The organism is Stappia sp. ABD4_338, from assembly GCF_056312175.1.
This window is the reverse complement of sequence record NZ_CM149982.1, coordinates 1189208-1300119: the sequence shown is the minus strand read 5'-3', so window position 1 is coordinate 1300119 and position 110912 is coordinate 1189208. Positions and strand designations below refer to the sequence as shown.

The 110912-nt window shown below is 65.1% G+C and carries 113 protein-coding genes and 1 CRISPR repeat array (2 of these 114 running past the window's edge); of the genes, 39 read left to right on the top strand and 74 right to left on the bottom strand.

Features of this window, described 5'->3' with window-relative positions:
- From ACYX4S_RS06000 to ACYX4S_RS05985, 4 genes are all read right to left on the bottom strand, one after another.
- Window positions 1-99, bottom strand: partial view of a phosphatidylglycerophosphatase gene (locus ACYX4S_RS06000; protein ID WP_422069089.1) — the 5' end (the start) only. It extends 204 nt beyond the left edge of the window; the window shows 99 of its 303 coding nt (coding positions 1-99); its start codon is at window positions 97-99; its stop codon lies off the left edge, out of view.
- A 94-nt stretch (window positions 100-193) separates the two neighbouring features.
- Entirely contained in the window at window positions 194-1645 is a 1452-nt protein-coding gene (locus ACYX4S_RS05995) for a hypothetical protein (RefSeq protein ID WP_476362233.1), read from the bottom strand.
- A gap of 139 nt (window positions 1646-1784) precedes the next feature.
- A complete protein-coding gene (locus ACYX4S_RS05990) occupies window positions 1785-2837 on the bottom strand; it encodes a permease (protein WP_476362232.1) in 1053 nt (350 codons plus the stop codon).
- Window positions 2838-2879: 42 nt separating this feature from the next.
- Complete coding sequence (locus ACYX4S_RS05985; RefSeq protein ID WP_476362231.1) at window positions 2880-3182, bottom strand: ArsR/SmtB family transcription factor; 303 nt, start codon at window positions 3180-3182, stop codon at window positions 2880-2882.
- A 260-nt stretch (window positions 3183-3442) separates the two neighbouring features.
- Here ACYX4S_RS05985 and ACYX4S_RS05980 point away from each other — a divergent pair, with 260 nt between their 5' ends.
- A complete protein-coding gene (locus ACYX4S_RS05980; RefSeq protein ID WP_293718385.1) occupies window positions 3443-3700 on the top strand; it encodes a YjhX family toxin in 258 nt (85 codons plus the stop codon).
- Between the two features lie 40 nt (window positions 3701-3740).
- A CRISPR array of direct repeats spans window positions 3741-4257; the repeat unit is 29 nt; unit sequence CGGTTCATCCCCGCGTGTGCGGGGAACAC.
- 295 nt (window positions 4258-4552) lie between these two features.
- A complete protein-coding gene (locus ACYX4S_RS05975; protein ID WP_476362230.1) occupies window positions 4553-5215 on the top strand; it encodes a LysE family translocator in 663 nt (220 codons plus the stop codon).
- A 210-nt stretch (window positions 5216-5425) separates the two neighbouring features.
- Here the strand turns inward: ACYX4S_RS05975 and gatA are convergent, their stop codons facing one another.
- The 5 genes from gatA to ACYX4S_RS05950 form a co-directional block, all read right to left on the bottom strand.
- Entirely contained in the window at window positions 5426-6898 is a 1473-nt protein-coding gene (gene gatA / locus ACYX4S_RS05970) for an Asp-tRNA(Asn)/Glu-tRNA(Gln) amidotransferase subunit GatA (RefSeq protein ID WP_476362229.1), read from the bottom strand.
- 72 nt (window positions 6899-6970) lie between these two features.
- Window positions 6971-7450 carry a GNAT family N-acetyltransferase gene (locus tag ACYX4S_RS05965; RefSeq protein ID WP_476362228.1) on the bottom strand — a complete coding sequence of 160 codons (480 nt, stop codon included), beginning with the start codon at window positions 7448-7450 and terminating at the stop codon, window positions 6971-6973.
- Window positions 7451-7453: 3 nt separating this feature from the next.
- Window positions 7454-7741, bottom strand: a complete 288-nt coding sequence (gene gatC / locus ACYX4S_RS05960) for an Asp-tRNA(Asn)/Glu-tRNA(Gln) amidotransferase subunit GatC (RefSeq protein WP_293718378.1) — start codon at window positions 7739-7741, stop codon at window positions 7454-7456.
- A gap of 56 nt (window positions 7742-7797) precedes the next feature.
- The gene (locus ACYX4S_RS05955) at window positions 7798-8358 is read right to left on the bottom strand and encodes a hypothetical protein (protein ID WP_476362227.1); all 561 of its coding nucleotides are present in this window, start codon (window positions 8356-8358) and stop codon (window positions 7798-7800) included.
- Between the two features lie 99 nt (window positions 8359-8457).
- Window positions 8458-9165, bottom strand: a complete 708-nt coding sequence (locus ACYX4S_RS05950) for a metal-dependent hydrolase (protein WP_476362226.1) — start codon at window positions 9163-9165, stop codon at window positions 8458-8460.
- A 337-nt stretch (window positions 9166-9502) separates the two neighbouring features.
- Between ACYX4S_RS05950 and ruvX the strand changes: the two genes are divergently transcribed.
- The 12 genes from ruvX to ACYX4S_RS05890 all read left to right on the top strand — a co-directional run bounded on the left by ruvX (window position 9503) and on the right by ACYX4S_RS05890 (window position 23782).
- Window positions 9503-10003 (top strand): Holliday junction resolvase RuvX, encoded by a 501-nt coding sequence (ruvX, locus tag ACYX4S_RS05945; protein WP_293718372.1) that lies wholly within the window; start codon window positions 9503-9505, stop codon window positions 10001-10003.
- Window positions 10000-10926 carry an AEC family transporter gene (locus tag ACYX4S_RS05940; RefSeq protein ID WP_476362225.1) on the top strand — a complete coding sequence of 309 codons (927 nt, stop codon included), beginning with the start codon at window positions 10000-10002 and terminating at the stop codon, window positions 10924-10926. The genes ruvX and ACYX4S_RS05940 overlap by 4 nt, the downstream gene beginning before the upstream one ends.
- Before the next feature lie 72 nt (window positions 10927-10998).
- Entirely contained in the window at window positions 10999-11955 is a 957-nt protein-coding gene (locus tag ACYX4S_RS05935) for an aspartate carbamoyltransferase catalytic subunit (RefSeq protein WP_293718368.1), read from the top strand.
- An 11-nt stretch (window positions 11956-11966) separates the two neighbouring features.
- Window positions 11967-13262, top strand: coding sequence for a dihydroorotase (locus ACYX4S_RS05930; RefSeq protein WP_476362224.1), 1296 nt, complete (start codon window positions 11967-11969; stop codon window positions 13260-13262).
- Window positions 13263-13288: 26 nt separating this feature from the next.
- A complete protein-coding gene (gene plsY, locus ACYX4S_RS05925; protein ID WP_476362223.1) occupies window positions 13289-13909 on the top strand; it encodes a glycerol-3-phosphate 1-O-acyltransferase PlsY in 621 nt (206 codons plus the stop codon).
- A complete protein-coding gene (gene dprA, locus ACYX4S_RS05920) occupies window positions 13906-15054 on the top strand; it encodes a DNA-processing protein DprA (protein WP_476362222.1) in 1149 nt (382 codons plus the stop codon). The genes plsY and dprA overlap by 4 nt, the downstream gene beginning before the upstream one ends.
- 706 nt (window positions 15055-15760) lie before the next feature.
- Window positions 15761-18490, top strand: coding sequence for a type I DNA topoisomerase (gene topA / locus ACYX4S_RS05915; RefSeq protein ID WP_476362826.1), 2730 nt, complete (start codon window positions 15761-15763; stop codon window positions 18488-18490).
- 92 nt (window positions 18491-18582) lie between these two features.
- Complete coding sequence (rnr, locus tag ACYX4S_RS05910; protein ID WP_476362221.1) at window positions 18583-20829, top strand: ribonuclease R; 2247 nt, start codon at window positions 18583-18585, stop codon at window positions 20827-20829.
- Window positions 20826-21299, top strand: coding sequence for a DUF983 domain-containing protein (locus ACYX4S_RS05905; protein ID WP_476362220.1), 474 nt, complete (start codon window positions 20826-20828; stop codon window positions 21297-21299). The genes rnr and ACYX4S_RS05905 overlap by 4 nt, the downstream gene beginning before the upstream one ends.
- On the top strand, window positions 21296-22039 hold the full coding sequence (locus ACYX4S_RS05900; protein ID WP_422069103.1) for an NUDIX hydrolase: 744 nt from the start codon (window positions 21296-21298) through the stop codon (window positions 22037-22039). The genes ACYX4S_RS05905 and ACYX4S_RS05900 overlap by 4 nt, the downstream gene beginning before the upstream one ends.
- A gap of 171 nt (window positions 22040-22210) precedes the next feature.
- Entirely contained in the window at window positions 22211-22378 is a 168-nt protein-coding gene (gene rpmG, locus ACYX4S_RS05895; protein ID WP_257764097.1) for a 50S ribosomal protein L33, read from the top strand.
- A gap of 756 nt (window positions 22379-23134) precedes the next feature.
- Window positions 23135-23782: a DUF2799 domain-containing protein gene (locus ACYX4S_RS05890; RefSeq protein WP_293718352.1), complete on the top strand. Its 648-nt coding sequence runs from the start codon at window positions 23135-23137 to the stop codon at window positions 23780-23782.
- A gap of 42 nt (window positions 23783-23824) precedes the next feature.
- Here the strand turns inward: ACYX4S_RS05890 and ACYX4S_RS05885 are convergent, their stop codons facing one another.
- Window positions 23825-24193, bottom strand: coding sequence for a response regulator (locus tag ACYX4S_RS05885; RefSeq protein WP_293718350.1), 369 nt, complete (start codon window positions 24191-24193; stop codon window positions 23825-23827).
- 154 nt (window positions 24194-24347) lie between these two features.
- On the opposite strand from ACYX4S_RS05885, the gene ACYX4S_RS05880 reads away from it, so the two are divergent.
- From ACYX4S_RS05880 to ACYX4S_RS05870, 3 genes are read left to right on the top strand one after another with little or no spacing between them, the layout of a single operon-like run.
- On the top strand, window positions 24348-24671 hold the full coding sequence (locus ACYX4S_RS05880; protein ID WP_476362219.1) for a DUF3572 domain-containing protein: 324 nt from the start codon (window positions 24348-24350) through the stop codon (window positions 24669-24671).
- Between the two features lie 5 nt (window positions 24672-24676).
- Window positions 24677-25306 (top strand): hypothetical protein, encoded by a 630-nt coding sequence (locus ACYX4S_RS05875; RefSeq protein WP_476362218.1) that lies wholly within the window; start codon window positions 24677-24679, stop codon window positions 25304-25306.
- A 36-nt stretch (window positions 25307-25342) separates the two neighbouring features.
- On the top strand, window positions 25343-26692 hold the full coding sequence (locus ACYX4S_RS05870; RefSeq protein WP_476362217.1) for a DNA polymerase IV: 1350 nt from the start codon (window positions 25343-25345) through the stop codon (window positions 26690-26692).
- 12 nt (window positions 26693-26704) lie between these two features.
- Here the strand turns inward: ACYX4S_RS05870 and ACYX4S_RS05865 are convergent, their stop codons facing one another.
- Window positions 26705-27565 (bottom strand): cell envelope integrity EipB family protein, encoded by an 861-nt coding sequence (locus tag ACYX4S_RS05865; RefSeq protein ID WP_293718344.1) that lies wholly within the window; start codon window positions 27563-27565, stop codon window positions 26705-26707.
- Between the two features lie 236 nt (window positions 27566-27801).
- Here ACYX4S_RS05865 and ACYX4S_RS05860 point away from each other — a divergent pair, with 236 nt between their 5' ends.
- The 4 genes from ACYX4S_RS05860 (at window position 27802) to ACYX4S_RS05845 (ending at window position 31214) form a co-directional block, all read left to right on the top strand.
- Window positions 27802-28269, top strand: a complete 468-nt coding sequence (locus ACYX4S_RS05860) for a RidA family protein (RefSeq protein ID WP_293718342.1) — start codon at window positions 27802-27804, stop codon at window positions 28267-28269.
- A 67-nt stretch (window positions 28270-28336) separates the two neighbouring features.
- Window positions 28337-29098: a glycerophosphodiester phosphodiesterase family protein gene (locus ACYX4S_RS05855; RefSeq protein WP_476362216.1), complete on the top strand. Its 762-nt coding sequence runs from the start codon at window positions 28337-28339 to the stop codon at window positions 29096-29098.
- A 164-nt stretch (window positions 29099-29262) separates the two neighbouring features.
- Entirely contained in the window at window positions 29263-30540 is a 1278-nt protein-coding gene (locus ACYX4S_RS05850; protein WP_476362825.1) for a GNAT family N-acetyltransferase, read from the top strand.
- Window positions 30541-30776: 236 nt separating this feature from the next.
- Complete coding sequence (locus ACYX4S_RS05845) at window positions 30777-31214, top strand: HIT family protein (RefSeq protein ID WP_293718336.1); 438 nt, start codon at window positions 30777-30779, stop codon at window positions 31212-31214.
- Window positions 31215-31230: 16 nt separating this feature from the next.
- On the opposite strand, the gene ACYX4S_RS05840 is transcribed toward ACYX4S_RS05845, so the two are convergent.
- The 6 genes from ACYX4S_RS05840 to ACYX4S_RS05815 form a co-directional block, all read right to left on the bottom strand.
- Window positions 31231-31884 carry a glutathione S-transferase family protein gene (locus ACYX4S_RS05840; RefSeq protein ID WP_476362215.1) on the bottom strand — a complete coding sequence of 218 codons (654 nt, stop codon included), beginning with the start codon at window positions 31882-31884 and terminating at the stop codon, window positions 31231-31233.
- Between the two features lie 97 nt (window positions 31885-31981).
- Entirely contained in the window at window positions 31982-32332 is a 351-nt protein-coding gene (locus tag ACYX4S_RS05835; RefSeq protein ID WP_476362214.1) for an AzlD domain-containing protein, read from the bottom strand.
- A complete protein-coding gene (locus tag ACYX4S_RS05830) occupies window positions 32332-33093 on the bottom strand; it encodes an AzlC family ABC transporter permease (protein WP_476362213.1) in 762 nt (253 codons plus the stop codon). The genes ACYX4S_RS05835 and ACYX4S_RS05830 overlap by 1 nt, the downstream gene beginning before the upstream one ends.
- 183 nt (window positions 33094-33276) lie before the next feature.
- The gene (gene clpA / locus ACYX4S_RS05825; RefSeq protein WP_293718328.1) at window positions 33277-35754 is read right to left on the bottom strand and encodes an ATP-dependent Clp protease ATP-binding subunit ClpA; all 2478 of its coding nucleotides are present in this window, start codon (window positions 35752-35754) and stop codon (window positions 33277-33279) included.
- 9 nt (window positions 35755-35763) lie between these two features.
- On the bottom strand, window positions 35764-36093 hold the full coding sequence (clpS, locus tag ACYX4S_RS05820; protein WP_293718326.1) for an ATP-dependent Clp protease adapter ClpS: 330 nt from the start codon (window positions 36091-36093) through the stop codon (window positions 35764-35766).
- Between the two features lie 497 nt (window positions 36094-36590).
- The gene (locus ACYX4S_RS05815; RefSeq protein ID WP_476362824.1) at window positions 36591-36920 is read right to left on the bottom strand and encodes a phasin family protein; all 330 of its coding nucleotides are present in this window, start codon (window positions 36918-36920) and stop codon (window positions 36591-36593) included.
- A 645-nt stretch (window positions 36921-37565) separates the two neighbouring features.
- On the opposite strand from ACYX4S_RS05815, the gene ACYX4S_RS05810 reads away from it, so the two are divergent.
- Complete coding sequence (locus tag ACYX4S_RS05810) at window positions 37566-39068, top strand: serine hydrolase (RefSeq protein ID WP_476362212.1); 1503 nt, start codon at window positions 37566-37568, stop codon at window positions 39066-39068.
- 72 nt (window positions 39069-39140) lie between these two features.
- On the opposite strand, the gene ACYX4S_RS05805 is transcribed toward ACYX4S_RS05810, so the two are convergent.
- Together ACYX4S_RS05805 and ACYX4S_RS05800 are read right to left on the bottom strand one after the other, a co-directional pair.
- Window positions 39141-39854, bottom strand: coding sequence for a DnaJ domain-containing protein (locus ACYX4S_RS05805; RefSeq protein WP_476362211.1), 714 nt, complete (start codon window positions 39852-39854; stop codon window positions 39141-39143).
- A 56-nt stretch (window positions 39855-39910) separates the two neighbouring features.
- The gene (locus ACYX4S_RS05800) at window positions 39911-40696 is read right to left on the bottom strand and encodes a vWA domain-containing protein (RefSeq protein WP_476362210.1); all 786 of its coding nucleotides are present in this window, start codon (window positions 40694-40696) and stop codon (window positions 39911-39913) included.
- Between the two features lie 151 nt (window positions 40697-40847).
- Here ACYX4S_RS05800 and panC point away from each other — a divergent pair, with 151 nt between their 5' ends.
- Window positions 40848-41702, top strand: coding sequence for a pantoate--beta-alanine ligase (panC, locus tag ACYX4S_RS05795; protein WP_476362209.1), 855 nt, complete (start codon window positions 40848-40850; stop codon window positions 41700-41702).
- Window positions 41703-41723: 21 nt separating this feature from the next.
- Here panC and ACYX4S_RS05790 read toward each other — a convergent pair whose 3' ends face one another.
- Window positions 41724-42158: a DUF1489 family protein gene (locus ACYX4S_RS05790; protein ID WP_476362208.1), complete on the bottom strand. Its 435-nt coding sequence runs from the start codon at window positions 42156-42158 to the stop codon at window positions 41724-41726.
- A gap of 137 nt (window positions 42159-42295) precedes the next feature.
- Here ACYX4S_RS05790 and ACYX4S_RS05785 point away from each other — a divergent pair, with 137 nt between their 5' ends.
- The gene (locus ACYX4S_RS05785; protein ID WP_476362207.1) at window positions 42296-43183 is read left to right on the top strand and encodes an NAD-dependent epimerase/dehydratase family protein; all 888 of its coding nucleotides are present in this window, start codon (window positions 42296-42298) and stop codon (window positions 43181-43183) included.
- A 27-nt stretch (window positions 43184-43210) separates the two neighbouring features.
- On the opposite strand, the gene ACYX4S_RS05780 is transcribed toward ACYX4S_RS05785, so the two are convergent.
- From ACYX4S_RS05780 to ACYX4S_RS05770, 3 genes are all read right to left on the bottom strand, one after another.
- Complete coding sequence (locus ACYX4S_RS05780; protein ID WP_476362206.1) at window positions 43211-45151, bottom strand: acetyl/propionyl/methylcrotonyl-CoA carboxylase subunit alpha; 1941 nt, start codon at window positions 45149-45151, stop codon at window positions 43211-43213.
- Between the two features lie 68 nt (window positions 45152-45219).
- Complete coding sequence (locus ACYX4S_RS05775; RefSeq protein ID WP_476362205.1) at window positions 45220-46827, bottom strand: carboxyl transferase domain-containing protein; 1608 nt, start codon at window positions 46825-46827, stop codon at window positions 45220-45222.
- A gap of 135 nt (window positions 46828-46962) precedes the next feature.
- Entirely contained in the window at window positions 46963-47610 is a 648-nt protein-coding gene (locus tag ACYX4S_RS05770; RefSeq protein WP_476362204.1) for a glutathione S-transferase family protein, read from the bottom strand.
- 114 nt (window positions 47611-47724) lie between these two features.
- On the opposite strand from ACYX4S_RS05770, the gene ACYX4S_RS05765 reads away from it, so the two are divergent.
- Window positions 47725-48315: a hypothetical protein gene (locus tag ACYX4S_RS05765; RefSeq protein WP_476362203.1), complete on the top strand. Its 591-nt coding sequence runs from the start codon at window positions 47725-47727 to the stop codon at window positions 48313-48315.
- A 30-nt stretch (window positions 48316-48345) separates the two neighbouring features.
- On the opposite strand, the gene ACYX4S_RS05760 is transcribed toward ACYX4S_RS05765, so the two are convergent.
- The 3 genes from ACYX4S_RS05760 to ACYX4S_RS05750 all read right to left on the bottom strand — a co-directional run bounded on the left by ACYX4S_RS05760 (window position 48346) and on the right by ACYX4S_RS05750 (window position 50993).
- A complete protein-coding gene (locus ACYX4S_RS05760) occupies window positions 48346-48756 on the bottom strand; it encodes a rhodanese-like domain-containing protein (protein ID WP_476362202.1) in 411 nt (136 codons plus the stop codon).
- A gap of 252 nt (window positions 48757-49008) precedes the next feature.
- A complete protein-coding gene (locus ACYX4S_RS05755) occupies window positions 49009-49143 on the bottom strand; it encodes a hypothetical protein (protein ID WP_293718628.1) in 135 nt (44 codons plus the stop codon).
- Between the two features lie 365 nt (window positions 49144-49508).
- A complete protein-coding gene (locus tag ACYX4S_RS05750) occupies window positions 49509-50993 on the bottom strand; it encodes a methyl-accepting chemotaxis protein (RefSeq protein ID WP_476362201.1) in 1485 nt (494 codons plus the stop codon).
- A gap of 379 nt (window positions 50994-51372) precedes the next feature.
- On the opposite strand from ACYX4S_RS05750, the gene ACYX4S_RS05745 reads away from it, so the two are divergent.
- Window positions 51373-52122: a DUF599 domain-containing protein gene (locus ACYX4S_RS05745; RefSeq protein ID WP_293718305.1), complete on the top strand. Its 750-nt coding sequence runs from the start codon at window positions 51373-51375 to the stop codon at window positions 52120-52122.
- A 30-nt stretch (window positions 52123-52152) separates the two neighbouring features.
- On the opposite strand, the gene ACYX4S_RS05740 is transcribed toward ACYX4S_RS05745, so the two are convergent.
- The 12 genes from ACYX4S_RS05740 to ACYX4S_RS05685 all read right to left on the bottom strand — a co-directional run bounded on the left by ACYX4S_RS05740 (window position 52153) and on the right by ACYX4S_RS05685 (window position 62537).
- Window positions 52153-52566, bottom strand: a complete 414-nt coding sequence (locus ACYX4S_RS05740; protein ID WP_476362200.1) for an ASCH domain-containing protein — start codon at window positions 52564-52566, stop codon at window positions 52153-52155.
- Window positions 52567-52759: 193 nt separating this feature from the next.
- Window positions 52760-54244, bottom strand: a complete 1485-nt coding sequence (locus ACYX4S_RS05735) for a methyl-accepting chemotaxis protein (RefSeq protein ID WP_476362199.1) — start codon at window positions 54242-54244, stop codon at window positions 52760-52762.
- A gap of 385 nt (window positions 54245-54629) precedes the next feature.
- Window positions 54630-55952, bottom strand: a complete 1323-nt coding sequence (locus ACYX4S_RS05730) for an adenylate/guanylate cyclase domain-containing protein (protein ID WP_476362198.1) — start codon at window positions 55950-55952, stop codon at window positions 54630-54632.
- 271 nt (window positions 55953-56223) lie between these two features.
- Window positions 56224-57051 (bottom strand): aldo/keto reductase, encoded by an 828-nt coding sequence (locus tag ACYX4S_RS05725; protein WP_293718297.1) that lies wholly within the window; start codon window positions 57049-57051, stop codon window positions 56224-56226.
- A 142-nt stretch (window positions 57052-57193) separates the two neighbouring features.
- Window positions 57194-57808, bottom strand: coding sequence for an ATP-dependent Clp protease proteolytic subunit (locus tag ACYX4S_RS05720; RefSeq protein WP_293718295.1), 615 nt, complete (start codon window positions 57806-57808; stop codon window positions 57194-57196).
- Window positions 57809-57963: 155 nt separating this feature from the next.
- Window positions 57964-58833, bottom strand: a complete 870-nt coding sequence (locus ACYX4S_RS05715) for a hypothetical protein (RefSeq protein ID WP_476362197.1) — start codon at window positions 58831-58833, stop codon at window positions 57964-57966.
- Window positions 58834-58963: 130 nt separating this feature from the next.
- Window positions 58964-60139 carry an isovaleryl-CoA dehydrogenase gene (locus ACYX4S_RS05710; protein ID WP_476362196.1) on the bottom strand — a complete coding sequence of 392 codons (1176 nt, stop codon included), beginning with the start codon at window positions 60137-60139 and terminating at the stop codon, window positions 58964-58966.
- A gap of 48 nt (window positions 60140-60187) precedes the next feature.
- Window positions 60188-60658 carry an N-acetyltransferase family protein gene (locus ACYX4S_RS05705; RefSeq protein WP_476362195.1) on the bottom strand — a complete coding sequence of 157 codons (471 nt, stop codon included), beginning with the start codon at window positions 60656-60658 and terminating at the stop codon, window positions 60188-60190.
- Entirely contained in the window at window positions 60651-61109 is a 459-nt protein-coding gene (locus tag ACYX4S_RS05700; RefSeq protein ID WP_293718289.1) for a PaaI family thioesterase, read from the bottom strand. Before ACYX4S_RS05700 ends, ACYX4S_RS05705 begins: the two co-directional genes overlap by 8 nt.
- Entirely contained in the window at window positions 61106-61561 is a 456-nt protein-coding gene (locus ACYX4S_RS05695; protein WP_293718287.1) for a MerR family transcriptional regulator, read from the bottom strand. The genes ACYX4S_RS05700 and ACYX4S_RS05695 overlap by 4 nt, the downstream gene beginning before the upstream one ends.
- A 166-nt stretch (window positions 61562-61727) precedes the next feature.
- Window positions 61728-62099, bottom strand: coding sequence for a hypothetical protein (locus ACYX4S_RS05690; protein ID WP_476362194.1), 372 nt, complete (start codon window positions 62097-62099; stop codon window positions 61728-61730).
- A gap of 117 nt (window positions 62100-62216) precedes the next feature.
- A complete protein-coding gene (locus tag ACYX4S_RS05685; RefSeq protein ID WP_476362193.1) occupies window positions 62217-62537 on the bottom strand; it encodes a hypothetical protein in 321 nt (106 codons plus the stop codon).
- Window positions 62538-62956: 419 nt separating this feature from the next.
- Between ACYX4S_RS05685 and ACYX4S_RS05680 the strand changes: the two genes are divergently transcribed.
- From ACYX4S_RS05680 to ACYX4S_RS05665, 4 genes are all read left to right on the top strand, one after another.
- On the top strand, window positions 62957-64351 hold the full coding sequence (locus ACYX4S_RS05680; RefSeq protein ID WP_476362823.1) for a circularly permuted type 2 ATP-grasp protein: 1395 nt from the start codon (window positions 62957-62959) through the stop codon (window positions 64349-64351).
- A gap of 4 nt (window positions 64352-64355) precedes the next feature.
- Window positions 64356-65303 carry an alpha-E domain-containing protein gene (locus tag ACYX4S_RS05675; protein ID WP_293718281.1) on the top strand — a complete coding sequence of 316 codons (948 nt, stop codon included), beginning with the start codon at window positions 64356-64358 and terminating at the stop codon, window positions 65301-65303.
- Between the two features lie 85 nt (window positions 65304-65388).
- On the top strand, window positions 65389-66207 hold the full coding sequence (locus ACYX4S_RS05670) for a transglutaminase family protein (RefSeq protein WP_476362192.1): 819 nt from the start codon (window positions 65389-65391) through the stop codon (window positions 66205-66207).
- Between the two features lie 138 nt (window positions 66208-66345).
- Complete coding sequence (locus ACYX4S_RS05665) at window positions 66346-67077, top strand: proteasome-type protease (RefSeq protein ID WP_293718278.1); 732 nt, start codon at window positions 66346-66348, stop codon at window positions 67075-67077.
- A 24-nt stretch (window positions 67078-67101) separates the two neighbouring features.
- Here the strand turns inward: ACYX4S_RS05665 and ACYX4S_RS05660 are convergent, their stop codons facing one another.
- The 3 genes from ACYX4S_RS05660 to ACYX4S_RS05650 are packed head-to-tail and all read right to left on the bottom strand — an operon-like array spanning window position 67102 to window position 70306.
- Window positions 67102-67818 (bottom strand): ATP-binding cassette domain-containing protein, encoded by a 717-nt coding sequence (locus tag ACYX4S_RS05660; protein ID WP_422069132.1) that lies wholly within the window; start codon window positions 67816-67818, stop codon window positions 67102-67104.
- The gene (devC, locus tag ACYX4S_RS05655) at window positions 67818-68993 is read right to left on the bottom strand and encodes an ABC transporter permease DevC (protein ID WP_476362191.1); all 1176 of its coding nucleotides are present in this window, start codon (window positions 68991-68993) and stop codon (window positions 67818-67820) included. Before devC ends, ACYX4S_RS05660 begins: the two co-directional genes overlap by 1 nt.
- Window positions 68990-70306 (bottom strand): hypothetical protein, encoded by a 1317-nt coding sequence (locus ACYX4S_RS05650; RefSeq protein WP_476362190.1) that lies wholly within the window; start codon window positions 70304-70306, stop codon window positions 68990-68992. Before ACYX4S_RS05650 ends, devC begins: the two co-directional genes overlap by 4 nt.
- A gap of 55 nt (window positions 70307-70361) precedes the next feature.
- Between ACYX4S_RS05650 and ACYX4S_RS05645 the strand changes: the two genes are divergently transcribed.
- The gene (locus tag ACYX4S_RS05645; protein WP_476362189.1) at window positions 70362-71030 is read left to right on the top strand and encodes a TetR/AcrR family transcriptional regulator; all 669 of its coding nucleotides are present in this window, start codon (window positions 70362-70364) and stop codon (window positions 71028-71030) included.
- Between the two features lie 3 nt (window positions 71031-71033).
- Here the strand turns inward: ACYX4S_RS05645 and ACYX4S_RS05640 are convergent, their stop codons facing one another.
- Complete coding sequence (locus ACYX4S_RS05640; RefSeq protein WP_476362188.1) at window positions 71034-71975, bottom strand: endonuclease/exonuclease/phosphatase family protein; 942 nt, start codon at window positions 71973-71975, stop codon at window positions 71034-71036.
- Between the two features lie 184 nt (window positions 71976-72159).
- Here ACYX4S_RS05640 and ACYX4S_RS05635 point away from each other — a divergent pair, with 184 nt between their 5' ends.
- Together ACYX4S_RS05635 and ACYX4S_RS05630 are read left to right on the top strand one after the other, a co-directional pair.
- Window positions 72160-73050 (top strand): hypothetical protein, encoded by an 891-nt coding sequence (locus ACYX4S_RS05635; protein WP_476362187.1) that lies wholly within the window; start codon window positions 72160-72162, stop codon window positions 73048-73050.
- A 32-nt stretch (window positions 73051-73082) separates the two neighbouring features.
- Window positions 73083-73478: a hypothetical protein gene (locus ACYX4S_RS05630; RefSeq protein ID WP_293718264.1), complete on the top strand. Its 396-nt coding sequence runs from the start codon at window positions 73083-73085 to the stop codon at window positions 73476-73478.
- An 82-nt stretch (window positions 73479-73560) separates the two neighbouring features.
- On the opposite strand, the gene ACYX4S_RS05625 is transcribed toward ACYX4S_RS05630, so the two are convergent.
- From ACYX4S_RS05625 to ACYX4S_RS05585, 9 genes are all read right to left on the bottom strand, one after another.
- Window positions 73561-74364, bottom strand: a complete 804-nt coding sequence (locus tag ACYX4S_RS05625; RefSeq protein ID WP_422069138.1) for an ATP12 family chaperone protein — start codon at window positions 74362-74364, stop codon at window positions 73561-73563.
- The gene (locus ACYX4S_RS05620) at window positions 74364-75095 is read right to left on the bottom strand and encodes an HAD-IA family hydrolase (RefSeq protein WP_476362186.1); all 732 of its coding nucleotides are present in this window, start codon (window positions 75093-75095) and stop codon (window positions 74364-74366) included. The genes ACYX4S_RS05625 and ACYX4S_RS05620 overlap by 1 nt, the downstream gene beginning before the upstream one ends.
- Window positions 75092-76102, bottom strand: a complete 1011-nt coding sequence (locus ACYX4S_RS05615; protein ID WP_293718258.1) for an RluA family pseudouridine synthase — start codon at window positions 76100-76102, stop codon at window positions 75092-75094. Before ACYX4S_RS05615 ends, ACYX4S_RS05620 begins: the two co-directional genes overlap by 4 nt.
- Window positions 76103-76292: 190 nt before the next feature.
- Window positions 76293-76673 carry a fluoride efflux transporter CrcB gene (gene crcB, locus ACYX4S_RS05610; RefSeq protein WP_476362185.1) on the bottom strand — a complete coding sequence of 127 codons (381 nt, stop codon included), beginning with the start codon at window positions 76671-76673 and terminating at the stop codon, window positions 76293-76295.
- 6 nt (window positions 76674-76679) lie between these two features.
- A complete protein-coding gene (locus ACYX4S_RS05605; RefSeq protein WP_422069141.1) occupies window positions 76680-77105 on the bottom strand; it encodes a VOC family protein in 426 nt (141 codons plus the stop codon).
- A 47-nt stretch (window positions 77106-77152) separates the two neighbouring features.
- On the bottom strand, window positions 77153-78523 hold the full coding sequence (gene mgtE / locus ACYX4S_RS05600) for a magnesium transporter (protein WP_476362822.1): 1371 nt from the start codon (window positions 78521-78523) through the stop codon (window positions 77153-77155).
- A 402-nt stretch (window positions 78524-78925) separates the two neighbouring features.
- Window positions 78926-79219, bottom strand: coding sequence for a hypothetical protein (locus ACYX4S_RS05595; RefSeq protein WP_476362184.1), 294 nt, complete (start codon window positions 79217-79219; stop codon window positions 78926-78928).
- A complete protein-coding gene (locus tag ACYX4S_RS05590; protein ID WP_422069143.1) occupies window positions 79212-79379 on the bottom strand; it encodes a hypothetical protein in 168 nt (55 codons plus the stop codon). Before ACYX4S_RS05590 ends, ACYX4S_RS05595 begins: the two co-directional genes overlap by 8 nt.
- A 118-nt stretch (window positions 79380-79497) precedes the next feature.
- Entirely contained in the window at window positions 79498-80151 is a 654-nt protein-coding gene (locus tag ACYX4S_RS05585) for an ABC transporter ATP-binding protein (protein WP_293718247.1), read from the bottom strand.
- On the opposite strand from ACYX4S_RS05585, the gene ACYX4S_RS05580 reads away from it, so the two are divergent.
- From ACYX4S_RS05580 to ACYX4S_RS05555, 6 genes are all read left to right on the top strand, one after another.
- Window positions 80150-81238: a glycosyltransferase family 2 protein gene (locus ACYX4S_RS05580; RefSeq protein WP_476362183.1), complete on the top strand. Its 1089-nt coding sequence runs from the start codon at window positions 80150-80152 to the stop codon at window positions 81236-81238. The genes ACYX4S_RS05585 and ACYX4S_RS05580 overlap by 2 nt on opposite strands.
- Entirely contained in the window at window positions 81235-83100 is a 1866-nt protein-coding gene (locus ACYX4S_RS05575) for a glycosyltransferase (protein ID WP_476362182.1), read from the top strand. Before ACYX4S_RS05580 ends, ACYX4S_RS05575 begins: the two co-directional genes overlap by 4 nt.
- Window positions 83097-84227 (top strand): non-hydrolyzing UDP-N-acetylglucosamine 2-epimerase, encoded by a 1131-nt coding sequence (gene wecB, locus ACYX4S_RS05570; protein WP_476362181.1) that lies wholly within the window; start codon window positions 83097-83099, stop codon window positions 84225-84227. Before ACYX4S_RS05575 ends, wecB begins: the two co-directional genes overlap by 4 nt.
- 30 nt (window positions 84228-84257) lie before the next feature.
- Window positions 84258-85529 carry a UDP-N-acetyl-D-mannosamine dehydrogenase gene (gene wecC / locus ACYX4S_RS05565; protein WP_476362180.1) on the top strand — a complete coding sequence of 424 codons (1272 nt, stop codon included), beginning with the start codon at window positions 84258-84260 and terminating at the stop codon, window positions 85527-85529.
- An 89-nt stretch (window positions 85530-85618) separates the two neighbouring features.
- A complete protein-coding gene (locus tag ACYX4S_RS05560; RefSeq protein ID WP_476362179.1) occupies window positions 85619-90979 on the top strand; it encodes a methyltransferase domain-containing protein in 5361 nt (1786 codons plus the stop codon).
- Window positions 90972-93107, top strand: a complete 2136-nt coding sequence (locus tag ACYX4S_RS05555; protein ID WP_476362178.1) for a heparinase II/III domain-containing protein — start codon at window positions 90972-90974, stop codon at window positions 93105-93107. The genes ACYX4S_RS05560 and ACYX4S_RS05555 overlap by 8 nt, the downstream gene beginning before the upstream one ends.
- Before the next feature lie 361 nt (window positions 93108-93468).
- On the opposite strand, the gene ACYX4S_RS05550 is transcribed toward ACYX4S_RS05555, so the two are convergent.
- The 23 genes from ACYX4S_RS05550 to ACYX4S_RS05440 form a co-directional block, all read right to left on the bottom strand.
- The gene (locus tag ACYX4S_RS05550) at window positions 93469-94200 is read right to left on the bottom strand and encodes a DUF6270 domain-containing protein (protein ID WP_476362177.1); all 732 of its coding nucleotides are present in this window, start codon (window positions 94198-94200) and stop codon (window positions 93469-93471) included.
- Between the two features lie 151 nt (window positions 94201-94351).
- Entirely contained in the window at window positions 94352-94660 is a 309-nt protein-coding gene (locus tag ACYX4S_RS05545; RefSeq protein WP_476362176.1) for a hypothetical protein, read from the bottom strand.
- Entirely contained in the window at window positions 94657-94932 is a 276-nt protein-coding gene (locus ACYX4S_RS05540; protein ID WP_476362175.1) for a hypothetical protein, read from the bottom strand. Before ACYX4S_RS05540 ends, ACYX4S_RS05545 begins: the two co-directional genes overlap by 4 nt.
- The gene (locus ACYX4S_RS05535; RefSeq protein ID WP_476362174.1) at window positions 94829-95143 is read right to left on the bottom strand and encodes a hypothetical protein; all 315 of its coding nucleotides are present in this window, start codon (window positions 95141-95143) and stop codon (window positions 94829-94831) included. The genes ACYX4S_RS05540 and ACYX4S_RS05535 overlap by 104 nt, the downstream gene beginning before the upstream one ends.
- Complete coding sequence (locus ACYX4S_RS05530) at window positions 95140-95796, bottom strand: lysozyme (protein WP_476362173.1); 657 nt, start codon at window positions 95794-95796, stop codon at window positions 95140-95142. The genes ACYX4S_RS05535 and ACYX4S_RS05530 overlap by 4 nt, the downstream gene beginning before the upstream one ends.
- Window positions 95780-96001, bottom strand: coding sequence for a DUF7940 domain-containing protein (locus ACYX4S_RS05525; protein WP_476362172.1), 222 nt, complete (start codon window positions 95999-96001; stop codon window positions 95780-95782). Before ACYX4S_RS05525 ends, ACYX4S_RS05530 begins: the two co-directional genes overlap by 17 nt.
- Window positions 96002-96530: 529 nt before the next feature.
- A complete protein-coding gene (locus ACYX4S_RS05520) occupies window positions 96531-96848 on the bottom strand; it encodes a DUF7936 family protein (protein WP_476362171.1) in 318 nt (105 codons plus the stop codon).
- Between the two features lie 11 nt (window positions 96849-96859).
- Window positions 96860-98575, bottom strand: coding sequence for a hypothetical protein (locus tag ACYX4S_RS05515; RefSeq protein WP_476362170.1), 1716 nt, complete (start codon window positions 98573-98575; stop codon window positions 96860-96862).
- A 79-nt stretch (window positions 98576-98654) separates the two neighbouring features.
- A complete protein-coding gene (locus tag ACYX4S_RS05510; protein WP_476362169.1) occupies window positions 98655-99437 on the bottom strand; it encodes a hypothetical protein in 783 nt (260 codons plus the stop codon).
- A gap of 4 nt (window positions 99438-99441) precedes the next feature.
- Window positions 99442-99999 (bottom strand): hypothetical protein, encoded by a 558-nt coding sequence (locus tag ACYX4S_RS05505; protein WP_476362168.1) that lies wholly within the window; start codon window positions 99997-99999, stop codon window positions 99442-99444.
- Window positions 99996-103376 (bottom strand): host specificity factor TipJ family phage tail protein, encoded by a 3381-nt coding sequence (locus ACYX4S_RS05500; protein WP_476362167.1) that lies wholly within the window; start codon window positions 103374-103376, stop codon window positions 99996-99998. Before ACYX4S_RS05500 ends, ACYX4S_RS05505 begins: the two co-directional genes overlap by 4 nt.
- Entirely contained in the window at window positions 103373-103813 is a 441-nt protein-coding gene (locus ACYX4S_RS05495) for a hypothetical protein (RefSeq protein WP_476362166.1), read from the bottom strand. The genes ACYX4S_RS05500 and ACYX4S_RS05495 overlap by 4 nt, the downstream gene beginning before the upstream one ends.
- Entirely contained in the window at window positions 103810-104352 is a 543-nt protein-coding gene (locus ACYX4S_RS05490) for a DUF1833 family protein (RefSeq protein WP_476362165.1), read from the bottom strand. Before ACYX4S_RS05490 ends, ACYX4S_RS05495 begins: the two co-directional genes overlap by 4 nt.
- Complete coding sequence (locus tag ACYX4S_RS05485) at window positions 104349-104717, bottom strand: hypothetical protein (RefSeq protein ID WP_476362164.1); 369 nt, start codon at window positions 104715-104717, stop codon at window positions 104349-104351. The genes ACYX4S_RS05490 and ACYX4S_RS05485 overlap by 4 nt, the downstream gene beginning before the upstream one ends.
- A 10-nt stretch (window positions 104718-104727) precedes the next feature.
- Window positions 104728-107112, bottom strand: coding sequence for a coiled-coil domain-containing protein (locus ACYX4S_RS05480; protein WP_476362163.1), 2385 nt, complete (start codon window positions 107110-107112; stop codon window positions 104728-104730).
- Entirely contained in the window at window positions 107109-107369 is a 261-nt protein-coding gene (locus ACYX4S_RS05475) for a hypothetical protein (RefSeq protein WP_476362162.1), read from the bottom strand. Before ACYX4S_RS05475 ends, ACYX4S_RS05480 begins: the two co-directional genes overlap by 4 nt.
- Before the next feature lie 50 nt (window positions 107370-107419).
- Complete coding sequence (locus tag ACYX4S_RS05470) at window positions 107420-107860, bottom strand: hypothetical protein (RefSeq protein ID WP_476362161.1); 441 nt, start codon at window positions 107858-107860, stop codon at window positions 107420-107422.
- Entirely contained in the window at window positions 107857-108828 is a 972-nt protein-coding gene (locus ACYX4S_RS05465; RefSeq protein ID WP_476362160.1) for a phage tail tube protein, read from the bottom strand. The genes ACYX4S_RS05470 and ACYX4S_RS05465 overlap by 4 nt, the downstream gene beginning before the upstream one ends.
- A 17-nt stretch (window positions 108829-108845) precedes the next feature.
- Window positions 108846-109055, bottom strand: a complete 210-nt coding sequence (locus ACYX4S_RS05460; protein ID WP_422069170.1) for a hypothetical protein — start codon at window positions 109053-109055, stop codon at window positions 108846-108848.
- Between the two features lie 72 nt (window positions 109056-109127).
- Window positions 109128-109580, bottom strand: coding sequence for a hypothetical protein (locus tag ACYX4S_RS05455; RefSeq protein ID WP_476362159.1), 453 nt, complete (start codon window positions 109578-109580; stop codon window positions 109128-109130).
- A complete protein-coding gene (locus ACYX4S_RS05450; RefSeq protein WP_476362158.1) occupies window positions 109570-110256 on the bottom strand; it encodes a DUF6441 family protein in 687 nt (228 codons plus the stop codon). The genes ACYX4S_RS05455 and ACYX4S_RS05450 overlap by 11 nt, the downstream gene beginning before the upstream one ends.
- Entirely contained in the window at window positions 110253-110570 is a 318-nt protein-coding gene (locus tag ACYX4S_RS05445) for a head-tail joining protein (protein ID WP_476362157.1), read from the bottom strand. The genes ACYX4S_RS05450 and ACYX4S_RS05445 overlap by 4 nt, the downstream gene beginning before the upstream one ends.
- 8 nt (window positions 110571-110578) lie before the next feature.
- Window positions 110579-110912, bottom strand: the end of a protein-coding gene (locus ACYX4S_RS05440; protein ID WP_476362156.1) for a major capsid protein. The gene runs 719 nt beyond the window's last position; only the last 334 of its 1053 coding nucleotides appear in the window; its start codon lies off the right edge, out of view — the gene reads right to left on this strand; it ends in the stop codon at window positions 110579-110581.

Here is a 110912-nt window from a genome sequence, read left to right as displayed (position 1 = left end):
GTCCGCGAACCAGCCGAGCGCGCCGCCGATCAGCAGCGCGAAAGGGTTGGCGAGGCCGGCAAGCCCGAACAGGACGGAAAGCGTGTCTTGCATCATCATGCTGCCGTTGTAGGCCCGCCCGGCGAAAAAGGAAACCGGGTCGAAAGCGCCTCTCGCGGCCCCGCCGGACACGCCTCCTTCATGAGGCCGCTGCCTAATTCCGCTTCGGCTTCCAGGACTGATAGGCCAGCATGTTGTCTTCAAGCTGCCTGAGAACCCGCGAGCCGCAGCCGCCATTCTTCTCGACCATCCGGCGGATGCCGCTTGCGTATCCGGCGGTCTCGCCGGTGGTTTTGGCGCGGCGCACGATATTGGCGAACTTCGCCGGAACGGAGAAATATGTTCGCCCCTGATCCTGCGCGGAGCGGCTGAGGACGACGCCATAGCCGTTGCGCCAGGTTCTCACCAGCTTGTGGTCCACCGCGAACTGCCTGCCCCGCTCGCCGCACAGGCCAACCGCATTGCTCTTGATCAGCGCGTATTGGGCGACCACGGGTTCCCAGCGCGCCTTGCGGGCCTCATCGTTGATTCGCGTTTTCAGCCCCCGGAACAGCCCGGCCACCAGCCCGACGGCCGTGTCACGCCCCATCGCGGCAACGACACGCTCACGCTTGAGCTGCTCCAGCCCGGAGAAATCGGCGGCGTAGAACCTGACGAAGATCTCCCGGAAATCCGGGGAGACATCCGCGAACATCCGTGAGATCCGCCGTCGCTCACCACCACTCAGGCCCGACCGGAACTGCGACCAGTATTCGCGTTCCGCGCATTCCCGGTCGTCGACATCGCGGGGGCAGATGTAGCGGGCCTTGCCGCCGATGGCCCGGGCAACCGCGACCTCGAGCTTGCGCGCGTCGGGGGTATGACCGCCGAGCCTGCCGCCGACGCGCCAGAGCTGGTTCGCCGGTCCGAGGTCCTTCTTCACGCCCCATCCGTTGGCATAGGAGTGGCCGAGGTAAAGGATCCCCAGGGCATGGCCGGCCCGCTCCGCCTTGCGGAACTCCTTGAAGGCCGCATCGTGCTGTCCGTTCATCAGCAGGGCGCGCCCGAGCTGGAAGTGAAGACGGGGAATATCCGGGTGGTCGGCGACATCGGCCTCACAGGCGGCCACGGCGCCGGCGGCATCCATCTCCGGTTCGAGCATGGCCGTCACGCCCTTGGGCGCCGTGATGTCGTTGGGATGCGCCGCGAGACGGTCGCACTCATAAACCGGCTCATCCGGCAGCAGGGGACGCGCCTCGGAAAAGCGGACCGGAACGAAGTCCTTCGCCCGGACACTGAAGCAGCAGAAACTCGGCATGCCGAACGTCGAGATGGTCGTATAGGCGATCGAGCGTGCCTCCGGGCACGCCGTCTTGAGCGCCTTGCCGAAGACCTCGAACATCGGGAAAAGCTTCGAAACGCTCCCCTCGTCAACCAGTTCGCGCGCACCCTTGTAGGCGAAGGTCGTGTCCGGCCGGCACCAGGGAAGGCCCCTGATGCTGGGAACAAAAGTCAGACCGTCGACCTCGAAGGTCCCCTGGTCGGAAAATCCCGTGTCCGCCGAGGCGGTCGAGGCCATCGTCAATGCGAGATAGAAAATCGCGAAATAACGAATGTATTGCTTCATGAATTCATTTTCCCCAGCCGCAAAATGCCTTTGGGGCACATGATAGACATCGCAATTCACATCTCAAGCCGGTTCCTTATTTCCCGGGGCATGACGGCCGGATGACAGGCGGCATGCCTGTCATCCGGAAGTTCCGGCCTCAGCCCGCCAGAAACGCCTGATACACCAGCCCGCTTGCCAGGGAGCCTGCAAGGGCAAAGGCGAGATACAGCACGAAGACCGGCAGGCGCACGAGCGCGAAGACGGCGATTGCGGCCGGAATCGACGTGACACCGCCGGCCACCAGGAACGACAAGCCCGCCCCCGGGTCCATGCCCTGCCCGATCAGCCCGGAAACGAGCGGCAGCGCGGCGTAGCCGTTGAGATAGGCGGGCACGCCCACCAGCGTCGCCAGGACGACCGGCCACAGGCCCGTGCCGCCGAGCGTTTCCGCGATCCAGGCCTGGGGAACATAGACCAGCATCAGGCTTTCGAGCAGGAAAGCCAACGTCAGCCACCTGAAGAGAAACAGGGTCACCGACAGCCCCTCACGGGCGAACCGCGCGCGTCCTTGCGGGTCCCGCCAGAATGCCCAGGTCACCGGTTTGGGCGTGCGCGCGGAGGCGCCACAGCAACCGCCATTGCCCACACCCTTGCGAAGGGGCGCGTCAAGGAACCCGTTTCGCATCAGGACATGGGTGGCATAGCCCCCGAAAAGCCCGAGAAAGACGGCGGCAAGCGTCTTTGCAACCGCGAAATCGAGCCCGAGGAGCCCGGCGGTCAGCACGAACATGGACGGGTCGATCACCGGCGACGCCAGCCAGAACGCCATCACCGCCGACAACGGCACGCCCATGGCCAGAAGCGCCGCGATCAGCGGAATCACGCCACAGGAACAGAAGGGCGAAAGGCCACCGAAAAGCGCCGCGACCGCGATCATCGTCATCGGCGCGCCGGAAAAAACGCGCGCGACGAGCGCGTCCGCCCCGCTTGCCGTCACATAGGCGGCAATGGCGATGGACAAGAGCAGGTAGGGCGCGGTGTCCAGCAAGGCCCCCGCCACGAACCGGAGGCTCGCCCCGGCCTGTGCCGGCGCCACGACCGCCAGGACAAGAAGGATCGCGGCGACCGCGAGCCAGGGTTTCTCGCGACGCCACAGGCCGCGCAGGACGACAGGTCCGGGGAAAGCGTCTCTCAGGTTCACGTCAGTCATACCGATATACCTAGGTTTGTGGTTATTTTGACCAAAAAGAGATCACGCCACATCGCTCGCGGACCGCACACCCTTGCAGCATTCCTCGCCGAGGAAGCCGACCAGTTCATCCATGGCCTCGAAATCGGCCCGGCTGAGGATCACCCGCCCGTGCCGCTCCTGCACCACGAGTCCGGCCCCGACCAGGGCGCGCAGATGATGCGCGAGCGTCGAGGCGGGCATGTCCAGATGCGCGCTGATCTCGCCAACGTTGAGCCCGTCATGACCGCTGCGCACCAGCAGCCGGAACACGCTCAACCGGGCTTCATGTCCAAGCGCGGCCAGTGCCCGCGCCGCTTTCGTCATCTTCGGATCGGCCTTCATAAAGAAACTATATTTCTGGTTATATGACGGAGTCAAGCCAGCCTCTTGCACCTTGTCGCCCCTCGCGCCATATGAGGATCGCGCGCGCCGCAAGGGCGGCGTGTTCGACACATGGAGATTTGATGCGCAGCAGCCGGGAGACCCGGTAACGCCCGTCCGTGGAAGGACGGGCCATTGACTGGCGACGCCGCACGCGAAGGGGCTGCGGCGACTGCCGTCCTGCATCAATTTCCAGGTTTTTCATGGACATATCAAAGGCCGAGCAGCGGGTCCTGCACCTGCTCGCTCAAGGCGGCGCGATCCGGGTCGAGAAGAACGATCGCGGCCGCATCGAGGATGTCACCCTTGTCACGCGCGAGGGCTGGTATCGCGACGACCTGACGCTGGAGCTGTTCCGCAAGCTCAAGCGGCGGCGCTACATCGCCTCCGCCCGCGCCCTGCCCTATCGCATCACACGGCTCGGGCTGCAGCGCGTGCGTGCGCAGGCGAACAACCGGTAACGGCGAAAGACAACCGCTCCCCCGGCACGAACCGGGGGAGCGGCCCCACCCCGCGTATGCGGGGAACACGTGATCTCGACCCACAACGGCGTCCTCAACCCCGGTTCATCCCCGCGTGTGCGGGGAACACGCCGTGGCCTGCCATCACTACCAGCTCGGGTACGGTTCATCCCCGCGTGTGCGGGGAACACGTCGCACTCTTGCCGCCAGTTCCGAGGATCGCCGGTTCATCCCCGCGTGCGCGGGGAACACTGACCAACCGCCGGCTTGGCGAATGCGTAGCACGGTTCATCCCCGCGTGTGCGGGGAACACGGGTCAGCAAAACGGGTCCGCTCCGGCACCCACGGTTCATCCCCGCGTGTGCGGGGAACACGTGTCCATAGTCGGTTCCAGAAATGTCAGGGCCGGTTCATCCCCGCGTGTGCGGGGAACACTTGGCGCTCTTGGCTGAGAGATAGGCAACGCCCGGTTCATCCCCGCGTGTGCGGGGAACACTTGGTGTCCATGTGCTTGAGGATTTCCTCGTCCGGTTCATCCCCGCGTGTGCGGGGAACACCCTTCCTGAAGAAGACTGATTTTCCTCACCATTTTCAAGCAGGAAAAGTCTACCAGCATTTTCATGCGTCCGAAAGCTCCCGCCACGCGCGCTGCGGGGCCGCTCGGTCGGGGGCGTTTCCCGCATTCCCGTCCCCGTCAGGCTCCCCCAAAGAGTGTCCCCCAAAGAGTGTCCCCGCGCTTTCCCCGTCCGCTTGCCGGCAGGTGTCAGCGACAGCGCGGCGCGCCTTTGCGCGACAGGGTTTTCAAACCGCGAAAAGTATGGATTGCTCGTGAGGTTCAACGAGAGGTTTCCCATGTCGTTCGATACCTGGCTTGCCTTCGCCACCGCCTCCTTCGTCATGCTGGCCATTCCCGGCCCGACGATCCTGCTGGTGGTGTCCTACGCCCTCAGCCATGGCCGTTCCGTCGCGGCCGCCGTCGTGATCGGTGTGGCGCTCGGCGATCTCACCGCCATGACCGCGTCGATGCTGGGCCTCGGCGCGCTGCTCGCGACCTCGGCGACGCTCTTCACCGCGCTGAAGTGGGTCGGCGCCGCCTATCTCGCCTGGCTCGGGGTCAAGCTCTGGCGCGCGCCCGTGTCCGACGCCGCGCCACAGACGGACGCCGGCGCATCCCCGGCGCAAGAGGCCGCCCGGGATGCGAAGGGGCTCGGCCGCATCGCCTTTCACGCCTTCGCGGTCACGGCGCTCAATCCCAAGAGCATCATGTTCTTCGTCGCCTTCCTGCCGCTCTTCGTGGATCCGGCCCGCCCCCTGCTTGCCCAGACCGTGATCCTGGAGGCGACCTTCGTCGGCCTCGCGGCTCTCAACGCCGCCGCCTACGGTCTCATGGCGGCGGCCGTCGGCAACCGGCTGACGCGCCCCTCCGTGCGCCGCATGGTGAACCGGGCCGGCGGCACGGCCATGATCGGCGCCGCCGCTCTCGCGCTCACCTGGCGCCGCGCGGCGGCGAGCTGAGGGGCCGCGAAAATCCCCGCGCCGGACGGTTGCGTCCGGGCGGGGACAACACCACGCCCGATCACGCAAAATGGCAACGCAAAACGTCAACGCAAAAGGCCCGGACGGGATGCCGTCCGGGCCTTTTCATCAGGCATCAGCCTGAAAAACTTTCGCGCAAGTTTCGCGCAAATTTTCGAAAAAACCCGCCTGAAATCGAGTCGCGCGCGCTTACCACCACTTCGCCGGCTCGAAGCGGCCGGCGGCCTCCTCGATGACCTGGCCGAGGCTGTAGAGCGTCTCCTCGCCGAACGGGCGGCCGATGAGCTGGAGCCCGAGCGGCAGTCCCTTGCCGTTGAGCCCGGCCGGCACGGCAAGGCCCGGCAGGCCGGCCATGTTCACCGTGACGGTGAAGATGTCGAGAAGGTACATCTGCACCGGATCCGTGACCGCGCCGGGCGCGAAGGCGGCATCCGGCGTCGCGGGCGCCAGGATCGCGTCGACGCCGGCCTCGAAGGCCAGGTCGAAGTCGCGCTTGATCAGCGAGCGGACCTTCTGCGCCTTGAGATAATAGGCGTCGTAATAGCCGGCCGACAGCACATAGGTGCCGATCAGGATGCGGCGCTTCACTTCGGCGCCGAAACCGGCCGCGCGGGTGTTCTCATACATGTCGACGATGTCGTCGCCGGGCACCCTGAGGCCGTAGCGGACGCCATCGTAGCGCGCGAGGTTGGACGAGGCTTCCGCCGGCGCCACGATGTAATAGGCCGGCAGCGCGTATTTCGTGTGCGGCAGCTCGATGTCGACGATCTCGGCACCGGCTTCCTTCAGCCACGCGATGCCCTGCTCCCAAAGGGCGGAGACCTCGGGCGCCAGCCCCTCGACCCGGTACTGGGCCGGAATGCCGATGCGCAGGCCCTTCACGGACCGGCCCACGGCGGCCTCGTAGTCGGGCACGGGCGCATCGACGGAGGTGGTGTCCTTCGCGTCGACCGAGGCCATGGACGACAGCAGGATCGCGTTGTCGCGCACGGTCCGGGTGATCGGCCCCGCCTGGTCGAGCGACGAGGCGTAGGAGACGATGCCCCAGCGCGAGCAGCGGCCGTAGGTCGGCTTCATGCCGACCGTGCCGGTGAGCGCGGCCGGCTGGCGGATCGAGCCGCCGGTGTCCGTCGCGGTGGCGCCGAGGCACGTGAAGGCGGCAACGGCGGCCGCCGATCCGCCCGAGGACCCGCCGGGAACCAGCGCCTCGTCGGAGCCTTCCGCGCGCCACGGGTTGACGACCGGGCCGTAGCAGGAGGTCTCGTTGGACGAGCCCATGGCGAACTCGTCCATGCTGAGCTTGCCGAGCATCACGGCGCCGTCCGCCCACAGGTTGGCGGTGACGGTCGATTCGTACGGCGGCTTGAAGCCTTCCAGGATGCGGCTGCAGGCCTGGGTGTGGACGCCCTCGGTGGCGAAGAGGTCCTTCACGCCGAGCGGCACGCCCTCCAGACGGCCCGCCGTGCCGCCGGCAAGCCGCTTGTCGGAGGCTTCCGCCATGGCCCGCGCCTTGTCGCCGGTGACGGCCACATAGGCGTTGAGCTTCGGATTGGCCGTCTCGATCGCGCCAAGATGGGCGTCGGTGAGTTCCACCGCGCTGATGTCGCGCGCCTTCAGCGCGTCGCGCGCCTCGGCCAGGGTCAGTTTCGTCAGCTCGCTCATGTATCCGTCTCGCTGGGAAGTCTCATGCTCGAAGGGCTCAGGCTGCGCTTGTCCCGCCCCCAGCGCCCCGCGTCAAGCCTCGCCCGTCAACAGCTTCTCGTAAAACACCGAGAAGCGCGTGTCGGGATAGTCCAGAACGGGGCCGCACCGGGTGAAGCCGGCCCGCTCGTAAACGCGCCAGGCGGCGTGATGCCGGTCGCCGGTCTCCAGCACGAGACGGGCGATGCCCTCGTCCCGCGCCAGCGCCTCGATACGCCCGAGAATGCGTCCGGCCAGGCCATGCCCCTGAGCCCGCGGGCGGGTGAACATGCGCTTCACCTCGCCAATGCGATCCGTCCCCGCCCCGTGCCGCCGCAGCGCCCCGCAGGCGAGAAGCGCGCCGTCTCCATCCCGCGCGGTGAAGACGGTGGTGTCCGCGCCCGCCATCTCCTCCACACTCATGTGATAGCAGTGTTCGGGCGGCGTCAGGTCCGCAAGCACGGCATTGAGATCGCCGATCATCGCCCGCATGTCGTCCGACAGCGGGCTCTCGATGGCGATCAAAACGTCCATGGATTATTCCACGACCTTGGGAACCATGAAGAAATTGTCTTCCGATGCCGGCGCGTTGCCCACGACCTTCTCCGCATAGCCACCGTCGCTGACCACGTCCTCGCGCTTCTTCATGTCCTGATGGACGACAGAGGTCATCGGCTCGACGCCGCTCACGTCGACCTCGCCGAGCTGCTCGACGAAGGCGAGAATGTTGTTGAGTTCGCCGGTCATCTGGGCCGCCTCGCCTTCGCTCACCTTGATCCGCGCCAGATGCGCAACGCGCTTCACCGTGTCGATGTCGACGGACATGGTCTGCTCTCCGCTTGCCACTTTCAGGGACGGCGCCCGCCCCGTCTCGCCTGCGCCTATAGCACCGCGCCCGCGCCCGCGACAAGCCGCAGCGGCGCGCGGATCGGCGCCTGGGCGCGGTGCGCGCCGGCTTCCGTCCGCCGCTCCTGATGCTCCTCCACAATGCGGCCCAGATGCCAGCGCTGGCGAAAGGTCACCTCCTCGCGCAGGATCCGGCCATCCACGTCGACCCCGTCGAAACGAATGCAAAAGGTTGCCGTGCCCGCGAAACGGTCGCACTCGAGCCCGTCGAGCGTGCCGCGCAGCATGGCATGCCGGCGCGCCACGGGGGCAAGTTTGCGACGCACGGCCTCCGCTCCTTCCGCCCGCAGGCCGCCGTTTTCATAAAGCCTGCCCTCGGGCGCGAAATGCGCCTCGACCGCGGCTTCCAGCTCGCCGCGCATCAGGCGCGTCAGATAGTCGTCGAGACGCGAGCGGAATGAGGCCGCACCGCCGGACGCGCCCATGCGGCGCGGCAGCCGCTCGCCAAGGCCCGAACGGATCGTCTCGTCCTGCGCCCTGATCTGGGCGGCGACCGCTCCCGCGATCGCCGCATTGCCCTGAAGCTCACCCGCCATGCCGCTCTTTCCCTCTCTCGAACAGATGAGAACATTACGTGAACATTCTCAACCTGTCGAGTCGGAACCGGCCCCTGGACGGGATCCGCGCGGTGTCAGTCAGACGCTGAGCGATCCGCCGGGCGCGGTCACCTTCACCCTGGCGGCATCCTCACCCATGGCCTCGACGAAGGCATCCGCGCTCTGGTCGAGAATCGGGAAGGTGCCATAGTGGCAGGGAATGATGGCGTCGAAGTCGAAATAGCGCTTGCAGGCGAGCGCCGCGCTCTTCGCGCCCATCGTGAAACGGTCGCCGATCGGCACGATGGCGACCTTGGGCGCATGGAGTTCGTTGACCAGAGCCATGTCGCCGAAGATGTCGGTGTCGCCCATGTGGTAGAGTGTCGGCTCGCCCTTGGCGTGAACGACGATTCCGTTCGGCTGGCCGAGATAGACGGCCGGCAACCCCTCCGCCTGGGACGACGAGGTGTGATGCGCCTGTGTCAGCGCCACCGAGAACGGGCCGACGTCGATGTGGCCTCCGCAGCCCATGGGGTTGAGGGCCTCGACGCCCTTCGACTGCAGCCACATGCAGATCTCGAAGTTGGCGGTGAGCTGCGCGCCGGTGCGCCTGGCGATCTCCACCGCATCGCCCACGTGATCGTCATGGCCGTGGGTCAGGAGAATGTGCGTCACGCCTTCCGAGGCCTGCTCGACCGTCATTCCTTCGGGGAACGAGGGGTTCCCGGTCAGGAACGGATCGATGAGAATCGAGGCTCCCGAAATGTCGACGCGAAAGGCGGAATGTCCGAGATAGGTCAGCTTCATGGTGTGCTCTCCCGTAATGCTGGCTGCCGGGGCCGCCCGCGCGGCCCCGCTTCCCGACACACCCTAGCGCCGGCATCGCGAACGGCAATGGCCGGCCTGTTCGCCGGCCGGGCGGCATGATAAGGAGGGCGCCACACATGGCAGGATCCCGCCTTCGCGCTCGCTCCCGCCCCCAGCCGGAACACGCCAGCCAAACCTGCCCTGAGCCCGTCGGACATTCCGGGGACACGACGGGCCGGCTTCATGGCGTTTTCGCCTCATGCCGCCGATTCGCACCGGCGCCGGCCGGGGACACGCGGACGCCGGCGGGCGGGATTCCGATGCAGGGCCAACGAGCATGACAAGCGACCAACTTCTGCCGCACGAGGACTTCGCGGCCCGCCTGCCCCGTATCGGGCGCCTGATCGGGCTCGATCTCGGCACGAAGACCATCGGGCTGGCGCTTTCCGACCTGGGGCGCGGCATCGCCACGCCCATGGAGACCATCCGGCGCAAGAAGTTCGGCGTCGACGCGGCCGCCCTGCTCGACATCTGCCGCAAGCAGGAGGTGACGGGTCTCGTTCTCGGCCTGCCGCTCAACATGGACGGCAGCGAAGGCCCGCGCGTTCAGGCGACGCGCGCCTTCGCGCGCAACCTCTCCGCCCTCACCGAGCTTCCCATGACCGCCTGGGACGAACGCCTGTCGACGGCCGCCGTCACCCGCACGCTGATCGAGGCCGACCGCTCGCGCGCGCGCCGTGCCGAACTCGTCGACAAGATGGCCGCCGCCTACATCCTGCAGGGGTTCCTCGACCGCCTTTCCCGGCTGGCTCCGCGCGAAGGGGACCGCGCGCCATGAGCGCCATCCTCGACGCCCTCCTGCCGGTGCTTCTGGTCATCGCCGCCGGTCACCTGGTCGCGCGGCTGGGGATCATCACCGGCGACCAGTGGCGCGGCGTGGAACGCGTCGCCTACTTCCTGTTCTTTCCCTCCATCGTCTTCGCGGCCGTGGCCCGCACGGACTTCATGGCACTTCCCGCCTTCGGCATGAGCGCGACGCTGATGCTCTCGGTGCTGGCAATGACGGCGACGGCGCTCGTGCTGCGGCCGGTCCTTGCCGCACGATTCGGCATCAGCGGACCGCGCTTCACCTCCATCTTCCAGGGGTCGGTGCGCTGGAACACCTTCGTCGCCATGGCGATCGCGGAGAACATGCTCGGCCCCGAGGGCTTGGCGCTGCTGGCCGTCGCCATCGTCGCCATGATCCCGCTGATCAACGTGCTGTGCGTTCTGGTGCTGTCACGCTTCGCCAGCGGCGAGGCGCCGGGCGCGCGCAAGATCCTGCTCGACCTTGCCCGCAATCCCTTCATCTGGTCGACCGGCGCCGGGTTGCTGGCCAATGCCTCGGGGCTGCCGCTGCCGGAAATCGCCTGGTCCACCCTGGACATGCTGGGAAGCGCCGCGCTCCCCGTCGGCATCGTCTGCGTCGGCGCGGGTCTCGACCTGCGCGCCCTGCGCCGTCCCGGCCCCGCGCTCACCTCCGCGCTGGTCCTCAAGCTGATGCTGATGCCGCTCTTCGGCTTCGGCTTCGCCATGCTGATCGGAATCACCGGCCCGGCCCTCGCGGCGGTGATGATCTCCATGTCGGTTCCCGCCGCCGGCGCCTCCTACCTTCTCGCCCGCCAGATGGGCGGCGACGCACCGCTGATGGCCGAGATCCTGACGTTGCAGACGCTTTCCGCCGCCGTGACCATGCCGATCGTCTTCCTGATCGCGCTGTAGGGCACGAGCGGTGGAGAAAGCGCGGCGTGACGCTTGAGCGCCGGCCGCGGAGCCCCTATAGGGTAGGCTTTGATGAGCGCACAAACGACCCGCGCCGCGGACGCCTTTCCGCACCGCCACCTGCTGGGCATCGAAGGCCTGCAGCCGCACGAGATCCTGTCCCTGCTGGACCGCGCCGAAGAGGCGGTCGAGATCAGCCGGCAGGTGGAGAAGAAGAAGTCCGTGCTGAGAGGCCGGACCCAGATCAATCTCTTCTTCGAGGCCTCCACACGCACCCAGTCCTCCTTCGAGATCGCCGGCAAGCGCCTCGGCGCCGATGTCATGAACATGTCGGTCGCCTCGTCCTCGGTGAAGAAGGGCGAGACGCTGATCGACACGGCGGCGACGCTGAACGCCATGCACCCGGACATCATCGTCGTGCGCCACCACGCCGCCGGCGCGGTGCATCTTCTGGCGCAGAAGGTCGGCTGTTCGGTCATCAACGCCGGCGACGGCGCCCACGAGCACCCGACGCAGGCCCTCCTCGACGCCCTGACGATCCGCCGCCACAAGGGGCGGGTCGAGCGTCTGACGGTCGCCATCTGCGGCGACATCCTGCATTCGCGCGTGGCCCGCTCCAACATCATCCTGCTCAACGCGCTCGGCGCGCGGGTGAAGGTCGTCGCTCCCTCCACCCTGCTTCCGAACGGCATCGCCGGCATGGGCGTCGAGGTGCATCACGACATGCGCGAGGGCCTGAAGGACGCGGACATCGTCATGATGCTGCGCCTCCAGCGCGAGCGGATGCAGGGCGCGTTCATTCCCTCTGTCCGGGAGTACTTCCGCTACTACGGTCTCGACCGGGAAAAGCTGAAGGCGGCCAGGGAGGATGCGCTCGTCATGCATCCCGGCCCCATGAACCGGGGCGTGGAGATCGACCCCGAGATCGCCGACGGCCCGCAAAGCCTGATCCGGGAGCAGGTCGAGATGGGCGTCGCCGTGCGCATCGCCGTTCTCGAGGCGCTCTCCGCCCACCTGCCCAACAGTTGAGGAGCCCGGACATGGCGGAAACCCCAAGCCCGATCGTGCTGGCAAACGCCCGCGTGATCGATCCCGAGCGCGGCCTCGACGCACCCGGTTCCGTGATCCTTGCGGAGGGTCGCGTTCTGGCCTCCGGCCCCGAGGCCCTGAACCAGGGCGCCCCGGACGGCGCGCGGGTGATCGACCTCGACGGCGCGGTCGTGGCGCCCGGCCTCATCGACGTCGGTGTCGTGGTGGGCGAACCGGGCGCCGAACACCGCGAGACGCTGGCCAGCGCCAGCCGCGCGGCCGCCGCCGGTGGCGTCACCACGATCCTTACCGCCCCCGAAACCGATCCGGTGATCGACGATCCGGCGCTGGTCGATTTCATGCTGCGGCGCGCCCGCGACACGGCCATCGTCAACGTTCATCCCCTCGCGGCCCTGACCAAGGGCCTGGCAGGAGAGGAAATGGCGGAAATCGGCCTGTTGCAGGAGGCCGGCGCGGTTGCCTTCTCGAACGGCCGGCACTCGGTCACCCATGCCGGCATCATGCGCCGGATGCTGACCTACGCCCGCGACTTCGACGCGCTGGTCATGCACCACACGGAAGACCCGGACCTTGCCGGCGCCGGCGTGGTGAACGAGAGCCTTTCGGCAAGCTGGAAGGGCCTGCCCTCGATCCCGCGCGAGGCGGAGATCATCATGCTGGAGCGCGATCTCAGGCTCGTCGGCCTGACACGCGGGCGCTACCACGCGGAGACGATTTCCTGCGGCGAAAGCGTGCGGGCGCTCGCCCGTGCAAGGGAGGTCGGCCTGGACGTGTCCGCGGCAAGCTCCGTCAATCACCTCACCCTCAACGAGACCGACATCGGCCCCTATCGCACCTTCTTCAAGATGTCGCCGCCGCTGCGCTCGGAGGAGGAACGGCAGGCGCTCGTCGCCGGTCTCGCCGACGGGACCATCGACATTCTCGTGTCGGGACACAATCCGCAGGACGTGGAGACCAAGCGTCATCCCTTCGCCGAGGCCGCCGACGGCGCCATCGGACTGGAGACCCTGCTCTCGGCGAGCCTGCGCCTCGTGCACGCCGGCGACGTGGACCTTCTCACGCTGCTCGCCGCCATGACCATCAACCCCGCGCGGCGCTTCGGCCTTGAGGGCGGGCGGCTTGCACCCGGGGCGCCGGCGGACGTGGTGGTCTTCGACCCCGACCGCCCCTGGCTGCTGGAAAAGGACAAGCTCCACTCGCGCTCGAAGAACACGCCCTTCGAGGAGGCGCGGTTTTCCGGCAAGGTCCTGACGACGATTGTCGCCGGGCACATTCTCGACGCATAATCGCCCGACGCAACCGGAGGTTCGACGTGCCGGATCCGATCAGCTGGGGCCTCGTCTGGCCCTACTACCTCGCCGCTCTCGCTCTTGGCTACCTGCTCGGCTCGATCCCCTTCGGCCTTCTCATCACGCGCATGGCGGGCCAGGGCGACATCCGCGCCATCGGGTCGGGCAACATCGGCACCACCAACGTGCTGCGCACCGGCCGCAAGAGCCTCGCCGCCCTCACCCTGCTCGGCGACATGCTCAAGGGCACGGTGGCCGTGCTGCTGGCCGCACGTTTCGGCGGACCCGACACGGCCGTGATCGCCGGCGTCGGCGCGTTCCTCGGCCATCTCTTTCCCGTGTGGCTGCGCTTCAAGGGAGGCAAGGGGGTCGCCACCTACATCGGCATCCTGATCGGCCTCTACTGGCCCGCCGCCCTCGCCTTCGCCGCGATCTGGATCGCCGTCGCGCTCGCCTTCCGCTATTCCTCGCTGTCGGCTCTCGTGGCCAGCCTCGTGACGCCCCTGCTGCTCTGGGCGGTGTTCAACCGGGTGCAGATCGCGGAGGTCTCGGCGCTTCTCACCGTGCTCCTGTGGATCATGCACCGGGAGAACATCTCAAGGCTCCTGTCGGGGCGCGAGGGCAAGATCGGGCAGAAGGGATGAGCCGCGGGCCGGCCTCGCGCGAACTCACGGACCGCCAGCGTGTCGCATGGCTGCGCCTGATCCGCTCCGAGAACGTCGGCCCCGTCACCTTCCGCGAACTTCTCAACCATGCCGGCTCGGCGGAACGGGCGCTGGAACTGCTGCCGAGCCTTTCAGCCCGTGGCGGAAAGCGCACCATCCGCGTCACGCCCGAGCACGAGGCCCGCGCCGAGATCGAGGCGCTGGAGTCCGTGGGCGGGCGTTTCCGCGCCCTTGGCGAGGAGGGCTACCCACCGCAGCTGCGCCGGCTCGACGGCGCCCCGCCGCTCGTCTCGGTGATCGGCGCCAATGCCTGTCTGGCCAGCCACGCGACGGTCGCGATCGTGGGAGCGCGCAATGCCTCGCTCGCGGGACAGAAGATCGCAACGGAAATGGCAGGCGAACTGGGCCGCGCCGGCTACACGGTCGTGTCGGGCCTTGCACGCGGCATCGATACCGCCGCCCATCGCGCAAGCCTGGAAACCGGCACGATCGCCGTCGTCGCCGGCGGCGTCGATATCATCTACCCGCACGAGAACCGCGATCTCTACCGGGCGATCGTCGAGCGTGGCGGCGCGATCCTGAGCGAGATGCCCTTCGGCTGGAAACCGCGCGGGCGCGACTTTCCCCGCCGCAACCGGATCATCTCCGGCATATCGCTGGGCACGGTTCTCGTGGAAGCGGCCCGCGCCTCCGGCTCCCTGCACACGGCACGTTTCGCGGCCGAACAGAACCGCGAGGTCTTCGCGGTGCCGGGCTCCCCCCTCGACCCGCGCTCGGAAGGCGGCAACCGGCTCATCCGCGACGGAGCCACCCTCGTCACCTCGGCCGGCGACGTTCTGGAAGGGCTCAGCCATGTCGATCCGCGCGGCCAGGGCGAGTTCTCCTTCGACATGGAGGAGCCGGAGCGTGAGACACGACCCGTTCCCTCCCCCCTGGAGGTGGACGACAGCGCGCGCACGCGGGTGCTCACGGCGCTCGGAGCCGCCCCCGTCGAACTCGACGAACTCATCCGCTACACCGGCCTCGAACCGCGCGCCGTGCATGTCATCGTGCTGGAGCTGGAACTCGCCGGACGCGTCGAGCGCCACCGGGGGCAGAAGATCAGCCTCATCGACGCCCGCTGAGACGGCCCGGACCCGACACGGACGGGACTCGTTCACGCGAGCAACACCACAACACAACCATTTGGTGTTCACGGTTGCAGGAGATCGAATAAAGCCGATCTCCAGAGGCACCACAACCCCTGATACAGGCTACTCGTTCACGCTTCGAAACGTCTCGCCCTGCTCCAGATCCGCATGACGGTCGAAGGCTTCCGAACGTGCCATCTCGAGAAGATATGCAAGGAATGTCAATTCATTATGGACCGCAATGTCGCGCAATTCGCGACAGATCTGAGCGCAGTAGCGTGCTGCTTCGGACCGGTCTTTGGGGTGCTCTACAGGCATAATGTGACCCATGGTTAGGCCGGCAACTCCGGCTGTTCGGGCGTTTGCAACCTCTAGTTTTTTTCAATCATGTTACACGCTATGAACGGTGGGGTGCAAGGTGACGGCGCACCTGCACACAGCTTCTCCGCGCAAGGGCGAAAGTCTGCGCGCAATCGTTCCCCGCCCAACCCGATTTTCGGGGCTTTCGCCTCCCCGGGCGCAGGCGCGGGCATGTCCAACGGCATCTATGTGATGTGGCGCACTTGACCCTCCCCGGCTGAAAGGTCATTTGACAGGCGCAAGGCATATGGAGGATCGTCCGGCATCCGTCATACATGCCGGAGCCGACATGTATCGCCGCCCGAACGGCATCCGGGCGGCCCGTTTCATTTGGGGTCTCATGGATATCGTCATTGTGGAATCGCCGGCCAAGGCCAAGACCATCAACAAGTACCTTGGGTCGAACTATCAGGTCCTTGCGTCTTACGGCCATGTCCGCGACCTCCCCGCCAAGGACGGATCCGTCGATCCCGACCACGACTTCTCCATGGTCTGGGATGTGGATTCCAAGTCGCAGAAGCGGCTCAACGACATCGTGCGCGCCGTCAAGGGCGCGGATCGCCTGATCCTCGCGACTGACCCCGACCGCGAGGGAGAGGCCATTTCCTGGCACGTGCTCGAGGTACTGAACCAGAAGAAGGCGCTCAAGGACAAACCGGTCCAGCGCGTCGTCTTCAACGCGATCACCAAGAAGTCGATTCTCGAGGCGATGGAAAAGCCGCGCGACATCGACGCGCCGCTGGTGGAGGCCTATCTCGCCCGCCGCGCGCTCGACTATCTCGTGGGCTTCACCCTGTCGCCGGTGCTGTGGCGCAAGCTGCCCGGCGCCCGTTCCGCCGGCCGCGTGCAGTCGGTGGCCCTGCGCCTCGTCTGCGACCGCGAGGCGGAGATCGAACGTTTCGTCAAACAGGAATACTGGTCGGTTCTGGCCAATCTGACCTCCGCCGGCGGCGCCGCCTTCCAGGCGCGCCTGGCCGCGGTGGACGGCAAGAAAGTCGGTCGGCTCGACATCCCCAACGGCGACGAGGCCGCCCGTATCGCCGCCCTGATCGAGGCGGCGACGCTCAACGTCGCCAGCGTGGAATCGAAGCCCCAGCGTCGCCACCCGGCCCCGCCCTTCACCACCTCGACGCTGCAGCAGGAAGCCTCGCGCAAGTTCGGCTTCGCCGCCGCGCGCACCATGCAGATCGCGCAGAAGCTCTACGAGGGCGCGGACATCGGCGGCGAGACCGTCGGCCTCATCACCTACATGCGTACCGACGGCGTCCAGATCGCCGGCGAGGCCATCGCCTCCGCCCGCTCGGTGATCGGCAAGAGCTACGGCGACGAATACGTGCCGGAGAAGCCGCGCCACTATTCCTCCAAGGCCAAGAACGCCCAGGAGGCGCACGAGGCCATCCGCCCGACCGAACTCTGGCGTCATCCGCGCGACGTCGCGCGCTACCTCGACCCGGACGCCGCGCGCCTCTACGAACTGGTGTGGAAGCGCACCATCGCCTCGCAGATGGAAAGCGCCGTGCTGGAGCGCACCACCATCGACATCACGGCGAAGGCACCCGCGGGCTCCGCGACGCTGCGGGCCACCGGTTCGGTCGTGCGCTTCGACGGCTTCCTGACGCTCTACCAGGAAGGCCGTGACGACGAGGAGGACGAGGAAAGCCGTCGCCTTCCGGCCATGAGCGAGGGCGAGGCGGTCTCGCGCACCTCCGTCGAGACCAGCCAGCACTTCACCGAGCCCCCCGCCCGCTTCACCGAGGCGACGCTCGTGAAGAAGATGGAAGAGCTCGGCATCGGCCGTCCGTCGACCTACGCCTCCACGCTGCAGACACTGCGCGACCGCGACTACGTCCAGCTCGACGGCAAGAGGCTCGTTCCGGAAGACAAGGGACGCCTGGTCACCGCCTTCCTGGAAAGCTTCTTCAACCGCTATGTCGGCTTCGACTTCACCGCGGATCTCGAGGAAAAGCTCGACCGCATCTCGGCCGGCGAACTGTCCTGGAAGGATGTCTTGCGGGATTTCTGGAACGACTTTTCCGGCTCGGTGCACGAGATCAAGGACCTGCGCGTCTCCGAGGTGCTCGAGGCCCTCAACGAGATGCTGGCCGCCCACGTGTTCCCGCCGGTCACGGATGGCGTGGATCCGCGCAAGTGCCCGGCCTGCGAGACCGGACGCCTGTCGATCAAGGTCAGCCGTTTCGGCGCCTTCGTCGGCTGCTCGAACTACAACAAGAACAAGCTCGACGGCAAGGAGCCGAACGAGAACCCGCCCCACTGCGGCTACACGCGGCCGCTGACGGCCGGCGGCGGAGCGGACGGCGACGGCGAGATGGCCGACGGACCGAAGCTTCTCGGTCAGGACCCGGAGACCGGCCTCGACGTCACCCTGCGCTCGGGACGCTTCGGCCCCTACGTGCAGCTCGGCGAGGAAGCCAAGCCCAAGCGCGCCTCGCTGCCGCGCGGCTGGCAGGTCGGCGACATGGATCTGGAAAAGGCCCTGATGCTCCTGTCGCTGCCGCGCGAGGTCGGCCCGCACCCGGAGGACGGCAAGCCGATCTCCGCCGGCATCGGGCGCTACGGCCCCTTCGTCCTGCATGACGGCACCTACGCCAATCTGGAAAGCGCGGACGAGGTCTTCTCCGTCGGCATCAACCGCGCCGTGTCGGCGCTTGCCGAAAAGCGCGCACGCGGCAACCGACGCGCCACCGCCGCCCCGCTGAAGGAGCTTGGCGATCATCCCGACGGCGGTCCGATCACCGTCCAGGACGGGCGTTACGGGCCTTACGTCAAATGGGCGAAGATCAACGCCACCCTGCCCAAGGGCACCGATCCGGCCAATGTGACGGTGGAGGAAGCGCTGGCCCTCATCGAGGCCAAGGCCGCGAAGTCGGGCAAGGGCAAGACCGCCACGGCGAAGAAGACCACGACCAAGAAGGCCGCGACCACCAAGAAGGCGACCGCCACGAAAAAGGCCCCGGCCAAGAAGACGGCGGCGAAGAAAACCGCGACCACGAAGACCGCTGCCAAGACCAAGGCTTCCGCGAAGGACGCGGTGGCGGACGGCGACTCTTGAGTCCCCGCCGCGCTCCGCCGCCTCCCGGACGGCCCGGCCCGCGCAAGGGCGGGACGAAGGGCCCCCGCAAGAAGGCCGCGGGAACGGCGGACATGCCGTCCCGTGACGAGATCATGGCCTTTGTCGCCGACAATCCGGGTGCCGCCGGCAAGCGCGAGATCGCGCGCCACTTCGGCATCACCGGCGGCGCGCGCGTGTTCCTGAAAAAGCTCCTGCGCGAGATGGCCGATGAAGGCCTGCTGGAAAAGCGCCAGAAGAAGCTGGTGCGCGCCGGCGACCTTCCGCCCGTTCTCGTGGCGCTCGTCACGGGACGCGATTCCGACGGCGAACTCCTCGCCGTTCCGGCGAACTGGGACGAGGAGGAGCAGGGCACGGCACCGGCGATCCTCGTGCTCGACGGCCGACGGGGCCAGGGGCTGCGCCTTCCCGGTCTTGGTGACCGGGTGCTGCTTCGCATCACCTCCGACGAGCCGGGGGCGGAGGCGAAGCACGCCGCGCGCATCCTGCGTGTTCTCGAAAAGCAGGCGACGAGCATCCTGGGCATCCTGCGCGAGGGGCCGAAACGCTTCTACCTGGAGCCCATCGACCGCAAGCAGCGCGAGGTGGAGATCGACGGCAGCGACCTCAAGGACGCCGCCGACGGGGATCTCGTGTCCATCGCCCTGATGCGCGGCAACGGACGCTACGGCGGTCCGCGCGGACGGGTCGTGAAGCGTATCGGCGCCATGCATTCGGAGATGGCCATCTCCGAGATCGCGCTGCACACCCACGGCATCCCCCACGCTTTCCCCGACCGGGTGATCGAGGCTGCGGCGGAAGCGCGGCCGGCGAAGCTCAAGGGACGCGAGGACTGGCGCAAGCTTCCCCTCATCACCATCGACCCGGCCGATGCCAAGGACCACGACGACGCCGTCCATGCCGAGCCCGACCCGGCCCCGGCCAACAGGGACGGCCACATCGTCACCGTGGCGATTGCCGATGTCGCCTATTACGTCCGCCCCGGCGAGCCGCTGGACCGCGAGGCGCACCTGCGCGGCAACTCGGTCTATTTCCCCGACCGCGTGATCCCCATGCTGCCGGAGGAACTGTCCAACGGCCTGTGTTCGCTCAAGGAGGGCGAGGATCGCCCGGCCATGGCCGTGCGCATGACCTTCGACGCGAAGGGACGCAAGCTTTCCCACTCGTTCCACCGGGTGATGATGCGTTCGGCCGCGAAGCTCGCCTACCAGACCGCCCAGGCGGCGATAGACGGCGAGCCGGACAAGGTCGCGCCCGCGCTTCTGGAGGAGATCCTGAAGCCGCTTTGGTCCGCCTATGGCGCGCTGAAGCGCGGACGCGAGGCACGCGAACCGCTGGATCTCGACCTTCCCGAGCGCAAGATCCGGCTCAAGGAAGACGGCACCGTCGACAGTGTCTACGTGCCCGAGCGCCTCGAGGCGCACAAGCTCATCGAAGAGTTCATGATCCAGGCGAATGTCGCGGCCGCCGAGACGCTGGAAAAGGCGGGCATTCCCCTGCTCTACCGCGTTCACGATGCCTCGAGCCCGGAAAAGCTGGAAGCCCTGAAGGAGTTCCTCTCCACGCTGGGCATCAGGCTTGGAGGCAGCGGCGGCCTGCGGCCATCGAATTTCAATGCCATCCTGCACAAGGTCGCGGACACGCCGGAATCGGAACTGGTCAACCAGGTGATCCTGCGCAGCCAGGCCCAGGCCGAATACGCGCCCGATAACATCGGGCACTTCGGCCTTAATCTGCGCCGCTACGCGCATTTCACCTCGCCCATCCGCCGCTACGCGGACCTGATCGTGCATCGCGGCCTGATCCGCGCGCTGAAGCTCGGTGACGACGGTCTGCCCGACGGCATGGAAACCCGCCTGCCGGCGATCGCCGCCGACGTTTCGGCGGCCGAACGCCGCGCGATGCTCGCCGAGCGTGACACGGTCGACCGGCTGATCGCGCTGTGGCTGTCCGACCAGGTCGGCGCGCGATTCTTCGGCCGCATCTCCGGCGTGGTGAAATCCGGCCTCTTCATCCGCCTGGATGATACGGGCGCGGACGGATTCGTCCCGGCCTCGACGATTGGCGACGATTACTACCACTATGACGAATCGTCGCATTCGATGTCGGGCAGAAGCACCGGGGAAACCTTCGCTTTGGGCGACAAGGTAGAGGTGAGGCTCGTCGAGGCCGCCCCCTATGCGGGAGCCTTGCGATTTGAACTTCTGAGCGAGGGTCACTATCACAAGAGATCAAGTGCGGGTCAGAGGACCGCAAGGCGCGCCCGTTCCGCAGGTGGCGGCGCCGGTCGCTCCCGCAAATCGAAAGGTCGGCGAAAATGACCGTGACTTATGCTTCTCCCTCCTCCCTGCCGGATACCTCCGGCGGCGGCAGGGCCAAGCGCGACGTCGGGCGCGCGATGATGTTCGGCGCCAAGGGGAAATGCCCCAGTTGCGGCACCGGGCGCCTCTACGGCAAGTACCTGAAGGTCAATCCGTCCTGCCCGGCGTGCGGCGAGGAGCTGCATCATCACCGCGCCGATGATGCCCCGCCCTACTTCACGATCTTCGTGGTCGGTCACATCATCCTGCCGATCGCCCTGGCCGTCGAACTCGCCTTCGTTCCGGCCATGTGGGTGCATGTGATGCTGTGGACGCCGCTCATCATCGCCTCGTCGTTGCTGCTGCTTCCCCCCATCAAGGGCGCGCTGATCGGCCTGCAGTGGGCCAACTACATGCACGGCTTCGATCCCAACGCGATCGGCGATGACCAGCCGGCGTTCGAGTTCGGTCCGGACACGTCGAAGCAATGAGCGAAGCGCTTGTCCGTCGCCTGACGTCGGCCGAACGGCAGACCAACAACCCGAACCTGCGCCCGCGCGATGCGGCCACGCTGCTGATCCTCGACCGGTCGGAAGCGGGCAGTCCGCGCGTGCTCATGGGGCGGCGGCACATGCGCCATCGCTTCATGCCGGGGATGTTCGTGTTTCCCGGCGGTCGCGTCGACCCCGCCGACAGCCGCGTGCCGGTCGTGGGCGGATACGAGCCGGCGGTCGCGGAAAAGCTCATGCACGCGATGAAGGGGCCGAAGACCGAGGCGAGGGCGCGCGCCTTCGCCGTCGCCGCGGTGCGCGAGACCTATGAGGAAGCCGGCGTTCTGGTCGGTGCTCCTGCCGAGATCGCCTGGACCGGCAAGGGCGACATGGAAGCCTTCTCCTCGCGCGGTCTGCTGCCCGACCTTTCCCCGGTCCGCCTCATTGCGCGCGCCATCACGCCGCCGCGCCGGCCGAGGCGATTCGACACCCGCTTCCTGGCCGTGTTCGCCGATGCGATCGCCGACCGGCTTCCCGAAGGCACGGGCCCCTCGGGCGAACTCGAGGACGTCCACTGGCTCACGCTGGACGACGCCAAGAAGCTGGAACTGCCCACGATCACCCTCACGATCATCGAGGAACTGCAGGCACGCCTCGCCCGCGATCCCGAGCTTGCGCCCGAAACGCCGGTCCCCTACTACCACTGGAAGGGCAAGGGCTTCGTGCGGGAGGAAGTCTGACCCTGCCAGAGGCGGACGACAGGCGGGTTTCCCGTGCGTTGCCGCTTGACTTTGAACGCGCGAAACGTATGGTGCGCGCCAGTTTTCCAAATACCAGCCGGTGGAGCGCCGGTCCCGGTTTCCGGGATCTCCCAAAGCGTACGGCCGGGAACCAGTGCAAGGACAAGAACGATGGCCAAGGCCACCACCATCAAGATCAAGCTGCAGTCGACGGCTGACACCGGTTTCTTCTACGTGACGAAAAAGAACTCGCGCACCATGACCGAGAAGATGACCAAGCGGAAGTACGACCCGGTTGCCAAGAAGCACGTCGAGTTCCGCGAGACCAAGATCAAGTAAGGCCGACCCGGGCCGCGCGGGCGACAAGCCCGCCGCATGTGCCCGACGGTGTCTTGCCGATCAGGATCCCAGACTTGCGCCGAGGCCCCTAGCGGGGCCTTTTCGCGTTTCCGGCCCCTGCCCTCCCCGCATCCGCGCAAGGCTGCGAAGGTCACGGCGGATCCTGACGATTGCCGATGTGGCACCGCCATTTGGGACGCAAAGCGCTGTGGGATTTGTCAGTGAGAAACAGGGGGACGGCGACCGGCATCCCCTCGAGCCTATGAGGCCACTCGAGCCCGAAGGGATACCGGTCAACCCACGGTGTCAGGAGATGCGGCGGACCTGAACGTTCCGTGGGATCCCTCTCGGCGTCTGTCATCGCGTCCCGTTGCCCGGTCCCGAAAAGACCGGGGCGGGATGGTCGCGAGCCCCTGACAGCCGACACGTGAGACGCGGCGGAAACCGCGTCAAAACCAGGATCAGACTACCCAAAGCGCGACCCGAATCAATCCGCCCTGCCCGATTGTTAAGGTTTTATTCTTTTTTAACGTAAACAACTCTGTCACTCAGCTCACGTCGCGCAATTTTCTTCCAAAACAAAAGCTTGAAGCTTTCCGATCGCGTCGCCGCGCGGTGGGAAACGATGGCGACATGCCCTTGGCGGGCGTCTCTCTGCCCTTCTCGGGTCACGGGCGTTGCAATACCGGGCGGGACGTCGGATACGAAAGCCGGTCAATCGACCCGCCGTGACGACAGCCACCCCGGGATACCGCCATGAAGATCTGGATTGCCGCCTGCGCCTCTGCCGCCGCCCTCCTCCTGCTTGCAGGCTGCGAGACCGTTTCAAAGGAACAGTGCGTTGCCGGCGACTGGACCGGCCTGGGGCGGGCCGACGGCGCACAGGGCCACCAGAGCAGCCGTATCGAGGACATCGTCAAGGATTGCGGCCGTCACGGCATCACGCCCGACGTTCAGGCCTACATGGGCGGCTGGCATGAGGGCGTCCGGCTTTACTGCACGCCCCTGAACGGCTTCAACACGGGCCGGCAGGGCAAATCGCTGTCCAGCGTCTGCCCGCCGCAGTTGGCCGGTGCCTTCGCGGAGACGCACGCAATCGGTCGGCGGATCTGGACGGCCGAGGACCGGATGCGCCAGGCGGAACGCCGCGTCTCCAGCGAGGAGGATCGCATGCGCGATGCGCGTCGCGAACTCGACCGTCTCGACTGCGGTGGCCTCAAGGGAGACGAGCGAGACGCGTGTCGCCACAAGCGCCGCCGCCTGCGCGACCGGATGGACGATGCAAGATACGCGCTGCAGGACGCCCGTTTCGAGCTGAATGACCGGCGGCGCGACTACGAGATCACAGTGGACAGGGCGACTGCGGACGCCGAGCGGGTCATTCCCGGCTTCAGGGGCAACTAACCCTGCTCGAAGCCGGGCGCGGCGGGGAGGCCTGCCCTTAGGTCAGTCGCCAAGGTAGGAACGTACCGTCTCCAGGAACTTGGCAACGGAAATCGGCTTGGAGATATAGGCCTCGCAGCCCCCCTGCCGGATTCGCTCCTCGTCCCCCTTCATCGCAAAGGCGGTGACGGCGATGACGGGAATGACCTTCAGGTCATCGTCTTCCTTGATCCACTTGGTCACCTCGAGCCCGGAGACTTCCGGAAGCTGGATGTCCATGAGGATGAGGTCGGGACGGTGCTCGCGCGCAAGCTCCAGCGCCTCGATCCCTGTACGGGTCTGCAACGTCTGGTAACCATGCGCTTCCAGCAGGTCGTGAAACAGCTTCATGTTGAGTTCGTTGTCCTCAACAATCAGCACGGTCTTAGCCATGATCGTCGCCTTCGTCCCCGTGCCGAGCCCGCCTTCGGTTCACACCGGCACCGTGCCCGGGCCGAATGCGCGAGAGGCTGGCTGGCCTTGGCCCCTTTCCCACGATAGGTACCATATATCGTAGAGAGAATTGGTTTCGGAAAGGCAAACAGGAATGAGCGAGCGTCGGATGAGCGGACAAAGGGTCGTGGCGGCGGAAGAACTGGCAACCGACGCACTCGCCTATCTTGCGGGAGATCTTGAGCATCTCGGCCGTTTCCTGGCCCTGGCCGGTATCGGACCATCGGAATTGCGCACCGCCGCGGCCGAACCCGGTTTTCTGATCGGCGTGCTCGAATTCTACATGGGACACGAATCGCTTCTGCTGGCGTTCTGCGAGGCGCGCGGGCACCGCCCGACGGAATTCGCCGCCGCCCGCTACGCGCTCGACACGGAAGGACGCCAGGAAGCCGGCCTCGAATCCGACGGGGACTTCTGACGCCGATGCCGTCCCTGCCGAACGCGGCGTCCAAGCGCCCCCTGCTCATCTGCGACGTGGACGAGGTGGTGCTGCATTTCATCCAGCCCTTCGAGGCCTGGCTTGGCGCGCGCGGCCTGCGCTTCCTCTCGCATCGCTACAAGCTGGCCGGAAACATCGCCGGCGCCGATGGCACAACCCTCGACCAGAGCCGCGTCGGGCCGCTTCTCCAGGACTTTTTCGACGCTTCCGTCGAGCGGCAGATACCGGTGGACGGGGCCGCCGAGGCGCTCGCCCGCCTGTCGGCGCTCGCGGATATCGTCTTCCTGACGAACCTGCCCGGCACCTGGAACGAGGCCGCGCGCGGCCGCACGCTCGCCCGCGCCGGTATGGACTATCCGCTCGTCACCAACTCGGGCCCCAAGGGGACGGCGGCCGCGCGTCTCGCCGCCGGCCGCCGCGCGCCGGTGGTCTTCGTCGACGACAGCCCGCTCAACCTTCGCTCCGTCGCCGCGAGCCTCGCCGGCTGCACGCTCATCCAGTTCATCGCCGACGCGCGCTTTCTCGCAAGCGCCGAGGACATCGACGGTGTCGGTCTCAAGACCGATGACTGGAGCCTCGCGGAGGCGTATATTTCGCAGGTCGTCGGCGGCTGAAATCCTGTCCCGTCGCCCGGCCCGGACGCATGACAGATGGCCAGTGCACCAGACCTTCCCGCCAACGCCGCCCCGACCGCGGGAGACGGTTCGCGCCCGCTGTGCCGCGATTGCGGCGCGCGTCCGCAACGGCTCACCATGGGTTCCCGCCTGCCGCGCTGCCCCACCTGCGGCGGCCTGCGCCTTGTACGCCACCCCGAGCTCGACCGCCTGTCGATTGCCCATATCGACTGCGATGCCTTTTATGCGTCGGTGGAAAAGCGTGACAATCCCGAGCTTGCCGACCGGCCGGTGATTGTCGGCGGCGGACGGCGCGGCGTCGTGTCCACATGCTGCTACATCGCCCGCATTCGGGGCGTTCATTCGGCCATGCCCATGTTCAAGGCGCTGGAGGCCTGCCCGGAAGCCGTCGTCATCCGCCCCGACATGGACAAATACGCAAGGGTCGGACGCGAGATCCGCGACCGGATGCGGGCCCTCACGCCACTCGTGGAGCCGCTGTCGATCGACGAGGCGTTCCTGGACCTTACCGGGACCGAGAAGCTCCACCGCGCGACGCCGGCCGAACAGCTTGCGCGCCTTGCCCGGGAGATCGAGCGGGACATCGGCGTGACCGTCTCCGTCGGCCTTGCCGCCAACAAGTTCCTCGCCAAGATCGCTTCCGACCTGGACAAGCCGCGCGGCTTTTCGGTCATCGGCGCCGAGGAGGCGGAGAGCTTCCTCGCCGACAAGCCGGTGGGCCTGATCTGGGGCGTGGGCAAGGTCTTCCGCAAGAAGCTCGCCGAAGACGGCCTGAAGACCATCGGCCAGCTCCAGACCCGCGATCCCGCCGACCTCGCCCGGCGCTACGGCGCGATGGGGCTGCGCCTTGCCGAACTCTCGCACGGACGCGACAACCGCAGCGTCTCTCCCGACCGGGAAGTGAAGAGCATCTCCAACGAGACGACATTCGACCGCGACATCCCGGATCTCCAGACCCTGCGCCCCATCCTGAGAAGGCTCAGCGAGAAGGTTTCCGCACGGCTCAAGGACGCCGACATGGCCGGGCGCACGATCACGCTGAAGCTGAAAACGGCGGACTTCCGGACCCTGACCCGGGCGCGCGGGCTCGCCGACCCGACCCAGTTGGCCGACCGGATATTCGCCACCGGCGACCAGCTTCTGAAGGGAGAGGTGGACGGGCGCCGCTTCCGCCTGCTCGGCATCGGCGTGTCGGACTTCGCGCCCAGCAGTTTCGCCGACCCGGACGACCTCGTGGATACGGGGGCCGGACAGCGCGCGCGCGCCGAACGCGCCATCGACGCGCTGCGCGAGAAATTCGGCCGCGACGCGATCGAACTCGGCCTCACCCGGGCAGGCGATTCCCGGCCCCAGCGCGACCGCTGACGCGAAGCCGGGTTACTGTTCGCAGGGAACCGGGTCGAGGACCTGCAGATCCGTCAGGCGTCCGTTGAGGGCGAAAGAGCCATAGTCCAGCACCAGCCGCCGGTTCACGCCATTGGGATAGAGCAGGAAGCTGAGCTGGTAGATGGGAAGCCCCTCTCCGCTCTTGTCGCTCTCCTCCTCGAAATAGGAGATCGTCACCGGCCAGAACGGCAGTTCGCCGATGGCGGCAACGGCTTCCGGCGTGTCGGTGTCGGCCTCGGGACGCCCGTCGTCCGCGACTTCGCGCGGCTTGCCGATGACGGAGGTGGTCTCATAGACCTTGTCGCCCTCCTCGGACCCGTCGAAGACGTCGGCGATGAAAAGCTGGTCGCCACGCTCCGCCGCCGCCACCAGCTTGCGCAGGTGATCGGTCGGGAACAGCGCCTTTCCGGCCACGTCCGCGTCGCGTTCCTCCGGCTTGGTCAGCTCGATGGCGATCCGCCCGTCCTCGTGGATGGCCCGCCCCCGCGTTTCCTCGGTGAGCTTGCGATTGACGAAGGTCTTGGAGAGGAACTGGAACGTCTTGCCGTCCGCATCCTCGTAAGAACTCGTCTGCAGGTCGGTCACCCGCTGGCCGCCGCTTTCGTCCGACACCTGGGTCACGAAACGGAACGAGATGCTGTAGCCCTCGCACGCGCCGCCGGTGATCTCGTAGACCATGCGCCCGCGCAGGCCGGCGATTCCGCTGGCCTGGTCACGCGTTGCGAGCGACAGATCGTAGACCGCGCGGTGGGGCAGAAGCTCCATGGCTCCCGCCGCCGGCGCCGCGAACGTCGCCATGGCAAGCGTGAGCGCTGCAAGTCCCTTGCCGCGTGCCTCGCACAGTCCCTTCATGTGTCGTCTCCTGAAACTTGCGAACATCCACGCAATCTCGCGCATCTTGGCCGCTTGGGCCAGACCCTTCCCGCACAAGCCCGCCAACCGGCCGCACCTTGCTTGCGGGAAGGGTTGTTTTGCGTCACTCTCCGCGCGGTCGGGCGCCCGGGGCGTTGCCCTAGCCGTGCCCGTCTCCTCACCATTCCCGCGCGCCCCCAAGCGCTCGCGCGCTTCCATGCCGAAGAGAGATGAAGATGAGCGGAACGATCGAATCGCGCCTCGCCGAACTCGGGATCACCCTGCCCGTGGCCGCGACGCCCGTCGCCAACTACGCGCCTTTCATGCAGACCGGCAACCAGCTTTTCATCTCCGGTCAGGTGCCGATGGGACCGGACGGCCTGCAGTTCAAGGGCAAGCTTGGCGCCGATCTCTCCCTTGAGGACGGCCAGGCTGCCGCGCGCCTTTGCGCGATGAACCTGCTCGCCCAGGCCAGGGCCGCGCTCGGCGGTGACCTCGAGCGCGTCGTGCGCCTGGTGAAGATCGTCGGCTTCGTCAATTCCACGCCCGACTACGAGGACCAGCCGAAGGTCGTGAACGGCGCTTCCGACTTCTTCGTCGAGGTTCTGGGCGACAAGGGACGGCACGCACGCTCCGCCGTCAGCGCCGCCGCCCTGCCGCTGGGTGTCGCCGTCGAGGTCGAGGCGATCTTCGAGGTCGCCTGAGCCGCCCGCCTTTCCGGGGCGCTCCGCGCCCCGGACCTCCTCCCGAATTGCCGCCGAAGGTTCCCGGATGCGTGACATTGCCTGGCTGACGAGCCGTCCGATCGCCCATCGCGGCTATCATGACGCCCCGCGCGGCGTGCTGGAGAACTCGCCCTCGGCGGTGGAGGCCGCCCTCGCCAGGGGATTTTCCATCGAGGTCGACCTGCAGCCGAGCTCCGACGGCAAGGCCATGGTCTTTCACGACGACGCGCTCGACCGGCTGACCTTCGAGACCGGAGACATCCGCGACAGGACGGCGGCTGAACTGACACGGCTGCGGATGCGTGGCGGCGATGATAGGCTGTGGGTTCTGGAAGACCTGCTCGGTCTCGTCGACGGCAAGGTCGGGCTTTGCATCGAACTCAAGTCGCGGTTCGCCCGCCGGCCCGACGCGGAATGGATCGGAGGCATCGCCCGCCTCCTACAGGCCTATCCCGGTCCGGTGGCGGTCAAGTCGTTCGACCCCGACATGCTGGAGCTGATGCGCGCGGCCGCGCCGGAGATCCCGCGCGGGGCGCTCGGCGACGGCGCCCGCGATCTCGAGGAATGGGGCCGCGCCTCGCGCATGGACCGCTTCATCCTGCGCAACATTCTCTATGCGCCCCGGGTGCGCCCGAGCTTCGTTTCCTGGTGGGTGAAGGACCTGCCCGCCCTCGCGCCGAGCCTGCTCAGGCGCATCTTCGGCCTGCCGATCATCACCTGGACCGTGCGTACCGCCGAGGACCGCAAGCGCGCGGCCGCCTTCGCCGACCAGATCGTCTTCGAGGGCTTCGACGCCGACGCTCCCTGACCCGTGGAGCCCCGGCGCCGGCGCGACCGCGTCTTTTCGCAAGCGGTCGACGCCCTACATGACAAGGTGCCCGGTCCCTCCCGGCTGGGCCTTCATTCAGGACACGCCGGCTGAACGTGCCGGCGAACGCGAAACGGCAGACCGCGAGAGGATCTCCACGCGTGGTGACGAACAGCGACGACGACACGACCCCGGACCCTGAAACGAACTTTCGCCTCAAGGCGCTGGCAAGCCTTTCCGGAATTTCCCGCAAGGACTGGGACGCGCTCGCCAATCCGGGCTGGTCGCTCGGCCACGGCGGCAGGCTCGAAAGGGCGCCCACGCTTGAATCGGTTTCGCAGGAAACAGATTCAACGTCTCAGGAAAACGACTTCAACCCCTTCATTTGCCACGACTTCCTCTCCATCCTGGAAGAGAGCGGATGCGTTGGACCGCAAGCGGGATGGATCCCGCAGCACCTCGTCCTGGAAGATCCGGACGAACGCCCGGTCGCGGCCCTGCCCTGCTATCTCAAGACCAACTCACAGGGCGAATACGTCTTCGACCACGCATGGGCGGACGCCTACGAGCGCGCAGGCGGATCGTATTACCCCAAGCTCCAGTGTTCCGTCCCCTTCACGCCCGCCACGGGCCGACGCTTCCTGACGGGCGCGCGCGTCGACCGGCGCGCGGCCATCGGCGCGTTGCTTGGCGGCGCCACGGCGCTGTGCCAGATGCGCGAGGCCTCCTCCGTCCACATCACCTTCATGAACGAAGCGGAATGGGAAGCGGCGGGCGACGAAGGCTTCCTCCAGCGCATGGACCAGCAGTTCCACTGGCTGAACCACGGCTACGCGGATTTCGACGCGTTCCTCGGAGACCTCGCCTCCCGCAAGCGCAAGCAGATCCGCAAGGAGCGCCGCGAGGCCCTGCCGGCGGACATCGAAATCGAATGGGTGACGGGCCCGGACCTGACGGAAGCGCACTGGGACGCCTTCTTCGAATTCTACCAGGACACGGGAAGCCGCAAATGGGGTCGCCCCTACCTCAACCGCGCGTTCTTCTCGCTGCTGGGCGAGCGGCTCGGCGAGCGGGTGCTCCTCGTCATGGCGAAGCGCGAGGGACGCTATATCGCTGGAGCGCTCAACCTCATCGGCTCGCACACACTGTTCGGGCGCAACTGGGGCTGCATCGAGGACCACCCCTTCCTGCACTTCGAGGTCTGCTACTATCAGGCCATCGATTTCGCCATTGCCAGGGGACTGTCTCGCGTCGAGGCCGGCGCGCAGGGCGCGCATAAGCTTGCGCGCGGCTACCTGCCGACCCCCACATGGTCGGCGCACTACATCGACCACCCCGGGTTCGCCCGCGCCGTTGCCGACTACCTTGAGGAGGAACGCGCCATGGTCGCCCGCGAGAACGAGGTCATCCGCACCGAGATGTCCCCTTTCAGAAAAACCTGAAGAGGACCGGCGAAGCGATTCATCCGACTCGGGTTTCGCCGCCGCATTGAATCAGATCCTGAACGCGGTTTCCGTTCGCGACAGGCGCACTCGGGCTGCAAGTTGAATCGGATTGTGAGCTTGAATCTGATTCAGAACTTGAACCGCCCGCGCGCCTGTGCTGCCAAGAAGACGACATGATCCGGCACGCCGTTCCGCATCGGGACACGGCGCGCCCCTCGAACGGAGATCCCGGGATGACGATCGACACGACTGCCGCCTATGACGACCAGAATGTCTTCGCCAAGATCCTGCGCGGCGAGCTGCCGGCGGAGAAGGTCTACGAGGACGAGGCGACGCTTGTCATCATGGACATCATGCCGCGTGGCGACGGCCACGTGCTTGTGATTCCCAAGGCCCCGTCGCGCAACATTCTCGACATCGCCGAGAAAGACCTTTTCGCGGTCATGGCCACGGTGAAGAAGATGGCGCGTGCCGTCGTCGCCGCTTTCGACGCCGACGGCACGACCATTCAGCAGTTCTCCGAGAGTGCCGGCGGGCAGGTGGTGTTCCACACCCATGTGCATGTGATTCCACGCTTCAGCGACGTGCCGCTGCGCCCGCACACCGGCGAGATGGCCGATCAGGCGGTCCTGGCCGCCAACGCCAAGCGGATCCGCGCCGCCCTCGCCTGACCCTGTCCGGCTTTTCTCAGCTTGCGGCTGCCGCCGCTCCGGCGGCGGCCTCATGCTCGGCGGCAAGCCGCGCATCGTCGGCAAAGACCTTCTGGAAACTCTCCCGCGACGTGACACGGCGGGTGTAGTCGGTGAAGACCGGAAGACCGGGCACGAGATTGAACATCAGCGTCCAGTGCAGCGCGGCGCCCCAGTGAATGTCGGCGACCGTGATCTCGTCACCGAGAAGGTAGGCCGCTTTGCCGAGCTGGCCGGCCAGAAGGTCCACCACCCCCTCATAGGTTCCGTAGGGCGATTGCACGGCCGACGGCACGTGCCCCGCGGCCTTGTCGATCACGGCCGGCTCGAAACAGGCCGCATAGATCGTCATCCAGCGCAGATAGGCGCCACGGCGCGGATCGCCCGGCATGGGGGTCAGGCCGGCCTGCGGGAAAAGATCTCCCAGATACAGCGCAATGGCGACGGATTCGGTCACCACCGTGTCGCCATGCGTGAGCGCCGGCACCTTGCCGAGCGGGTTGACGGCAAGGAACGCCGGGGACTTCAGCTCGCCGGCATGCATGTTGAGAATATCGAGTTCGTAGGGCGCGCCAAGTTCATCGAGCAGCACGCGCGCGGTCGAGGCACGGGTCTGGGGGGCGTAGTGAAGCGTCAGCGTATCGGAGGACATCCGGTCTTTCTCCCAAGGGCGCGGCGCGCCAGTGCGCCGGCGGAAAGACCATGACAGGGCGCTGCTGACAGCCTGGTGTCAGCAGCCCTTTCCCTCTTCAGCCGCCGCCGAGAAGGAGCCAGCCGCCAACGAGGATCGCATCGGCGACGGCCACGCCGACGACGATCTTCTCGCGGCTGCCGAGATAGGCCGCAAACCCGATCGCCACCGCCGCCATCCTGAGCGCCATGGGCGTTTCGGCAAGCGCGCCGATGGGAAACAGGATCAACCGGGCGATCACGCCCGCGACAAGCGCCGTCGCCACGCAGCGCACGTAGATGAACAGCTCGCTGTCCTCGCGCAGCTTGCCGCTGGCGAAGACGCCGAGCCAGCGCCAGATGTCCGTCGCCAGCCAGCCCGCGACAAGGATCATCGCATAGGGCCACCACCAGGGATCAGTGAGGCTCATCACCACCCCCTCCGCGCAAGGCGTGTCGCCCCGTAGGCGAGCGTTCCGCCCACCAGCCCCGTCCACAGCAGGTCGAGGCCCGGCGCGTAGAGATAGAACACGGGGCCGAGAACCAGCCCGACGATGAGCGCCGCCTTGTCGGCGGAAACCCGCGCCGCGCTCCACATGGAGCACAGGAAGTAGATCGGCGTGAGCATCGACAGCGCGCCCGCCACCATCGGCGGCATTCCGTCGACCAGCATGTAGGACACGCCCGTCATGCAGAAGACGAAGCCGGTCAGCGACCCTCCGAAGCCGACGAAGAACGGCAGCCGCGCCGGTCTCGGCAGGCTTTCCAAATTGCGCATGGCGAAAACCCAGGCCGTCACCGCGACGAAATGCGAGGCGAACAGCATCGGCAGCCGGCGCACCTTCCCCTCGCCGCGCAGGATCGGCATGAGCGCCATCGTCATGGGCATGAGACGCACGGACGCGAGCGCGACGGCAATCGCGGCCGGCACCATGCCAAGCCCGGTGGTGATGGCACCGGTGAGCACCACGATGCTCGGCAGCGCCCACACGAGGCCGGTCATGGCCAGCGTCTGGCCGAGCGTCAGCCCGCTTTCGCGCGCCAGCGAGGCATAACCGACAAAGGCGGCCGTGAGGATGAGAGCCGGGATCGACACCGCCGACCGCATTCCCCGGAAGGCCCAGTACCAGCCGGACTTGGGGGGCTCCGACGCGGCGGACGCGCCTTTCTGGGAGACGGGATCGGTCGACATCGGGACCTTGTGGCGGGAGCCTTGCGACGAAACGGCAAGGTGGAAAAAGCGGAACGGGACAAAACGGACGGCCCCTGCATCCCTTTCTTCCTAGCAGTTTGCCCGGCAAATGCAAAACGGCACCGCAAGGGTGCCGTTCGCGTTCTCGTGTCATGCGGCCGGGTCCATGTGGCCAGGCCGGTCTCAGTCGGCCAGCGGGACCTTGGGAACCAGGCTGCGCTTGCCGCCGCCGCCACCCGACGGGCCGCCCTTCGACGATCCGCCGCCGGACGTGCCGTCATCGCCGTCACCGGACTGGTCCGGGGAGGACGCCTTCCTGGCCGCGGGCTTGCGCCTGCGCTTCGGCTTGGCGGTCTTGGGCTTCTCCGCCTTCGGCTTGACGACGGGATCCTCGACACTCTCCAGAAGCAGCCCTTCCGCGTCCTCGGAGACCGACACCTTGACGGTGCCGCCCTTCTTGAGCTTGCCGAACAGCACCTCGTCGGCGAGCGGCCGCTTGATGTGCTCCTGGATGACGCGGGACAGCGGGCGGGCGCCCATCTGCTCGTCGTATCCCTTGTCGGCGAGCCACGCGATGGCGTTCTCCGTCAGCTCGAAGGTCACGCCGCGATCCGCGAGCTGGGCCTCGAGCTGCATGACGAACTTCTCGACGATCCGGTGCACGACCTCCGTCGGCAGGCTGCCGAAGGTGATGACCGCGTCGAGCCGGTTGCGGAACTCCGGCGTGAACAGGCGGTTGATCGCTTCCTTGTCGTCACCTTCGCGCTTGACCCGGTTGAAGCCGATCGGGGCCTTGGCCATGTCGGCGGCGCCGGCATTCGTCGTCATGATGAGGATGACGTTTCGGAAATCGACCTGCTTGCCGTTGTGATCGGTGAGCTTGCCGTGGTCCATGACCTGCAACAGGATGTTGTACAGGTCCGGATGGGCCTTCTCGATCTCGTCAAGCAGCAGCACGCAATGCGGGTGCTGGTCGACACCATCCGTCAGCAGACCGCCCTGATCGAAGCCGACATAGCCCGGAGGCGCGCCGATGAGCCGCGACACCGTGTGGCGTTCCATGTACTCCGACATGTCGAAGCGCAGCAGCTCCACGCCGAGCGACGCGGCAAGCTGGCGGGCAACCTCGGTCTTGCCGACGCCGGTCGGGCCGGTGAACAGGTAGTTGCCGATCGGCTTGTCCGGCTCGCGCAGACCCGCGCGGGCGAGCTTGATCGAGGTCGACAGCGCGGCGATCGCCGCGTCCTGGCCGTAGACCATGCGCTTCAGCGTATCGGTCAGGTTGGACAGGACCTCCGCGTCCGACTTGGAGACCGACTTCGGCGGAATGCGGGCCATGGAGGCGACCGTCGCCTCGATCTCCTTGACGCCGATGGTCTTGCGGCGGCGCCCCTCGGGAACGAGCTTCTGCGAGGCCCCGGACTCGTCGATCACGTCGATCGCCTTGTCCGGCAGCTTGCGGTCGTTGATGTAGCGCGAGGACAGCTCCACCGCCGTCTTGATGGCGTCATTGGTATAGCGGACCTTGTGGAACGTCTCGAAGTAGGGCTTCAGCCCCTTCAGGATCTCGATGGCGTCCTCGACGGTCGGCTCGTTCACGTCGATCTTCTGGAACCGGCGCAGCAACGCGCGGTCCTTCTCGAAGAACTGGCGGTACTCCTTGTAGGTGGTCGAGCCCACGCAACGGATGGAGCCCGAGGCAAGCGCCGGCTTGAGCAGGTTCGAGGCGTCCATCGCCCCGCCCGACGTCGCGCCCGCGCCGATCACCGTGTGGATCTCGTCGATGAACATCACCGCGCCGGGATAGTCCTCGATCTCCTTCACGACCTGCTTCAGCCGCTCCTCGAAATCGCCGCGATAGCGGGTCCCGGCGAGCAGCGCGCCCATGTCGAGCGAGAAGATGGTGGCGTCGAGCAGCACGTCCGGGACGTCCTTGTCGACGATACGCTTGGCCAGACCTTCCGCGATGGCGGTCTTGCCCACGCCCGGATCGCCCACGAACAACGGGTTGTTCTTGGAGCGCCGGCACAGGATCTGGATCGTGCGCGAGATCTCCTGGTCGCGACCGATCAGCGGATCGATACGGCCCGCGGCGGCCTTTTCGTTCAGGTTGACGCAATAGGCCTCAAGCGCGTCCGTCTTCTGCTTGGGCTTCTCCACGCCTTCCTCGGTGGCGGCTTCCTCGTCGGCGCCGCGCACCGGGCGCGCCTCGGACATGCCGGAGCGCTTCGCGATGCCATGCGAGATGTAGTTGACCGCGTCGTAACGGGTCATGTCCTGCTCCTGCAGGAAGTAGGCCGCATGGCTCTCGCGCTCGGCGAAGATCGCCACGAGCACGTTGGCGCCCGTCACCTCCTCGCGGCCCGACGACTGGACGTGGATCACTGCGCGCTGGATCACGCGCTGGAAACCGGCCGTCGGCTTGGAGTCCTCGTCGCCCTCGACGATAAGGTTCTCGAGTTCGGTGTCGATGTATTCGACCAGGTTCCGCTTGAGCGCGTCGAGGTCGACGTTGCACGCGCGCATGACCGCCGCCGCGTCCTGGTCTTCCACGAGGGCGAGCAGGAGGTGTTCGAGCGTCGCGTATTCCTGCTGACGCTCGTTGGCGAAGGACAGGGCCTGATGCAGGGCCTTTTCAAGGCTTCTCGAGAATGAAGGCACGGGTGCCCCCTATTTCTTTTCCATTACACACTGGAGAGGATGCTGGTGTTTGCGCGCAAAGTCCATGACCTGCGTCACCTTGGTCTCCGCGACCTCATAGGTGTAGACACCGCACTCCCCCACTCCGTGGTGATGGACGTGCAACATAATGCGCGTGGCTTCCTCCCGGTTCTTCTGAAAAAACCGTTCCACCACGTGCACGACGAATTCCATGGGCGTGTAGTCGTCATTGAGGAGAAGGACGCGATAAAGGTTCGGCCGCTTGGCGACGGTTCTGGTCTTGGTGACGACCAGATTGCCTGTGTCGTCGCCGTCGCCATGCTGGGATCCCTTCGTCATCGCCACTCCAAAGCCCGTCGTTGCGGGTCGCCCCTGTCGTTGGTTCCGGTCTCTGGTCCCGGTTCGCAAGTTTTCTCGGACCCGATGGGGGTCCTGCCGCATCGCCAGAAAGCCGCATGTGCCGGGCGACGGGTATTTCCGCAAACCCCTGCCTCGGGATCTACGGAAACGATCCGCCGGCGGATCGGCCCGCTTCGCCGACGCGGTCGTCATCCTAATGTATGGCATCCGGCTTGAACCTCAATGGCCTGCGACCAGCGAGCGCGAGACACGAAAATGTGTTGTCGGCAAACGGTCGCCCGGACGCGGCCGGGGATGCCTTGCGAACGTCGGGGGCCGCGAGGGCGGCGTGCCGCGCTTCGCCGCGACCGCCATCCCTGCAATGTCCGGGGAGAAAAAGAAAAAGCGCCCGCGAGGCGGGCGCTTGAACATGCGGCGGCCGGAGATCCGGCCGCACGACAAAGACGGGCAGCAACCGCCCGTCCCGGTCTGGAAACTTACTTGCCGACCTTGGCCATCACGCCCTCGTAGGGCTTGTAGGCTTCCTTGGCGAGCTCGGAATACATCTCGCCGATCTTCGTGGCCTCGCCGACGAAGGACTCGTAGGCGCCCTTCACGTAGTCGCTCTGCGCCTCGAAGGCCTTGTCGAGCGACTTGGCGGCGACGAGCTTCTCGAGCGCGGCGGAGCTGTCCTCAAAGGACTTCTTCTGGTAGTCGGCGACCTCGGTGGCGATGGCCTGCATGCCCTTGGTCATGGCGCCGAAGCTCTGCATCATGACATCCATGCTGTCCTTGGAGAGCTTCTGCATATCGTCGAAACCGTTCATCATGGTGACCTCTTTCGATTGATCCCGAGACCGCACCGACATCCGCCCAAAATCGCCGGAACGGCTCGCTGTCTCTCATGAGCTGCGACAGTGGCCGGGACCGCGCAGGAACCCCCTCAGGCCCGAGAACCGGGCGCACGCGTCTGCAGCACCCGAAATTTATGCAGTGCACAAAATTTGTCAAGGTTTGATTTTGCAGCGCAACATAAGAGAAACTGCCGGGATGCCGTCCCTCCTGCCGCCCCCGGCTTTCCGCCAGCCCCGGTCCCGCCGCGTCGCATGCGCGTCATTTGTGCAGGATGGCAACGGAAAGCGGCATCGGTAACGGCGCATTAACCGCCTTTTGCGACGCTCGGGCATCGACGGATCGAAGCCAAAACGGCATGATGCCTTGGCATTCGGATCCACTCATCGGTCGCATTTGCACTTCCGTAACCGTGTTTGCGACAAGATGGACAATGTGGCCTTTCGGCACGGTGTCTCCTCCGGTGCCGGTCGAGTAAAAGAGCCACGACAGACGAAGAGCGGACGAAGCGGGCCATCCCGTTCCGACCGCGAGAGGTTCCTACGGCCCGGCAGCAGGGCGGACCGCGGGACACACGAAACACCTGGCCCGAATGGGGTGACATTGTGCTGAGTAAAGGTGTGAGGCGTTTCGGACGCGCAATCGCAATCGGACTTCGCGGAACGGTCGTTGCCGGGCTGGTCCTTGGAGTCACCGCAATAACCGCCGTTCCGGCGTTCGCGAACTCCAAGTATTCCGGCTTCGTCGTCGACGCCAAGACCGGTCGTACCCTGTACGACTACAAGGCCGACGTGCGCCGGTATCCCGCGTCGCTGACGAAGATCATGACGCTCTATCTCCTGTTCGAGGAGATCGAGGCCGGTCGCATGTCCATGCAGACGCCGCTGAAGGTGTCGCGCTATGCCGCGAGCCGTCCGCCCTCCAAGCTGGGTCTCAAGCCCGGCAGCTCCATCCGTGCGAAGGACGCGATCCTGGCGCTGGTCACCAAGTCGGCCAATGACGTGGCCGTGGTGGTCGCCGAGAACGTGTCCGGCTCGGTGCCCAAGTTCGCCAAGCGCATGACCCGCACCGCGCGCGCGCTCGGCATGAAGCGCACCACGTTCCGCAATCCCTCGGGCCTGCCCAACAAGGCCCAGGTGACGACGGCACGCGACATGGCGACGCTCGGCCGCGCCATCAAGCAGCGCTTCCCCAAGTACTTCAAGCTGTTCAGCACCCGCAGCTTCTCCTACAAGGGCCGCCGCTACGGCAACCACAACCGGCTTCTCGGCCGCGTGCGTGGCGTGGACGGCATCAAGACCGGCTACACCCGCGCCTCGGGCTTCAACCTGGTCACCAACGTGGAGACCGGCGGTCGCCACATCGTGGCCGTGGTGATGGGCGGGCGCACCGGCGCCTCGCGCAACAAGCAGATGACCAAGCTCATCGGCAAATACATGCCCAAGGCCAGCAAGGGCCGCTACACGGCGCCCTCGCTCGTCGCCAACGTGACGACGCCTGGCGACCGCTCGCTCTTTGCCGGGCTGTCCCCGAAGGACGTGCCGGTGCCGAACCTGAAGCCGGGCGTGATGACGCAGGTCGCGGCGGCCTCCGTGCCGGTGCCGCTTCCGCCCAAGCCGATCGTCGAGCCGGAGATCGTGACCGGATCCATCATCCGCGTTCCGCAGAAGCCCGACCTCCAGGCCGCCCTGCGCCGCAAGACGATGGCCTACGCCTCGACCTCGTCGGTGCCCACGCCGCGCGCACCGGAGCTCGCGATCCGCAAGGTTCGCACCCAGCCGATCCAGGTTGCGTCCGCGGGCGCGGATGTTCCGCTGCCCGACGCGCCGAAGTCCTCGTCCGTGACGGTTGCGACCAACAACGTCGCCGAGCCGAAGCCGGCGTGGCAGGTGCAGATCGCGGCCGCTGAAAGCGAGGACGCGGCGGTTGCCATGCTCAAGAAGGCCAGCAGCGCCATGGGATCGCGCCTGCGCGGCTATGTGCCCTACACCGAGCCGGTGGAAAGCGGTGGCGCCACGCTCTACCGGGCCCGTTTCGTCGGCTTCGAGACGAAGACCGCGGCCTGGGACGCCTGTTCGAGCCTGAAGCGCAAGCGGTTCAACTGCTACGCGATCTATCAGTGAGTATCGATTGAGGGTCCGGCACATCGGCTTGCCGGTGCCGGACCCTGGAATGTGTAACGCGTATCTGTGAGTTCAGTCATGATCGAGAAGCAGGTCCTTCGCCTCGTTGAGTTTCGCGGCGAGAAATCCGCTCCCTCCCTGGTCGGGATGGACGCGCTTCATAAGCCTGCGGTGCGCCGCACGGACTTCCGCCTCGCCGGCGCCGGGCGCAAGCCCCAGAACCTGGTAGGCCTCCTCCTTGGTCATGGCGCCCGCGCCCGGCGCGGCTCCCTGCCCCGCTGTGCCATCCGCCTCGAAGTCTACACGCCAGCCGGGTTGCCGGCGGTCGAGATAAGCTTCGAGTAAGGCACGGCTGTCCGTGTCCGAGGACACCTCCCCGTAGAGCGACCTGAGCTCGGCGGGCGACAGACCCGACAGTCGGCGCCCCTCGAAGGCGCCGGCCAGAACCTCCCCTTCCATGTCCCCGCTGTCGTGATCGAGCCGCATCTCGAGGAACACCGACCGCACCACGGACGCGGCACCGTCGCCCGACGCGTCGTCCCCTTCTCCCGCCCGGGAAAAGCCCCGCGCCCTGCGCAGGCCCAGAAGCGTCAGGCCGAAACCGCCCGCGAGCATCGCCAGGTCGATCCGGCGCGCGAAGAGCAGCCCGGCCGCCGCCAGCAACAGCCCGATGCCGCCGAAGGTCTTGAGTTGCCTGGCCAGCCTTGCCGTGTCCGCACTGGCGGTAAAGCTCGCCAGGATCAGCAGGAGCCCGAGCGCTCCAAGCCCCAGAAGAAAAAACCCCATTCCGCCTCCCGAAAGGGCCCTTGCGGCCCCGCTTCCGTTCCCCGCGCGCCGAGGTGTCAGCGCAGGTGGCTCAGGAAGAGCCGCGCCCCGTCATCGCCCGAACGCCGCAGCCGCTCAAGCCCGTCCCGTCCCGCCGACGCATAGACCGCCGCCGCCTTGAGCAGCGCCGCAAGCTCTCCCGGCGCACCGGAATCCAGCGCGAAATGCGCGCCGCCGGACAGTCTGGCGATCTCGCGGAACGCCCGTGTGGCGTGAGACTCGGCGCCCTCCTGAAACACGAAGGCCGGCACGCCGAGCACCCCCATCTCGCCCGCCCGCGCGCACAGCCCGTCCACGTCCTCCTCGACGCAGTCGCCGATGTAGACCAGGGCCTGCACCTTGCGCCGGCGCGCCTCGTCGAGCGTGTGGCGCAGCACCTTGCGGATCTGGGTCGTGCCGCCGCGACAGTCGATCCGCGACATGAGATCCGCGAGCTTGCGTCCGTTGTCGACCCATTTCGACGCACCGCATTCCCCGAAACCGCGAAAGTACACGAGTTGCATGGCAAGGCCGCCGGAGGCAGACGCGGCCTCGAACATTTCCGCCTGCACATTGCAGGCACGGTCCCAGGTCGGCTGACGGCTCATGGTCGCGTCGAGCGCGAAGACCAGGCGTCCGCGCCCGACTTCCTTGCGGCTTTGTTCCGCCGCCTGAAGGAAGGAAGAAATATCCGCTCCCGAGGACGGCCTGACCGCTCCGCCCTGCGAGGAACGCGCCACCGGCCCCTGCCCTCCGGCCGCATCGGCCTGGCGCTCCGGTATCCCCTGTCCCCTGCCCGCCGTCTTGTCCCCGTTGCTGCTCACGCCTGCCTTGCTCCTGCCCGCCGGTTCTTGAAAAATCATATGGCGTGCATTGCGGAAAAATCCAAACGCCTGTGTTCAAAAGACGTTAAAAGGCATCTGCCGTCCGAAGGGAGGGCGCATGTCGACTCGCGCGAGGAAAGGAACCGCCGGAATGAGTGCACCGCAGGTTCACCCCACCATCTCCGCCCTGAGGGAACACCTTTCCGCCGCCCGCGCGAAAGGCGCGCGCATCGCGATGGTGCCGACGATGGGCGCGCTGCACGAGGGGCATCTGTCGCTTGTGCGCGCCGCGCGTGAACATGCCGAGCACGTGGTGGTTTCGATCTTCGTCAATCCGACCCAGTTCGCCCCGACCGAGGATTTCGACGCCTATCCGCGCGACGAGCAGAGCGACCTCGACAAGCTCGCCGCCGAAGGCGTCGAGAGCGTCTTCATGCCCGGCCGGGCGGAGATGTATCCGGAGGGCTTCGCCACGTCGGTCTCCGTCGGCGGCCCCGCCGAGGGACTGGAGAGCGCGAGCCGGCCGCATTTCTTTTCCGGTGTTTCGCTGGTGGTGACCAAGCTGCTTCTCGCGGCGCTTCCCGACGTGGCGATCTTCGGCGAGAAGGACTACCAGCAGCTTTGCGTCATCCGCCGCTTCGTGCGCGACCTGAACATTCCCGTGCAGGTGCTGGGCGGCGAGACGGTGCGCGAACCCGACGGCCTCGCCATGTCCTCGCGCAACCGCTATCTGGACACGGCCACCCGTGCAACGGCGGCCCGACTGCCCGAAGTTCTCTTCGACACCGCCCGGCGTCTCGAGGCCGGCGTACCGCCCGCCCCGCTTCTGGACCAGGCGATCGCAGCCCTTGCAGCGTCCGGTTTCGACGTCGATTACCTGGAGCTTCGGGAGGCGGATACCCTCGCGCCGCTGGCGTCGGGAACGCGTTCGGCGCGCCTTCTTGTCGCCGCGCGCCTCGGCACCACCCGTCTCATCGACAATGTGGCATTGACCCTGCCGGCTTGAGGCCGGCGAGGCAATGTCCGCTCATATCAGGCAGAGCTCGATGAGTTCGCGGCGCATGGCGTCGGGAATATCGGCGACGGCATCCTGGCGGGCGATGTCCGCCGGCGCGTCATCGGGCTTCAGGTAGCGCCACCCCTGGAACGGCCGGCGCGGCTGCGGCCTTGTGGGATGAAGCACCGGCTCGAGAACGATCTGGCAACGCTTCACGCCCGCCGCATCCGTGATACTGCGAAGATCGACGATCCTCTGCCGCACCTGGATCGCGCCCTTGATCACCCAGTAGAGCGAACCGCCGTCCAGAACCTCGTCGCGGCGCGCGGGCGCCATGCGCGTGGTGTGGGTCTGCTCGGGCTCCAGCCCCTGCTCGCGCTGTTCCGCGGCGCGGAAGTCGATCCAGGCGGCGAGATCCTCGGCGGAATCGACGCCGACGCAGAGTTTGACGATATGCAGAGCCATGCCCTCCGTTATAGGGGGCCAACGCGCCGAGCAAAGCGCCGCACCGGCCACTCATGCCCGCTATGCACAGGCTGCGCCTTCTCCGGAGCCGAAAGAGGCGCCTTGCGCGACTCGCCCGCCGGCGCTTTATTTGCCCCATGAAGGTGTTTCTGACAGGCGGAACCGGAACGATCGGACGGGCAGTGCTCGCGAGGCTGGTGGCGCGCGGCCACCGGGTGACCGCGCTGGCCCGCTCGCCGGAGGCTGGCGCACGGCTGCGCGCGGCGGGCGCCCAGGCCTGGTCGGGAGATCTGCGCGCGCCTCGCGAATGGCTGGCCCAGGCGCTCGGCTCGGACTGTTTCGTCCATCTTGCCAACAGCTTCGACGCCGAGGGCCGGACGGACGAACGCAAGCTGGTCGCCGCGCTCATTGACGCACCGCATGGAACGACACCGTTCCACCTCGTCTACACCGGCGGGATCTGGCTCTATCCGCCAACGCGCGGCACTCCCTTGCGGGAGGCCACCGCCTATTCGCCTCTGCCCGCCTTCGCTCATGTGGTGCACGCCATCCGCTCGCTTGCCGCAAGCCGGCATCTGGCGCTGTCCGTGATTCACCCGGCGCTCGTATGTGCCCGTGACGGTGGCCCCGTCGCCGACATGCGCATGGCGGCCGAGGGCGGACGCCCCTTCGTCACGCGCGCGGAACGCGACACGCTCTGGCCTCTGGTGGACGCCGAGGATCTCGCCGATCTCTACGTACGCGCCGTCGAGGCGCGCAGCTATCGGCTCACCGCCATCGGCTGCGGTGTCGAGGCTGCAAGCGTGGGAAACCTGATGGATCTGGTAAGCGACGGGCTGGGGCTCAGGCTGGACCTGGCCCACGACGAGGCTCCGCCGGACCTGGCGGCCGATCTCGATGTTGCCGCCGGCTATGCCCGTTCGCAGGTCGCAAGCGGCGACGGCGCGCGCCGGCTGCTTGGCTGGTCCCCCGAGGTCACCACCCCCGAGGCCCTCGTTGGCCGGCTGTTCCCGATCGGTGCATAGCAGCCCGGAGACGGGCGGGTTTTCCGCTCACTCCTCAGCAAGGGTCGCGACCGCCGCGCCCTGATCGACCTGCCCGCCCTCGCTGACGAAAACGCTCTCGACCACACCATCGCGCGGGGCAACGATGGCGTGTTCCATCTTCATCGCCTCGACCACCGCGATCCGCTGTCCCTTGGCAACCGTGTCTCCGGCGGCAACATCGACGGCAATCACCTTGCCGTGCATGGGGGCCTTGATGGCGGCCGCGCCGCCCTCGTCCTCGACGACGCGGGAAAGCTGGTCCACGAGCGCCACACGGACGGCACGCCCCGCCTCGATCGCATAGGCGACGTCTCCGCAACGGCGCACGTCCGCCCCGACCGCCGCAAGCGGCTGCCCCTGCCCGTCGAGAACGCCGGCCTGTCCGTCGACCCACCGCACGCTCGTCTTTCGCGGCTCGCCGTCAACCTCGACGCTGACCTGGACACGGCGCTCGCCGGTCAGTTCGAATGCGTCCGCCACGGCAAAGGGATCCCGCCAGCCGTTCGCGTCATTGCAGGTGGTTCCCTGCTCCTCCAGAAGCGACAGCACCGCCTTGCCAACCGCCGCTTCGGACACCGCCCCTTCGGTGAGGCTTTCAAGCGAGCGGTCGATGAGGCCCGTGTCGAAGCCCCCTGCCTTCACCTCCTCGTCGGCGACGAGACGCGCGAGGAAGGCAAGATTCGTCTTCGGCCCGGCGATACGGCTCCTGGCGAAGGCTCCCGCGATCCGCGCCAGCGCCTCGGCGCGCGAGGCGCCGCTGGCGATCACCTTGGCGATCATCGGGTCGTAAAAGGCCGAGATTTCGGCTCCCTCGACCACGCCGGTATCGATGCGAATGCCCTCGCCTTCCGGCAGGTCGAGAACATCGAGCCGTCCGGTGGACGGCAGAAAGCCGGTGTCGGGATCTTCCGCGTAGAGACGGGCCTCGATGGCGTGGCCGTTCAGCCGGATCTCGTCCTGCGCGAGCGGCAGCCCCTCGCCCGAGGCGACACGGAACTGCCATTCCACCAGATCCTGCCCCGTGACGAGTTCCGTCACCGGATGCTCCACCTGCAGCCGGGTGTTCATCTCCATGAACCAGAAACCGTCCGGCCTGAGGGCGCCGGATCCGTCGGCGATGAACTCGATGGTCCCGGCACCGGAATAGTCGACCGCCCGGGCCGCAGCCACGGCGGCCGCGCCCATGGCGGCCCGGGTTTCCGGCGTCATGCCCGGGGCCGGCGCCTCCTCCAGAACCTTCTGGTGGCGACGCTGCGCGGAGCAATCCCGTTCGAAGAGATGGACCGCATTGCCCTTTCCGTCACCGAAGACCTGGATTTCGATGTGACGCGGATTGAGCACGAATTTCTCGATGAGCACGCGCGGATCGCCGAAGGCCGACTGCGCCTCGCGCTGCGCGGACGCAAGCGCCGCGTCGAAGTCGATGGCCTTGTCCACCCGGCGCATCCCCTTGCCGCCGCCGCCCGCAACCGCCTTGATCAGCACCGGATAACCGATCTCATAGGCCTTGCGCTTGAGGAACTCCGCCTCCTGCCGCTCGCCGTGATAGCCGGGAACGACGGGCACGCCGGCCTTTTCCATCAGTGCCTTGGCGCCGTCCTTGAGCCCCATGGCGCGGATCGCCCGTGCCGAGGGACCGACAAAGACGATCCCCGCCTTTTCACAAGCCTCGGCGAAGGCCGCGTTCTCCGAAAGGAAGCCGTATCCCGGGTGAATGGACTGCGCACCCGTCTGTTTCGCCGCCGCGAGAATGCGTTCGCCGACCAGGTAGCTTTCCGCGCTCGGCGCCGGGCCGATATGCACGGCTTCGTCCGCGAGGCGCACATGCAGCGCGTCGCGATCCGCGTCGGAGTAGACCGCGATGGTGCGCAGGCCCAGGCGGCGGGCGGTCTTGATGATGCGGCAGGCGATTTCCCCGCGATTGGCAATCAGCACCGAAGCGAGCATGGGTCAGTCCTTGTCACGAATGAACGAAGCGTCGACGGGAGGGTCGCGGGACGGCGTCCCGCGCCGCCTCACATGCGGAAGACGCCGAAGCGGGTTTCGGGAACGGGCGCGTTGAGCGTCGCCGACAGGGCCAGCGAGAGCACCCTCCGGGTTTCGGACGGCAGGATGATGCCGTCATCCCAAAGCCGCGCCGTCGCGTGATAGGGATGCCCTTCCGCCTCGTAGCGATCGCGGATCGGCGCCTTGAAGGCCGCCTCCTCCTCCGCACTCCAGTCCCCACCGTCCTTCTCGATGTTGTCGCGTTTCACCGTCGCCAGCACGCTGGCCGCCTGCTCGCCGCCCATCACGGAAATGCGGGCGTTCGGCCACATGAAGAGGAAACGTGGCGAGTAGGCGCGCCCGCACATGCCGTAGTTGCCCGCCCCGTAGGACCCGCCGACGATGACCGTGATCTTCGGTACCTTCGCGCAGGCCACCGCCGTCACGAGCTTCGCGCCGTCCTTGGCGATGCCGCCGGCCTCATACTCCCGGCCGACCATGAAACCGGTGATGTTCTGCAGGAACAGCAGCGGAATTCCGCGCTGGCAGCACAATTCGACGAAATGGGCGCCCTTGAGCGCCGATTCAGAGAACAGGATGCCGTTATTGGCAAGGATGCCGACGGGAATGCCGTTGATGCGGGCGAAACCGGTCACGAGCGTCGTGCCGTAGGTAGCCTTGAACTCGTCGAGTTCGGACCCGTCCACGATCCGCGCGATGACCTCGCGAATGTCGTACTGCTTCTTCAGGTCGACCGGCACCACCGCCTCGAGCCCGGCCGGATCGAGAAGCGGATCGCGCGGCGCCGCCAGCACCGGCGACGGCTGCTTGGCGCCATTGAGGTTCGCGACGATACGCCGGGCCTGCTCGAGCGCCTGTTCGTCGTCGAGCGCATAGTGATCGGCAACGCCTGAGACCCTTGCATGAACATCCGCGCCGCCGAGATCCTCGGCCGAGACCTCCTCGCCCGTCGCCGCCTTCACCAGCGGCGGTCCCGCGAGAAAGATCGTTCCCTGCCGGCGCACGATGATGGTCTCGTCGGACATGGCCGGCACATAGGCGCCGCCCGCCGTGCAGGATCCCATCACCACCGCGATCTGCGGAATGCCCATGGACGACATGGTCGCCTGGTTGAAGAAGATGCGGCCGAAATGGTCGCGATCGGGAAAGACATCGGTCTGGTTGGGCAGGTTTGCCCCGCCGGAATCGACCAGATAGAGACAGGGAATCCTGTTCTCCATGGCGATTTCCTGCGCCCGGAGATGCTTCTTCACCGTCATGGGATAGTAGGTGCCGCCCTTGATGGTCGCGTCGTTGCACACGATCATGCAGTCACGACCCGAAACCCGGCCAATGCCCGTGATGAGCCCGGCGCCGTGGATGGCATCCTCGTAAAGCCCGAGCGCGGCAAGCGCCCCGACCTCCAGGAACGGCGTCCCCGGATCGAGCAGACGCGCGACCCGCTCGCGCGGAAGCAGCTTGCCACGCGACACATGCCGCTCGCGGGCCCGCTCGTTGCCCCCCTTCGCGGCCTCGGCGCGCCGCGCCAGAAGGTCCTCGCGCAGCTCCGTCCAGGCGGCCCGATTGGCCTCGACCTCGGCCCCGGACGTTGCCGCACTGCTCTTCAGGATTGCCACCCGTTTGCCTCCCTTGACGTTCGGAAGCCGCCTTCACGGCCGCTCCGCCTCTCTCCTTGAATAGAGATTGTCTTACGTTTACGTGCCAGTCAACACGACTTGTTTTCTCTTTTTATCTCTTGGCATTACTAACTGTCACTCAACCTCGTCAGCCTCAACACGATGGGTTTCGCGCGCCGCCTCCGCACGCCATTCCACCATGTAGGGATGCTCCATGACCGCCTGTGCGTAGGCCCGCTCGACCTTCCCCAGTGGAAGTTGATAGGTGAGAAAACGGCTGACGACCGGCGCGAAGAAACAATCCGCCGCACCGAACTTTCCGAAGAGGAAGTCTCCCTTCGAGCCATAGTGTTCGCGGCAGTCACGCCAGATCTCCGTGATGCGCGCGATGTCGCGCGAGGCATCCGGCGCAAGAGGATGGGGAGCCGGCGTCCGGCGCAGGTTCATGGGGTAATTCCCGCGCAGATCGAAGAAACCGGAATGAAACTCCGCGACCACCGCCCTGGCCCTGGCGCGCGCGGCGCGATCCTCCGGCCACAGGCCCGCACCGGGGCGGACCTCCGCCAAGTACTCTATAATCGCAAGTGAATCCCAGACCGTGACCTCCCCGTCGATCAACACCGGAACACGGCCGACCGGCGAAATCTCACGGATGCGCTTGTGGAACGCGTCGGTGTCGAGCGGCAGAAGCTCCTCCTCGAAATCCGCGCCGCTCGCGCGCACGGCAAGCCACGCCCGCAGGGACCAGGAGGAGTAAGTCTTGTCACCAATTGCCAAACGCATGTGCACCTCTACTTTCAGCCCGTCACGCTTTATTGATACTTTTGACATATCATGAAGCTGTTTTCCGGCGCGATTTCCGTGCCTCCAAGCAGTTCAGGTTTAGCAGACCGAGAAATGTTCGCACCTCGCCTCACGCTGGCACTGGGTCTTTTGATGGGCTCACTTGCCGTAATTGCCTCGCCAGCCCAGGCGCTCGACCGCGCACGCTCGCTGCCCGGCGAGAAAACCGACGCCACAATCTATACCCTTTCCAACACAGTCACCCTGGAACGCACACCGGACGGCATCGAGGTCCGCCCGGCCAGCTTCGACCAGCGCTTCGTCACGATCGAACTCGGCACGTCTTCGGACACGATGATCCTGCGTCTGGATACGACCCTGCGCCTGTGGAAAATCCCCGACGGTCTGCGCCGCCTGGAATGGCCGGTGAAGCCCGGTGTCACCTTCTCGCGAGAGGATGTGGCCGCGCTGGCGGGCGTGGACGCCCTGGAGCAGGTGCCGACCTGGGGCGCCTCCGTGGACTGGCCCGGACTCGGCCCCGTCACGCTCGTGGTTTTCCGCATGGGAGCGGACCAGTACGGCGGCCTGCTCTCCAGCGCCCCCTCCGGCGTGAACACGATGCACCAGATGGTGTTCCAGCGCGCCCGACCGAGCACCCGGCCCCGCTCCGACACCGGCTCCACTCACCAGTGCCCGCAGTGCTGAGCGACTGACCGCACGCGAACCGCTCAGCCCTCAGTCCGTCTTGTCCCCGGGAGCCTCGACAGGACCACCCGCGGCCTTCCAGGCCCCGAAGCCCCCTTCGATATGGGCGACGGGAGACAGTCCCATCTCCTGCACCGTCCTGGTCGCGAGAGCCGAACGCCAGCCGGCGGCGCAGAAGAAGACGAACTTCTTGTCCTCGCCAAACACGTCCTTGAAATAGGGGCTGTCGGGGTCGACCCAGAATTCCAGCATGCCGCGCGGCGCATGGATCGCACCGGGGACCTTGCCCTCGCGCTTCAGCTCGCGCACGTCCCGGATGTCGACGAGAACCACGCCCGGATCCCTCGACGCCGCAATGGCATCCTCGACGCTAAGCGTCTCGATGGCCGCATTGGCCTCCTCCAGGAGCGCCTTGTATCCCTTGGTGATCCGTCCCGTCATCGGCTCCCTCCCCGTTGCTGATCCGCCCCGTCCGGCGGGGCATCGGTCCAGGCAGTGTTCCTCCCCCGCCCTGCCCGGGCAAGGAAAATCCCCGCAGGCACACGGTTTGCGCAATCCGAAGGGAAAGCGCAGACGCCTGAACGTAAAAAGGGGCGCGGTTTCCCGCGCCCCCTGTATCTCGTTCCGGTCTTGCGCACCGGTATGCCCGGTGGGCCGACGTCCGCGGCGCGGGGGAAATGTCCCCGCCCGGCGTCAGCCGAGTGATGCAACCGTTGCGGCCCCCGCGTCGGCACCGCCGAACACGTAGACCATGGCCAGCACGGCCCCCACGAGGAGAACGGCCCACGCCGTCACGCCCCAGCAGGATTTCTGAACCTGATCGTCCATGGAAGTCCTTTTGTCCGAAGAAGGCGGCCACGTTTGCCCCCGGGCGCGCCATCGGTCGAGGCGTGGATTTAACGATTTGGAAACGGTTTCGCAAGCGCAAAAAAACCGCATTCCGCCATGCGGCAATTGCATGACTGAAAGCCGGCCAAACCGGCCGGGTTTGCGCAACTTCGGAAAAGAATTTTGCAAAAAATGATCGAAACTTGAGTCGATTTGATGTGTCGCGCCGCCTGCGCTCATGCCGGCGATCCCGACCGGTCAGGTCCACAGTATCGACACGGCAAGGCCACATGCGAGACGACCGCCGCCCCTCCCGACAGGAGGAGACCGGCGGCCGCATGACCTGGCATTTTTGCGGAGAGGCTTCACGCGATGGAGCGTGAGGCCTCGCGCAGGGTCGTGGTGGCCTTCGCCACGAGGTCGGTCTCCTGGGACAGGCTCTGCATGTTGTTGGTGATGGTGGTCACCCCCACGGAGGCCTGCTGCATGTTGACCGAGATGTCGCGGCTGACGCTCGACTGCTCCTCGATCGCCGTCGCGATGGACGCCGAGATGTCGTTGATCTCCTCGATGATGCGCATCACCGCCTGAATTGCTCCCTCGGCCATGGAGGACGAGGACTGCACCGACCCGATCTGGGCGTTGATCTCTTCCGTGGCGCGCGAGGTCTGGCTGGCGAGATTCTTGACCTCCGCCGCGACAACGGCAAAGCCCTTGCCCGCCTCGCCGGCGCGCGCGGCCTCGATGGTCGCGTTGAGAGCCAGAAGATTGGTCTGGCCGGCAATCGTCTCGATCAGTTCAAGGACATCGCCGATCTTCTGCGCGTTCTCGGCGAGACCGCTCATCACCGTCGAGGACTTCTGCGCCTCGCCGACGGCCTTCTCGGAGATCGTCCGTGCCTGGTTCACCTGACGCGAGATCTCCTCGATCGACGCGACGAGCTCTTCGGCCGCCGCCGCGACGGCCTGCACGTTGGACGATGCCTGAACGGAGGACGCGGAAGCGCTCGACGCCTGGGCGTTGGCATCCGAGATCGAACGTGCGACGGAATCGAGGTCCTGGTCGATTTCCTTCTGAACCGCCTCACGATGCCTGCGCCGCTTGACCGCCTCGGTGCGGTCGGTCGCGAACTTCACGACCTTGATCGGCTTTCCTTCGTCATCGAGGATCGGATTGTAGGTGGCCTGGATCCAGACCTCCTTGCCGCCCTTGCCGTAGCGACAGAACTCGCCGGCCTGGAACTCACCCGACCGGAGGCGATCCCAGAACGCCTTGTAGTCGCTGCTTGCGCGATACTCGGAGGACACGAACATTTCGTGGTTCTTTCCCCTGATTTCCTCAAGGGAGTAGCCAAGGGCGCTCAGGAAGTTCTCGTTCGCGTCGAGAATGGTGCCGTCCATCGCAAAGGCGATCACCGCCTGCGACCGGTTGATCGCCGCCACCTGTCCGGCAAGGTCGAGGCTCTTCATCTTTTCCTTGGTGATGTCGGCGGCGAACTTCACCACGCGCTCGACACGACCGGAGCGATCGAGAATCGGATTGTAGGAGGCCTGCAGCCAGACCTCATGACCGTCCTTGGCGATACGGCGGAACTCGCGCTGCTGGAACTGTCCGGCGGCAAGCGCCGACCAGAACGCGCGATACTCCGGCGAGTTCCGCAGATCCTCGCGCACAAACATGCTGTGGTGCTTGCCGCGGATTTCCTCGAGCGAATAGCCCATGGTCTTCAGGAAGGGTTCGTTTGCCGTCAGAATCGTGCCATCCGGCTTGAATTCGATCACGGCCTGCGACTGCCCGAGCGCCTCGAGCATCGCCTTGTTCTTGTCGCCCCGGGAAAGCAGGCTACGCATATTCTGACCTCCGAACACCACCCCTTGGGACAGGAAGGTGCCACGGAGAAGTTTCCCCTTCGTAAATTTTCTAAATCGTACGAATTTAAACGGACCCAAGAATACTGTTAGAAATTGCAATTTTAAATAAAATTCTCCGAAAAGTCGAAATATGTACGGACAAGTTGTCGACACACAAGAAATAACGAAGACGAGAATTTCATACCCCTCCCCCATGTATCTCGAATATTAAGGAATACATACAATTCTGAATTCCCGAATTTCCTCTTTCCGCCCGCCTGACGTTGTCGCTGCGCTGGCGTACCCGACAGTCTACAGGGCATGATGGCAGCGGACGCACACGGATTCGCGGCATGACACGCGCGGGAAAGGCGAGAGGGTGAACGATCTTTCCATATTGGACCTTGCGGCGGCTACGGTCTTTCTCGCCGCCTGGCTCGGTTTCAACTTTCTCGTCGAACACTCGCCGCTCAAGGTCAGGACGCTGTCCTACCAGATGAACCTGCATCGCCGCCGCTGGATGATGGAAACCAGCCTTCGGCGGGTGCGCATCATGGATGTGGGCATCGCCGCCGGCCTCCAGCAGGGCACGGCCTTCTTCGCCTCCACGTCGATCCTGGCGATCGGCGCGTGTTTCGCCCTCCTCACCTCGACGGATTCCATCCTGGAAATCCTTGCCGACATCGGGCTCGACGGCGGCACCACGCCGGCGGAGTGGGAGATCAAGATCCTGGGCCTCGCCCTTGTCTATGCCTATGCCTTCTTCAAGTTCGGTTGGGCCTACCGGCTGTTCAACTATGCCACGATCCTGATGGGGGCGATGCCGGACGGCGATCCGCCCCCCGAGGAGGGGCAGGCCTTCGCCGAGAACGCCGCCGGCATGATGGTGCTCGCCGGGCAGCACTTCACACGCGGGCAACGGGCGTTCTTCTTTTCAATAGGCTACCTGGGGTGGTTTTTCGGGCCGGGAATTCTGATCGCATCGACCCTCTTCGTGCTTGCCGTTCTCGGCCGGCGCCAGTTCTTCTCCCGCGCCCACGCGCTTGCCGTCGCGGGCCACAAGGTGCCCGTTCCCGTGCGCGAGCCCCTGTCAGACGAGGCAAGGGGACGTGGCGGCCCGCTCGGCTGAAAGCCGGCCTGTCACTCGGGGAGCGGTTCCTCAGCCCAGGTCTTCGACGAGGGCGAACCGCTCCCAGATGATCTCCATGGCCGGGGAAAAACCGCCATTGCGCTCGAAATACTTGCGGTGTTCAGCGCGCCAGCCCTCAAGGCTGTCATCCTCGCCTTCGGCCAGGGCCATCACTTCGCTCACCTCGTCGAACCGGCAATGGATCAGCTCGACCGTTTCGATGACGAGGGCCGGCGTATCGTCCCAGTTCAACGCGATATCCCGTCGTCCGATCTCCGGCATGGGATCGCCGCCCTGAAAGTCACTCAAGGCGCTGCAGGTCGCCACTTTCCGTCCGGAGCGCACCAGGGACAGAAGCCTCCCGCACAGGTCGGCACTGTCGCCGAACTTGAACGTCTGGGCGCCCGGGTAGCGCTGCTTCAGCGCCTCCAATTCCTTGAGCATATGCACGATTCCCTTGTCCTCTCGCCCCCGGGCGGATGTTGCACATCCAGGTGCCGGATTGAAGGCGCACGGCAGGAAAGACCGCGTGGACAAGGTGAGAAGAACCTGAAAACAGGGCGGTTTCGTGAAGGTCCGCGCCGCGTGGCCGACCCCAGGCGAACAAACCGGACCCGCCTCGTTTATGGGCCGCCCCCTAGACGATGGACCGGGACATCTCGCGCAGCTTCTCCGTTGCCGCCTGCACCGTCTCGGTCTTCTGCGACAGGGAGCGCATGTTGTCCGTGATCGTCTCGACCCCTGCCGAGGCCTGTTGCATGTTGCTCGAGATGTCCCGGGTGACGCCGGTCTGCTGCTGAACGGCTGCGGCAATCGTCGCGGAGATCGCGTTGACCTCCTCGATGATGGTCATGATCGAGTCGATCGATGCCCCGGCGCGCGTGGAGGAATCCTGCACGGACGCGATCTGCGAGTTGATCTCCTCCGTCGCCCGCGCGGTCTGCGAGGCGAGGTTCTTCACCTCGGCCGCAACCACCGCGAACCCCTTTCCGGCGGGTCCGGCGCGCGCGGCCTCGATCGTGGCGTTGAGCGCCAGAAGGTTGGTCTGCCCGGCCACCGTCTCGATCAGTTCCAGGACATCGCCGATCTTCTGCGCGTCACGCGCAAGGCTGCCCATGATCGTGGAGGATTGCCGCGCCTCTTCCACCGCGCGGCTGGCGACACTCATCGCCTCGTCCACCTGGCGCGAGATCTCCTGGATGGAGGCGACAAGTTCCTCGGTCGCGGCGGCAACGGCCTGGACGCTGTGCGAGGTCTGCTCGGAGGAGGCGGACGCGCTCGCGGCCTCGGACGCGGCTCCGGTCATGGCCTCGGCCACATCCGTCAGGTCGGCGTCGATGCGGCCGTGGATCTCTTCCCGGCGCTTGCGCCGCTGCACCATCGCGGCGCAGTCGTAGGCGAATTTCACCACCTTCACCGGCCGGCCGGCATCGTCGAGGATCGGATTGTAGGTGGCCTGGATCCAGACCTCCCTGCCTCCCTTGCCGATGCGCCGGAACTCGCCCGCGTGAAATTCGCCCGCGCGCAGCTTGTCCCAGAACGCGCGGTACTCGTCGCTCTTGCGATACTCCGGGTCCACGAACATTTCGTGCTTTCGCCCCCGGATCTCGTCGAGCGTGTAGCCGACGGTCTTGAGAAAATTCTCGTTGGCCTGAAGGATCGTTCCGTCCATGGCGAAGCTGATCACCGCCTGCGAGCGGTCGATGGCCGCAAGCTGGCCGTCGCTGTCCATGCTTCGGCTCTTCCGGTCACTCACGTCGGCGGCGATCTTCACCACGCGCTCGACCTTGCCCGACCGGTTGACGACCGGATTGTAGGACGCCTGCAGCCAGATCTCCTCGCCCGCCTTGTTCACGCGGCGGAACTCACCGGCACAAAACGTGCCCCGTGCAAGGGAGGGCCAGAAATCGCGGTAGTCGTCGGCCTCCCTGTCGGCGGTGCGCAGGAACATGGCGTGATGCTTGCCAGTGATTTCGGAGAGCGAATAGCCGGTTGCCGAAAGGAAATTCTCGTTGGCCGTCAGGATCGTCCCGTCCGGCTTGAACTCGATGACACACTGAGATCTCGATACGGCCTCGAAAAGACTCCGGCAATGATCGGAAAACAAAGACACCCCAAACATCAGTCTACCCCGCGCTTTCCTCCTCCCAGTTCGAAGCATCTACGGAAAACGCCTTACAACATGTTAATAGCGACTCATCGCTCAAAATATATGCAAGTGAATACATAATTGTCACAAATAACATAAATCACGATTACTGAATTTCCAGCCGGAATACACGCCTCAAACTCCAACCCCTTGCAGCATAAGGATTTCCAGACCCTCAGCCCAAGACGCAGCGGAAGCGTAAATTCGAAAGGAATACTGTTAAAAATGACAATAAAGGCGAGGATTAAAGTGACTTAGAGGAAGTTTGAACTCAAAACAAAAAACGGATCTCGCGAAAAAAGTTCTTCGCAGGACAGACGCGCCCCCGCAAGCGAGGCCTTGCGAAAGCGAAAAAGCCTCAGCGGGCGTCGGTTTCCGCAGGGTCCGCGGCTTCTCCGGCCGCGAGGACGGCGGCGGGAACCGTGTCGGAGGGAAGCACGCTGACCGGCGCGAGGAGCCCCGCGGGCGCGTCCTCGCACCAGCTCCCGTCCTCGCTGATCGCCTTGACCGGCGGCATGAACACGGAGACCGGCTTGTCGAAGCCGCGCACCTCATGCGCGCCCATGAACCCGCAGCGGCAGCCCATCATGTCGGCGATGGTCTCGGACACGAGAATGTCCTGCCCCAGGTCGCGCGTCAGCCCGGCGATGCGCGAGGCGAGATTGACCACCGGCCCGACAACCGTGAAATCGAGGCGGGTCTCGGCCCCCACGTTGCCGAAGAAGACGTCGCCGGCATGAAGGGCGACGCCGACGCGAAGCTCCTCGCCCTCCACGCGCCAGTCGCGGCTGATCGCGGCGACCCGCTCGACCACGTCACGCGCGGCAAGAAGGGCGTTCTGTGCCGCCTCGTGCTCGCTTTGCCGGCACTCGTGGGGGAAGATGGCCATCACCTCATCGCCGATGAACTTCAGCACCTCGCCGCCACGCGCCTCGACGGCCTCGTCGACGGCCTCGAAGTAGTCGTTGAGCAGAGCCACCAGCCGGTCGCCCGGCAGGACGTTGGACAGATGCGTGAAGCCGCGCAGGTCCATGAAGCCGACAACGGCGGAGATGGTTTCGCCGTCGCCGCGCTTGATCGCGCCCGACAGCACGCGCGCGCCGGCGCGCCGGCCCACGTAGGTGTCGAGCAGCGTCTTGCCCATGCGCTTGAGGGTCTGCAACTCGCAGATCAGCGCGAAGGGCGGCGCAAGCGTCTCGAGCAGGCTCACGTGGCTTGCAAGGAACCCGCCGGGATCGCGGGTCGCGAAGGTGATGCCCTTCGTCGTGCCGTCCGAGAACGGCAGCGGCAGGGCGAGATAATCCGTGTATCCGCCCTCAAGAAGATCCTCGACAATGCCGTAGGCCGGCAGGTTCTGCGTGTCGGTGAGCCGGATGCGCACGCTGCGCTTTTCCGTGTAGATGACCTGCATCGGAGAGTTTTCGTAGCTCTTGAGGCTCTTCTCCGTCTCGATGTAGCGCTGGACGCTGCTGCCCTCCTCCGGCGTCCAGACGACGGCCTCGGTGCGCACGTTCGGATGCAGGATGGTGATGCCGGTCATGATCCGCTCGACCGGGACGCCCGCCTCGCGCAGGCGCTCCGCCGTCGCATCGACAAGCGTCGGACCATCGGCGATGCGCACGCCCTCGCCATAAAGCCAGGCGGTCAGGTCGGCGGCAACGAGGGGGGCGGAAAGGGTCATGGCGTTCGGTCCCGGTGGTCTGTCCCTTGCGGGACACGGAGCATGCACCCGAGGCTGAACGGGTGCCGGAGCGGCGAGAGCGCGCCTCATCATGACACGCAATCCCGCTCCGGCGAAGCCTGGCATTCGGGACAGGTCGGCACGGGGCGGGCGCTCCGCGTCCGTTATTTGGGTGACGGCCCCCGCAAGGTAAAGCCCCTGCTCGCGTATTCGTGAGGGCCGCGACCACCGGCCGCGACCCTCAGGGCAGGTTTTCCGTCCGGCGTCCGCGTTATGCGTCGTCCCAGTCGGGTGCGAAATCCGGGTCGATCGTGCGGCGACGCTCGCCGCCCAGCGCCGTGAGCGCGGCCATCTCCGCCTCGCTCAGCTCGAAGTCGAAGATCGCGGCGTTTTCCGCAAGACGCGCCGGGTTGGAGGTCTTGGGGATCGCCAGCGTGTTGTCCTGCTGGACAAGCCAGCGCAGGCCGACCTGCGCCGCGCTCTTGCCGTGCCGCTTGGCGATGTCGCGGATGGTCTCGTCCTCGGAGACCGCGCCACGCGCGAGCGGTGCATAGGCGGTGAGACCCATGCCGGCCGCGTCGAGCGCCGCGCGCACCTTCTCCTGCGACAGGAAGGGATGATACTCGACCTGGTTCAGCGCCAGTTGACCGCCGGCGAGATCCTGGGCCTCGCGCACGAGGTCGGCGGTGAAATTGGACACGCCCACGGCCCGCGTCCAGCCGCGCGCCCTGACCTCGAGCAGCGCCTCGATCTGCTCCTTGAGCGGAACGCGCGGGTTGGGCCAGTGGATGAGATAGAGGTCTAGATGCTCAAGGCCCAGACGGTCGAGGCTGTCCTCGCAGGCCTGAATGAGCTTCTCCGGCTCGAGCTGGTCGTGCCACACCTTGCTGGTCAGGAAATAGCTGTCGCGCGCGGCGGATGCGGCGCGCAGTCCCTTGCCCACCGCCTTCTCGTTCTCGTAGCGCGCGGCGGTGTCGATATGGGTCCAGCCGCTTTCGAGCGCGGCCCGCACCACGTCGCTGCAGGCCTCGTCCTTGACCTGCCAGGTGCCGAGGCCGAGCACGGGGATCTCCACCCCGCCAAGCGAAACGGTCTTCATCTTCACAATCTCCCGGATCTGAAAGGGGGCGCGCGATCCGCACCCGGGGAAGGAATCGAAGGGCCCGGGCACCGCCCCGCCCGAAGGCGAAACGGCCTCCCGGGCCCGTCATCTCATGCGGCGGCGATGCCGCGAAAAGGCATCAGCCCAGATCGGCGACCGTACCGGCGATCTTGCCGACCAGGCCGTATTCGATGGCCTCGTCCGGACCCATCCAGTAGTCGCGGTCGGTGTCCTTCTCGATCCGCTCCATCGGCTGGCCCGTCGCGGCCGCGAAGATCTTGTTGAGGCGGTCGCGCATCTTGAGGATCTCGCGCGCCTGGATCTCGATGTCGGAGGCCTGGCCGCCGGCGCCGCCGGACGGTTGATGAAGCAGGAAGCGGGTGTTGGGCGTGCAGTAGCGCCGCTCCTTGGGAACGGAGACGTAGATCAGCGCGCCCGCGCTCGCTACCCAGCCCATGCCGAGGATGCGGACTTCCGGGGCGATGAACTTGATCGTGTCATGGATCATGTCGCCGGATTCCACATGGCCGCCCGGCGAGGACACGATCACCGTGATGGGATCGAGCGACACCTGTGCCATGGCCAGAAGCCGGGCGCAGACATCGCGGGCGAGCTCCTGGTTGATCGGGCCGGTGATGAGAACGGTACGGGCATCGAAAAGATGCTTGTCGACCTGGATGGACGACGGCGTCTTGGTCTTGTCCTCGTCCTCGTCGTCGAGGCGTGCAGGCACTTCGGTCGTCTTGAGGGTCATGTCCAAGATCTGCTCCTTCGTGAAGACGGAATCGGCTCTTTCGTCCTGTCTTGCGACCATACTTAAGGGATGCACCCCCTCTCGGCAAAGGGGGAGCGCGAAAAGAAGGTTTCCGGATCCTCACAAAGCGCCGGCAACGGGGAAAACGCCGCGGCTCATAGACCTTTCGGCCCACCCCCGCCGGCTGCCGCAGGCCCAGGCATGCGCAGGGACGGCCTCGGACCGCTGTCCCAGTTCCGCCAAAGTCCCGCCAGACCAACCAGGATGAGGACGACCCGCCACATGGCCGGCAGAATGATCTCGAGCGGAGTACGTATCTCCTCCACGAGTAGTCCCCTGCGCGGCGTATCCGAAACCACCGAGATCCTGAGGGTATCGCCCCTCCCGAAACGATCCGCGGAACCACGCGACTGATAGACGACAGCCTTCTGCGGCCTGAGGACCACATCGTCATAGACGACGTGCAGAAGGGCACGTTCAACGCCGGACTGCGTCGGGTCGGACACGAGTTCCCTGCGCACGACCTTCGCGTCCAGAATGCGACCGATCAGGACGTGACGCCCCTCATCGACAAGAAGCGCCACGGCACCTTGCAGTCCGTACAGGGCCACACCGATCCCGAAGGTGAAGACGGACATCAGAACAATCCTGGCCACCGGGCCGCGGCGTGGCTCGGTGTCCACACTTTCCACACGCGTCATCGCCCCGAGAAGAGGGACCACGACGATCAGGAGCAGACCGAACGCCCCCGTGGCCAGAAGCAGAACACCCCGATTGGCCCTCGCCTCAATCTTCTCGGCAAACATGGCCCGGACCTTGGCCATCTGCTCGACGGACGGGTACGGGTCACGTCCCGTAATCGTCTTTTGCAGCTCCCGGAACGCCGGTTTTTCCATGGCCCTGAAAAACCGCGTGGCCTTCGTGTCGTCCACCGCCGCGACAAACATGCGCGCGTCCAGCACCATCTTCGACCCAACGGCCAGCATGCCCACGCAGACAAGGATCCCAAGCAACCGTCCCAGCATTCCGCCCCCCGTTTTACGGGAACAGACAATCCCGGCATGCCTTGAAGATTGTATTAAATGATTGTCTCAAACAGAGGCTGTATCGACCGCAGGCCCGAGTGTTCCGAATGACACCCGGGCCTCACCCCCCTCACGCCGTCTTGTTGAAGATCTCCCGACCGATCAGCATGCGGCGGATCTCCGACGTGCCGGCGCCGATCTCGTAGAGCTTGGCGTCGCGCAGGAGCCGGCCGGTCGGATAGTCGTTGATGTAGCCGTTGCCGCCCAGAAGCTGGATCGCGTCGAGCGCCACCTTCGTCGCGGCCTCCGCCGCGTAGAGGATCGCGCCGGCGGCATCCTCGCGCGTCGTCTCGCCCCGGTCGCAGGCCCGCGCGACCGCATAGACATAGGCCCGCGTCGCGTTCATCGACACATACATGTCCGCCACCTTGCCCTGGACGAGCTGGAAGGTGCCGATGGGCTGGTCGAACTGGCGACGCTCATGGACGTAAGGGATCACGACGTCCATCGCCGCCTGCATGATGCCGATGGAACCGGCCGCGAGCACCGTGCGCTCGTAGTCGAGCCCGGACATGAGCACGTTGACGCCCTTGCCGAGACTGCCGAGCACGTTCTCCTCCGGCACCTCGCAGTCCTCGAACACGAGTTCGCCGGTGAGAGACCCGCGCATGCCGAGCTTGTCGAGCTTCTGCGCGACGGAAAATCCCTTGAAGTCCTTCTCGATCAGGAAGGCGGTGATGCCCTTCGCGCCCGCGTCCGGGTCGGTCTTGGCATAGACGATCAGCGTGTCGGCATCCGGACCGTTGGTGATCCACATCTTGGTGCCGTTGAGAATGAAGCGGTCGCCCTTCTTTTCCGCGCGAAGCTTCATGGACACGACATCGGACCCGGCACCCGGCTCCGACATGGCAAGACCGCCCAGATGCTCGCCGGTGATCAGCTTGCCGAGGTAGCGCTTCTTCTGGGCGTCGCTGCCCCAGCGGCGAAGCTGGTTCACGCACAGGTTGGAATGCGCGCCATAGGACAGGCCGATGGAGGCGGACGCGCGGCTCACCTCTTCCATCGCCACGCAATGCTCGAGGTAGCCGAGACCGGAGCCTCCCCACTCTTCCTCGACCGTGATGCCGTGCAGGCCAAGCTCGCCCATTGCCGGCCACAGCTCCTCGCGCGGAAACCAGTCCTCCCGGTCGATGCGATCGGCCAGCGGCGCGATCGTGTCCTGCGAGAACGATCGCACCGTGTCCCGGAGCATGTCGGCGGTCTCGCCGAGGTCGAAGTTGAAGCTGGGAAAATCATTCCGGATCATCATGTCCTCCCGGGCGGTCCCCGCCGCCGTCTCTCATTCGGTCCGTCGTCAGTCTGTCGTCAGGTCGAGGTCGTAACGCACGAAGGGGCTGAGCGTCGCCACCTGGTCGTAAAGGGCGCGGGCTCGCGCGTTGTCCTGGTTGGTCTGCCAGTAGACGGCCCGGCAGCCGGCCTTGCGCGCCTCCTCGGCCACCGCGTCGATCAGCGCCCTCCCGACGCCTCCGCCACGCACGGTCTCGTCGACGAACAGGTCCTCGAGATAGCAGGTCGGCGCGATGGCCCAGGTCGTCTCGTGCACGAGGTAATGGACGAGGCCGACCGCAACACCGTCGCGCTCGGCCAGAAGCCCCAGATGCGCGCCATGACCTGTGAGGCGGGCGAAGACCGCGTCCGTGACCGCCGGTGCCAGCGCCTGCCTGTAGAAGGTAAGATATCCCTGCCAAAGCGGGTCCCAGGCCGCCCGGTCGGCGGGCCCGAGCGGACGCACGACAAGGCCCGAGGGTCTGGCGAACTCAGTCATCCATCCCCTCCAGCGCGATCAGCGTGAAAAGCCCGGTCGCGACATGAACGCGGGAGCCGTCGCCGCTCTCGCCATACACGTCGGAAGCCGCCACCGTGAGCGTGCGACCCGACTTGACGACCCGGCCGCTCGCGACGAGCCGCTCGCCGCGCCCAGGGTTGAGCAGGTTCATCTTGAACTCGGTGGTGAGCACGCCGAAGCCCTTTGGAAACAGCGTCAGCGCCGCATAGCCCGCGGCCGTGTCGGCAAGGGTGGTGGACACGCCGGCGTGAAAGAAGCCGTGCTGCTGCTTCAGTCCGGGCGCCTCGTCGGCGACAAGCTCCACCCGGCCCGGCGCCATCAGGGCGATCCGCGCGCCCAGTGTTTCCATGAAGCTCTGGCGGGCGAAGCTCGCGGCAACACGCGCCTCCCAGCCGGAATCGCGCGGATCGAAGCGCGGCATCTCTGTCATTTGTCGTGTTCCCTGGTTGACGCGGCCGCAGGCTCCGGGGACGGCTGCTCGAGCGCCTCGAAAAGATCGCCCGTGGGGCCGAGCTGATCGAGACGGGCACGCGCGCCGCGCTCCACCTCGTCCAGCTCGGCGAGCGTCACGTCGATATCGCGCCGTTTGGCCAGAAGCTCCTCGCGCCGCCCCTCGATGCGGGCGATGAGAAGGCTGAGCTGCCCGGACTCTCCCGGCGCCTTGTCGTACATGGTGATGATGTCGCGGATCTCGGCGAGCGAGAACCCCAGGCGCTTGCCGCGCAGGATGAGCTTGAGCCGCGTCCGGTCGCCCGGACGATACAGCCGCTGACGGCCACGCCGCACGGGCTTCAGGAAGCCTTCGGCCTCATAGAAGCGCAAGGTGCGCGTCGTGACGCCGAATTCCTGGGTCAGTTGGGTTATGGTGAAATAGGTCGCCATTTCTCCTCCGCGGGGAGAAGGCTCTCTTACGCTTACGTTCAAGTCAATCGTTTTTAAAAAGCATCAGGATTACAATAACTCATGAACTTGTGAATTCACCTCAGGACCGGATGCCACTACAGGCGGCCACGTGCCGGACACCGGCCGCCCGCACCGGTCCGGCGGATCAGCGATCGCGCCGCGTGGGCGAGAACACCGGCTCCACGCACTTGAAGCCGATCGCGCATTTCGGGGCGTCGCTGGTTCTGGTGGTGGCCTGTCTCGGCGTTTCCCAGTTCTCGCACCAGCGTTTGCCGCTGACGAAGCGCTCGTAGCTGAAGATCCCGGTGGTCACCACCACAGCGCCGCTGCGGCGGACCAGATCCTGCGCCTGCCTGCAGGTCATCTCGCGCGCGTCGGGCCGCGCGGCGGCCTCCTGCGGGACAAGCGCCAGCCCGGCCGCAAGGACGGACAGGGCCACCAGAAGGCGCCCCGAGCGACGGACATCACACTTCGGGACAAACCCCGTCTTCCAGGTCTTTTCCATCACGACCGACATTGCGCCAAGCCCCTCCGTTCCCAGCAGGAATTGGGCGGACAATAGCATGACCGGACGAAACGCCATCCTTGAAAACGCAAGCCTCCCGAAACCGGAACGGCGGCCCGGCCCGCCTCGTTACCAGTCGTCTCCGAAGGGCCGGAAAAGCGGCGTCTCGCAGATATAGCCGACGACGCAGCTCCGGTTGTCGCGCGTGGGCGCGGTCGCGGGACGCACGGTTTCCCAATGATCGCACCAGCGCGGGCCGTTGACGAACCGCTGGTAGGTATACCGGCCGGTCGTGGCCACCACCGCCCCGTTGCGCGCAACCATCGCCCGGGCCTGTGCGCAGGTCATGCGGGTGAAGTCGGGCCGGGCCTCGGCCACGGGCGCACCGCCCGCCAGAACACCCGCAAGCACCAGCAGGGCGGCGGCACCGCGTCCCGCTGCCTTGCGCATTCGCGCGTTCCGCGCGCCTCTCGCCCTTTCGCTCATGTCCAGCCTGCCTTCTTCCGATGCGGAGACCCCGTCCCCGGTCGAGGGGAGACTATCACGAAGCGCGCACATTGGCTCGGAGAGCGCGAATGCGGGTCGGGTGGAACCGGAACGGCGGTTCTTGCGTCTTATTATGAAGGGACAGTCCGGCAAGGGGCGTTATGCTGATAGTTTGACCAGCGTCTGACGCATTTTCGGACTTGGAAGCGCAAGGGCGGCTCGTCACAGTGGAGGTGGCGCGAAATGAGGCAGCCACCCGGTACGCGCCTCGCGCCGTGACGGTGTGCGTGCCGGAACGCCAGGGAGCGATCCCGGCGACGGGGCTGCCGCGAACAGGCCGGCGAAAAGGGGGGAAAATGGCTGAGACCGTATTCTTCAACGAGATGCTCGACCCGGACGGCCGACCACGTCAGCCCTACCGGCGCCTTGCCGAATGGTTCGAGACCCTGTCCCCCGCCGACATGCGCAAGAAGTCGCGCCAGGCCGAAACCATCTTCCGCCGCCTCGGCATCACCTTCGCCGTCTACGGCGCCAACGAGGCGACCGAGCGCCTCATCCCCTTCGATATCGTGCCGCGCGTGATCTCGGCCGCCGAATGGCGGCGCCTGTCGGCCGGCATCGACCAGCGCGTGCGCGCCCTCAACGCCTTCCTGCACGACATCTACCACCGCCAGGAAATCATCCGCGCCGGGCGCATTCCGGCCGAACTCGTCATCCAGAACGAGGCGTTCCTGCCGGAAATGGTCGGCTTCTCCCCGCCGCGACGCGTCTATGCCCATATAATAGGCACGGACCTCGTGCGCGTCGGCGAGGACGAATTCTACGTGCTGGAGGACAACACGCGCACGCCGTCCGGCGTCTCCTACATGCTGGAGAACCGCGAGACGATGATGCGCATGTTCCCCGAGCTGTTCCAGCAGAACCGGGTCGCGCCCATCGAGCACTATCCCGACATGCTGCGCGATACGCTGGAAAGCGTCGCGCCGCGCAATTGCGACCGTCGGCCACGCGTCTGCGTGCTGACGCCCGGCATCTTCAACTCCGCCTATTTCGAGCACGCCTTCCTGGCCGATTCCATGGGCGTGGAGCTCTGCGAGGCGCGCGATCTCTTCGTGGACGACGGCAAGGTGTGGATGCGCACCACCCAGGCGCCGGAACAGGTCCATGTGATCTACCGGCGCATCGACGACGCCTTCCTCGACCCCCTCACCTTCCGCCCCGACAGCATGCTCGGCGTGCCCGGCCTCTTCGACGCCTACCGGGCCGGCAACGTCACCATCTGCAACGCGCCGGGCACCGGCATCGCCGACGACAAGGCGATCTACGCCTATGTGCCGGACATCATCGAGTTCTACACCGGCCAGAAACCGATCCTGAAGAACGTGCCGACGTGGAACTGTGCGCGGCCGGAGGATCTCGCCTATGTGCTCGATCATCTCTCCGAGATCGTGGTGAAGGAGGTGCACGGATCGGGCGGCTACGGAATGCTGATCGGCCCGACCGCCTCCAAGCGCGAGCTGGCCGAATTCACCCGCCGTCTCAAGGCCAATCCGTCCAACTACATCGCCCAGCCGACGCTGTCTCTGTCCACCTGCCCCACCCATGTCGCCTCAGGACTGGCGCCCCGGCACGTGGACCTGCGCCCCTACGTCCTGGTCGGGGACACGGTGCGCATCACCCCCGGCGGGCTGACCCGCGTCGCGCTGAAGAAAGGGTCGCTCGTGGTCAACTCGAGCCAGGGCGGCGGCACCAAGGACACCTGGGTTCTGGAGGACTGACGACATGCTCGGCCGTACCGCCGCCTCGCTCTTCTGGACCTCCCGCTACAACGAGCGCGCCGAGAACATGGCGCGCCTGCTGGAGGTCGGCTACCGCATCGCCATGACCCCGCGTCTGGGGCAGGACACCGCCGACGACTGGCATTCCACGCTTGCCAGCGCCGGATGCGAACAGGCTTTCCTCGCGAAATACGACGAGTTCACCAAGCGCTCCGTCGTGGCGCACATGCTGTTCGATCCCGACAACCCCTCCTCGGTGCGTTCCTGCATCGAGGCCGCGCGCAACAACGCCCGCTCGGTGCGCACCGCCATCACCGGCGAGATGTGGGAAAGCATCAACACCACCTACATCGAGTTCATGGAGGTGCGCCCGCAGCACATGAGCGACGACCGGCTGCCGGACTTCCTGGCCTGGATCAAGCAGCGCTCGATGCTGTTTCGCGGCGCGTTGCTCGGCACGCTCATGCGCGACGAGGGCTATCACTTCTCCCAGTTCGGCACCTTCATCGAGCGCGCCGACAACACGGCCCGGATCCTCGACGTGAAATACTGGATCCTCCTGCCCGACAACGAGGTCGTCGGCGGCAGCCTCGACCGCTACCAGTGGTCCACGATCCTGCGCTCCGTCTCGGCCAACCGCAGCTACCGGCACGCCTATCGCGACGCGCATGTGCGCCCCTTCAACGTGGCCGAGTTCCTGATCCTGCGAAAGGAGATGCCGCGTTCGCTGGCCTATTGCTACGACTGGATCAGCGGCAGCCTGGACGATCTGGCCGAACGCTACGGCGAGCGACCGGAAAGCTGCACGCTGGCGCAGGAGGCCCATGCCATCCTGGCGCAGGGCTCGATGCAGGAGATCTTCCAGAGCGGCCTGCACGAGTTCCTCATAGACATGATCCGGCGCAACAACACGCTCGGAATGCAGCTCGCGAAGGACTACAATTTTGCCTGAGCATCCGCACCGGGCGGATGCCCTTGCCGGCGAGGACGTCGCGTCTTCCTTGACCGCAGGCATGACTCACGGAGAATGAGCCGCCATGCGCCTCCAAGTGAAACACGTCACCCGCTACCGCTACGAACACCCGATCGCCCATCTGGTGCAGCAGCTCCGGCTGTATCCGCCCGACATGCCGACGCAGAAGATCGTCGCCTGGCATGTCGATGTGCCCGGTCACGCGCACACGCCCCACTACACCGACGCCTTCGGCAACCGTGTGGACATGGCAAGCCACCGCGAACCGGTGTCCGAGATCGCCATCACCGTCGAGGGCGAGGTCGAAACCCTGAACACCGCGGGCGTGGTCGGCGAGACACGCGACACGGCGCCCGAGCCGGTCTACCTGCGGCTGACACCGCTGACCAAACCCAACGCCGCGATCCGCAAGCTCTCCGGGCTCGCCACGAGCGAGGACGCCCTCGCCGGCTGCCACGACCTCATGCATGCGATCCGCGACAAGGTCGCCTATGTGACCGGCGTGACCGAGGTGCACACCGCCGCCGCCGATGCGATGGCCGCCGGACACGGCGTGTGCCAGGATCACGCGCATATCTTCATCGCCGCCGCCCGCCTCGCGGGGCTCCCGGCGCGCTATGTCTCGGGCTACCTGCTGCTGGAGGATGAGCAGGACTCGGAGGCGCATCACGCCTGGGCGGAGGTGAAGCTCCCCGCGCTGGGCTGGGTCGGCTTCGACGTCTCGAACGGCATCTGTCCCACCGACCACTACATCCGCCTCACGAGCGGACTGGATTCGCGATCCGCCGCCCCGATCCGGGGAATCCGCGCTGGCGGCAACGACGAGAACATGTCCGTCGAGGTGGCCGTGACCAGCGCCGGCGCGCAGGCGCAACAACAGTAACCGGCCGTCGCGCAGACCCCGGCAAACGCCATTGCGGGCGCGCGGCGCGCCTGTCAAAGTTCCGGTTCCCGGCGACATGAGTCGTTTGCGAACCCACCCGAAAACCAGACCGGCCCCGCCGGCAACGAGCCTGCCACAATGACATATTGCGTTGGCCTGAAACTGGATCGCGGCCTCGTCATGGCCGCCGACACGCGCACCAATGCCGGTCTCGACAACGTCGCCACCTTCAAGAAGCTGCAGGTGTGGGAAAAGACCGACGACCGGGTGCTCTGCCTGCTGTCGGCCGGCAACCTCGCCGTGACCCAGGCCGTGGTCTCGCTTCTGGGCGAGCGCATCGCCCACGGGGAAAGCGGCACGCCCTCGCTTCACACGGTCGAGACCATGTTCCAGGCCGCCCGCCTCGTCGGACAGGCGATCCGCGACGTGCGCGCGATCGACGGCGACGCCTTGGCCAAGAACTCCGAGAGTTTCAGCGTCACCTTCCTGCTCGGCGGCCAGATCAGGGGCGAGGCGCCGCGCCTGTTCCAGATCTATTCGGCCGGCAACTTCATCGAGGCCTCCGCCGACACGCCCTTCCTGCAGATCGGGGAGCACAAATACGGCAAGCCGATCCTCGACCGGGTCACGGACAAGGAAATGCGCCTCGGACAGGCGGCGAAGCTCGTGCTCCTGTCGTTCAACTCGACGCTGCGCTCCAACCTGTCGGTGGGAATGCCCATCGACATGCTGCTCTACAACACCGACAGCTTTTCCGCCCATCGCCAGACGCGGATCGAGGAAAACGATCCCTATTTCGCGGACCTCTCGCGCATGTGGTCGGAAAAGCTGCGTGATGCGGTGGCCGAGATCCCCGACTTCGAGATCTGAAACCGGGGATCACCTGCGATCAGGTCAGGCAAGACCCGGTCGCGGCGGCCCCTCCTCCACGATGCGGCCGTCCTCCATGCGCACGATCCGGTCCGCCATCTCGATGATGCGCGGATCATGGGTGACCATCAGCGTGGTGGTCCCGCGCATCCGCCCCAGATCACGCAACATCTCCACCACCGTATGCCCGCTGTCCCGGTCCAGGGCCGCCGTCGGCTCGTCGGCGAGCACCACGCGCGGGTTCCCGACGAGCGCGCGGGCAACCGCGACACGCTGCTTCTGCCCGCCCGACAGGTTGCCCGGCAGGTAGTCGAGCCGCTCTTCCAGCCCCAACAGGGAGAGAAGGTGCGTCGCGGCCTCGCGCCAGCGTCCCATCGCCCGGCGTCCGTGCACCTCCAGCCCCATGCGCACGTTCTGCAGGGCCGTCAGGCTTTCATGCAGGTTGTGCGCCTGGAAGATGAAGCCGAGTTCACGGCGGCAGGTGACGAGCAGCGCCTCGTCGGCGCCGTTAAGTTCGCGCCCGAGCAGGCACACCGACCCCTCCTCCACCTGGCGCAGGCAGCCGATGAGCGTGAGCAGCGTCGTCTTGCCCGATCCCGATGCGCCGAGCAGGATGACGAACTCCCCGCGATGCAGCGTGAGGTCGATGTCGTAGAGCACCTGCTTGCGTGCCTCGCCGGTGCCGAACCAGTGCTTCAGCCCGGCCACGCGGATCGCCTCGTTCCCGGTTTCGGCATCCATCAGAACAGCTCCGCCGGTTCCGCCCGCGCAAGCCGACGCGTGGCGATGGCCCCCGAGGCGGCGCACATGACGAGCGTGCCCGCAAAGACGATGAGGGGCCGCGTCTGCGTCATCCAGATCGGCAGGCCCGTGCCCGCCTGCACCAGCGCGTAGAGCCCCGTTGAAATGAGGGTGCCCGGAACGAAGCCGAGAAACGCCAGGATAAAGGCTTCCTCGAACACGATGCCCAGGAAGAAGCCGCGCCCGTAGCCGATGGCCTTGAAGGTCGCATACTCGCGGATGTGGTCGGCCACGTCCGTGGACAGCACCTGATAGACGATGATGACGCCGACCAGGCACCCGATCACCACGCCGAACCCGAAAACGACGCCCACCGGCTTCTGCGTCGTCTGGAACCGCTGGTCGTCGGCCATCGCTTCCTCCGGCGCACGCACGGACGTGTCGGAGGCGGGAAGCGCCGCGCGCAGGTCCTCCAGAACCCGCGCGCGCGACGCCTCCGGCGACAGCCTCAGCAGGATGTAGTTGGGCGCGCCGGGCAGACGGGCGGGAAACAGCCGCAGGAAGGTCTGGTCGGAGACGACGATATAGCCGTCGGCGGCGAAACCGCCTCCGATGGTGAAGGTGTCGACCACCGTGAGCGTGCGTCCGCGCGTTTCGAAGTCATAGGTGCTCCCCGCGTCGATGGCCGGGAAAAGCCCGGCGGGAGCGTTGCGGGTCTTGCGGTCCATCAGGGCCCGGTCGGGCAATGCCAGCACCGGCAGCTTTGCCTGAAGCTCCGGATCGGAAAACGCCTGCCCGGACGGATCGACGCCGAAAACATCCATGGTGCGCAGCGTTCCGTCCGGCTGCTTCCAGTCGATGCGGCCGTAGTAGACACTTTCCGCCGCCTCGACGCCGGAAACGGAAAGCGCCTGATATAGCCGGTTGCGCGGCAGGGGGGAGCCGTCGAACAGCGTGTTGGCATCGGAGGCGGACACGAGAACATCCGCGTGAAGCGCCTTGTAGGGCAGGCGGATGCTCTCGATCAGCGCGCCCAGAAACCCGAGCTGCATGAAAACGAGAATGTTGGCGAAGGCGACACCGGCAAGGGCCGCGGCAAGCCGGCCGCGGTTGTGCGTGAGCTGCAGCCAGCCAATGGGAAGCCGCCCGAGAAGACGCGAAAGAAGCGCCGTCATTGCCCGGCCTCGCCGCCCTGGCCTTCCGGCCCCTCGCCCGTCTCGATGCGGGCGGTGACCTGAAGGTTGGTGTAGCGGCGCACGCGCGCCACTGCCTCGGGTGTCAGGCCGACATAGACCTTGACGACCCGCGCGTCCGTGCGCGCCGCCGGATCGGCCTCCGTCGCCGTCTGGCGTCCGACCTCCCAGCCGATGCGCGTGACGGTGCCGCGAACCTCGCCGGAAAAGGCGTCGGCGGTCAGCGTCACCGGGTCGCCGACGGACACCTGCCCGATCTGGGTCTGGTAGACCTCCACCTCCGCCTGCATCCGGTCGATCTCGCCGAGATCCAGAATGCCGTCGGTTCCTGGCCGCTCGCCCGCCCGGGCACGAATGTCGAGGACCACCCCCGCCTCGGGCGCGCGGACCCGCGATCGCGCGAGATCGCTGCGGGCGGAAACGAGCGCCGCGCGGGCCACCTCGAGCGCGCGCGCGGCAACCGCGACATCCGGCGCGACACCGTTCTCGTCCTCCCGGTAGCGCGCGAGGCTGGCCGTCAGCCGGTCCACCTCGTGACGCGCCGCGACCACCGCGTCGCTGCGGTCGTCATAGGCGGCCTGGGTCATGTGACCGCCCGCGATAAGCTCATCCGCGCGGGCAAGATCGCGCTTCGCCGTTGCAAGAGAGACCTGCGCACGCCCGAGAGCCGCCCGGGTCTCCCCAAGGCTTGCGATGGCCGCGACCTTCGCCCGCGCGAGCTCCGCCTCGCGCAGCGCGACATTCGCCTGCGCCGAGGTCACCGCAGCCGCATGGGTATCGGCATTGTCGAGCTCGGCCAGAAGATCCCCGCGCTCGACACGGTCGCCCTCCCTGACCGCGAGCCGGGCAATGCGCGCGTCCCCGGCCCCGAAAGGCGCGGAGACCGTGATCACGAACCCGTCCGGCACCAGTCTTCCAAGCCCGTAGACAAGCCCCGGACCGCCGCCCCTGCGCGTCGCATCGGCCGCCGGGGGCCGGTCAAGGGTGGCCGCACTCCGGGAGCCCGTCGCATCCGGTAGCTCTTGCGTCTGCAGGCGCGACACAAGCGTCTCGACAAGGCCGGAACGCTGTACGCCGATCCCCGCCCCCACGCCCAGCGCAAGAAGAAGCACGACCCCGACCAGGCGCCCGACCCGCCCGCGCCGCCTCGCCGCCGGCGAGGAAGAGGACGTGCTCCCGCCGTTGGGCCGATCACGGCCGACCACCTCCAGCGGCAGGTCCCTCGCGGCGGCCCGCCGGGGCTCGGAACCGGCGCTTTCGGCGGAATCGGGACTGGACGAAACGGGAGCGGTCATGGCATTTTCCCTTTAATGACCAGAAAGTCATTAACAGAAGACCCCGGGAGCCGCAATGCCGCCGACGTCACGTAAGCCCGACACGCTGTCGCACCCGCCGGAGGAGAAACAGCCCCGCCGCAGACGGCGCAAGGAAGCGCGGCCGGGCGAGATCATATCCGCCGGGCTCGAGGAATTCGCGGACAAGGGATTCGCGGCGGCACGCCTTGACGACGTGGCCCGCCGTGCAGGCATCGCCAAGGGCACGATCTACCGCTATTTCTCCAGCAAGGAGGATCTGTTCGAGGCGGCGCTGAACGCGCGGCTGACTCCGGTTCTGGGCGGTCTGGACAGCATGGTCGACAGCTTTCCGGGCACCACCGAGGAATTGCTGCGCGTGGCCATCTCCCGCCTGCACAAGGCGCTCTTCGAGGACGGGCTGCATGTCCTCATGCGCATCATCATCACGGAAGGAAACCGGTTCCCCGACGTGGCGGAGAACTACCACCGCAACGTCATCTCGCGCGGCAGGGCAATGCTTGCGCGCGTCGTGGAGCGCGGCATCGCGCGCGGGGAATTCTCCCCCTCCGCCGCGACCGATCTTCCGGTCGTCCTGGCCGCGCCCGCCGTCATGGCGATCGTGTGGAAGATGGTCTTCGAGCGTTTCGACCCGATCCCGCCGGATCGCTTTGCCGAAGCCCATGCGGACCTGATCGTGAAGGGGGTGCTGAGCCGGAGCGGGTGACCCTCAGGCGGGAACCGGCCGGCGCGCGGCGGCCGGCCGGCCTTGCCCCTCGTTCTTCTTCTCATCGAGGATCACGATGGGCAGTTCGTTCGCCGTGGTCGCGACGTGATACATGATCGGCGCGTGGTCCACGTAGTCCCACGACTGATAGCCCGGGTGCGGATTCTCCGGCAGGCACTGAGCGATGCCGGGGTTGCGCCAGGCGTAGTCGAGCACCGAGGCATGCTGGCCTTCGTATCGCTTGAACTCGTCAAGGCCGCGCGTGACATGGGTCGGCGCGACATTCGGCGGGACCTGCCCCCATCCGTATTGCGCCATGGTCCTCTTCCAGTCGAACGGTACGCTGTCGAAGGGAACATTCATGTCGCCGATCAGCAGGCCCGGCCGGTTCTGTCGGCCGATGTGAAGGGCCGCCTCCGAGATTTCCTTCATGGCCTGATTGTAGGGCGGCTGCTTGCCGTCCTTTCTATTGCCCCTGGACGCCTTGGCGTGGATGGCGCCGATGGTGGCGACACCTGTCGGCAGGATCAGCGCCGGCCGCGTGTGGTCCTTCTCCCAGTACCAGGAAACCCTTTCCCCGAGGCCCTGCAGTCCCGGGACTTCGGTGTTCCAGAGAAAGCCGAAGTTGCAGACGCTCTTGGTCCCCGAACGGGTCGGCGACCAGCGAAAGCCGCTGCGAAACGCGGGCGCCGGATAGCCGACCGCGTTCAGGCGGGTTGCGAGGTAGTGCATGAAACGGTCGCCCGCGCCGGATCCGTCGACCACCTCCGCCAGAACGATCACGTCCACATGGTACGTGCGGTACCAGTTCACGATCTGCTCGACCACGAAATACGTGCTTGCGCTCATCTGGTAGCCGAAGGGCACGCTCTTGTCGGCCGTGATCTTGTAGTGCTTCTCGATGTTCCAAAAGCCCACGGTGATGAAATCCAGCCCACGCGGCATCCGCCCCTCCTGTTCCACACGCTATGAGAGAAGGCGCCTCACCCGGGCCGTCCCGGCACGCCCGTGCGCGCCCGCCATACATACTAAGCAAAACAGATAATTTTCACAAACATCATTCTCAATATTGATATACACTACCTTGAGTGTTAGCTTTCGCGCGTAATCACGCCCAAGGTGAGGTCTCATGAACGAACTCTACGCCAAGGCCCTGACCGGCCAGCTCTGCGCGGCCGAGACGGATACAACCGTGAGCATTCAGGTCTACAACAAGCTCCCGGTGGAGATCGCGGTCTACAACACGACCAGCGCGGGCACGCGCGTGTTCCTCGGCCACATCGAGCCGAACTCCAATGCGCCCGTGAACGGCACGGACGGCGACTATCTCGTGATGACCTCGTCGCTCAGCGGCAGCTTCATCAGCGCCTATGCCCTCACCTCGGGCGAGACCCAGTACACCGTCGACAACTCGGTTCTGACCGAGCCCAACGACATCGGCTCGATCCCCCAGCCGACGACCAATGTTCTGGTTCCGGTGAACTCGCCGCTGGTGATGGTCGCCATCTCGACCATCACGCCGTCCGGCGCGTCGAGCAGCAACTACATCACGCGCGAGCAGTACTGGAACCTCCAGGGCGACAGCTACAGCCTGAGCATGGGCGAGAGCCGGACCGTGAGCTACACCATCGTCTCGGGCCGCCAGACGACGTCGTCCAGCCAGGAGACGGTGGGCGCGAGCGTCGGCGTCGACGCCCATGCCGGCTGGGGACCGATCTCGGCCGGCATCTCCGCCAGCCTCAACGCGGAATCGACCACCTTCCAGCAGGTTTCCGTCAACGAGCAGACCACGTCCTACATGTCGGACACGGTGACCAACTCGGGCGATGACGACCTGGTGGTCCTGCGCTGGCAGATGACGGACGTCATCACGGTCTTTTCGCCGAGCTATCAGCCGCTTGCCTCGATCGTCAGCGGACTGAACCCGATCATCGTGAAGTCCTACGGGATTTCCGGCCTGCTTTCGAGCGATGTCCGCCCGGCACTCGCCGAGCGCAAGACCCCCGTCACGCTGGGCTGACGCCCTCCCGGACCGAAGAAGGACTGCCCCCAATGAGCTGCTGCGACGGAAGCCTCGTCAAGATCGTCAATCAATCCGGCTCCGACCTCACGGTCACCGCCTCCGACGGGGTCGTCGGCAACCTGCATGACCTCGACAAGAACACCTCGATCGCCGACCAGAACAGCGCCAGCGGCTATGCCTATTCGAGCGGCGGCACGGACGGCGCCTGTTCGGGCTATGTCACGGTAACGACCGCGAACGGCAGCTACTCGCTCACGCTGAACTACGCCTTCACGCCGAAGAACAAGCGCGGCTCCTGTCCCTGCACGCCGTCCTCCCAGGACAACGTGACCTCGGGCAACTACGTCGCGACCGCGTCCGTGGCGACCGGCAGCAGCGACGGCGGCGCGAGCACGGTGTGGACCATCACCGCCCAACTGACCTGACCTCACCGAAGCCACACCGAAAAACGGCCTGCCGGAAGCTCCTCCGGCAGGCCGCCCTTGTTTCACGCGAAGGACGCGTCCGTCAGTCGATGGCGCGTCCGCGACAGGCGTCCAGGATCAGCGCCGCAGCACCGAGATCCGCCCTTCGAACCGCGCGCAACTGCTCGGCTTCCCCGTCGAGGCCCCACTGGGCGATGTTCCAGTCCTCGTCGACGCAGGCAGCCTCCCAGACCGCGTCCACGTCCATCTCCGCCTCTCCGAGCGCCAGCGCCAGCAGCGCGGACCCGGTGATCGTGGTCGCCACATGCAACGCGGTGAGATACAGCGCGGATGTGCCCTCCAGCGAGGCGCGAATGCGCGCAAGCATGGCGGCGTCCTGGCTGACCGGCATGATGCCGCCGGCGAGCACGAAGCGTCCCGTGAAGCGTGCCTCGGCCCGCGCGATGACCGGGCCCCACAGGGCGTCCTGGCGCTCGACCAGTTCCTGGGGCGCCTCGGCGCGATAGACCAGAAGGTCGTTGCCCGCATAGGCGACCACGTCATCGGCCACCTCACCGGCCTGCTGCGCGACCGCGTCGATGGCCGTCTGGGTGATGCGGGTGAGCGGCATGGTCGCCGGATCGATCTCCTTCGCCTGCGCCTCCCACTCGGCCGCGATCCGGCGGGCAAGGTCGGCATGTCCGACCGCAAGCGTGTTGCGCGCCTTCGTGCGCACCGGACGCCCGTCGAGCAGGATGGCATGGGCCTCCGCGCCCTCCCCGTCTCCGCTTGCGACCGCGACGCTCTTGTAGAAGCGCTTCGGCAGTTCGCGCTTCGACAGGGCACGCGCCCGCTCGACCGGGTTCTGCGCCGCATCGTCGGCAAGATCGTTCAGAAGATCGCGCATCAGGCCGTCTCCCCAAGCTGCGGACCGGCCGCCTCGCCGGTCACTCCCGCCTTGCCCCAGCCGAACAGCCTTGCGAGTTCGCCCGGAAGCTGCGTGAACCCGTCGATCAGTGCGGTCGGCGCGCATCCGGCCAGCACCGCACGGTCATGATAGCCCCAGGTCACGCCGATCGAGGCGACACCCGCATTGCGGGCCATATCGAGGTCGAAGCTCGTGTCGCCGATCATCACGGTGCGCGCCGCCTCGACTCCCGTCTCCGCCATCGCCTGCAGGATCATCGCCGGATGAGGCTTGGAGGGCGCGGCATCGGCGGTCTGGATCGTGGCGAAGTGATACTTGAGGTCATGGACCTCCTGCAGGTGGCGCACGCCGCGCAGCGCCTTGCCGGTGGCGATCCCCAGAAGCACGTCGGGGCGTGCATGCAAGGCGTCCAGCACCTCGCGCGCACCCGGATAGAGCGGATCGTGGTCGAGGCCGGAAGCACGGCGGGCGATCTGGGTGCGGCGGTAAGCCTCCGCCATTTGCGGCACGAGATGCTCCCGCGACGGACCGACGAGCTGGCGGATGGCCACCTCGAGGGACAGGCCGACGATGGAGAGCGCGCTCGGCCGGTCGGGCGGCGTCAGGCCGACCTCCTCGAAGGCGGCGGTCATGCCGCGCACGATGGTGTCCTGGCTGTCGACGAGGGTTCCGTCGCAATCGAAGATGACGAGGTACAAGGCCCTGCTCACTCCTCGGGGTCGTCTGTCTCGGGATCGTATTGCGCGGCGTCGAAACCGAGCAGGTTCCAGCTTTGCTGCATGTGCGGGGGCAGCGGCGCGGACACGTCGATCACACCCCGCCCCGAGGGATGGGGAATGACGATGCGGCGCGCATGCAGATGCAGCTTGTTCTGGATGCCGCCGGGCATCTCCCAGTTCTCCACGTTGAAGTACTTGGGATCGCCGACGATGGGATGGTGGACATGCGCCATGTGGGCGCGAAGCTGGTGCGTGCGGCCCGTGATCGGGCGCAGCGACACCCAGCACACCTTCTGGCCCGCATTCTCCACCACCGAGTAGAGCGACAGCGAATGCTGCGCGTCGTCCTCGCCATGCCGGGCGACACGCATCCGCTCCTCGCCCTCGTCGCGGGCGAGATAGGTGGAGATGCGGCCCTGGCGCGGCTTCGGCGCACCGGCGACCAGCGCCCAGTAGATCTTGCGGGTCTGGCGGGCGCGGAACGACTTGGACATCTCGGCCGCCGCCTTGCGCGTCAGCGCCAGCAGCAGGATGCCGGAGGTCTCGCGGTCGAGACGGTGCACGAGGCGCGGCTTCTCGCCCTTCTGGTTGCGGAAGGCTTCAAGCATCCCGTCGAGATGCCGGGTCAGGCCGGACCCGCCCTGCACGGCCAGGCCGGCGGGCTTGTTGAGGACCATCACCTCACGGTCGCGATAGAGGATCATCGCCTCCACCGCCTCGCGGTCGCTGTCGACGAGCTTGCGCGAACGTGGCTTGGCGCTGGGGTTGTCCTGCGCCTTCACGTTGGCGTCCACCCCGAGCGGCGGGATGCGCACCACCTGCCCGGTGGCCACCCGGGTCGAGGTCTCGGCACGCTTGCCGTCGACGCGGACCTGGCCCGTGCGCAGGAGCTTTTGCAGGTGACCATGGCCGAGGCCCGGAAAATGGGACTTGAACCAGCGGTCGAGCCTCATGCCCGCCTCGTCCGCGGTGACGGTAATCTGTTCGATGCCGGCCATGTCGGTCGTCGGTCCTGCACGTCCCCGTCAGGGGAGCCCGTTTTTCGTGGTTCAAGGGCACGCCATCGGTGCGGCGCGTCGCCGTCGGCGCGCGCAAGCCGCAAGCGCCCGTTTCAGCGGAACGCCCTACCTAATGCGGCAAGGGGCCAAGAGCAAGCGAAGCCTCGCCCCCGGCCGGTCGCGCGAAACGTCAACTCGCCAGCGCTCGCACCGCCCACAGCCCCGCGACGAGACCGGCGATCCCCAGCACCACGGAAGCGCCCACATAGAGTGCCGCGGCCAGCCCCTCGCCCCGCTCCCACAGGAACACCGTGTCGAGCGAAAAGGAGGAAAAGGTGGTGAACCCGCCGAGGAACCCGGTCGCCAGCACCAGGCGCAGCGCCGTATCGCCGCTCGAGCGCGCGGCGAGCCAGCCGACCAGAAGTCCCATGAGCAGAGAGCCGAGCACGTTCACCGCCATCGTGCCGAGCGGAAAGCCCGGACCGAAGGTCTTCAGGGTCCACAGGCTCACCAGATGCCGGCAGGCTGCCCCGAGCCCACCACCCAGCGCGACGAGGAGAACGTGCTGCATGTCCCTCTACTCCTGGAAGTTCGGCCAGAGGGCCGGCGCGGCGAACTCGACCACGTTGCCATCCGGATCGTCCACGTAAAGGCTCGTTCCGCCGGCCGGCCAGATCACGGTCGAGCGGATCGCGACACCGCTGCCTTCCAGATGCGCGCGCCAGGGCTCGACGTCCTCCGGCGCGATCTTGAAGGCGAAATGCGCGGGGCCCTCGGAGTGGTGCCCCGGGATCACGCCACCGGGCGTTTCCGTGTCCTCGGCCGTCTGCCCGCGCGCGAAGACCAGAAGCGTCTCGCCCAGCCCCGCGTCGTAGGCAAAGAGCCTGTCGCCGGTCACCATGCGCTCGAGCCCGATGACCCCGGCATAGAAGGCATGAGCCTTTTCAAGATCGTTCACATAGACAGCGGTTTCCAGAATCCCGCGAAGAGGCGGCGGTGCCATGGACGTCTCCAGTTCGAAACCTTTTGAGAAACGCGGCGTGGCGGCAGTCAGAGCGGCAGGCCGAACCACAGCGCGGCGATCCAGAGGAAGGCGAAAAAACCGACCACATCGGTCACCGTGGTGACGAAGACCGATGAGGCGATCGCCGGATCGATTCGGAGCTTTTCAAGCACGACGGGAATGAGCAAGCCCGACATGCCGGCAAACAGCAGGTTGACCACGATCGCGGTTCCGATCACCACGCCAAGGCCGATATTGCCGAACCAGAACCAGGCGCAAAGCCCTATCAGCACCGCCAGCGCCACCCCGTTCAGGAGACTGACGAGCACCTCGCGGCGAAGCACGCGCCACATGTTGCGCGCGTCGAGTTCCTGGGTGGCGAGCGCCCGCACCGCAACCGTCATGGTCTGCGTGCCGGCGTTGCCGCCCATCGAGGCCACGATCGGCATCAGCACGGCAAGCGCCACCATGGCCTCGATCGTGCCCTCGAAAAGCGAGATCACCACGGAGGCGAGCACGGCCGTGCCGAGATTGACGACAAGCCAGTTGAAGCGGGAACGCGCCGTGACCAGGACGGTGTCCGAAATCTCCTCGTCGCCCAGGCCGGCGAGGCCGCGAAGGTCCTCCTCCGCCTCTTCCTGGATGACGTCGACGATGTCGTCGATCATCAGCATGCCGACGAGCCGTCCGGAATCGTCCACCGCCGCCGCGGACACCAGATTGTAGCGCTCGAAACTGCGGGCCACGTCCTCCCGGTCGTCGGTGGCACGGAACGTGACCGGATCGTCGGTCATGATTTCCGAAATCTCGGTCGCGCGGCGCGTGCGCAGGATCTTGTCGAGCGGCACGGAGCCGATCAGCCGGAAGCCCGGATCGACGGTGAAGATCTCGTGGAAGGTGTCGGGAAGCTCCTTTGCCTCGCGCATGTAGTCGATGGTCTGCCCGACGCTCCAGAACGAGGGCACGGCGATGAAGTCCGTCTGCATGAGACGGCCGGCCGAGCCTTCGGGATAGTCGAGCGCGCGCTGAAGCTGGAGCCTGTCGAGAAAGGGAAGCTGCTCAAGAATCGCGGCCTGATCCTCGGGCTCCATGTCCTCGAGGATGTAGACCGCATCATCGGAATCGAGTTCGCCGATGCCTTCCGCCAGCGAATCCTTCGGCAAGCCGTCCAGGATCGCCAGGCGCATGGACTCGTCGAGTTCCGTCAGCGCCGCGTAGTCGAATTCCTCGCCAAGCAGGCGGACGAAGGGAACCCACTCGTCCTCGGGAAGGGATTCGATGAGGTCGGCGACGTCCGCCTCGTGCAGGTCGCCGGCGAGCCCGATCAGCGCCGCCGCGTTCTCGGTCTCGATGGCGGCGCGCACGAGCGCGAGGAAATCCTGGGAAACACGCCCTTCCTCATCGCGCACGGGCGGCATTTCCAGAAGGGCATCGGTGGTTTCAACCTGGTCCGCGTCTGCCAAGCTGCCCTCCTCTCGTGCGTTTCGCGCGTGTCCGGGCCTCAGGCGTCCGCAAGACGGGTTCGGCGTCTGCCGACCACGACGCGAGCGCCCGTGTGACCGTACCCTGATACCGGAAAGGGGCGCGAGCCTGCGCCCCTCGCCGAACATGCTGTAACGGCAAGTCGCCAGTGTCTCAAACGAAATCTATGGCGACAATCGGGCTTGCCCACCCCGGGCATTCCGCAAGGACAGTTTGCACCCCGTCCGGACGACGGACCCGTTTTATGGGAGACCCGGGCCGGGAACGAAAAAGGCCAGCCCGAAGGCTGGCCTCTTTTCCGATCTGGATGGTGCGGTCGAGAAGACTCGCAAACACGCTCAAAATGGCGGTTTTCTGCGAAAAATGTGTCCCACGCGACGAAAACTCCGCCCTATAAGAATCAATGACTTACAAAACAGGTGTCCCACGCCGAGGCGCGGTTGTTCCTGTTGCGTTTCGCGCAAGATGCGCCCCGCGTCCAGATACCCGAACTGCAGCAGCACGAAGGCCGGAAGGACCTCCCCATGAAGGGCTGTCGCAAGCGAATGCATGGCAGGATCTTCGGCCTTGAACCGCGCGCGGGCCTCCGCGATGTCCACAGAAGACCACTCCGGGGCCGGCGTGTCAGTCATCCGCCCGCCTCTGGTCCAGAAGCGATTGCGCCTCCAGGAGCGCCATATCCACCAGATATGCCAGAAACGTGTCTGTTTGATCTGTCGCGCCGCGAGCGAGCATCAATGCCCCCACGACATGCTCCAACTGGCCGACAGCCCTTCCAGCCTGCTCGCTCATGCCCCATTCCCCCAGTACCGATCAGCAAAGCCCCGTTCCATATCATGCTACTGGAACGTCGCGTCGGCACAACCGGAAGGTGATGCGGGGTAGTGATCAGAAAGGGCTGTGTCGGGGCCTATTCCTGCGAGCGCGTATAGGCCTCGATCGCGGCTTCCACGTCTTCGTAGTAGGAGAGCCGCCCTCCCTGCAGGAAGCACCCGCTCTGGCAGAACTTTCGGATGGTTCCCATGCTGTGCGAGATCATGATGATGTTCGCGTCCTGCATCTTCTCTTCGAACACCTGATCGCATTTGCGCTTGAAGCGGGCGTCCCCCACGGAGGTGACCTCGTCGATCAGATAGCAGGAAAAATTGATCGCCATGCTGACGCCAAACCCGAGGCGCGCCTTCATGCCACTCGAATAGGTCTTGATCGGCAGGGACATGGAGCGGCCAAGCTCGGAGAACTCCTCCACATAGGCCACGATGCGCTCCGTATCCTCGCCATACATGCGCGCCACGAACCGCGCGTTTTCAAACCCGGTCATGTCGCCGTTGAACCCGCCGTTGAACCCCAGCGGCCAGGAAACCGTGCCATGACGGGCAATGCGACCGCGATCCGGCAGCTCCGCGCCCGCGATCAGCCGCATGAGCGTCGATTTGCCGGCACCGTTCTCTCCGAGGATCGCGATGTTGCGGTCCGACGGCAGGTCGAGCGTCAGATCGTCGACAATGATCTTCCGAATGCCCTTCAGGCGGTAGGATTTCCTGACACCGCGAAAGCTGATCATGGCGAACCGTACTCCTGATCCGTCCGATGAAGATGCAAGGCCTCACATAACACATCCGGAACCGGGTGGCCGCCCCCACCAGAACACCACGGTGAAAAACCGCAAGCTTGACATGCGCCACACCATGGACAGGTTCGAAGCCCACAACACGGGTGTTTCGCCAGGGCTGACCGCAACTGGTGGAATGCAGTCGCCCTCGACGTGGCAGGGCAATGAGACCACCAGGAGCGCAAGACCGATGGACGGGACACCATGGCTTTCGATTGTCATCCCCTGTTTCGGCAGGCAGGAGATGCTGACCGGGCTCCTGGACCAGTTGTGCGGCCAGATCGGCACGCGCGCGGATGTCGAGGTGATCGTCGTCGATGACGGCACCTCCCCGCCCCTCGAGGTCAGGGACACGACATTGGTGAAGCTGTTGCGACATGAGCGCCCCTGCGGCGCCCCGGCCGCGCGCGAACTCGGCTTTCGCAATGCCACCGGCCGCTTCATCCACTTTCATGATTCGGATGACCTCCTCGGCCACCAGTGGATCGATGCGGCAGTGCGGGCGGTCCGGCAAACCCCGGCGCCGGATCTCGTCGTGACCTCCCGCCTCGTCATGGAGCCGGGAGGCGCGGTGTCGTTCTGGCACGTCCGCCGGCTGGTCGAGATCGCGAAGACGACGGCACGCTTGCGGGCCTATCAGCGGTTTATCAATCGCATCGGCCCCCTGGGCGGCGTGATCTTCAGCCGCCGCGCGGCCGAGGCCATCACCTTCCACCGCGCCGCGGCGTCGCAGGACTGGTTGATGTATGACGATGCCCTCGCCTCGGCGGAACATGTCCACTTCGACGACAAGAACTATTTTATCTTCAATAAGACTCAAACTATCCGTATTTCGAACAATGCGCGATCCCGGGCAAAAGGATATGTCTTCGCGGCCCGAACCCGCTTTCGCTCCCGGCGCATGCGGCGTTTTGCGGCGCGAATATACTGTGCACATGGCGCCGGAGAACTTGCGCCCGTGATCAACGTGCGGCATCGGTGGCTCAAGCGCATCGCATGCGAGCTTCTCGCCCGACACCCGATACTGGCAGGAAGATGACACTGAACAGGCAGGACAAGGGTGCGCGCGAGGAATATGCCCGCGCCCTCGAGGCAACGGTCGTCTACCAGGTTGGCGAATTGATCGTTGGCGCGCGCTCTTCATGGAAGAATGCGTTCGCCCTGCCGTGGCGCCTCTACCGCCTCCACCGCTTTGACAGGATGGTTGTCCGCAAGGGCAAGGGCCTCAGGACGACGAGCTTCGAAAGGCGGATGCTGCCCCGCTCCGGCCGCAAGAGCCTTCTGACCCTTGACCTGATCGATGCGGAAACCGGCGATCTGACGGCCCTGAAGGACCGCCTAGCGCAAAGCCGGCTGTCTCCGCGTGATCGCGCCGAAAGCATGCTTCGGGCGGCCAGCCTGCTCGCTCCCTCCAGGCCGGCGATCTCCGCCGCCCTGGCCCGCCTCGCGGCGGAGACCGACGGCTCCCCCGAGGTCATGGAACAGGCGGCCTTCCTGCTCTATCGGGCCGGACACCTGTCCGAACCCGCCGGCCTTCTCGAACGGCTCGACACCGGCCGGCGTCCGGAGTTGAGGGAAAAGATCATTCGGGAGCACCGGGTTCTCGTGGAGGGCATTCCGCTCCCCTCTCCCGCGCTTGCCCCTCTCGAGGGCGGCAAGCCCCGGCTTCTCTATGTCTCTCACCTGAGCTTGCCCCATCACACCTCGGGCTATGCCACGCGCACGCATGGCATCCTGTCGGCCCTGCGCGCCGGCGGGCATGATGTGGTCTGCGTGACGCGGCCCGGATACCCGTGGGACCGTTTCGACAGCCGCGCCATGGACGAAGCGGCTCCGGCGCGGGAAATCGAGGGCGTTCGCTATCTGCATGTGCCCGGCCCCTCCGCCAGCCAGACGGCACTTCCCGTCTTCGCGGACGCGGCGGCGGATGCGCTTGTCGAGGTGATCGAGCGCGAGCGGCCGACCTGTGTCGTGGCCGGATCGAATTATGTCAACGCGCTCCCGGCCCTGATGGCCGCCCGGCGCACCGGCCTTCCCTTCCACTACGACATCCGCGGGCTTTGGGAGTTCACCAGCGCCTCAAAGGTCGATGGCTGGGAGCGCTCCGAGCGCTTCCACCTCGCCCGCCGCATGGAGGCCATGATTGCGTCGCAGGCGGAGGGTGTCTTCGCCATCTCGTCTCCGCTTCGGGAAGAACTGATCAATCGGGGCGTCCCGGCGGAACGCATCACCCTTCTGCCCAACGGGGTCGATATGCAGAGGTTCCTTGCCTCCACGGATAAGGAAGACCCGCGCGCGGAACTTGGCCTCCCCTCCGGCGGCACGGTATTCGGCTTCATCGGGTCCATGGAGCACTACGAGGGGCTGGAAGATCTCATGCAGGCCTTCTCGCGCCTGGTCGCGGCCGGGTTGGAGGCATGGCTCGTGCTTGTCGGCGACGGGCCGGTGGCGCGTCGTCTTGGCGAGCTTGTTGGTGAGCTGGGCCTGGTGGACCGCGTCCGCCTTGTCGGCCGCGTTCCCTTCTCCGAGGTCACGCGCTACTACCGCCTGTGCGATGCCTTCGTGTATCCGCGCAAGGACATTCCCCTCACGCGCCTGGTCCCCGCGCTGAAACCGCTCGAGGCCATGGCCGCCGGCAAGCCGGTGATCATCTCGGAGCTGCCGGCCCTGGTCGAGCTGGTCGGCGGCGGTGGAAATGCACTTCTCACCCCTCCGGGTGACATTGACTCCCTGACGGCGCGAATGGAAACACTGGCGCACGACGGGGAACAGCGAGCCCGGATCTCCGAAGCGGGCCAGCACTACGCGCGATCGCGCACATGGGAGACATCCACGTCATCATTGGCGGACATTCTCCCGAAACCGATTCCCTCTTTGACTGGAGCTCGTGTCCCGGGATGATCCATGTTGCCGTAATCGTCGGAACCCGCCCCGAGGGCGTCAAGATGGCACCGCTTGTCCATGCCCTGCGCGAGCATGAGGCGTTTTCCTGCACCCTGGTATCGACCGGCCAGCACAGGGAGATGCTCGAGCGCGCGCTTGCCGACTTCGGGCTGAAGCCGGATCTTGATCTTGCGGTGATGCAGCCGGACCAGACCCTGGCGACGCTGAGCGGCAATCTCTTTCTCAAGGTCGAGGCGGAGCTCAAGCGGCTGAAGCCGGACTGGATCCTCGTGCAGGGCGACACCACCACGGTCATGGTGGCGGCACTTTGCGCGTTCTATCTCGGCATCCCGGTCGGCCATGTCGAGGCCGGCCTGCGCAGCCATGACCTTCAGGCCCCCTTCCCGGAAGAGCTGAACCGGCGGGTTGCGGGTCTTGTCGCCGGGGTGCACTTCGCCCCCACCCAGGGCGCCGCCGACAACCTGCGCAAGGAAGGCGTCGCCGAAGACGACATCGTCGTGACGGGCAACACCGGCATCGATGCCCTGCTGAGAACGGCCGAGAGCGTCCGGGCCGATCCGCCCGAGATGGCGTCCGACATCACGGAGTTCCTGGCACGTCACCCCCGCTTCGTGTTGATCACCGGCCACCGCCGGGAGAACTTCGGCGAGGGCTTCGAGAACATCTGCCGTGCCATCTCCACCCTCGCCCGTGACCATCTCGAGGTCGGCTTTCTCTATCCCGTCCATCTCAACCCGCGTGTGCGCAAGCCCGTGTTCGAGATCGTGAAGGGGCATCCCAACGTGCTCCTCACGGAGCCTCAGGAATACCGCCGCTTCATCCGCCTGATGGATCGGGCTCACCTGCTCCTGTCGGACTCCGGCGGCGTTCAGGAGGAAGCGCCGAGCCTCGGCAAGCCCGTCCTCGTCATGCGCGACGTCACCGAGCGGCCCGAGGGCATTGCCGCCGGCTGCGCCGAGCTCGTCGGCTCGTCGGCGGAGCGCATCCGGGACCGGGTCACGGCGCTTCTGACGGACACGGATCGCTATCAGGCCATGGCCCGGGCGCAGAACCCCTATGGCGACGGCCGGGCGAGCGGCCGGATCAGGGACACCCTCTTGCAACGGTCGACGCGCGACGCGTGACCCGGCCGTTTTGCGAAAAGGAAGCATGAAATGAACCAGAGCTATGGAACCGTCAGCGTGATCGGCCTGGGCTACATCGGCCTGCCCACCGCGGCTGTTCTGGCCAGCCGGGGCGTTGAGGTTGTCGGCGTCGATGTGAACGCCACCGCGGTGAGCGAGATCAACGAGGGCCGCGCCCACTTTTTCGAGCCCGAGCTGGACGCCATGGTTCGCGGCACGGTGCAGGAGGGCAGGCTGCGGGCGGTCTTGCAGCCGGAACCCGCCGACGCCTTCATCATCGCCGTTCCCACGCCGCTGACGGCCGATCGCGCGCCGGACCTGTCCTATGTCGATGCGGCGGGCGTTTCCATTGCGCCTGTTCTGAAGGCTGGCGACCTGATCATCCTGGAGTCCACGTCGCCGGTCGGCACCCTGGAGCGGCTGGCCGCCACCCTCGCCGCCGCACGGCCGGATCTCGCCTTCCCGGCGGACGGGTCGGACGCAAGCGACATTCTCATGGCCTATTGCCCCGAGCGCATCATTCCCGGGCGCATGATGACCGAGCTGGTCGAGAATGACCGCATTGTCGGCGGGCTGACGAAGGCCGCGACCACGGCGGCCTCCGCTCTTTACGGCACCTTCGTTCGGGGCAAGATCGTCCCCACCGATGCGCGCACGGCGGAAATGGTCAAGCTGACCGAAAACGCCTATCGCGATGTGAACATCGCCTTTGCCAATGAGCTGTCCATGGTGTGCGACGGCCTCGACATCGACCCGTGGGAGGTGATCGACCTCGCGAACCACCATCCGCGCGTCAACATCCTTCAGCCAGGCCCCGGCGTTGGCGGCCACTGCATTGCCGTCGACCCCTGGTTCATCGTTCACGCGGCCGGCGAAACGGCGCCACTCATGCGCACGGCGCGCGAGGTCAATGACCGCAAGCCGGACTTTGTCGTCGACAAGATCATGGCCATCGCCTCCCCCGGAGACCGCATCGCCTGCCTTGGCCTTGCCTACAAGGCGGACACCGACGACCTTCGCGAAAGCCCGGCAATCGAGATTGTCGAGGCCCTGTGCAGAAAGCATGATGGCGAGATCATGCTGGTCGAGCCCAACATCGCGCAATTGCCGCCGCGCCTCTCTCTTCCCAATGCGAAACTGGTCGCCATGGATGAGGCTGTGAACGATGCCGATGTGCTCGCCCTCCTGGTGGATCACCGGGAGTTCAAGGTGATCGCTCCGGACGTCATCCGATCTAAGGTGAGTATCGACACGCGAGGCCTCTGGCGCGCCTACTCAAGGCAACGCAGGGCAAATGACTGAAGCAATCCGGTTGGAGCCGGACGAACTGACCATGAGTTGCCGCTCGCGTCTCAAAGCTGACACTCTCGAACCGCTTCCGGGGATTTAAGATGAAGGACAGTCTGGTCAATCAGAAGGTAATCCACGGCATCCAGAAGCTGCACGAGGGAGCGGGGCTCGAGCTCGCGCGCGACAACGTCGCCAAGGCATACATGGGCCAATGGGGCGGGGCGGAAACCATCGAGAAGCTCCGCCGCCGGATACACTGGATCGCCCGCCAGGCCTACGGAAACCGGGTTCTTGATGTTGGGACCAGCGAAGGTATCCTGCCGATCCTTCTGGGACGCGAAGGTTTTGAGGTCGTCGGCATTGATATCAATGGCGAGGCAATCGACTACGCGAACAAGCTTCTGGAGCACGAAGATCCGGCGGTTCGGGAGCGCGTTCGCTTTTTTCAATCCAGCCTCTACCAGGATCAGCCGACACCACATTTTGACACAGTCATCCTGGGCGAGGTTATCGAGCATATTACGGCGGTGGACCGATTTATTTCGCGTGCACTGGAGCACCTCAAGGATGAAGGGCGACTGATCGTCACCACGCCCTTCGGCGTTTTCCCCGACCCGGATCACAAGACGACCTTCTATTTGAGCGACCTCGTCGAGCTCCTGCACGCTCATGGAAGCCTGGAGCATCTCTCCGTCAATGATGGCTACATTCGCGTTGTCTTGAGGAAAACAATTCCGGCGGCGACGTCCTCTTCGGAGGCCGAGGCTCTCCTGCGCATGACGGAAAGCGCGGCTCACGACCATGCGGTTCGCCTCTACCGGCAGTTGGATGAACGGGACCGGCGCCTGCAGGAACTCGCGGCGCGCGGAGATGCCGGCCAGCAGAAGCTGACTGACGCGACAACCGCCTTGGCGTCGCAAAAGGAAGAGTACCGGCAACTGGAAGATGGATACCGGCAGCTCGAGAAACGCCTCTCCGAGAACGAGGAAACGATACGCGCGCGCGACGAAGCGCTACGGCGCATGTCCGGCATCGAGGCTGAGCGTGAAACCCTGCGGTCCGCACTTGAGCAGGCCCATGCAGATAGAACCCAGGTAGAGCAGGCGTTGAAGGTGCGCCTGACGGCGGCTGAGACCGAACTGCATCTCTTGCGCGAGCAAAAGGTGACGGATCAGGATCGGCGTGACCAGGCGGAACTGACGGCGAAGGAACTGGAAAGCGAACTCGACAAACTTCGTACGGCCTTCTCTAAGGAAAAACAGACCCTCATTGATCGGATTGCCGAATCCGACACTGAAAACTCGAAGCTCCATGACAGTCTGGCCCAAGCCCATCAGGAGAGCGCGGCAACAGCGGCTGAAATCGACAGGCTTGCACAGTCAGTGCTGACACAACGCCTTTCGAATGCAGCTCTTGGAGCGGAACGCGATCGTGCGGCTCATGAGAACGTCTCACTGCGACAGTCTCTGTATGAAGCACTTGAAGAGAACGAAAGCCTTCGAAAAGAGCATGATGCACGGCTTGAAACGCTGCTTTTCCGTGACCAGGAGCTTGCTGCGAGCGAGGAGAAACTGCGTATTCTCAATGAGGCATGCGATGAACATGACAGCCTGCGAAAGGCTCTGACTGCACAGGCCGAAACGCTCTCAGTCCGAGTACGGGAGATTGACCGTGACAACAGGCAACTCCAAGACGAACTGAAGCACGGTGAGGAGCGCCTGCGTCACTTCGAGAGACAATTGGCGGAGCGTCATGAACTGGAGAAGGCGCAGCGAAACAGGATCGCTGAGCTGACGGCAGACAATCAGGACCTCCGTTCCCGGCTGGAGACCCTGGTACCGGCCCACGATCGTGACGGCGATCTTTTCTGGGTTTCCCCGGTGGCAGATCTCATCACGACCTTGGTTCCCAGGGTCAAGCCGCTGAAAATTGCGGATACCTGCACATCTGTCGCCAAGTCCCTGTATGGAGACGATCCGGCACGCGCACTGGTTCTGGCCGCGGTTGCGCACCGCCTTGATCCCAAGCCATATCGTGAAAAGTGGCTTGGCTTCTGCCTCCTGAAATCCGGCCTGCCAACAGCAGCTCACACGCACCTCTCTTCGGCATTCTCGGCGGTCGAGTTTTCAGCTTCGGAAAAGCGCCATTACGACGAGTTGGTCACTCAGATGCGCGCGAAGGAAGCCTCGAAAAGCGCGCAAAAGCAGAAAGCGTCAGCGCATTGGCCACGCATGCACCAATCGATGCGTGTTGCAGGCATTCTCGATGATTTCACCTTCGCCTGCATGTCGCCAGAATGCGATTTTCTGCAGCTCACCCCCGCCAACTGGAAAGAGGAACTTGATCGGTTTCAGCCCGAATTGCTCCTCATCGAATCTGCATGGCGTGGCAAGGATGAGCAATGGGCCAACAAAATCGGGCACTTGAGCAGTGAACTGACCTCTATTCTCTCGTGGTGCAGAGAAAATGGGGTCCCCACGGCTTTCTGGAACAAGGAAGATCCGGTCCACTTCGAAACGTTCCTGAACACCGCCAATCATTTCGACGCAGTCTTCACGACCGACTTTGATTGCATCGGGAAGTACAAGGCCGCGCTGGGGCACGAGAATGTTTACCTTCTGCCATTCGCATGTCAGCCGGCCATTCACAATCCCGTCGAGAAGTATGCTCGGAAGGATGCCTTCTGCTTCGCGGGCGCGTACTACACACGATATCCGGAGCGAACCGAAAATCTTGAAAACTTTCTGGAGCACCTCTCGGCTGCGAAGCATTTCGATATTTATGACAGAAACTTCGGAAAGAACGACCCCGCCTACCAGTTCCCAGAGAAGTACTCGCCCTACATTCTGGGCTCGCTTCCCTTTGATGAGATAGACAAGGCATACAAAGGGTACAGATACGCAATTAATCTGAACTCGGTGAAAAACTCTCAGACTATGTTCGCGCGCCGGGTTTATGAGCTCCTCGCGTCCAACACGATCGTCTTGAGCAACTTCTCCCGAGGCGTTCGCACTCTATTCGGCGATCTGGTCATTTCCTCTGACAGTGGCGAACAGGCGCTGGACAGGCTCACCAGGATGGAAAGCCTGCCCTTCGGTGCGGAACGTGTTCGCCTCGCCGCCCTGCGCAAGGCGCTGCAGGAACATACCTACGAACATAGGCTTGCCTACATTGCTGAGAAGACGGGTGTCCGGGACAGCGCGCGTCTTCAGCGTCCCCATGTAACGATGGTGGCGATGGCCCGCGACGGCAAGGAGCTTGAAGCAGCGGTCGGCCACTTCAAGCGTCAACGATACGACCAATGTTCGCTTGTTGTCTTTGCCGGGTCTGGCGCCCAATCCGCGTCCCGGGCGACAGATGAGCGCATCACCATTCTGCGATGCGAGGATCAGGCCTACACATCGCCAGTCAACCGGCTTGTCAGTGCGGATGACTACATCGCTCCTCTCGCTCCGGAAGACTACTACGGCCCTCACTATCTGACGGATCTTGTTGCCGCTCTGGGGTATGTCGATACGCCGGTGATAACCAAAGGCTCCTTCGTTAGATGGTCGAATGAGGGTCTCGCCCTCGACACCCAGGACGGCGAGTACCGGACCACCAGGCAGGTCGCAGCTCGCAGAACACTCTTCCACGGAGCGGAGATAGGCGACATCGCCGCCAGCGCACTGTTGGAAAACCAGCTTCGCGAACCGGTACAGATCACATCGGCCTTCTCGATAGACCAGTTCAACTATTGCCAGGATGGCTCACATCTCGGCACACCACGCCAGGGCGTCGAAGACCGGGTTGACGATCTCAAGGATCTGGCTCTCGGGGTCTCATTGCCGGACATTCTGCCTCGCGCGGAACGGGTTGCGCCAGCTATGCGGCAGGCAACAACGGCACCGTCCTGGACAGCGGCGAGCATCGTCGCTGAGATGTCCCCACCAAAAGACAAGTCGGTCACCTGGGTGATGGAGGGCGATGAGCTTCGCATGAGCTCGACCCTTCCGGACAACAAGCACACCTACTTATACCAGCGCATCGACCACCCCGTTGAGAACCTGGCAACGGACGCAGGTCTTCCCTTGCACCTTGAGACAACGCCGGGCCTCAACGTGCGCTGGGTGACGCTGTTTCTCGACGAAAACAAGGAGCGCCTGGGTCACTCCATCATCGCTGCCAACCGAAATGAAGCCCTAGACCTTCCCGACGGCACAAAATGGGTCCGCTTTGGTTTCAGGATATACGGGCCTGGCGAAGCAACGGTTCAACGCCTGCTGTTAGGACGGCGCGAACCAACACCTGTATCGGTAATATCGACCTCCAAGAACATTATCGTATCTAATCAATACCCTTCGTATGCTGATAAGTATCGAAATGGGTTCGTCCATCGCCGGGCAATGCTCTATCGTGATCGAGGATTGGCGTTCGATGTGTTTAGCCGTTCTACTGATGCCGATACTACATTCAATGAATATGAGAACATTGACTATACGCGCGGATCGAATGAACAGCTTTCGCGCACCCTCTCTGAACAACATTACGACAATATCTTGGTTCATTTTCTCGACCAGGACATGTGGTCTTCGATTGAACCTCACACGCGGCATAGCCGCGTGATCGTGTGGATCCACGGGTCAGAGATACAGCCTTGGTGGCGCCGCGAATTTAACTATCAGAACGAAGCGCAGAAAGATGTCGCGAAAGCACGCACTGTGCTATTGCGCGAGTTTTGGCGAGAAATATTCCTTAAGAAGAATTCTAACGTGCACTTTGTTTTTGTCTCAACATACTTCTACAATGAAGTTATGGAAGATTATGAATGCGACCTCGATAATTGGCAGTATTCGATAATCCATAACCCAATTGACACAGAAATGTTCGCATACAAAGAAAAACACGAAGATGATAGAAAGAATATTCTATCGATACGACCATACGCTTCCGCAAAATATGCGAACGATCTCTCGGTCGAAGCAATCGTAGCACTGTCCAAAAGCGAGGAGTTCAAGGACCTAAAATTTACCATGATAGGTGATGGGCCGCTATTTGACGAAACGCTTGCACCCTTGGAAAAATATCCGAATGTTGAAATCAGGAAGGGGTTCCTTTCTCATAGTGAGATAGCCGCCTACCACCGGTCCAACGGTGTGTTGTTAACGCCAACGCGCATGGACTCGCAGGGCGTATCTCGAGATGAAGCGATGAGTTCCGGCCTCGTGCCGATCACAACGCGAGTGGCTGCCGTCCCTGAATTCGTTGATGAAACCTGCGGCTATCTTGCGCCGCCGGAGGACTCAGACACCCTCGCCGCTGCAATCCTCGACCTTGTACGAGACCCGAAGAAATTCATCGCAATGTCTCGAGCAGCATCTGAACGCGTCGCACATCAAAGCTCGACCAAACGCATAATCGACGCCGAGGTAAAACTAATCTGCGGCGAACCTGTCAAACAGCGGAAAATCACGAATGCTTGAACTTAAAGACCGTAACGTTATTGCAGCAGAGTACTTTGACCACACTCAGATCTCAAACGCATCTGATGGAACAATTGTCTGTGACGGGGACATTGAACGGGGATCTGAAAGCTCAAACATTTCATTTTCAGGCTCGGGAGACGTCTTTCAGTTTCGTCTCAATCTAGAATGTCCTCGTAGTCATACAGGTATGGGCGCTCGTCTCCGGTTACGTAACTGGGGAGAGATCAAATATATAGCGATTGGATACACTTCAAACGGAGAGTTCCGACATATTAAATCAATAAATCCGCCACAAGAGATCTATTTTGACTTCTACTCAAACCAAGGCGATTTAGCATGGCTATGGAGCAATGCCTGGGTCGCTCAGCAGCCAAGTGATATCTCCGATATTCGCCTCTATATCAAAGGCACCCATTCCGGCTCTGCATACTTAGATATCGAACAACTCGTTCTATGGTCCGAAAAATCCCCTTTCGAAGATGATTTTTTGCCTGAATTAATTTCACCTCATCACACTCTCTTGAGGATAGTTTTGAGCTATCAGGAGAAGTGCTTTCTCGACTATGAAAACCTCGCTTCCCAATTTTTGGAAGAAGGGAAATGCCCCCTTTATGGCCATCAACTTCTTGACTGGTCCTTTAGCGCATCTATACCAAAACAAATTGAAGAAAATAATACTTACAAATTCTCTTGGCACTCGGTCCACCCCTCAATATTTTTAATGCTTCACTATAAAAAAACACGCGAACTTAGATCCATATTTGCAGCGCGAAGCTTTATTGAGCATTGGCTTGAGAAAAATTATTTTTCTCATACAGATGAAATAAAATACGCTTGGTATGATCATGGAACCGCCGAGAGATGCTTGGCTCTGATCTGCATGCATTACTTCGGAATGGAGCTTAAATTTGATACAAGATTCATGCATCGCCTGGTTGAGAGTATATTTCGTCATGCGCAACTACTAAGTTCTGACGCGTTCTACGCAAGCCACCAAAAATACAGGCACCACAATCATGCGTGGTTTCAGGACATTGCGCTTCTGACTTCCGCCCTGTACTTCTCAGAGTGGCCATGCGCGAAATATTGGGCGAACCTAGCACTTTCGAGGCTCAAGGAGCAATTTGACGAGTTAATTGTTCGTGACAATGGCTTTGCTGTTTTCGTTGAAAATTCCATTGGTTATCATCACGGAATTCAGCGTATCGTTGAATTTGCTGGCGAACTTAGTTTGCTGAGCAACACACCATCGGATTTTGACAGAATAAGCCATGAGTTGAGGCAGTTTTCGAATTTTTTCCGATATCCCAATGGCCGCTTTCCCTCGCAAGGAGATACTTTCCGGCTACCTCCAAACTACGACCGACAAAAGGAAGCCGCACGCCCGTACAACCGCCCATCCTTTTCTTTGCTGAAGGAAGCAGGTTATGCCATAGTAAAAGGAAATGGTCACAATAAATCTTACATGCTATCTCTTTTTGCGACCTCCCTATCGGAGACACACAAACATTGTGACAACTTAAACTTCACTCTTTTCTTTGATGGGGTCGAATGGATTATCGATCCCAGCTTCTACTCACATCAATACGAAGAACAAATCCCAAAATACCTTAGATCTCCACTCGCACATAATACAGTATTTATAGAGAACACGGAATACAGCATTATACCGCACACTGCTTTTCTGGATGGCCATCTAGATAGCGGTTTGTTTAAGATTTCTGGCCACCATGATGCGTATTCAAGTGCGACCATTTACAGGGATGTAATTGGATCAGTTTATGAAATGGACCTGAATTTCATCGACCGAATTGAAATCCACGACGCAAAGGAATTGAAATCGAGTTTACTGCTTCATTTTGGCGAAGACGTTGACGTACAGATAGAGAACTATCGGGTGCATCTTACCCATCCATTCTCAGAATTTCGAATTGTAGTTGAATTCGATGCAGGTAGGCCGAGGAATCTCAGACATCACGATACCAGTCGTCATATGCACAGCATATGTGGGCACGGCTTTTTGGAAAAAGCAGATATTAATACTGTATCGGTGAAGCTTCCTGGTGATGAGCTGAGATGGAGAATTTTTTGCGAGCCAGTTTATGGCATTGCTCCACTGACTTGACCCTGGCTGAGGTATACTCTGGCCCATTAAGTGGACCAGTGATTAAAGTGAAACCGATTTTATGAAAAGCAGGTCATTGGGGTATTGAAAGAGCATGAACCGGATTCTATTGCCTCGGATCTGTGCCGCAAGAACAGTGTCAGGAATGCAAAAATCGATAAGTTGTAGGCCGAGTATGGCGGCATGGACATCCGGCTGCTCGCCCGTGAGTTCCGCGTCAACAGCACCGGCCATATCGGCTAAACCAATCAACAGCATCTCCGTCAAAATGGATATAACGTAACAGTAAAATCACACTATGGAGCCGCTTCGTTAAGGGCTTGTATTTCATAAATTCACCAGTAAGAAAATTTAAAAAATTTTATTTCAGAAAATATTTAAATTTTTGGGAAATGTCGAAATAATATTCCTTAGAGAAATGAAAAAAATCTCGCCCCCACCTGTGAGCATAGTCAGAATAGATTAGATCTTCCCTCGGAATCACCAGCGCAACAGAATTATGATTTTTCTTAACAAAATCATAGTATGATTCCAACATTTTATTATTCTCATCAATATATTTACGTGTTTTATCATCAAATTTCTTCAAATCCCCAATATCATGGTCAAAATATTGATCGGCCCATCTAGCGCAATGCAAAATTATTTTTGATTTATCTAAACTTTCCAAAAACTTCGCGGCACCGATTTTCCATATATCAATTGCCTCATGTTCACGCCGCCTCAATAGCGTTGCGCCTTCGAACTCCCGAGCCAAATTTGAACTGATTAATAGATTCGATCTAGTAATATATGACTCTCCATTCTTAAGAAGATCAAATCTTTCATCGATGAAGTCTACTATAATCGCTTGACCATTTTTCGCTTTGATAATGTCCTTAGAAATTTTTTTTACATCATAGTTCAACATACGATTCTCAAAGACTCCTTTACCTTCGATCAGTAATTCCCTGTTCTCAAGGCTAGGGCTCCATTCCGGCGAGTATACACTCGCCAAAGAAGTACGGGCGATATAAACATCAATCTCAAAACCATCCATATATTGGAACGCATCGCGAGTAACACAGCTTCCAAAGATAGAAACCTTAGGCAAATCTAACCTCCTTAAACATGAATTGCGTTTTCTACGTAGATAAGCCGAGACTTTCATTCCGATATTTTGTAACCATTGGCTCCTAATTTATCAGTGTCCCAAATTTATGTCATTACATATTTGGACTGCATCATGAGCTACAAACAACATCTTAAAGATTACCCACATGTTGGATTGCGGCGACCATCTGGGCTGGCAGGTCATTGAGCGCACGAGCCACTCCCTTCAGGTCATCCCTGAGGCCGTCAATTTCTTTGATCAGACGGGCTTCGGTGTCCTTGAGCGCGCCACGCTGGGCAAACCGCTGTTCAACCTCGAGCTTGTAGCTGTTCAAGGCCCGTTCAACAGCCTCCGCCCGGCGCTCGGCTGCGCGAATCCTCGCCTCCACTCGCCACCAGAGGCCAGCCAGGGCGCCACTCACTGTGACGAAGAAAAGAACCGTATCGGTGGTGAGCGTCATTGGCCCGCACTCCCCGCCGCGTCATGCCGGGCACACTCCGAGCGCGTCCACACGCGCGCGCCGCACAGTCCGGCCACGGTGTCGTCGATCTTGTCCTGGTCGTCCGCCGTCAGTCCCCGCGCGCCGACCAGCGACACGCCGATGATGCCCCGGGCCGAGGCCCTGAGGTCATCGCGCATTGCACTGGTTGTCTGCGTTGCTCCACACGCGCCCATGCTCAAGGCAAGCGCGCCGCAGAACGCGAGCCCTGTCAGCCTGTGATGCCAGCTCATTGATTGCCGCCTCCGTCTCTCGCCATGCCTGTTCCAACGCGGCCGCCGCGCCCTGCTCCGCGCCGCGCTGGTACTGCCGTTCGCCGTACAGCCACAGCGCCCCGGCCCCGATCGTCGCGGCCGCCGCCACCACGATCACGATGCGCCCGGCAGAGCTGGAGGCCAGCCCGCCGAACAATCCCTTGATGAGGGTCAGAGCCGCGCCGATCACCGGAGCATTCTCCGCACCAGCAGCACCACAAGCGCCAGCACCAGGAGCGCCATTCCGGCGACGCCCAGCCATGCCAGCGGCAAGCCCCCCTGATCGGTGTCCACAGCCGCATCGGGCGTGACGGCCGGCGGTTCCGTCCGGGGCGCAGGTGCTGTCGCCTCGCCCGGCACGGTCACGGGGCCGTCGAGCCCGGCCAGGCAGATCTCGCGTTCCTTGGCGCGGCGGTTCACGAGCCCCTGCAGCACCCGCCCCCCTGCCCTGTTCCACCGCGGGAGCTGGTTGCACGCCCCGCGCAGATCGCCGGCATTCGCGAGCCGCACCAGCGTCGAGCGGCAGAACGCGCCAGCGCCGATGTTGTAGGCAAGCGACAGAAACGCCGTGTACGGCCCGTCGGGAATCTCGTCGGGATGATCCAGGCAGGCGCGCATGTCCTGCTCGAACTCGACCAGCGCATCGCCAAGCATGGCCCGGCATTCCTCGGCCGTGTGGCGGTCGCCCATCTCCACGCCCCGCGTCTCGCCGTAGCAGACGGTCGGGATGCCGACCGGATCCAGATAGGCCGTCGTGCGCAGCCCCTCGAACCCGCCGATCAGCCCGGCTGCAGCGATGCCGAGCGCGGACAGTGCCCCCGCGATTTTAAGTCTCGTTCTCATCTTCAAATTCCTTCTGTGCGATGAGCCGGGCGACGAACGCGCCGCCGGCGGACAGGCCTGCCAGCGCGGACATGAGCCGCGCCGGCAACAGGTCGCCGAGGTAGGGCACGCCCACCTCGGCAGCGGTCAGCAGGATCGCGAGCGCCATCAGGCGCACGGACCAGGCGCGCCGCAGCACGCGGCGCCAGTCGCAGGAAAGCCGCATGTGGTCTCCAGTGTTCGGGCACAAAAAAGCCGCCTCCGGATGCCGGGGCGGCGGGGTGAAAAAGCAGGCGAAATTTCAGGTGGAATGTTCAGCGGAAAAAATGTTCAATTCCCGCAGGCACTTTCAGCAAGGGTGTTCCCCGCATACGCGGGGATGATCCGCTGGCGGTGGACGTGGTGCTTCCCGAAGGCTGGTGTTCCCCGCATACGTGGGGATGATCCGATGAACGTCTGGGCGAGCGGGTCGGCGTTGCCGTGTTCCCCGCACACGCGGGGATGATCCGCTGGCAGCGTCTGATGCACAGACCGGCGAGGAGTGTTCCCCGCATACGTGGGGATGATCCGGACGCCTCGATTGTGTTGCAGACGAACCGCACGTGCTCCCCGCATACGCGGGGATGATCCGTCTGTGGTACACCAGCGGATAAGTTCCCCGCACACGCGGGGATTTGGGTGCCCTTACCCGGGCTTGCACGGCCACCCTTCGGGGTGGCCGTGCTATTTGCGTCATGCCTCACTCACGCCCACAGTCAAACCCAGGGCGCGGCCCGCGTCACGACGGGCGGATCTTTCTTCTCCTCCAGCAGCCTGGTCAGCCGCCCCTCCAGCGCTGGCACGTCGAGCAGCGGCGTGATCCAGGCGATCACCTCCGCCTCGCTCAGCGTCTCGAAATCTCGGAAATTGTCGGGGTCCGGCTCCGGCAGCGTGGTGCTGCCATAGACCTCCGCCTCATGCGTGCCGTCGCTGCCCTTGAGCCGCCAATGCACCACACACACCACGTCGGCCAGTTCGCCAACGTTCGGACGCGTGCAGAATTGCGGAAAACTCCATGTGTAGGTCGTGCTCATGAGTGGTCTCCTCACCAGGTCGTGAGCGCGGCGCGCTTCCAGGTGTCGGGCGCGGTGCACACATAAATGTGCTCATCATCCCAAGCGATCTGGCCGGTTTCGCCTGTGTCGGTGGCACTTGCCGGGGTTTTCGGGGTGGTCACCTGCACACTGTCGTCGTTGACGACCAGCTTTGAGGCTCCGGACGTGGTGGTGCCGATGAGGAGATTGCCGAAACTGTCGATACGCACGCACTCAACATTGTCGACCTCAAACTGAATGCGAGAATTGGCCGCGGTATTCAGAGGGTCAGCCTGCAGCGCCAGAATGCTGCCGTTTGCATGGATCTGCGAGTACGCCGCGTCGGTGTCCTGCAATCTGATTGCTGGATAGGCACTGCTGATGTGTAGATCAGTGTTGGGAACCGACGTCCCGATGCCAACACGCCCGGCACTGTCGATGCGCATCGCCTCGACACCGTCAATGAGCCACTGGTGATACCCGACGCCGGCGCCGCCTGCCCGGATCAGATAGAGGTCTGTTCCGGCGAGGTCCTCGATGACGAACCCGTAATCATTCGCATCGCTGACATTGGCCTTGAGGTTGTAACCATAAACGCCGCCGACAGAATCCATCCGCATGATCGGAGCTGTCTGCCGCATGTGCAGCGCGGTCAATGGTGTATCGAGACCGAGGCCCAATCGCCCGGTGTTGCTGAGCACCATCGCCTCATAGGGGCCGGAACCGTTGGAGACCGAAAATCCGAGGCCAATCTGACTGGATGCGCCGTACCTCCGACAGTTGATCGTCGCGTACTGGTCTGCGCGATCAGACATCAGCGCCAACAGCGGCACGGAATTGTTGCTCGTGTTGTCGCCAGACAGGAGATTGATGAAATCGGTCGGCGGGGACCATGTAGACTGCCCGACCGGGGAAACCGCTATACCACCCCGCACATCCAATGGCGCAACAGCGCTGCTCGTGCCAATCGCCAGACCTGCCGACGTGAACCGAGCCACCTCCGTCTCGTTTGCAAAAAACTGCCAGCCCGAGTTTGAGATAAACCCGGCACGCACGTTGTTCGGACGAATGTCGATAGAGACGTTCGAGGTGATGTTGAAATCGGAGGTCCCGGAGCCGATCTGCCCGGTGACGGCGTTGTCCGTATCGGAGAAGTTGATCACCGGCGCGGTGCCGACAATATTCAAGACCTCGACCCGGCCGGCGCCTCCCACATCCAACGGATACGATGCCGTGTCTTTGCCGATCGCCAATCCGGTCGGCGTAAACCGCGCCAGCTCCGAACCGGCGACCGCCGCCGCAATCTGATCAGTCTCCGGGAAGAAAAAGCCCGTGTTGGAGTCCCCCTCGCGGGTGACCGCCGGCGCCGCGGCACTGCCGTCGGCAAAGCGTGTCTGGCCGGTCAGACGGGTGTTCGCGAAATCCGCCCCGTCAAGGCTGAGCCCCTTGACCGTTACCTTGCCCGTCTCGCTGTCGATGCGCAGCCGGTCGTCATAGGTGAACGGCGTGCCGTCCGGGCTGTACTGGATCACGAAGTCCTTGTCCTCGGGAGCCAGGCCCCAGCGGAACCGCTCATGTCCGCCCTCGCGCAGATAGACGAGCGCCGCGTTTGCGCGGGTGGCGCGGTCGAGGGTCAGCAGCCGCGTCGGGCCGACGGCGTTCACGGTGTTCGCCATGCTCTCGAGAATGGCATTCAGCTTCGACAGGATTTCCGCAGGTGTAGACATGTCGTCAGTTCCTTTCTTTCACAAAAAAGCCGCCTCGGAGCACCGGGCGGCGGAGCTAAAAGCGGGTTGTGGGGGGCGGTCAGTTGAATCCGCCGATGGCGAGCACGAAATCGAAAGTCAAGGTCGGGATTTTGAACTGCAATCCGAACTGTTGTCCCGCGACCTTGTAATCCTCGCGGATCTTCAGCTCGCCCCCGTCGAACACCGGCGTCAGGAGCTGCAGTTGCGTTGCCACCGCGCCCCAGCGCGCCGGCTGCCCGGGAAACCACACACCGTAGAACCGGGGCACGCGATGCACCGTTGCCAGCGTGCCGCCGATGGCCATCCAATCGCGATCCCAGATCTCGGAGTCCAGCCGCACCATGCCCTGGGCAAACGTGCTGCCAGCCCGCACGGGCCCGCCGGAGACGTCCCACAGGCGCGTACCACCGGCCCCGCCAGACCCGCCGTTGACCTCGGGAATGGTGATCGATCCGGTGTAGACGTCGGTCAGATATTGCCGGCTGTCCTCGCTATCGAAGGTCGGCGTGCCGTCATCGGCCCACATCTGCAGTCGACCGGCATCGAGCCGCACCTCGCCACCCGGCGAGGGCGTGCCGCTGCCATAAACCCGTGTGTCGAGGGACGTGCGGTCCATGACCGGCGTTGAGTACCGGGTCCACCCGAGCCCATCGAGCCCCCAGATCGGATAGGCCGCCTGCGGGAAATAGGGATCGACGGTGATCGTCGTCCCGAAATACGTCGGGATCGGCGTCACCCCGGTGCCAAGCCGGATGTGGCTGGTGTTGTGGGTCACCAGTCCGCTTTGAAACCAGAATTCGGTAGCGGACAGGAAGAAGACGTCGTCGGGATCGATCGGCATGGCGTCACACCGGCAGCGGGAAGTTCGTGAGGACGACGCGGTAGTCGAGATCGTAGGTGAACGACGTCAACGGCGCATAGTCGGGCGAGGTGAAAAGCTCGGGCTGAACATCCGTGATCGTCACATGGGTGTCGTTCACACCCACCTGCAGGTTCTTGCCCAGATACCAGCCGCCGTAGGGCGCAACGATGTCGCTGCCCAGTTGCACCGTGCCGCTCATGGGCACGGTCCCGGTCGTGAATGCCGTCGCCGTGTTGAACGACGGCGTCCATCCGTCCGTCGTGCGCGCCCTCAGGTTGAGTGCGGCCCCCAGGATGAACGGCGTGAAATCGTACCCGTGCGCGTGGATGTTGTAGACCCGCTTGGCAACGGCATCGTAGCCGCCCGCCTCGAGCGTGAGCGTGCCCTCGATCACCTCGCGGGTGGTCACATACGGCAGCGCCGAATGAAACAGCACACGACCGATATCCGCGTGCGGGTCCGCTTCGATGGCCTCGGACTTGTCGCCCGTGTAGATCGCGACGCGACCGTCGTCGCCGATGTATGAGGTCAGCTTGGTCATGATCCACTCACGATCCGGATGTAGCCCGCGTCATAGTTGGTATCCATCGATCCGTTGGCCGAGCGGATGCGCCCGCCGATGGCATTGAGGAACACGAGGTTGTTGATGGTGACCCGGCCATCGTCGATGATGAACACGGGAACGGTGTTGCCGCTGCCGTCGTCGACAACCAATTGGTCGACATTGATTGCCAGGCGCGAGCTGAGATCGCTGAGGATCTGCAGTGCCAGGCCGGAGGTTTTCCAGTCCGGCGTTCCTTCAGTGCCCGCGTTGAGCTGCAACAGGAATTCGGCGACCACGCCCGATGGCAGCGTGCCGGCGTTCGCCGAGAAGCGAATGAACCCACCGGCGAAAAAGCCGTTCAACGTCGCCTGCACCTGTGTGATCGCGCTTGCCCGCGCCGCCGCCTCGCCGGCGACCGCCTCATTCACATCGGTGACCGACGCCTTGCTGTCGATCTCCCCGGTTAGCTCGGCTTCGAGGGTTTCGAGCGCGGCGGCCCGCGCCTCGGTTTCATCGATAGTTAACCGCACAGCCTGGGTATAGGCCGCCCGGCCGCCGTCACCGACACGCACAAGCCGGTCGGCCCGGTCCGCGCCTTCCGTCGTCTCGGTCGCAATACGGTTGATCTGCTCGAGCAGCGAGGTATCGGCACTGTCGAAGATTTCGGTGGCGGAGCGGGCCCGCTCGCCGGCGGCATCCACCAGCCCGCTCGCATCGAGCTCGGCCGAGGGCGGAATGCGCACCTCCTCCGGGGCCGCGGCCACCAGCTCCACGCGCCAGGGGCCGGGCAGCTCGCCAACGGCCTGCATGCGCACGTACAGCGCCTCGCGCCGCACGGACGCGGAAAACGCCGGCAACGATCCCTCATAGACCGGTGTCCAGGTCTCCCCGTCGTAGGAGACCTGCGCCCGGAAGGAGACGGCACCCGAAGGATGGCGGGCGGAGACGGTCAGCAGCGATTCCGTCACGCTGATTTCCCGGTGGACGGACATCGCCTCGATCACCGGGGCACCCAGCGACGGCGGCAGATGGCCGGGCCCCGGCGCGTCTGGCACGCTCAATCCCTGATCGGCCACATGCACCGCCGGATCGTCGATGACAAGCTCGATCTGCGCGCCCGTCCCCTCCGGCACCATGCCGACCAGAATGCCCCGGAACACCTGGTCGACCCCCTCGCCCGCAAGCCAGGTCGGCGCCTCGTCGCCGGTGTCCTCCAGATGGTGCTCGAGCAATCCTTGCTCGGCTTCCGCCGCCGCACGGTCCTCCGCATCCAGCGTGACGACGATGCCGGCGGAGGTCCCGCTGCCCGGCTCCCATGTGATCTTGCAGGGCCCCCATTCGCCGCCATCGCGGCGCCGAAGGCGCAAATAGGTGTTTTGCGGGTCGCTCGACGGCTCATGTGAGAGGGTGAGCGTCTCACCGGCATGGGCAAGCACCGTGCCCGCCTCGCCCCATGTCTGGGGCATTTCCGATTGCACCAGCACCAGGTCGCCGCGCTTCAGCAAGCGGCCTTCGAGTTCGGTTCGGAACGTGGCTTTCACCCGGCGGAAGAAGTTGTCGGCGGCAAGGAACACGCCCTCCCGCCAGGCGTGGTCCCGGTCGGTCGGGCCGATCAGCCGCACCCGGGCGGGGGCTTGCGAGGTGGATTGCGCGATCGTGCAGCGCACCTCCGCCGTCTTCCAGGTGGTGCGGTCCATGTATTCGACGATCACGTCATCCGCCGCATCCGAGCGCTGCAGCGCGTATTCCACCTCCAGCGAGCCGCGCAGGATGTTGCGGTCGGTGAACACCTGTGCCGCCATGCTCCGGGGCTCGTCGCGCACCAGGCTCACCCGGTCGCCGATGAACTGGACGCTCGCCCGCCCCGCCCCCAGCACCGTGTTGATGGCCTCAAAGCGCGTGGTGCGCGTGTCGAACACGCCGTCAAAGTGATCGCCCCGTGCCGACCAAAGCGCGTCATAGGCGGCAAAATTCGCCAGATCGATCCGCGCATCGGCAAGCCCGGCGCCATAGACCGCGTTGCGGGCAATATCGACCGCCGCCCAGGCGATCGAGCGCGTCGGCTGCTCCTCCCAGCTCTCCCCCGTCCACACTGGCAGGATGCGCGTCTGCACGAGCGAGAAGGCGCGTGAGGATTGCGAGGTCAGTTGCTCGTTCGCCCGCACCCTCACCGCCATGGTCGAGAGATCGTCGAACACCTGCGGCCCGTCCAGATAGGCCCGCAGGCCCGCCCATTCCGACCGGTCGAAGATCCGGTCATCCGCCGACCACGCATTGAGCCGCTGCGCCCGCACCTCATAGCGCCCCGGCGCCACGTCGAGCGCATAGGTGAAGCGCTGGGGCGTGGCCGTCGTCAGCGTGATCGTCTCGTCGGCCAGCGCCGCCCAGCTGCCATCGCCCACCGGCACGCCCAGCCCGTCGATCCCCCGGTATTCGAAGCGCAGATGCACGGTGGCACTCGCCTGCGAACCGTCGTCGTTCAGCCGGTAGCAGCCTTCGGGCAGCACCACATCGACGGCCAACCGCCGTGCGGTCTCGCCAGCGGGAACGGCGGCAAACGGGCCAACCCACGCGACATCCGCCAGCACCTGCGATCCCACCTCGCCCGAGGTCTCCACCTGCACGGGGAACAGCTCGACCTGTTCGCCGGGGTCGTAAAAGGCGATTTCCAGATCCTCGATCGCGCCCGTATAGCCGCCAACGTCGGTCCACACCACGGTCTCGCCAATGCGCACCTGCGAGACCTGCGCGCGTCCCAGCCCCCGCCCGAACAGCAGGTGCAGATACTGGTCATTGCCGGAGAACTCCTGATACGGGTCGGACACATAGTCCGGCACCATCACGTGCTCGCCGTATTGCACCGGGATCGGGGCGAACAGCCGCGCCTGGTTGCCGGAGGCCGACGCCGTATAGGTCGGCGAGGCCTGCAGCTGGTCCGCCGCTGTTGCCGCCGGCGGCGGCGCCAGCAGCGTGTTGATCAGGATGCCACCGCCGGCAAGGATCGCACTGCCGATGGCACCCGCCACCAGCGCATTGCCGCCAAACCCGAGTGCCCCGGCAAGCGCCCCGCCCGCCCAGGGCGCGAATGCGGCCAGGGCGATCATGGCCACCAGCCCCAGCACCGACTTGCCGTCGTCACCGCCGCGCGGCAGCACGATCACCGCCACCTGGTCGCAAGGCGCCGGCACGCGGCCCCAGTCGGCGCGCAGCACCGGCACGCCGTTGAGCTCGACGATGAAGGCGACCGAGGCCGGCGGGCCATACCGTTCGACCAGTTCGCCAACCGTCGCGCCCGGCCACACCGGCAGGGCACCAGGTACGAGAGGCGTGGGGACGAGGGGCGTCGGAACAAGAGCAGTGGGAACGGGCTTCATGTCCGTTCCGGACAGGCTCTCTCGAGACAGGCAATCATGCGCCATCCTGCAAACTCCAGATGTGCGAGGCTGTCGAAGCTGACCGCCGGCCGGGCGGCGTGGATCACGCCCCGGTCGCAGGGCAGCGGCCCCAGCTCCAGGTAACAGCCGATGTGGATCGGCACGTCGCGCCGCCCCAGCAGCACGGCGCAGCCATGACGGGGCGCGGCACTGCGCTGCCAGCGCCGCCGCTCGGGGGCGGTGGTGAAGGCCCGGGCCTGAGCCCGCACGCTCATCTCGGCAATGTCGACCTCCGGCAGATCGACCTCGAAGAGGATTCGCTGCACCTCCCGGAACAGGCCCCAGCAGTGGAAGCCGGGCCGCCGGTCGCGTGCGTCATAGGGCGCGCCCACCAGCGCCTGAAGCGCGGCGAGTTGCCCCGGATCAAGGTGGCTCACGACAGGGTCGGGAACGCGTCGCGGGTGTAGATCCGCCCCGGGAACAGCCGGTCGGGCCAGTCGTTGAGCCGTGCCGAGGCGGTCGCCCGGGTCGCGCTGACCTTGACGTTCGCCAGTTCGATCCCGTCGATCCGCTGTTGCGGACCGGCAAGCCCGGCGATGTACTCGCGCCAGGTGACGAGGATCGGCGCCCGCACCCGCACCGCCGCTTGCAGGTGGCGATGCACATGCGAGGACACATTGTCGATCCAGAACGACACCGACGGCACCTGCCCCTCCTCGCTCGAGGGCGGCGTGAACCCGAAGGGCATGGCGATGAAGGTCGCCACCTCGCCCGCATTCACCGGCGCCTCCGCCTCGAGCAGGAGATCATGATTGACGCCGTCCCCCACGAAGCGCAGCGCGACCGGCTCCCCGTCCTCGAGGAACGCCGGGTGCCGCAGCTCCACCGTTCCCAGCATCACGTCGCTCGTGGTCGAGGCATAGGCCTCCCGGATCGCCTGCGTGCGCCGGATCGTCTGCGTACGAATGTCGGTCACAGCTCCACCTCCAGCGTGAACCCCACCATCACCGCCCGGCCCTGTTGCCGGGTCGTGAACCGGTCCTCACCCGCAAGTTTCACGGTGCGGGTCACCATCCCCGCCCCGTCCCACACCGGCATGGTGAAGCGCTTTGTTCCTTTCGCGAGATCGTCGGAGACGAAGGCGTCGAAAGCTGCGAACTCCACCGCGCTCATGCGCAGTTCCATGGCGAGCATCCGGTATTGCAGCGTGCCGCGCGGCCGGTCGCGGGTGTTGCCCGCCTCGAACTCGCTCGACACCGGCTTGTTGAACGGCCGGGAGATCCGGAACGAACCGCGTTGCGGCGCGCTCGGAACGCCCGCCGGCCAGTCGGGAAGGCTCATGTGATCCCCCTCATGCCAGCCCCTTGGCTCTGTTGAGGCCGAAGGTCTTGCCGATGGCGCCTTGCAGCGGCCCGCCCTCCCGGACGCTGGTCGCCAGCGCCCGCTCGAGCGGCTTGATCAGCACGTCGATCTGCGGCGCGCCGCCGCCCGTGCGACTTTCCCGTGTCTCGGCCGTGGTGCCCGGCGGGGTGACGATGTTGATGACCGGCGCTGTACTTGGCGCGCTCGAGCGAGCCGCGCCCAGGGCGCCAAGCGCCCGCAGCGTGTTCACGAGGTTGCCCTGCATGGCCAGCGTCATCATGTACTCGTCCTCGAGCCCGATCACGGCACGCTCGCCCGGCGCCAGCCCGCCGCCACCGTGGAAGCGGGGAGCACCGGCAAAGATCGCCGCAGGAACCGTGCGGGTCGCGCCCGGCCCACCGACCTTGCCGCCGTCGTGGAGAACGGAGGCCATCAGGTTGAGCGGCGCACCGCCGCCCCCACCGCCAAACAGCCCGCCGACGAGCGAGCCGAGCGCGCCGAAGATCCCGCCGCCACCGCCGCCCGTCAGCATCGAGCGGAACTGGCTGCTGACGAAGTCCCGCGCGATCTGGCGTGCCAGCCCTTGAAGCGCATCGCCCAGGTTCTTCGCCTCGAAGATCGCGTCGGTCAGGCTGTCGGCGATCCCCTCGCCGGCCCGCTCCATGGTCTCGGCAAAGCCCTTGCCCGCCCGCTCGGCCAGCGTGATCTGCGCGGCCAATTGGTTCGCCCCTGCCCCGTTTTGGGCAATCTCCTTGATGGTCCGCAGGGCCGCTTCCGTGTCTTCGGCCGCGGAGAGATAATCCCGCATGGCGATGACGCGCGCCTGTTCCGCCGCCTCCGTCCCACGCCCCGGCGCGGCCTTGTCGAAGGTGCCGCTCTTCTCAAGCTCCGCGATCCGCTCCAGCCGCGCGGCCAGGTCCTCGGCCGGCGTGCGCGCCGCCTCGATCAGCCGCGTCACCTCGCGCAACATGGCCTCCGACTCACGGTCCCGGGAGGTGCTGGTCGCCTTCTTCGCCAATGCCTGGAAGTCGCGCTCGGCCTTGATCCGGGCAAGGCTTGCCTGCTCGCTCGTCAACAGGCCCTTTTCCTCAAGCGCGGCAATCTCGGCCAGCGCCGCCGCCCGCTTTTCCTCGATCGTCAGGATCGACTTGCGAATGGCTTCGGCCCGCTTCACGGCAGCCGGGTCCAGCGGGTCCGTCCCGCCGCCACCGCTTCCAGGCTTTGTCTCGTCGCGCTGCTCGAGCTCCTTGCGCGAACGCTTGAGCTTCTCGCCCCAGGTCGCAAGCTCGGCTTCCGCCGCGCGGATCGCATCGTCAAAGGCCGCCCTGGCCAGATCATTCACCGCCCCGGCTTGTTTCGCGCGCAGGTCCTCAAGATAAAACCGCGCCTGGTCGTAGCCGGCCTGCAGCGCATCGATGCTGCCCGCGATCGTCGCGCTCGAGCGGTCCTCGATGTCGCGGAACGCATCCGACAGCTCCCGCGCGCTCTGCGCCAGCTTGCCGAACCATTCCAGCGTCGAGATCAGCAGCGGCGCCAGATCGACGAAGGCCTGTTTCAGGTTGATGTCGATCACCCGCGCCGCGATGCCGAAGCGGTTTTCCATCTCCTCCGCGTTTTCAAGAACCCGCTCCTCCACCACCACGCCAAGGCTCTTCGCCCGCGCGATCAGATCGTCGAAGCTCTCGTTCGTGTCGGCAAGGATGCGCACCATGTCCACATTGCGCTGACCGAAGGCCGCCGCCGTCAGCGCGGCACGCTCCTCCGCACTGTCCAGATCCTTCACCGCCGCCGCCAGCAGGCGAAGCCGCTCCTCGCCCGAGCTTGCCGCCTGGAACTGCTCCAGCAGCGCCGGGTTGGTCTGTTTCAGCCGGGAGTACAGCGTGCCGGTCGCATTCGCCGCCTCGCCCGCCCGGGTCACGAACGTCTGCAGCGCCACATTGAGCGAGGCCTGCGCAATCCCCTGTTCATCCGCCGCCAGTTGCAGCGACTGGAAGAGATCGCTCGAGAGCCCCAGCGTGCGGGCCCGCTTCGACAGGGCGTCGAACTCCCGCACCGCATCGCGCGAGACCGACAACGCCTTGGTGAAGGCGAGCGCCAGCGCGCCAATCCCCACCGCCGCCGTCGTGCCGGCCGGGCCGAGCGCCATCAGCGCCGTGCCCACCGGCCCGGCGGAGCTTGCCAGCCCGCTCATGCGGGTCTTCAGATCGCCGACACTCGCATCGACGGCCCGCAGCCCCGCCCGCGCCGGCTTGCTCGCCTTCTGGATCCGGCCAAGTGCCGCCTGTCCTTCCGCGCCGAACTTCTTCAGCTCCCGCTCGACCGTCTTGCCATCGAGCGCCACAAGGCGAATGCCGACCTGATTGCGTCTGCTCATGTCTCGTCTCCGCCGCTTGCGGCCAGCCCGCCAAGCACTCCCGCCTCGATCGAGGCAAGACAGCTGGCGAGAAGATGCGGATCACCGTCGCCGGCAAGCCGCTGGCGCAGCTCCACCGCCGACAGTCCCGTGATCCGTCCGCTGTAGGGATCGCGCTGCCAGCACCCGGCCCCGGAGGCGGCGCGCAGCACCTCCCCGCCCTCGCCCGTGTGCGGGCGTTCCGCGTTGAACGGGCAGCGCCCGCCGCAGTCCTTCATGTCGGGAGAGGTCTCGCGGCACCCCTCGCAGTAGCTCGCGCCGCCCCGGCCTATCCAGTCGCCGAGGCGGCGAAGACGTTTCCCTCGGCGTGCTCCAGCCGCACCGCCGAATAGGCCTCCCGGTCGAACGCCTCCTTCATGCCCGGATGCAGAAGGAACATTCCGATGGACCGGCGGTCGAGCGGCAGGGCCTCGCCCGCCTCATCCGCAACGCCCTCCCAGCCCTCGATCAGCCGCTCCATGAGCAGCGCCGAGGTCAGATAGGCGGAGAGCCCCAAAAGGCTCTCCAGCTCGCCCGTCTCCGGCACGATGTCCTCCAGCCCGAACTCGGAAAGCGCCTCGGGCGCGGTGATGAGCGGCGCCAGCACCCGCGCCGCCTCCCCTTGCGCCTGTTCCACATCGATCGAGGTGGCCGGGCGCATGGTGAGCGTCACGCCCGGCGCCACCTCGCGCGGGCGCATGGTGCGGTCGATCTTCGCCAGCCGGATCATGCGTAGGTCTCCACATCGTTCGTGACGGTGACCGTCAGCATGGCAGCGGCCTCCCCCTGTTCGGCGCGCCAGTTCAGCTCCGCCTGCAGCCCGCCCGGTCCCGAGATCGGCGCGAACGCCCCCCGCTCGAAGCGCGCCGCCGGCAGCGCGAACACCACCTTCGAAGTGGCCGAACTTGCAAACTCCAGCTCCATCGCCACCGGATCACCGGCGGTCATCAGATCGAAGTAGGTCTCGTCGACATAGCGCAGCCGCATGGAGCCGCTGGCGGTCGCGTCCTGGTCGAGCAGAAAGCCCGACGCATAGGGCGTACCGTTGAGCGACTGATCTTCGTCCGGGTTGTTGGCATAGGTGAAGGACCCGCCAAGCACATGCGCTGCCTGCACGCCGTTGATGCGCAACAGCCCCTGTGCCGCCGAGAGCGGAACACGCGGAAGGACCGCCGCCGGCGCACCGCCCACACTTGCCGCCGTCTTCTCCTGGTTGCGCCCCATGATCGAGACCGTCGCCTGACGGAAGCCCCCCGCCCGCGTCCAGTCGAAGGAGAGCGAGGCCGCAAGACAGCCAAGCGACTGGAAGAAGGCCACCCCGCTGCGCTTCTCGATCTCGATCGTGCGATAGGGCAACACCTCCTTGCCGGAGGCAAAGACATGGGTGTAGGGGCCTGCTCCGTCGGACACGGGCGCCCCCAGCAGCATCGTCAGCCAATGGGGGATGTGATTGACGTCGAGCGGCACCACCACATCGCCCGACAGCGAGGCCAGCCCCGGGGCCGGCGCGGTCTGGTCGCGGTTGTTCGCCCGCGGCTGGCCAAGCAGCGGATCGGCCTCGAAGGGCGCCGCTTCGGCCAGGCTTTCCGAATAGAACGGCGTGCGCGTGTAGTCGCCACCGGCAAGCGCATCAAAGCTTGCCTGATCGCCAAAGAGAAGGTTCGCGGTCTTGCCGCGCGGGCTGGCTGCAGTGGGCATGGAAAACTCCGTTTCGGTCAGTGGCCGGGCACGATCCCGGCAATGGCAAGATCCCGGGGCGTCGCGCGCCGCGCGGCCCCGGAGGTTTCCAGATCGGCCGCCTGATCGAGCGCGAGGCCGATCACCTGCCCGCGAGAGCCAAGCTCCTCCCGGTCCTCGAGCAGAACGACAAACAGGCGCGCGGACGCACCACCTGGCGCCCGTGCGGCGCGGCGACGTGAAGTCATGTCAATGTCCCTGGTTGGTTGGCCCGGATCAGACAGTCAGACCGGGCAGTCGGATCACAGCGGGCAGTCGGATCAGATCGGACGATCGGCGATGAACTCGGCCGAGAGCGTCAGGGTCGCGCCCTTGATGTTGGGCACCCCCGTCTCGGCCAGATTGTCGCGCTGCAGGTCGGTGATCTCCCACACCGACACGGACCCGGCGAGCGTCGGGTCCGCCTCGATCGCGTCCTGATAAAGATCGACAATCGCGGCAAGGGCCGCCCGGCGGCCGGCATCCTCCGGCGCCCGCACCACGATCTCGACCAGCGCCGACTGGCGCAGCTCATAGGCATAGTCACCGCCCATGGCCTCGCCGATGCGCTCAAGATCGCCATCGACGAAGTTCGACCAGGCGCTCGCACCACCGGTCACCTCCTCCAGCGCGCTGTCCAGCGTCTCGTTGCGCCGCAGCTCCGGCACTGAGGCGGCACCCGACACCCCGGCAAGAGCCGCATGCATGGCATCCAGAACCCCGTCACTGACCATCCGACAGCCCTCCCACAATCCGGCTGGTGATGTATTCCGGCGCCAGCCGCGCCAGCGCCCGCTCCACGTTGTCGACATCAAGGCGCGGTCGCAGCCGCACGCTTTTCACCGCGACAAACATCAGCAGAGGCTCATCCTTGATGCGGCTGCGTCCCGTGACCCGTCTGGAACCACCACGCTTGCCGCGACTTTTGCGGAAGCCCTTGTCCGCCACGAGATAAAGAACCCTGCCTCCCGAACCAGGCGCCGGGATCGGGCGAAGAATGTCCCCGAACTCACGGACGAACTCTTCAAGCGACATCCTTTTGCGACGCGCGCCGCGTCGACGGGATGCCGGGACAAAATCCGTCGGAATCGCCAGACGCGCCTTGTCCCACTTCACCTTCGGCCGGATCGTCTTGCCGTCGTTGAACGCCCGCACGATGTGCGGCGCATTGCTCCAGATCAGCCCCGCCGGCTCGAAGGTCTGCACCCGCCCGGGCGGATAGACCCGTGTCCGCCACGTCTTCGACAGCCGCTCGCCAAGACCGCTCTTCACCACCTGCTGGCGCAGCCGCGTCTTGCCGAGATCCGTGAGCGCCTCCATGCCGCCGCGAATGCCCTTCGCGACCGCGGACCTCTCCGCATCCAGCGTCTTTTGCAGGTTGCCGACCAGCGCAAGCTTCACATCCGTCATGCGACATCCACCTTGCACAACCACACAAGCCGGTAGCGGTCGGCAAGCCGGGGGTCTCCCGCCACCACATACCGCTCGCCGAACAGTTCGAAGACCCCACCCCGTCCCGGTGTGAGCTCGCCCGCTTTGACCCGAAGTGCAGAGATCCGCCCGAGCGGGCGGCCCTGCCCATAGGCAATCGGCTCATCCGCGTCCGAGCCGACCAGGACCCGGACCGGCGCCCCCGGACCGCCCCCCGATGGCAGGTAGAGCGCGGGCTCCCCAAAGCGGGCAAACGCCCGCTCGACAGGGAGCCCGGCCAGCCGTCGCGACATGCCCCGGCTCAGTCCGAGGACAGGACTTCGACCAGGCACTCCGGCTGCTTGCACACAGCAAGCCGGTTCGACTGGGACTTCATCTCCACGCCCTCGCCATGGTCGAGCACCTTGGTCGAGATGAAGACCGGGTCGTCAACGCCAGGCGCCTGGTTGACCAGGTTGATGTGATGGGCCGGGCCCGCGAAGGTCTTGAACATGTTCATGGTGCCTGTCGGATAGGCGTGGCCCTTCCCGGCCGCCACCGCCGGCTCCTGCACCTTGTTGCCGCTGGCATCGCGCACCGGGAACGAGCCCTTGTACTCGCGCCACAGGATGTTGCCGAAGTCGAACAACCGCCCC

Bases quoted from the DNA above. Each gene is read 5' to 3' on its own strand.
- ACYX4S_RS05995 (WP_476362233.1), bottom strand. From the start codon at position 1,645: ATGAAGCAATACATTCGTTATTTCGCGATTTTCTATCTCGCATTGACG.
- ACYX4S_RS05990 (WP_476362232.1), bottom strand. From the start codon at position 2,837: ATGACTGACGTGAACCTGAGAGACGCTTTCCCCGGACCTGTCGTCCTG.
- ACYX4S_RS05985 (WP_476362231.1), bottom strand. From the start codon at position 3,182: ATGACGAAAGCGGCGCGGGCACTGGCCGCGCTTGGACATGAAGCCCGG.
- ACYX4S_RS05980 (WP_293718385.1), top strand. From the start codon at position 3,443: ATGGACATATCAAAGGCCGAGCAGCGGGTCCTGCACCTGCTCGCTCAA.
- ACYX4S_RS05975 (WP_476362230.1), top strand. From the start codon at position 4,553: ATGTCGTTCGATACCTGGCTTGCCTTCGCCACCGCCTCCTTCGTCATG.
- gatA (WP_476362229.1), bottom strand. From the start codon at position 6,898: ATGAGCGAGCTGACGAAACTGACCCTGGCCGAGGCGCGCGACGCGCTG.
- ACYX4S_RS05965 (WP_476362228.1), bottom strand. From the start codon at position 7,450: ATGGACGTTTTGATCGCCATCGAGAGCCCGCTGTCGGACGACATGCGG.
- gatC (WP_293718378.1), bottom strand. From the start codon at position 7,741: ATGTCCGTCGACATCGACACGGTGAAGCGCGTTGCGCATCTGGCGCGG.
- ACYX4S_RS05955 (WP_476362227.1), bottom strand. From the start codon at position 8,358: ATGGCGGGTGAGCTTCAGGGCAATGCGGCGATCGCGGGAGCGGTCGCC.
- ACYX4S_RS05950 (WP_476362226.1), bottom strand. From the start codon at position 9,165: ATGAAGCTGACCTATCTCGGACATTCCGCCTTTCGCGTCGACATTTCG.
- ruvX (WP_293718372.1), top strand. From the start codon at position 9,503: ATGACAAGCGACCAACTTCTGCCGCACGAGGACTTCGCGGCCCGCCTG.
- ACYX4S_RS05940 (WP_476362225.1), top strand. From the start codon at position 10,000: ATGAGCGCCATCCTCGACGCCCTCCTGCCGGTGCTTCTGGTCATCGCC.
- ACYX4S_RS05935 (WP_293718368.1), top strand. From the start codon at position 10,999: ATGAGCGCACAAACGACCCGCGCCGCGGACGCCTTTCCGCACCGCCAC.
- ACYX4S_RS05930 (WP_476362224.1), top strand. From the start codon at position 11,967: ATGGCGGAAACCCCAAGCCCGATCGTGCTGGCAAACGCCCGCGTGATC.
- dprA (WP_476362222.1), top strand. From the start codon at position 13,906: ATGAGCCGCGGGCCGGCCTCGCGCGAACTCACGGACCGCCAGCGTGTC.
- topA (WP_476362826.1), top strand. From the start codon at position 15,761: ATGGATATCGTCATTGTGGAATCGCCGGCCAAGGCCAAGACCATCAAC.
- rnr (WP_476362221.1), top strand. From the start codon at position 18,583: ATGCCGTCCCGTGACGAGATCATGGCCTTTGTCGCCGACAATCCGGGT.
- ACYX4S_RS05905 (WP_476362220.1), top strand. From the start codon at position 20,826: ATGACCGTGACTTATGCTTCTCCCTCCTCCCTGCCGGATACCTCCGGC.
- ACYX4S_RS05900 (WP_422069103.1), top strand. From the start codon at position 21,296: ATGAGCGAAGCGCTTGTCCGTCGCCTGACGTCGGCCGAACGGCAGACC.
- rpmG (WP_257764097.1), top strand. From the start codon at position 22,211: ATGGCCAAGGCCACCACCATCAAGATCAAGCTGCAGTCGACGGCTGAC.
- ACYX4S_RS05890 (WP_293718352.1), top strand. From the start codon at position 23,135: ATGAAGATCTGGATTGCCGCCTGCGCCTCTGCCGCCGCCCTCCTCCTG.
- ACYX4S_RS05885 (WP_293718350.1), bottom strand. From the start codon at position 24,193: ATGGCTAAGACCGTGCTGATTGTTGAGGACAACGAACTCAACATGAAG.
- ACYX4S_RS05880 (WP_476362219.1), top strand. From the start codon at position 24,348: ATGAGCGAGCGTCGGATGAGCGGACAAAGGGTCGTGGCGGCGGAAGAA.
- ACYX4S_RS05875 (WP_476362218.1), top strand. From the start codon at position 24,677: ATGCCGTCCCTGCCGAACGCGGCGTCCAAGCGCCCCCTGCTCATCTGC.
- ACYX4S_RS05870 (WP_476362217.1), top strand. From the start codon at position 25,343: ATGGCCAGTGCACCAGACCTTCCCGCCAACGCCGCCCCGACCGCGGGA.
- ACYX4S_RS05865 (WP_293718344.1), bottom strand. From the start codon at position 27,565: ATGAAGGGACTGTGCGAGGCACGCGGCAAGGGACTTGCAGCGCTCACG.
- ACYX4S_RS05860 (WP_293718342.1), top strand. From the start codon at position 27,802: ATGAGCGGAACGATCGAATCGCGCCTCGCCGAACTCGGGATCACCCTG.
- ACYX4S_RS05855 (WP_476362216.1), top strand. From the start codon at position 28,337: ATGCGTGACATTGCCTGGCTGACGAGCCGTCCGATCGCCCATCGCGGC.
- ACYX4S_RS05845 (WP_293718336.1), top strand. From the start codon at position 30,777: ATGACGATCGACACGACTGCCGCCTATGACGACCAGAATGTCTTCGCC.
- ACYX4S_RS05840 (WP_476362215.1), bottom strand. From the start codon at position 31,884: ATGTCCTCCGATACGCTGACGCTTCACTACGCCCCCCAGACCCGTGCC.
- ACYX4S_RS05835 (WP_476362214.1), bottom strand. From the start codon at position 32,332: ATGAGCCTCACTGATCCCTGGTGGTGGCCCTATGCGATGATCCTTGTC.
- ACYX4S_RS05830 (WP_476362213.1), bottom strand. From the start codon at position 33,093: ATGTCGACCGATCCCGTCTCCCAGAAAGGCGCGTCCGCCGCGTCGGAG.
- clpS (WP_293718326.1), bottom strand. From the start codon at position 36,093: ATGACGAAGGGATCCCAGCATGGCGACGGCGACGACACAGGCAATCTG.
- ACYX4S_RS05815 (WP_476362824.1), bottom strand. From the start codon at position 36,920: ATGAACGGTTTCGACGATATGCAGAAGCTCTCCAAGGACAGCATGGAT.
- ACYX4S_RS05805 (WP_476362211.1), bottom strand. From the start codon at position 39,854: ATGGGGTTTTTTCTTCTGGGGCTTGGAGCGCTCGGGCTCCTGCTGATC.
- panC (WP_476362209.1), top strand. From the start codon at position 40,848: ATGAGTGCACCGCAGGTTCACCCCACCATCTCCGCCCTGAGGGAACAC.
- ACYX4S_RS05790 (WP_476362208.1), bottom strand. From the start codon at position 42,158: ATGGCTCTGCATATCGTCAAACTCTGCGTCGGCGTCGATTCCGCCGAG.
- ACYX4S_RS05785 (WP_476362207.1), top strand. From the start codon at position 42,296: ATGAAGGTGTTTCTGACAGGCGGAACCGGAACGATCGGACGGGCAGTG.
- ACYX4S_RS05780 (WP_476362206.1), bottom strand. From the start codon at position 45,151: ATGCTCGCTTCGGTGCTGATTGCCAATCGCGGGGAAATCGCCTGCCGC.
- ACYX4S_RS05770 (WP_476362204.1), bottom strand. From the start codon at position 47,610: ATGCGTTTGGCAATTGGTGACAAGACTTACTCCTCCTGGTCCCTGCGG.
- ACYX4S_RS05765 (WP_476362203.1), top strand. From the start codon at position 47,725: ATGTTCGCACCTCGCCTCACGCTGGCACTGGGTCTTTTGATGGGCTCA.
- ACYX4S_RS05760 (WP_476362202.1), bottom strand. From the start codon at position 48,756: ATGACGGGACGGATCACCAAGGGATACAAGGCGCTCCTGGAGGAGGCC.
- ACYX4S_RS05755 (WP_293718628.1), bottom strand. From the start codon at position 49,143: ATGGACGATCAGGTTCAGAAATCCTGCTGGGGCGTGACGGCGTGGGCC.
- ACYX4S_RS05750 (WP_476362201.1), bottom strand. From the start codon at position 50,993: ATGCGTAGCCTGCTTTCCCGGGGCGACAAGAACAAGGCGATGCTCGAG.
- ACYX4S_RS05740 (WP_476362200.1), bottom strand. From the start codon at position 52,566: ATGCTCAAGGAATTGGAGGCGCTGAAGCAGCGCTACCCGGGCGCCCAG.
- ACYX4S_RS05735 (WP_476362199.1), bottom strand. From the start codon at position 54,244: ATGTTTGGGGTGTCTTTGTTTTCCGATCATTGCCGGAGTCTTTTCGAG.
- ACYX4S_RS05730 (WP_476362198.1), bottom strand. From the start codon at position 55,952: ATGACCCTTTCCGCCCCCCTCGTTGCCGCCGACCTGACCGCCTGGCTT.
- ACYX4S_RS05725 (WP_293718297.1), bottom strand. From the start codon at position 57,051: ATGAAGACCGTTTCGCTTGGCGGGGTGGAGATCCCCGTGCTCGGCCTC.
- ACYX4S_RS05720 (WP_293718295.1), bottom strand. From the start codon at position 57,808: ATGACCCTCAAGACGACCGAAGTGCCTGCACGCCTCGACGACGAGGAC.
- ACYX4S_RS05715 (WP_476362197.1), bottom strand. From the start codon at position 58,833: ATGCTGGGACGGTTGCTTGGGATCCTTGTCTGCGTGGGCATGCTGGCC.
- ACYX4S_RS05710 (WP_476362196.1), bottom strand. From the start codon at position 60,139: ATGATCCGGAATGATTTTCCCAGCTTCAACTTCGACCTCGGCGAGACC.
- ACYX4S_RS05705 (WP_476362195.1), bottom strand. From the start codon at position 60,658: ATGACTGAGTTCGCCAGACCCTCGGGCCTTGTCGTGCGTCCGCTCGGG.
- ACYX4S_RS05700 (WP_293718289.1), bottom strand. From the start codon at position 61,109: ATGACAGAGATGCCGCGCTTCGATCCGCGCGATTCCGGCTGGGAGGCG.
- ACYX4S_RS05695 (WP_293718287.1), bottom strand. From the start codon at position 61,561: ATGGCGACCTATTTCACCATAACCCAACTGACCCAGGAATTCGGCGTC.
- ACYX4S_RS05690 (WP_476362194.1), bottom strand. From the start codon at position 62,099: ATGTCGGTCGTGATGGAAAAGACCTGGAAGACGGGGTTTGTCCCGAAG.
- ACYX4S_RS05685 (WP_476362193.1), bottom strand. From the start codon at position 62,537: ATGCGCAAGGCAGCGGGACGCGGTGCCGCCGCCCTGCTGGTGCTTGCG.
- ACYX4S_RS05680 (WP_476362823.1), top strand. From the start codon at position 62,957: ATGCTCGACCCGGACGGCCGACCACGTCAGCCCTACCGGCGCCTTGCC.
- ACYX4S_RS05675 (WP_293718281.1), top strand. From the start codon at position 64,356: ATGCTCGGCCGTACCGCCGCCTCGCTCTTCTGGACCTCCCGCTACAAC.
- ACYX4S_RS05670 (WP_476362192.1), top strand. From the start codon at position 65,389: ATGCGCCTCCAAGTGAAACACGTCACCCGCTACCGCTACGAACACCCG.
- ACYX4S_RS05665 (WP_293718278.1), top strand. From the start codon at position 66,346: ATGACATATTGCGTTGGCCTGAAACTGGATCGCGGCCTCGTCATGGCC.
- ACYX4S_RS05660 (WP_422069132.1), bottom strand. From the start codon at position 67,818: ATGGATGCCGAAACCGGGAACGAGGCGATCCGCGTGGCCGGGCTGAAG.
- devC (WP_476362191.1), bottom strand. From the start codon at position 68,993: ATGACGGCGCTTCTTTCGCGTCTTCTCGGGCGGCTTCCCATTGGCTGG.
- ACYX4S_RS05650 (WP_476362190.1), bottom strand. From the start codon at position 70,306: ATGACCGCTCCCGTTTCGTCCAGTCCCGATTCCGCCGAAAGCGCCGGT.
- ACYX4S_RS05645 (WP_476362189.1), top strand. From the start codon at position 70,362: ATGCCGCCGACGTCACGTAAGCCCGACACGCTGTCGCACCCGCCGGAG.
- ACYX4S_RS05640 (WP_476362188.1), bottom strand. From the start codon at position 71,975: ATGCCGCGTGGGCTGGATTTCATCACCGTGGGCTTTTGGAACATCGAG.
- ACYX4S_RS05635 (WP_476362187.1), top strand. From the start codon at position 72,160: ATGAACGAACTCTACGCCAAGGCCCTGACCGGCCAGCTCTGCGCGGCC.
- ACYX4S_RS05630 (WP_293718264.1), top strand. From the start codon at position 73,083: ATGAGCTGCTGCGACGGAAGCCTCGTCAAGATCGTCAATCAATCCGGC.
- ACYX4S_RS05625 (WP_422069138.1), bottom strand. From the start codon at position 74,364: ATGCGCGATCTTCTGAACGATCTTGCCGACGATGCGGCGCAGAACCCG.
- ACYX4S_RS05615 (WP_293718258.1), bottom strand. From the start codon at position 76,102: ATGGCCGGCATCGAACAGATTACCGTCACCGCGGACGAGGCGGGCATG.
- crcB (WP_476362185.1), bottom strand. From the start codon at position 76,673: ATGCAGCACGTTCTCCTCGTCGCGCTGGGTGGTGGGCTCGGGGCAGCC.
- ACYX4S_RS05605 (WP_422069141.1), bottom strand. From the start codon at position 77,105: ATGGCACCGCCGCCTCTTCGCGGGATTCTGGAAACCGCTGTCTATGTG.
- mgtE (WP_476362822.1), bottom strand. From the start codon at position 78,523: ATGCCGCCCGTGCGCGATGAGGAAGGGCGTGTTTCCCAGGATTTCCTC.
- ACYX4S_RS05595 (WP_476362184.1), bottom strand. From the start codon at position 79,219: ATGACTGACACGCCGGCCCCGGAGTGGTCTTCTGTGGACATCGCGGAG.
- ACYX4S_RS05590 (WP_422069143.1), bottom strand. From the start codon at position 79,379: ATGAGCGAGCAGGCTGGAAGGGCTGTCGGCCAGTTGGAGCATGTCGTG.
- ACYX4S_RS05580 (WP_476362183.1), top strand. From the start codon at position 80,150: ATGGCGAACCGTACTCCTGATCCGTCCGATGAAGATGCAAGGCCTCAC.
- ACYX4S_RS05585 (WP_293718247.1), bottom strand. From the start codon at position 80,151: ATGATCAGCTTTCGCGGTGTCAGGAAATCCTACCGCCTGAAGGGCATT.
- ACYX4S_RS05575 (WP_476362182.1), top strand. From the start codon at position 81,235: ATGACACTGAACAGGCAGGACAAGGGTGCGCGCGAGGAATATGCCCGC.
- wecB (WP_476362181.1), top strand. From the start codon at position 83,097: ATGATCCATGTTGCCGTAATCGTCGGAACCCGCCCCGAGGGCGTCAAG.
- wecC (WP_476362180.1), top strand. From the start codon at position 84,258: ATGAACCAGAGCTATGGAACCGTCAGCGTGATCGGCCTGGGCTACATC.
- ACYX4S_RS05560 (WP_476362179.1), top strand. From the start codon at position 85,619: ATGAAGGACAGTCTGGTCAATCAGAAGGTAATCCACGGCATCCAGAAG.
- ACYX4S_RS05555 (WP_476362178.1), top strand. From the start codon at position 90,972: ATGCTTGAACTTAAAGACCGTAACGTTATTGCAGCAGAGTACTTTGAC.
- ACYX4S_RS05545 (WP_476362176.1), bottom strand. From the start codon at position 94,660: ATGACGCTCACCACCGATACGGTTCTTTTCTTCGTCACAGTGAGTGGC.
- ACYX4S_RS05540 (WP_476362175.1), bottom strand. From the start codon at position 94,932: ATGAGCTGGCATCACAGGCTGACAGGGCTCGCGTTCTGCGGCGCGCTT.
- ACYX4S_RS05530 (WP_476362173.1), bottom strand. From the start codon at position 95,796: ATGAGAACGAGACTTAAAATCGCGGGGGCACTGTCCGCGCTCGGCATC.
- ACYX4S_RS05525 (WP_476362172.1), bottom strand. From the start codon at position 96,001: ATGCGGCTTTCCTGCGACTGGCGCCGCGTGCTGCGGCGCGCCTGGTCC.
- ACYX4S_RS05520 (WP_476362171.1), bottom strand. From the start codon at position 96,848: ATGAGCACGACCTACACATGGAGTTTTCCGCAATTCTGCACGCGTCCG.
- ACYX4S_RS05515 (WP_476362170.1), bottom strand. From the start codon at position 98,575: ATGTCTACACCTGCGGAAATCCTGTCGAAGCTGAATGCCATTCTCGAG.
- ACYX4S_RS05510 (WP_476362169.1), bottom strand. From the start codon at position 99,437: ATGCCGATCGATCCCGACGACGTCTTCTTCCTGTCCGCTACCGAATTC.
- ACYX4S_RS05505 (WP_476362168.1), bottom strand. From the start codon at position 99,999: ATGACCAAGCTGACCTCATACATCGGCGACGACGGTCGCGTCGCGATC.
- ACYX4S_RS05500 (WP_476362167.1), bottom strand. From the start codon at position 103,376: ATGAAGCCCGTTCCCACTGCTCTTGTTCCGACGCCCCTCGTCCCCACG.
- ACYX4S_RS05485 (WP_476362164.1), bottom strand. From the start codon at position 104,717: ATGAGCCTTCCCGACTGGCCGGCGGGCGTTCCGAGCGCGCCGCAACGC.
- ACYX4S_RS05480 (WP_476362163.1), bottom strand. From the start codon at position 107,112: ATGAGCAGACGCAATCAGGTCGGCATTCGCCTTGTGGCGCTCGATGGC.
- ACYX4S_RS05475 (WP_476362162.1), bottom strand. From the start codon at position 107,369: ATGAAGGACTGCGGCGGGCGCTGCCCGTTCAACGCGGAACGCCCGCAC.
- ACYX4S_RS05470 (WP_476362161.1), bottom strand. From the start codon at position 107,860: ATGATCCGGCTGGCGAAGATCGACCGCACCATGCGCCCGCGCGAGGTG.
- ACYX4S_RS05465 (WP_476362160.1), bottom strand. From the start codon at position 108,828: ATGCCCACTGCAGCCAGCCCGCGCGGCAAGACCGCGAACCTTCTCTTT.
- ACYX4S_RS05460 (WP_422069170.1), bottom strand. From the start codon at position 109,055: ATGACTTCACGTCGCCGCGCCGCACGGGCGCCAGGTGGTGCGTCCGCG.
- ACYX4S_RS05455 (WP_476362159.1), bottom strand. From the start codon at position 109,580: ATGGTCAGTGACGGGGTTCTGGATGCCATGCATGCGGCTCTTGCCGGG.
- ACYX4S_RS05450 (WP_476362158.1), bottom strand. From the start codon at position 110,256: ATGACGGATGTGAAGCTTGCGCTGGTCGGCAACCTGCAAAAGACGCTG.
- ACYX4S_RS05445 (WP_476362157.1), bottom strand. From the start codon at position 110,570: ATGTCGCGACGGCTGGCCGGGCTCCCTGTCGAGCGGGCGTTTGCCCGC.